Annotated in this window: 60 protein-coding genes and 8 pseudogenes; 25 read left to right on the top strand and 43 right to left on the bottom strand. The window is 69.2% G+C overall.

Annotation, left to right across the window (positions count from 1 at the left end):
- The coding region (locus ACIPTO_RS40380) for a phosphopantetheine-binding protein (protein WP_366327261.1) at positions 1-678 on the top strand (678 nt) is incomplete at its 5' end.
- Between the two features lie 195 nt (positions 679-873).
- Here the strand turns inward: ACIPTO_RS40380 and ACIPTO_RS40385 are convergent.
- From ACIPTO_RS40385 to ACIPTO_RS40405, 5 genes are all read right to left on the bottom strand, one after another.
- Positions 874-1,452: a LuxR C-terminal-related transcriptional regulator gene (locus ACIPTO_RS40385; protein ID WP_366327259.1), complete on the bottom strand. Its 579-nt coding sequence runs from the start codon at positions 1,450-1,452 to the stop codon at positions 874-876.
- Positions 1,453-2,011: 559 nt separating this feature from the next.
- Positions 2,012-4,915, bottom strand: coding sequence for an ATP-binding protein (locus ACIPTO_RS40390; RefSeq protein ID WP_401200345.1), 2,904 nt, complete (start codon positions 4,913-4,915; stop codon positions 2,012-2,014).
- A 224-nt stretch (positions 4,916-5,139) separates the two neighbouring features.
- Positions 5,140-5,640 (bottom strand): DUF6924 domain-containing protein, encoded by a 501-nt coding sequence (locus ACIPTO_RS40395; protein WP_401200348.1) that lies wholly within the window; start codon positions 5,638-5,640, stop codon positions 5,140-5,142.
- Between the two features lie 514 nt (positions 5,641-6,154).
- A complete protein-coding gene (locus ACIPTO_RS40400) occupies positions 6,155-7,711 on the bottom strand; it encodes an ArnT family glycosyltransferase (protein ID WP_401200351.1) in 1,557 nt (518 codons plus the stop codon).
- A 717-nt stretch (positions 7,712-8,428) separates the two neighbouring features.
- Positions 8,429-9,007, bottom strand: coding sequence for a LuxR C-terminal-related transcriptional regulator (locus tag ACIPTO_RS40405; protein ID WP_366327253.1), 579 nt, complete (start codon positions 9,005-9,007; stop codon positions 8,429-8,431).
- 732 nt (positions 9,008-9,739) lie between these two features.
- Here ACIPTO_RS40405 and ACIPTO_RS40410 point away from each other — a divergent pair.
- Positions 9,740-10,009 (top strand): hypothetical protein, encoded by a 270-nt coding sequence (locus tag ACIPTO_RS40410; RefSeq protein WP_401200355.1) that lies wholly within the window; start codon positions 9,740-9,742, stop codon positions 10,007-10,009.
- Positions 10,010-10,304: 295 nt separating this feature from the next.
- Here the strand turns inward: ACIPTO_RS40410 and ACIPTO_RS40415 are convergent.
- Positions 10,305-10,811, bottom strand: a pseudogene (locus ACIPTO_RS40415) (sigma-70 family RNA polymerase sigma factor); the annotation flags it as partial.
- 297 nt (positions 10,812-11,108) lie between these two features.
- Between ACIPTO_RS40415 and ACIPTO_RS40420 the strand changes: the two are divergent.
- The 3 genes from ACIPTO_RS40420 to ACIPTO_RS40430 all read left to right on the top strand — a co-directional run bounded on the left by ACIPTO_RS40420 (position 11,109) and on the right by ACIPTO_RS40430 (position 16,120).
- Positions 11,109-11,303, top strand: a complete 195-nt coding sequence (locus tag ACIPTO_RS40420; protein WP_401200357.1) for a transposase — start codon at positions 11,109-11,111, stop codon at positions 11,301-11,303.
- A 590-nt stretch (positions 11,304-11,893) separates the two neighbouring features.
- Complete coding sequence (locus ACIPTO_RS40425) at positions 11,894-14,848, top strand: AfsR/SARP family transcriptional regulator (RefSeq protein ID WP_401200493.1); 2,955 nt, start codon at positions 11,894-11,896, stop codon at positions 14,846-14,848.
- A 468-nt stretch (positions 14,849-15,316) separates the two neighbouring features.
- Positions 15,317-16,120, top strand: a complete 804-nt coding sequence (locus tag ACIPTO_RS40430; protein WP_401200359.1) for a hypothetical protein — start codon at positions 15,317-15,319, stop codon at positions 16,118-16,120.
- Positions 16,121-16,167: 47 nt separating this feature from the next.
- Here the strand turns inward: ACIPTO_RS40430 and ACIPTO_RS40435 are convergent, their stop codons facing one another.
- Positions 16,168-19,101 carry an AfsR/SARP family transcriptional regulator gene (locus tag ACIPTO_RS40435; RefSeq protein ID WP_401200362.1) on the bottom strand — a complete coding sequence of 978 codons (2,934 nt, stop codon included), beginning with the start codon at positions 19,099-19,101 and terminating at the stop codon, positions 16,168-16,170.
- A gap of 477 nt (positions 19,102-19,578) precedes the next feature.
- Between ACIPTO_RS40435 and ACIPTO_RS40440 the strand changes: the two are divergent.
- A pseudogene (locus tag ACIPTO_RS40440) lies at positions 19,579-19,884 on the top strand (ISAzo13 family transposase); the annotation flags it as partial.
- 165 nt (positions 19,885-20,049) lie between these two features.
- On the opposite strand, the gene ACIPTO_RS40445 reads toward ACIPTO_RS40440, so the two are convergent.
- The gene (locus tag ACIPTO_RS40445; RefSeq protein ID WP_401200507.1) at positions 20,050-20,259 is read right to left on the bottom strand and encodes a hypothetical protein; all 210 of its coding nucleotides are present in this window, start codon (positions 20,257-20,259) and stop codon (positions 20,050-20,052) included.
- A 37-nt stretch (positions 20,260-20,296) separates the two neighbouring features.
- Here ACIPTO_RS40445 and ACIPTO_RS40450 point away from each other — a divergent pair, with 37 nt between their 5' ends.
- Positions 20,297-20,653 carry an enoyl-CoA hydratase-related protein gene (locus ACIPTO_RS40450; RefSeq protein ID WP_401200496.1) on the top strand — a complete coding sequence of 119 codons (357 nt, stop codon included), beginning with the start codon at positions 20,297-20,299 and terminating at the stop codon, positions 20,651-20,653.
- A gap of 38 nt (positions 20,654-20,691) precedes the next feature.
- Here the strand turns inward: ACIPTO_RS40450 and ACIPTO_RS40455 are convergent, their stop codons facing one another.
- From ACIPTO_RS40455 to ACIPTO_RS40550, 20 genes are all read right to left on the bottom strand, one after another.
- Positions 20,692-21,339 (bottom strand): substrate-binding domain-containing protein, encoded by a 648-nt coding sequence (locus ACIPTO_RS40455; protein WP_401200365.1) that lies wholly within the window; start codon positions 21,337-21,339, stop codon positions 20,692-20,694.
- A complete protein-coding gene (locus ACIPTO_RS40460) occupies positions 21,332-22,075 on the bottom strand; it encodes a DUF6182 family protein (protein WP_401200368.1) in 744 nt (247 codons plus the stop codon). Before ACIPTO_RS40460 ends, ACIPTO_RS40455 begins: the two co-directional genes overlap by 8 nt.
- A complete protein-coding gene (locus ACIPTO_RS40465; protein WP_401200370.1) occupies positions 22,072-23,259 on the bottom strand; it encodes a hypothetical protein in 1,188 nt (395 codons plus the stop codon). Before ACIPTO_RS40465 ends, ACIPTO_RS40460 begins: the two co-directional genes overlap by 4 nt.
- The gene (locus ACIPTO_RS40470) at positions 23,259-24,692 is read right to left on the bottom strand and encodes an FAD-dependent oxidoreductase (protein WP_401200373.1); all 1,434 of its coding nucleotides are present in this window, start codon (positions 24,690-24,692) and stop codon (positions 23,259-23,261) included. Before ACIPTO_RS40470 ends, ACIPTO_RS40465 begins: the two co-directional genes overlap by 1 nt.
- 1 nt (position 24,693) lies before the next feature.
- Positions 24,694-25,551, bottom strand: a complete 858-nt coding sequence (locus ACIPTO_RS40475; protein ID WP_366327234.1) for an SAM-dependent methyltransferase — start codon at positions 25,549-25,551, stop codon at positions 24,694-24,696.
- On the bottom strand, positions 25,548-27,251 hold the full coding sequence (locus ACIPTO_RS40480) for a GH3 auxin-responsive promoter family protein (RefSeq protein ID WP_401200376.1): 1,704 nt from the start codon (positions 27,249-27,251) through the stop codon (positions 25,548-25,550). The genes ACIPTO_RS40475 and ACIPTO_RS40480 overlap by 4 nt, the downstream gene beginning before the upstream one ends.
- Positions 27,238-27,933: a hypothetical protein gene (locus ACIPTO_RS40485; protein WP_366327230.1), complete on the bottom strand. Its 696-nt coding sequence runs from the start codon at positions 27,931-27,933 to the stop codon at positions 27,238-27,240. Before ACIPTO_RS40485 ends, ACIPTO_RS40480 begins: the two co-directional genes overlap by 14 nt.
- Before the next feature lie 294 nt (positions 27,934-28,227).
- Positions 28,228-28,338 (bottom strand): hypothetical protein, encoded by a 111-nt coding sequence (locus tag ACIPTO_RS40490; protein WP_401200378.1) that lies wholly within the window; start codon positions 28,336-28,338, stop codon positions 28,228-28,230.
- 158 nt (positions 28,339-28,496) lie between these two features.
- Positions 28,497-29,531 carry a ketoacyl-ACP synthase III family protein gene (locus ACIPTO_RS40495; protein WP_401200381.1) on the bottom strand — a complete coding sequence of 345 codons (1,035 nt, stop codon included), beginning with the start codon at positions 29,529-29,531 and terminating at the stop codon, positions 28,497-28,499.
- Positions 29,521-42,060: an SDR family NAD(P)-dependent oxidoreductase gene (locus ACIPTO_RS40500; protein ID WP_401200383.1), complete on the bottom strand. Its 12,540-nt coding sequence runs from the start codon at positions 42,058-42,060 to the stop codon at positions 29,521-29,523. Before ACIPTO_RS40500 ends, ACIPTO_RS40495 begins: the two co-directional genes overlap by 11 nt.
- A 531-nt stretch (positions 42,061-42,591) precedes the next feature.
- Positions 42,592-43,941: a cation:proton antiporter gene (locus tag ACIPTO_RS40505; RefSeq protein ID WP_401200386.1), complete on the bottom strand. Its 1,350-nt coding sequence runs from the start codon at positions 43,939-43,941 to the stop codon at positions 42,592-42,594.
- 96 nt (positions 43,942-44,037) lie between these two features.
- On the bottom strand, positions 44,038-50,496 hold the full coding sequence (locus ACIPTO_RS40510) for an SDR family NAD(P)-dependent oxidoreductase (RefSeq protein WP_401200389.1): 6,459 nt from the start codon (positions 50,494-50,496) through the stop codon (positions 44,038-44,040).
- Positions 50,497-50,525: 29 nt separating this feature from the next.
- Positions 50,526-51,569: a ketoacyl-ACP synthase III family protein gene (locus ACIPTO_RS40515; RefSeq protein WP_401200392.1), complete on the bottom strand. Its 1,044-nt coding sequence runs from the start codon at positions 51,567-51,569 to the stop codon at positions 50,526-50,528.
- A gap of 216 nt (positions 51,570-51,785) precedes the next feature.
- Complete coding sequence (locus tag ACIPTO_RS40520; protein WP_401200395.1) at positions 51,786-52,445, bottom strand: HAD family hydrolase; 660 nt, start codon at positions 52,443-52,445, stop codon at positions 51,786-51,788.
- Positions 52,446-52,459: 14 nt separating this feature from the next.
- Complete coding sequence (locus tag ACIPTO_RS40525) at positions 52,460-53,809, bottom strand: NAD(P)/FAD-dependent oxidoreductase (protein ID WP_401200398.1); 1,350 nt, start codon at positions 53,807-53,809, stop codon at positions 52,460-52,462.
- Positions 53,810-53,833: 24 nt separating this feature from the next.
- A complete protein-coding gene (locus ACIPTO_RS40530) occupies positions 53,834-54,112 on the bottom strand; it encodes an acyl carrier protein (RefSeq protein ID WP_401200400.1) in 279 nt (92 codons plus the stop codon).
- Between the two features lie 20 nt (positions 54,113-54,132).
- Positions 54,133-54,852 (bottom strand): class I SAM-dependent methyltransferase, encoded by a 720-nt coding sequence (locus ACIPTO_RS40535; protein ID WP_401200403.1) that lies wholly within the window; start codon positions 54,850-54,852, stop codon positions 54,133-54,135.
- Entirely contained in the window at positions 54,849-56,282 is a 1,434-nt protein-coding gene (locus tag ACIPTO_RS40540) for an amino acid adenylation domain-containing protein (protein WP_401200406.1), read from the bottom strand. The genes ACIPTO_RS40535 and ACIPTO_RS40540 overlap by 4 nt, the downstream gene beginning before the upstream one ends.
- Positions 56,279-57,418, bottom strand: a complete 1,140-nt coding sequence (locus ACIPTO_RS40545) for an acyl-CoA dehydrogenase family protein (RefSeq protein WP_401200409.1) — start codon at positions 57,416-57,418, stop codon at positions 56,279-56,281. The genes ACIPTO_RS40540 and ACIPTO_RS40545 overlap by 4 nt, the downstream gene beginning before the upstream one ends.
- Positions 57,419-57,428: 10 nt before the next feature.
- Positions 57,429-58,562 (bottom strand): ketoacyl-ACP synthase III family protein, encoded by a 1,134-nt coding sequence (locus tag ACIPTO_RS40550; RefSeq protein ID WP_401200412.1) that lies wholly within the window; start codon positions 58,560-58,562, stop codon positions 57,429-57,431.
- Positions 58,563-58,971: 409 nt separating this feature from the next.
- On the opposite strand from ACIPTO_RS40550, the pseudogene ACIPTO_RS40555 reads away from it, so the two are divergent.
- Positions 58,972-59,349: pseudogene (locus ACIPTO_RS40555) on the top strand (transposase); the annotation flags it as partial.
- A gap of 112 nt (positions 59,350-59,461) precedes the next feature.
- Here ACIPTO_RS40555 and ACIPTO_RS40560 read toward each other — a convergent pair.
- Complete coding sequence (locus ACIPTO_RS40560) at positions 59,462-61,282, bottom strand: FtsX-like permease family protein (protein WP_401200414.1); 1,821 nt, start codon at positions 61,280-61,282, stop codon at positions 59,462-59,464.
- A complete protein-coding gene (locus ACIPTO_RS40565) occupies positions 61,282-62,034 on the bottom strand; it encodes an ABC transporter ATP-binding protein (protein WP_401200417.1) in 753 nt (250 codons plus the stop codon). Before ACIPTO_RS40565 ends, ACIPTO_RS40560 begins: the two co-directional genes overlap by 1 nt.
- Positions 62,035-62,154: 120 nt before the next feature.
- Here ACIPTO_RS40565 and ACIPTO_RS40570 point away from each other — a divergent pair, with 120 nt between their 5' ends.
- Positions 62,155-62,526, top strand: coding sequence for a hypothetical protein (locus ACIPTO_RS40570; protein ID WP_401200419.1), 372 nt, complete (start codon positions 62,155-62,157; stop codon positions 62,524-62,526).
- A 2-nt stretch (positions 62,527-62,528) separates the two neighbouring features.
- Here ACIPTO_RS40570 and ACIPTO_RS40575 read toward each other — a convergent pair whose 3' ends face one another.
- Positions 62,529-62,879, bottom strand: coding sequence for a hypothetical protein (locus tag ACIPTO_RS40575; RefSeq protein WP_401200422.1), 351 nt, complete (start codon positions 62,877-62,879; stop codon positions 62,529-62,531).
- 267 nt (positions 62,880-63,146) lie between these two features.
- Complete coding sequence (locus ACIPTO_RS40580; RefSeq protein ID WP_401200425.1) at positions 63,147-63,770, bottom strand: TetR/AcrR family transcriptional regulator; 624 nt, start codon at positions 63,768-63,770, stop codon at positions 63,147-63,149.
- 157 nt (positions 63,771-63,927) lie between these two features.
- Here ACIPTO_RS40580 and ACIPTO_RS40585 point away from each other — a divergent pair, with 157 nt between their 5' ends.
- The 4 genes from ACIPTO_RS40585 to ACIPTO_RS40600 all read left to right on the top strand — a co-directional run bounded on the left by ACIPTO_RS40585 (position 63,928) and on the right by ACIPTO_RS40600 (position 68,763).
- Positions 63,928-66,504: an amino acid permease gene (locus ACIPTO_RS40585; RefSeq protein ID WP_401200428.1), complete on the top strand. Its 2,577-nt coding sequence runs from the start codon at positions 63,928-63,930 to the stop codon at positions 66,502-66,504.
- Between the two features lie 51 nt (positions 66,505-66,555).
- A complete protein-coding gene (locus ACIPTO_RS40590; protein ID WP_401200430.1) occupies positions 66,556-67,890 on the top strand; it encodes an NAD-dependent succinate-semialdehyde dehydrogenase in 1,335 nt (444 codons plus the stop codon).
- Between the two features lie 256 nt (positions 67,891-68,146).
- On the top strand, positions 68,147-68,386 hold the full coding sequence (locus ACIPTO_RS40595; protein ID WP_401200433.1) for a hypothetical protein: 240 nt from the start codon (positions 68,147-68,149) through the stop codon (positions 68,384-68,386).
- Positions 68,386-68,763, top strand: coding sequence for a fic family toxin-antitoxin system, toxin component (locus ACIPTO_RS40600; protein ID WP_137302991.1), 378 nt, complete (start codon positions 68,386-68,388; stop codon positions 68,761-68,763). The genes ACIPTO_RS40595 and ACIPTO_RS40600 overlap by 1 nt, the downstream gene beginning before the upstream one ends.
- A 115-nt stretch (positions 68,764-68,878) precedes the next feature.
- Here ACIPTO_RS40600 and ACIPTO_RS40605 read toward each other — a convergent pair.
- The 3 genes and pseudogenes from ACIPTO_RS40605 to ACIPTO_RS40615 all read right to left on the bottom strand — a co-directional run.
- Positions 68,879-69,169, bottom strand: a pseudogene (locus tag ACIPTO_RS40605) (IS30 family transposase); the annotation flags it as partial.
- Between the two features lie 295 nt (positions 69,170-69,464).
- Entirely contained in the window at positions 69,465-70,136 is a 672-nt protein-coding gene (locus ACIPTO_RS40610) for an NAD-dependent epimerase/dehydratase family protein (protein WP_401200435.1), read from the bottom strand.
- Positions 70,073-71,212 carry an NAD-dependent epimerase/dehydratase family protein gene (locus ACIPTO_RS40615; protein WP_401200438.1) on the bottom strand — a complete coding sequence of 380 codons (1,140 nt, stop codon included), beginning with the start codon at positions 71,210-71,212 and terminating at the stop codon, positions 70,073-70,075. The genes ACIPTO_RS40610 and ACIPTO_RS40615 overlap by 64 nt, the downstream gene beginning before the upstream one ends.
- A 108-nt stretch (positions 71,213-71,320) precedes the next feature.
- Between ACIPTO_RS40615 and ACIPTO_RS40620 the strand changes: the two genes are divergently transcribed.
- Positions 71,321-71,914, top strand: coding sequence for a TetR/AcrR family transcriptional regulator (locus tag ACIPTO_RS40620; RefSeq protein ID WP_401200440.1), 594 nt, complete (start codon positions 71,321-71,323; stop codon positions 71,912-71,914).
- An 874-nt stretch (positions 71,915-72,788) separates the two neighbouring features.
- Here ACIPTO_RS40620 and ACIPTO_RS40625 read toward each other — a convergent pair.
- Together ACIPTO_RS40625 and ACIPTO_RS40630 are read right to left on the bottom strand one after the other, a co-directional pair.
- Positions 72,789-73,043, bottom strand: a complete 255-nt coding sequence (locus tag ACIPTO_RS40625) for a hypothetical protein (RefSeq protein WP_401200442.1) — start codon at positions 73,041-73,043, stop codon at positions 72,789-72,791.
- Positions 73,044-73,449: 406 nt separating this feature from the next.
- Positions 73,450-73,818: pseudogene (locus tag ACIPTO_RS40630) on the bottom strand (FadR/GntR family transcriptional regulator); the annotation flags it as partial.
- On the opposite strand from ACIPTO_RS40630, the pseudogene ACIPTO_RS40635 reads away from it, so the two are divergent.
- The 4 genes and pseudogenes from ACIPTO_RS40635 to ACIPTO_RS40650 all read left to right on the top strand — a co-directional run.
- Positions 73,777-74,034 (top strand): annotated as a pseudogene (locus tag ACIPTO_RS40635) (sugar phosphate isomerase/epimerase); the annotation flags it as partial. The pseudogenes ACIPTO_RS40630 and ACIPTO_RS40635 overlap by 42 nt on opposite strands.
- On the top strand, positions 74,034-74,939 hold the full coding sequence (locus ACIPTO_RS40640) for an aldo/keto reductase (RefSeq protein ID WP_401200445.1): 906 nt from the start codon (positions 74,034-74,036) through the stop codon (positions 74,937-74,939). The pseudogene ACIPTO_RS40635 and the gene ACIPTO_RS40640, both read left to right, overlap by 1 nt.
- A 342-nt stretch (positions 74,940-75,281) precedes the next feature.
- Positions 75,282-76,129: pseudogene (locus ACIPTO_RS40645) on the top strand (IS5 family transposase).
- Positions 76,126-76,524: a hypothetical protein gene (locus ACIPTO_RS40650; RefSeq protein WP_401200448.1), complete on the top strand. Its 399-nt coding sequence runs from the start codon at positions 76,126-76,128 to the stop codon at positions 76,522-76,524. The pseudogene ACIPTO_RS40645 and the gene ACIPTO_RS40650 overlap by 4 nt, the downstream one beginning before the upstream one ends.
- A gap of 161 nt (positions 76,525-76,685) precedes the next feature.
- On the opposite strand, the gene ACIPTO_RS40655 is transcribed toward ACIPTO_RS40650, so the two are convergent.
- A complete protein-coding gene (locus ACIPTO_RS40655) occupies positions 76,686-78,326 on the bottom strand; it encodes a condensation domain-containing protein (protein ID WP_401200450.1) in 1,641 nt (546 codons plus the stop codon).
- A 528-nt stretch (positions 78,327-78,854) separates the two neighbouring features.
- Here ACIPTO_RS40655 and ACIPTO_RS40660 point away from each other — a divergent pair.
- From ACIPTO_RS40660 to ACIPTO_RS40685, 6 genes are all read left to right on the top strand, one after another.
- Entirely contained in the window at positions 78,855-79,322 is a 468-nt protein-coding gene (locus ACIPTO_RS40660) for a hypothetical protein (protein WP_401200453.1), read from the top strand.
- Between the two features lie 633 nt (positions 79,323-79,955).
- Positions 79,956-81,224, top strand: coding sequence for an MFS transporter (locus tag ACIPTO_RS40665; protein WP_401200456.1), 1,269 nt, complete (start codon positions 79,956-79,958; stop codon positions 81,222-81,224).
- A 22-nt stretch (positions 81,225-81,246) separates the two neighbouring features.
- A complete protein-coding gene (locus tag ACIPTO_RS40670; protein ID WP_401200458.1) occupies positions 81,247-84,744 on the top strand; it encodes an amino acid adenylation domain-containing protein in 3,498 nt (1,165 codons plus the stop codon).
- The gene (locus ACIPTO_RS40675) at positions 84,741-87,755 is read left to right on the top strand and encodes a type I polyketide synthase (protein WP_401200461.1); all 3,015 of its coding nucleotides are present in this window, start codon (positions 84,741-84,743) and stop codon (positions 87,753-87,755) included. The genes ACIPTO_RS40670 and ACIPTO_RS40675 overlap by 4 nt, the downstream gene beginning before the upstream one ends.
- Complete coding sequence (locus ACIPTO_RS40680; RefSeq protein WP_401200463.1) at positions 87,752-90,172, top strand: amino acid adenylation domain-containing protein; 2,421 nt, start codon at positions 87,752-87,754, stop codon at positions 90,170-90,172. Before ACIPTO_RS40675 ends, ACIPTO_RS40680 begins: the two co-directional genes overlap by 4 nt.
- A 26-nt stretch (positions 90,173-90,198) precedes the next feature.
- Complete coding sequence (locus tag ACIPTO_RS40685; RefSeq protein ID WP_401200466.1) at positions 90,199-90,981, top strand: hypothetical protein; 783 nt, start codon at positions 90,199-90,201, stop codon at positions 90,979-90,981.
- A 258-nt stretch (positions 90,982-91,239) separates the two neighbouring features.
- Here the strand turns inward: ACIPTO_RS40685 and ACIPTO_RS40690 are convergent, their stop codons facing one another.
- Complete coding sequence (locus ACIPTO_RS40690; RefSeq protein ID WP_401200468.1) at positions 91,240-92,484, bottom strand: IS256 family transposase; 1,245 nt, start codon at positions 92,482-92,484, stop codon at positions 91,240-91,242.
- 41 nt (positions 92,485-92,525) lie between these two features.
- Between ACIPTO_RS40690 and ACIPTO_RS40695 the strand changes: the two genes are divergently transcribed.
- A complete protein-coding gene (locus ACIPTO_RS40695) occupies positions 92,526-92,849 on the top strand; it encodes a hypothetical protein (protein ID WP_401200471.1) in 324 nt (107 codons plus the stop codon).
- A 934-nt stretch (positions 92,850-93,783) separates the two neighbouring features.
- Here the strand turns inward: ACIPTO_RS40695 and ACIPTO_RS40700 are convergent.
- From ACIPTO_RS40700 to ACIPTO_RS40715, 4 genes and pseudogenes are all read right to left on the bottom strand, one after another.
- Positions 93,784-94,462: pseudogene (locus tag ACIPTO_RS40700) on the bottom strand (nucleotidyl transferase AbiEii/AbiGii toxin family protein).
- Positions 94,459-94,848 carry a hypothetical protein gene (locus tag ACIPTO_RS40705; RefSeq protein WP_401200473.1) on the bottom strand — a complete coding sequence of 130 codons (390 nt, stop codon included), beginning with the start codon at positions 94,846-94,848 and terminating at the stop codon, positions 94,459-94,461. Before ACIPTO_RS40705 ends, ACIPTO_RS40700 begins: the two are co-directional and overlap by 4 nt.
- Positions 94,849-95,418: 570 nt before the next feature.
- Complete coding sequence (locus tag ACIPTO_RS40710) at positions 95,419-96,102, bottom strand: ScbR family autoregulator-binding transcription factor (protein WP_401200477.1); 684 nt, start codon at positions 96,100-96,102, stop codon at positions 95,419-95,421.
- A 1,269-nt stretch (positions 96,103-97,371) separates the two neighbouring features.
- A complete protein-coding gene (locus ACIPTO_RS40715; protein ID WP_401200479.1) occupies positions 97,372-97,653 on the bottom strand; it encodes a hypothetical protein in 282 nt (93 codons plus the stop codon).
- Between the last annotated feature and the right edge of the window lie 972 nt (positions 97,654-98,625).

A 98,625-nucleotide genomic window follows, 5' to 3' on the forward strand; every position in this document is an offset into this window, starting at 1 on the left:
GGGTGTGGTGGTTCGGTGGTGGTGGCGGATGTGGAGTGGGAGCGGTTTGTTCCGGCGTTCACCAGTCGTCGGCCCAGCCCCCTCCTCACCACACTCCCTCAGGCCGCCGAAGCGATGACGGCACTCCCCGAGGCCTCCGGTCCCGGCGCCGCACTGCCGGCCCTGGTCGAGCAGGTCGCGACCCTGTCGCTCCAGGCGCGCGCCGACGCGCTGCTGGCCCACGTACGGCACGCCGCAGCCCGGGCCCTCGGGCATGCCGACATCACCGGCGTCGTCGCCGACCGGGCCTTCCGTGACATGGGCTTCGACTCGCTGACCGCCGTCGAGCTGCGCAACGGCCTCATCAAGGACACCGGCCTGTCGCTGCCCGCGACCTTGGTCTTCGACCACCCGACTCCGACCGCCTTGGCGCAGCATCTCGACACCGAACTGTCCGGCGGGGGCGGGACCGTGGCGTCGATGCTGGCCGACCTGGAGAACAGCATCGACCACATCATGAAGGCCGATCCCGACCAGGACGCGCTCACGCTGCTCGGTGCCAGGCTGAGGAGCCTCCTGGGGGAGATCGAGTCCTACGGTGCCGATGGCGACCCGGTCGGTGAGTCCCTCGGCGATCGGCTGGAGGGTGCCAGTGACGAGGAGCTCTTCGACCTGATCAGCCGTGAGTTGGAGCAGTAGCAGTGCCTGTCGACGCGGGAGCGCGGGATCCGCTCTCCCGCGTCGACGTCGGTTGTTCCGGGCGCCGCACATGAGCCAGCGGCCGTACCGGTGGGACGGTACGGCCGCTGGACCTGCGCGGGGCCGGGTCGTTCATCGTCGCGTGGGTGTCGCGGCGAGACTGCATGCCGCAGTCGGACCCAGGGGAAGGTGTCGTTATTTGATGAATTCGGGCAGGACTCGGGGTGGCCATTGGCCGACGGTGAGCATGCCCATGGAGTGGGCGCGTGCCACGAGGGCGGCGCGGTTTGGTGCTTTGAGTTTTCGCAGCATGAGTCCGACGTGGTATTCGACGCCTTGGCGGCTGAGGTAGAGGCGGGCTGCCAGTTGGACTGTGGAGGCTCCGCTGGCGATTCCTTCGAGGACTCGTGCATCGAGTTTGCTGAGCAGGCGTTCGCGGGAGTGGAGGATTTCGTCGTCAGGGTCGGTGCCGGGTGGTGTTCTGTCCGGTCTGATCTGTACGACGATGCCGGCGAGGAGTCCGCTGGTGTCCTGGACGGCGATACCTGTCAGCTCTCCGGAGAAGGCCCGGCCGGCGTCACCGAGGCCGACCATGCGCTCGGCGAAGCGGGTGCACCGGCCTTCCGACAGCCGGGTGAAGTGCCGGTTGAGGAGGGAGGGGGAGCTGGGGTGGAGGAGTTCGTAGAGGTTCCGTCCGCAGGTGTCGGCGGCATCGCGGCCGAACTGGCGGGAGAAATCGGGTTCCGCGGCGACGATGTGCATGGCGGTGTTCATGTGTGCCGTGTAGAAGCGGCGGTTTGTGTCTGTGCGGGGCCGGCTGTCGGATGGGGTCCGGTGGGGTGTCGTTGAAGTGGGCGGAGTCGCCGCCCTGTCTTTACTGTGGCAGGGGCCTGCTATGTGCGTGGTCACTGCGACATACCGTCTTTCTGCATTCAGGTGTGGGGGTTCCACTGCCCACCGAGGGACAGCCGTGGCCTGAGGTGACGCTACTTGTTCCGATGCGGGTCGGTTGAAAGCCCTTCCTGCGCGCCTCTGGTCAACTGCGGTCGAGCCTAGGAATTGGTCTCTACGCGGGTCAAGCAAACTCCTGCGTGGCTCCAAAACACTGTGGTTCGGTAGTTCGGTGGTGCGGTCGCGGTGTCCCGGAGCGGGGCTGCGGCCGTTCGGTGATTCCCTTGAGTGCCGGAATGTCCGTCGTGTGCGGGCCGGTTCCCGTCCGTGCCCGGTCGGGGCCGTGTCCGGCACCCTTGTGGACCCCACCGGCCCGGGAGGCGAAAAGCGGAGAAGAGGTGCAACCGTCTCTCCTCTGGCAGTTCCTGTTCGAATGCCCGAATCAGGTGCGCTGATCACGGTCCAGGCCCTTAAGGGCTTTGGCCAGACCCGCTCGCCCGGATATTCCAAGTTTCTGATAAGAGTTGGTCAGATGTTTTTCTACCATCCGGGACGACGTGCCTAGTTGACGTGACACTTCCGAGTTGCTCAGACCGGCTGCGGCAAGACGCGCGACTTTACGTTCGGCTGGAGTGAGCCGGTTGCCCCGAGCTTCGGTTTCTCTGGACTTTTCGATGAGTTTGCTGCGGATCTGCTTCATCAGCGCGGGATCGTCATGTCTGTCGGCGACGTCGTGTGCCCGCTTGAGAGCGGCGACTCGACGGTGACGTCTTGTATCACCATGAGTTCCCAGCGCGTACAGAGCCCGGCTCAGCTCGTAGCCGTTGCTGCCCTTCTCCAGGACGCGGACGGCCTCTTCGATCAGCTCGGGACCCTCCCGCCCGGAGGTGACCCGCCCCAGGGCGACCAGGGAGCGCCCGAGCGTGCCGGCTGACCCCCAGGCGCGAGACCTGTCCACCTCCAACTGCGCGGCGGACCGTGCTTCTTCGTGCTCGCCCAGGCGGTGGTGCATCAGGGCGGCGCACGACGACCACGGCAGGATCTCCGGGTTGAGCCAGCCGATCTGCTGGGTGCGCCGCCCCGCTGTCAGGAAGTGGTCGAGGGCGGCGCGGGGTTCGTCCCGCCGCGCCGCGATCGTGCCCCGGGCCACGTGCAGCAGCGCCGCCAGGTGCTGGTTCTCCGCGTGGAGCCGGTGCTGGGTGAGGAGTTGTTCCGCGAGTTCCGGCTCACGGGTGTTCATCGCGACGATCGCGAGGACGGCGGCGCACACCGTGGGCAGCCCGCTGGTCTCCGGACCCGCGAGCGTGTCGGCCTGGATGACCTTGTTCCGGGCGTAGGTCATGTGTCCCTCGGCGAGCGCGATGAGGGCCTGCTCGGAGCGGATGACGGCCTGTTCCACGTCACCGCCCCGGCGCTGCGCGATCTGGTTGGCCTTCCGCAGCCATTGGGCCGCGCCGTCCGTCCGCCCGCCGCCGGCGAGGATGTTCATGACCAACGGGAGTGTGGTGTGGACGTGGGCGGCCGTGGGCGGTTCCTGCTCCAGCAACTGGGTGCACAGCCGTGTCAACCGCTCTGCCGGAACGGCGTTGGCGACGAACGCGATGTGCATCAGGGACGTGACCAACTCCCGCTCACCCGTGGTGGCCAGCCGGGGCGCCGGGCCGAGGTCATGGAAGCGACGCAAGGCCGACTGGAGGTGCACCGGGTCCTGAGCGGCCAGGATGTGTTCGCGTGCCTCAAGGCGCAGCGCCAGCTCGCGTTCCACGTGGTCCTCGACGCCCGAGTGGCGCAGTTCCTCGGCGATCGAGGCCCTGATGGCGTCGATGCGGAAGGCCGGCGGATCCATCTGGAGGGGACCCAGGGTCAGCATGGCGTCGGCCCGTTCCCGTACCGATTCGAGGAGCGGTACGGCTTCCACGATGTGCCGCAGCGAAGCGGCCGTGGCCACGCTGCGCTCGGCGGTGGCGAGATCGACGAGCAGCCGGGCCCTGTCGTGTCCCGAGAGCGAGGAGTCGAGCAGGGCGCGGCGCAGATAGCGTGTGGCGTCCCGCGGTGAACCACGACGCAGGGCGCTGTCCGCCGCTGTACGCAGGATCTGCACGGCCTGCGGGCCGCGCAGGGCGATCACTGCCATCAGCTGTTCCGCGGCGACTTCCGCCGGATGTCCGGTCCGGTGCAACAGCTCGGCCGTCACCTCGCGCATCGCGGTGCGCTCCTGGGCGGGCATGTTCTCTTCCAGCAGGTCGTGCAGTACGGTCCCCGAGGTCAGCCGGTACGCGTGCGGATCCACCAGTCCGGCGAGGCGCAGCACTTCGACAGCCTGCGCCTGTTCCGTGTCGTCGACGTCGGCGAGGCGGGCGACGAACTGCTCGGCCGCCGTGTCGCCGAGCAGGGTGAGGGCGTAGGCGACCCGCCGTACCGGGTCCGGCTGCGATTGCAGGAACGCGCCGAGGCGTTGGCGCAGGTGTTCGGGGCGCAGCGTCGCGGCGGTCTTGGCGTCCGCGGCCGTCGGATACAGGCCGAGGAACCGGGCTTCGTCCAGCACGGCCCGCAGCAGCAGCGGGTTGCCGCCGGAACGTGCTGCCACGGTCCCCACGAATACCGGGTCCGCGGCCTCCCCGAGGGTCGTTTCCACGAGAGTGCGGACACTGCCGAGGCCGAGCGGCGCCAGTCTCAGGGTCGTGTCGCGCGGCTTTTCCGCGGGCCGGAGAGGAACCGCGGCCGAGGCCGGCTCATCCTCCTGAGCGGACGGGGGAGACAGCAGATCGCGGACTTGCCGTCGGTTGCCGCGTGCGTCGCCGGGCAGTGCGGAGAGGACGAAGAGGATCCGCCGCCGCGCCCGCTGTGCCAGCGGCAGGGCGAGTGCTTCCAGCGACTCGGTGTCCGCCCACTGCAGGTCGTCCACCATGATCACCACGGGGCGTTCGTCGGAAATCGATCCGACGAGCGCCGCCAGCCACCGCGGAGCCTGTTGCCACGAATACCGGGACCACGGTGGGATGTTGGTGAACAGGCCGACGGCGGGAGCGCTGGGGGGCAGGTGGCCGGGCAGCGCGGGGTTCGCCTGCCGAAGCCAGCGGTCGAGGTCGTCGGGCGGGATGATTCCGCGCAGCGAGTCGACCAACTGCCGTACCAGGCCGAGCCGGAAATTCTCCTCCGCGGCCGACGCCTGTGCCGTGAGCAGTACGAAGCCGCGGTCACGGGCGAGCGAGGCCACGGCCTCGAGAAACGTGGTCCGGCCCGCTCCGAGAGCGCCCTCGACGGTCAGCAGCGAACCTTGTCCGCTCTCGGTACGGCGCAGGGCTGCTGTGGCCTCCGCCAGTGCGGACTCGCGTTCCAGTAACACCGTGGTGCTCCCCCCTGATTCGCGCGGATGTCAACCAGGCCGGCGAACGTTCGTGACGGTTGTCCTGTCCATGACCCGGCACCGGTCGAGGGTGCAGGGTGGACGGGCTCGGCCGCCAGAGCGCCGGTCGGGCGCTCTGACGGCCACGAGGTCGCTGTGCGCGGCGAAGAGGTTCGCCGCGCACAGCACCCCGAATGTCGGTGCCGGCGAAGGCCGGCGCCGGATCAATCGACTGTGGAGAGTTCGGCGCGGAACACTCCTTCCGAGTCCTCACGCGCGACCGACGAGAAGTCCTCGAAGTTCATGTTGGCCAGCTGGAGGTTGGCATGGATCTCGTTGACAGCGCCAGGCACCGTGCGGAATTCGCGCCCGAACCCGACCACGACCTCGTGGGTGTCGTCGCCGAGGTCCTTACGGGTCAGGGTCCTGATCGCCAGCAGGGCGTGGTGGGCGGCGCGCATCGTCGCGCTGTCGGCGACGAACACCACGCTGATCCGGCCGTTCAGATCCTTGCGGGCCGACAGCGCGGTCAGGATCGTGTCCGTGTCGGCGTGGGCCAGCTCCGGTGAGTCGATCACGACGTAGTGCTTCCTCAAGTCGCGGTGGTGGTGGGAAGAACTCTCGAGTTGAGCGGTCACCCTCCGCCACGCCGCCTCATCCGTGAAGTCGGTCCTGATGATCACGGCTGAGAAGTCGTTGCGTTCTGACAACGGGGACAGTGGCATCACTAGCACTCCTCAGTGAATTCTCTGCTCCGGTCCGGAGCAGAACCTGGAGAACGGCACTGATGTCGCATGCGGCAGTCACAGCCGTCCGGGACGGGCCCCGGGGGCTGTGAGAGCTTTGTCGTCTGCGGTGATGAGGATCGGCGACCGCGGTGACGGCCCCGCCCCTCGTGGTTGTCCATGGAGCTGGGCAGGGAGCGATCAAGGAACGCCCGAACCCGTGGGCAACAACCGGCATTGTTCAATTGCAGAGGTTCGGCAAACGTGGATCCGGAGTGCAGACGTGGATCCGGAGTGCTGGCACCGCCTGGAATTGGATCTCCAGCTCGGCTTCGTCTCCATCGGCGCGTCGTGACAGTCGTCATCTTCTACGCCTCGGCCTCTCGGCTGGGAGAGGTTGTAGACACTTTGCCCCTTGGGGCACGCGATAGTGCCCCACCGTCCTCTGCGCGCGACGGGGCACTATCGATCGGAGCGATCACCTGGCGACCGTCTCGAATGATCGATGCCGAGGCTAGGAGCTGTCGCCCCGCCTGATGACCATGGCCTGGTGATCCAACTTCGGCCAGAGGACTGCCCAGGACTCCTTCGGTCCCTCGCACAACCAGATGGGCATCCCCTGGTTGATGTTGTCCACGCCGAGGCGGTTGTCCACTCGTCCTGCTTTGCGCACCGTGCCGAAGAACTTGTCGAGATACCCGGTGTTCGCTCCGACGTAAATGACGTGGCGGGTCGTGCCGGCGGGACGTCCGAAGTACCAGTAGGAGCGGTTACCGCTGTACACGGGCGGCAGCCCTCGGGAGGGGCCGTAGCGTTCGAGCGCGGCCGCCTGCTCGTAGTGATCCGTCACGATCGCGGTGGTGCTTCGGTCTGCCGGGGGCATTGCTTCGTAGACGGCGGCCACGGAATCCGCCATCTCCTGCCAGCCCACGGTCTCCATCGACACCTTGTCCGGCATGTCCGCGAGTTTGCTCAGCGGATAGACCGGCAGCAGTGCGGGGACCGTGGCGATGGACGCGGCCACCAAGGGAGTGGCGATCCACCAACGCCACTTCCGTATTCGGGCACTGTCCTGGAGGTCGACGACGGCCGCGGCCCAGACCGGTATGAAATACGAACCGGCGTAGTAACTACGGCCACCGGTGACCGCGTAGACGATAACGACGCCCACGAAGGCCCACCCGAGGAAACGGTAGGGGCGCAGACGTGGAGAGCCGAGCAGGCGGACCAATCCGTGGACGATCAGCAGCAGCCCGATGGCACCCGCTCCTCCCAGCAGGATCGGCAGCCCCCGAACGCCGTCCGTGTGACTGTCGGCGACTTCACCGGCAATCGCCTTGGACACGGCGAACTGCGGCCAGCCGTGCTGTGCCTGCCAGACCAGGGAGGGTGCCGACACGATCAGGACCAGCAGCACACCGATCCAGAGCTTCGTACGGCGTAGCAGCTCACGGGGCCCGAACACCCACGCGGCCGCCAGGACGATGACCCAGAAGGTGACCGCCAGGTACTTCACCTGGAGTTCTACGGCCACGACCGCGCCTGTCGCCAGGAGGAGACGGTCGTCACGCAGCCTGACCCACCGCACCAGCAGCCAGCACGAGACACTCGCGAGGAAGATGTCGACGCCGTTGGTGATGAGAAGGTGCCCGGACTGGATCGTGATCGGCGCCAGGGCGCAGGCCGCCGCAGCCAGGATCTGCGCTCGGCGCCGTCCGCCGAGCTCACGGGTGGTGAGTGCCGCGATCACCACACTCCCCGCCGCCATGAGGGCCGGAGGAGTGCGCAGCGCGACGAGTGAACCGCCGAAAACGACGTCTATGACATGGGTCAGCAAGGGCAGCATTGGCGGCTGATCGGCATACCCCCAGTCCAGATGCTGACCTGCGACGAGAAAGTAGAGTTCGTCTCCGGAATACCCGAACCGATTGCTCACCACGAGCAGTAGTGCCGCTATCGCCCCAGCGATGCACAAGACCGGACCACGGGCCAGTGCGGGAATATCTGCAGAGACTTCCGGATCCGGCGTCAACGTTTTATCGGAATTCCTCAGCCCGGAAAATAGAGCCACTCGGATGCCCCCAGCGCGTATATGAAGAAGACGTCCTTGCGTGGTCGCATCCGACGTCGCAATTAAGTAAGCAGGCAGACTTCACAGTAACTTAGGGCAGTCTAGGGAGATCCCTAGGAATAATTTCTTCGTGGTTCGCTTTTTAGTGCCGATCGCTCAAAAATGAATCGACGCCGTATGTCCATTTCGGTCACGAATTTCCTGAATCGCACGGTCCGTCGGCCTCGGCAGCTGTCCTGAACAGCCCACCAAGGTCAACTCGGAGGCTCTGCCCTTCCCTGGGGGAGTGTGACCGGCCTAGATGGTTTTTCCTGTGTACGTATGGCGCCGCTGCGGAAGAAGCCCGCTCCCAACTGGACGAGAAAAGCTGCGCCGCCAGTGTGAGTACGCGGTGAGAGCCGAGTGCGCCGGTGCCAGCCGGCAGGATCTGCCGCTGCTTCCTCTCGTCGACGTCTGGACGAGTCGGATCTACATCCTCGGCCCGTAACGGCCGGACGCCGAGACGGACGATCTCGAGCGAGAGTACGGGTCCATGGTGGCACCGGTAATGGATTCCGTTTGCCGTCGAGGCCGGCCGTACTTCTCCGGTAGGTGCACCCACTGCGTTCCGCTCTCCCGGTGATCACGCCGGCGGCCACCCCGCGTCGGCGTCCGGTCCGGGAGCAACGGCTCGATCTGCGTCCACTGCATGTCAATTAACGGTAGGGGGAGGTGTCGTTATTTGATGAATTCGGGCAGGACTCGGGGTGGCCATTGGCCGACGGTGAGCATGCCCATGGAGTGGGCGCGTGCCACGAGGGCGGCGCGGTTTGGTGCTTTGAGTTTTCTCAGCATGAGTCCGACGTGGTATTCGACGCCTTGGCGGCTGAGGTAGAGGCGGGCTGCCAGTTGGACTGTGGAGGCGCCGCTCGCGATTCCTTCGAGGACGCGTGCGTCGAGTTTGCTGAGCAGGCGTTCGCGCGGTTTGAGAATTCCTTCGTCGGGGTCGGTGCCGGGTGGTGCTTTGTCCGGCCTCACTTGTACGACGATGCCGGCCAGTAGTCCGCTGGTGTCCTGGACGGCGATACCTGTCAGCTCTCCGGAGAAGGCCCGGCCGGCGTCACCGAGGCCGACCATGCGCTCGTTGAAGCGGGTGCACCGTCCTTCTGACAGCCGGGTGAAGTGCCGGTTGAGGAGGGAGGGGGAGCTGGGGTGGAGGAGTTCGTAGAGGTTCCGTCCGCAGGTGTCGGCGGCGTCGCGGCCGAACTGGCGGGAGAAATCGGGTTCCGCGGCGACGATGTGCATGGCGGTGTCCATGTGCGCCGTGTAGAAGCGGCGGCTTGCCTCTGGGCGGGATCGGCTGTCGGATGAGGTCCGGTGGGGAGTCGAGAAAGTGGGCGGAGCCGCCGCCCTGTCTTTACTGTGGCAGGGGCCTGCTATGTGCGTGGTCACTGCGACATACCGTCTTTCTGCATTCAGGTGTGGGGGTTCCACTGCCCACCGAGGGACAGTCGTGACCGGAGGTGACGCTACTTGTTCCGATGCGGGTCGGTTGAAAGCCTTTCCTGTGCGCCTTTGGTCAACTGTGGTCGAGCCTAGGAATTGTTCTTCACGCGGGTCAAGCAAACTCCTGTGTGGCTCCAAAACACTGTGGTTCGGTAGTTCGGTGGTGCGGTCGTGATGTCCCCGAGCGGGGCCGCGGCAGTTCGGTGACACTCCTGAGTGCCAGGATGTCTGTCGTATACGGTCCGGTTCCCGACCGTGCCCAGGTGGAGCCATGCCCGGCACCCTTGTGAACTCAACGAGACGAAAAGAGAAGAAGAGGTGAAACCGTGTGTGGCCAGCATTTCCCAGTTGGTACGGCACATCGATTAAATGGTCGGCAAACCTAAGACTCACCTCGTCTGGGATGGCCTCTTGGATGGCCCCTTTCGGAGACTTTACAAGTGGCATGGAGTAAAAATACCTCCTCCTGATTGGCGATGATCAACAAGTCCGCTATTCCCTCTCGGGCCTCCCGATGGACACATTTCCGCTGCTCGTACTGAGGTGAACCACTGTGAGAAGGAAAAATTTGACGAATTCTTGTGGTGGCTGATGCGGAGTGTGGGACTGCCGGTGTCGATCGATCCGCTGGGCGTTGTGCGCGGCGCGCTCGGCGAGGAAGAGCCCGCCCTGTTCGTGATCGACGCCGTCGAGCACCGCATCGACCGCGCCCGCACCGTAGTGCCGGTGCTCCGCAACCGCCGCGTCATCATCGGACCGGGGAGAGCATCAGCATGCCGATCAGGCTTCACCTGCTGGGCGAGTCACGAATGAGTGGAAGTCGCGACCAGACGGCACACCGACCGGGTGTCGTACAAAGGAGGGAGGGGCAACGTCGATTCCTGGGCAGGCGCCGTGCTCGATGACGGCGTTCTTGGAGCCGGCGTCGACCCAGCTCTTGGAGATGGGCGATGCCCACGCCGTCCGTATCGTGCGGGAGAAGGAGTCCCGCACGGGATCCGGATTCCAAGCGTCGCTCGGCCACCACCGTGCCGCGCGGAGGGAAGGACACGGTGGAGAGCGCTCCGTCGGGTGCCACCTCGACGTCTCGATCGTGCAAGGCCTGCCGCATGGCGCGCAGGGCGTAGAACACCCGCGACTTCACGGTCCCGGTCGGCAGGCCGAGGACCTCTGCCGCCTCTTGCGCCGTCCGACCGACGAGGAACGTCTGACGCAGCACCTCGCGATGCGCCTCGGACAACGACCTCAGTGCGTCATGGAGGATCACCGAGTTCAGCATCTGCTGGATCTCGTCTCCCTCAGCCGCCATCAGCTCCTCGGACTCCGGCACACAGACCTCTACGGGCCGTGCCCCACGCGAGCGGTGGGCGTCGATGACGAGGTTGCGCGCAACCCGGAAAAGCCAGGGCCGGATGCGGCGGCCGTCCAGTTGGTCCTGCTTGAGCCAGAACCGCAGCAGGGTCTCCTGCACGATGTCCTCGGCCTTGTGCCGGTCTCCGTTCAGCAACCGAACCACATATCCGTGCAGTTCGGCTCCGTGCACCTCGTAGCTCTCCCGTACGACCTGCTCCTCCTTGTCGGCCAAGTCCATGGAGCCGATGACGGTCATCCTCATGATGTTCTCCCCGTTCCATTCGGGTCAGGTCCACGAACGGACGCGCAAGGGGGCCGGACGGGAAGTTCGACCCTGCGTGCACAACCTTGACGACTGAGGTTTGACGCACCGTTAATGCTCGATTGGTGCCGGGACTCCTGTCCCGCAACGCGTCAATCAATGTGACGTGCACGTCATGTTCTCGCTACCGAGCGACATGGGACGCGCAGATGGATATGTCCCGGCACTACACGTGATCATGGGATGGGTCGTCGTCATCGCTCGCGCCCCAGCGATCCACCCGATGCCCGGTGGGAGGTGATCGGGTCCACCCTGATCACCTGGCGAACCGAACGCGGGAGCAAGGGCCTGGACGTCGGGCGCTCGCCCCAGCGCGACCTGCGCCGGGTCCTGGACGCGATCCTGTACGTGGGCCGGACCGGGATCCCGTGGCGCTGCCTGCCGTACGACTGCGCGCCGTGGGACACCGTCTACGGAACCTTCGCCGTGTGACAGAAGGACGGCATCGTCGACCAACTCAACGGCATTCTGCGTCAGTTGAAGCGCCAAGCCGAAGGGCCGGCCCGCCGAGCCGAGTGCCTGCGTGCTCGACGCCCAGAAGATCAAGACCTCCGCGAACGCGCCGCGAAGGGCTTCAAGTGATCGCACGACGCTGGGGCGTCGAGTGAACAGGGCACCTCGCACCCACCGCGCGGCCAGTCTGGGCACGTCCGGAGGTTCGTCGACGGTGATCACCGCGCCTCCTCCCGCCTGGTCGGCGCCCCGGCCGCGGTCGGCGTCCGCCGGGACAGTCGGGCATGTCGTACCGATTCCTCCAGCAGTGATCGCGAGGCGGAAGCCGCGTAGGGGCCCGTCAGGCCGTCGATGCCGACGGTGCGACCCGGCATCATCAGAAACGGAGCACGATATTCCAGAAAATCTGAAAGGATCAATAGCGAATTGTGCCGTCATGAGTGACGAATTCGCATGTCAAATGGGTGTGCGCATATACCTGGTCAGCAAGGTTCCACCCGTACGCCACGCTGGTGCACGCCACTCTTCGTGGGTGTCATACACCGCCCACTAGGGTTGCCTGGGTGGATATGCGTGATCTGCATGATGCCAGGTTTGTAGTTCTTGGTCCGGTACGGGCATGGCTGGGGGACACTTCCCTGCGTCTCGGCCCTCCTCAGCAAGTCGCTGTTCTGACGGCGCTGTTGCTGCGCGAGGGGCGCCCTCTCACGGTGGGTGAGCTGATCGACGCGGTGTGGGGGCAGACACCTCCTCCTGGAGTCGTATCAGTGGTGCGGAGTTATGTGTCACGTCTGCGGAAGATCCTGGAGCCGCAGCGGCCCCCCGGGCAACCTTCACGGCAGGTCGTGTCCGTTGCCGACGGATACGCGCTTCCTCTTGAGAAGGGTGCCCTCGACTTGAGGGTGTTCGAAGACCGGGCAGCCGAGGTGCAACGACTCTTTGCGGCAGGAGAGTTGGAGAAAGCGCTACGGCTGCTGCACACGACTCTGGGCGCCTGGCAGGGTCAGCCGCTGGCCGGTGTGCCAGGTCCCGTGGCTGAGGCCGCGCGCACGCGGCTGATCGAGCGGCGTTTGGGCCTGCTGGAGACGCGATTCGAGGCCGAACTCCACCTGGGCAGACACCGGGAGATTCTTCCGGAGCTCGTCTCGCTCAGCGGTGAACACCCCCTGCGCGAGCGCCTGTGCGAGCTCCGCATGCTCGCCCTCTACCGCAGCGGTCGACAGGCCGACGCCTTCTCATTCTTCGACGCCACCCGCCATGCTCTGAAACGTGAACTCGGTGTCGAACCGAGGCCGAGCCTGCGGGAGTTGCAGGCTCGCCTGCTGGCTGCCGATCCCGCACTTGCCGTAAGCCCGGCAAACGCCGGCGGTGCTGTCGGCGGAATCGGCGACCACTCGTCGAAGCGGGCCGCGTCCGCTGGGCCGTCCGCGACTTCGGAGTCGGGGAGGAGCCCGCAAAGTCCCCCTCCGCACACGGGGAAGACTTCACAAGCAGCACCTTCTCCTGCTGCCGCCGTCCCCGTGGAGCAACTCCCCGCGGGACTGCGCGCCTTCACGGGACGCCAGGCCGAACTCGACGACCTCGATGAGCTGCTGTCCCGCGAAGATCGAGCCGGAACGGTGGTCATCAGCGGCATGGCGGGTGTCGGGAAGACCACGCTGGCCGTTCACTGGGCACGCAGGGTCGCAGATCACTTCCCGGACGGCCAGCTGTACGTGAACCTGCGCGGCTTCGATCCCACCGCCGCGGCGCTGGAACCCTCCGCCGCGATCCGTACGCTCATCGACGCCCTGGGCTACCCGTCTCAGCGTGTGCCCTCCGGACTCGCTGCTCAGACAGCCCTCTTCCGCAGTCTGCTCGCCGGGCGGCGCATGCTGATCCTGCTCGACAACGCCCGGGACACCGAACAGGTCCGTCCGCTGCTGCCGGCTGTACCTGGATGCCTCACCCTTGTCACCAGCCGCAACCAACTGGGCGGGCTGATCGTCTCGGATGCGGCCCAGACACTGACACTCGGTATCCTGTCCACGGAGGAGGCCCGTGCCTTCCTCGCTCAGCGTCTGGGCCCGGCGCGTGTGAGGGCAGAACCAGAGGCCGTGGACGACGTCGTCTTACGGTGTGCCCGTCTGCCGCTGGCCCTGGCCATCGTCGCGGCCCGGGCAGCGATACGCCCGGCTTTCCCACTGTCCGCCATCGCCGCGCAGATTCGCGACAGCCAGGGCAGCCTGGACGCTTTCGCCGACGTGGACCCGGGCAGCGACGTCCGGGCCGTTTTTTCCTGGTCGTACAACGTACTGCCTCCGCTGTCCGCGCGGTTGTTCCACCTCTTCGCCTTGTCGCCGGCCCCCGACATGACGCCTGCCACGGCGGCGAGCCTGCTCGGCCTGCCGATGCGTCAGACGCGGATGCTGCTCGACGAACTCGCCGCCGCCCATCTGCTCACCGAGCACGCACCGACGCGCTTCAGCTGTCATGACCTGCTGTCGTCCTACGCGGGGGAGCTGGCACTGGAGAAGGAGACGGCCGGCGAGCGGGAATCCGCTACGCGCCGGCTGATGGATCATTACCTCCACACGACACACAACGCGACACATACGCTCTATCCGCTGCAGCAGGAGCCGGTCGATCTGCCCGACGCGCAACCAGGCGTGGTTCCGGAGCAGTTCGCCGATGAACTCGCCGCGAACCGTTGGCTGGAGGCGGAACGCGGCGCGCTTCTGGCCGCCGCGGAGAGCGGACTTGAACAAGGACGTGCGGGGCACACCTGGCAGTTGGCCAGCCAACTGACGAGGTTCCTGGACCGCCATGGGTACTGGAGCGACCAGGTGGTTCTCCAGCGCACTGGTTTGAAAGCCGCGGCCAGGGCAGGGAGCCGAGAAGGTCAGGCTCTGGCCCACCGGGCACTGGGCTTCGTCATGGGGCGTCTGGGCCAGATCGACGAGGGCCGGCGTCACCTGTCACGTGCCGTCGAGCTGTTCCACGAACTTGACATCCCGCTCGGCGAGGCACGTGCCCATAGGCTCATTTCATTCCTTGCCAACAGGATCGGCGAACACGGGAAGGCTCTGGAGCACTATGACAGAGCGGCTGCTCTCTACCGAGGTGTCGGAGACCTGAGCGGAGAGGCCTACGTTTACAACGAGGTGGGTTGGACTCACATTCTGCGGGGCGAGTTCGACGATGCGATCACTCACTGCTGGCGGGCCGTGGCCATTCACCAGGAGATCGGTGACCCGTCCGGTGAGGCCGGTGCGCTGGACAGCCTTGGATGGGCTCATCATCATCTGAAGCAATATCCTCAGGCTCTCGACTGTTTCGACCAGGCGCTCGTGCTGTACCAGCCCATGGGCGATCGATATCTGGTGGCCGAGGCCCTGATACATATCGGTGACACGCACGTGGCAGCTGAAAATCCTGAGAAAGCGGCTGAATCCTGGCGAGCGGCTCTCAGTATTCTTGAGGAATTCGACCATCCGGACATCGCGCAGGTCAGTGCCAAGCTGAAGCAGTTGGACGGCGCATGACCGCATATTCGAAGGGGCCGTAGCGCGGAGGCGTGTCCCGTAGCGGATGAGTGGGGCTATTCATTTTGCCATCGCCCCCTTGGCGGACTCTGAGCGGAAAGCTCATCGCCACCCCCGTTCACGTCAGTCGGATCTGCGCCCTGCGATACTCGCGCAGGTCCTTGCCAGGGTCTGGCAGTTTTTCGACATCGAAGCGAGACCGGTGCGTGCCGCGGCGGCTCGACGGCCGGTCCGCGGTGCTTTCAGCAGGAGTGTAGGGCTCGAATTGAACTTCTTCTGCTCTCGTTACGTCACAGTGGGGAGGGCGCTAGCCTGCTGGCCCCGGACGGCGGGAAGGTGCGAGCGAGGGAAGTCCGGCTCGCTCCTGACGAAGGAGGACTTTACATGCGGTGTCGGAGAGGCTTGCCCTGCGAGCTCGCCATCTATATTCCGTGTGGTGCTTTATTTCAAAATATTCTACTGGGGGGCGTGGCCAAGGGTGCGAGTTGCACTGAGCGGGATCGGATCGATTGCGATGGATATCCATTGATTCAGGCGGCATTGGGCGAACTGCCGATCGTATCGCGGGCTTTCGCTCATCGGTGCACGGGGCAATCTTATGTCTGGATATCGGCTTCGGCCGCAGTGCCGCCTGGGTTCGAAAGAGAAGAAGCTGCCATCCGAGTGGCGCGGTTGTCGCTTGAGGTATTTCTCGACTTCAGGGACGCGCTGCAGAACTTGACCGCTGCTCTTCAGGATACTCCTGCTACGGACATGGAAGCGCGATGGAAATTGTGTGCGGGAGTTGCGCGAGGAGATCTGGAACTCGCCGAAGCGATCGCATTTGAGATCGACACCTTGGATTTCAGTGACAGCCTGATGTACTTTTTGTTCGAGCTTGAGGCGGCAGGTGTCTCGATGGAGGAAGCCCGTTGCTACACCGACCGCTACGTCAGGAATTTGAGCGAGAGACCCGCCCGAATGAACCTGGTCGCTCCGCCGGATTCATCAGATGTCTCGAAACCGTTCGATGTCACCGTTGAGATGGTCAACCCTCGTGCGGAGTTCGGTCCGGCAACAGAAATGAACCGGGACCAGTCCTTGGACGTGCTCCTGAACCTGCTCGACTCGGAGGTTCAGCAGCGTATGGCCAGTCACCCCGTGATGGTGCTGCGCCCCACCTACGACCGGCCGTTCGCGCGAGGGACAGCCGGCCCTTCCTGGTGCTCGGCTCCGACGGGCCCGTCCACCCGTCCATCGTCGGCAACTGCCGCGGCTCCGGAACTCGTCTGACCATGCTGGAGCCGTGCGCCTTCGTCGATCCAGGGGAGGCGTCCTCGTCACCGCGCGACATGGTCTCGCAGTTCCCTCAGCTTGGCGCGGGTCTTCTCCGCTCCTGGCATGGCGGCTGGGTCCTGGATGACGAGCGCTCGCTCCCAGGCCTCACGCGCTGCCGTGTCCTCGTTGAGCGCGCGATGCGTGTCGCCCACATGGGCAAGCGTCTCCGCCTCGTTGCGGCGGTCACCGATCTCCCTGTTGATGGCCAGCGAGCGGTGGTAGCAGTCGAGTGCCTCCCGGTGCCTGCCGAGCTCGTGCAGGACATAGCCGAGGCTGTCCCAGCAGGCGGCCTCGCCGACCTGGTCGTTCACCTCCTGTGACAGGCGCAGTGCTCTACGGCAGTGCGCCAGCGCGGTTCCCGGGGAACCGAGGTGGGCCAGGATCCAGCCGACGTTGTTGAGAGACTTCGCCAGCCCCGTCCGGTCGTCCTGCTCTTCGTACAGGGCGAGTGCGCGCCTGCACGACGTCAGTGCCAGGTCGACGTTGCCCTGTCGCAGGGAGACGAGGCCGAGAACTCCGTGCGTCCGCGCTTGACCGTTCAGATCCGCGAGATCCTCGAAAAGGCGCAGGGCGGCAACCAGATGGACGGAGGCGTCCTGATGACGATCGGTCGCCGCGTACAGGCGGGCCAGATTGCGGTGTGTCTCCGCCTGACCGCGGCGGTCCCGCGCTCTGCGAGCCGCCTTCAGCGCGGCGCGCAGCGTGCTGATCTGGTCGTCCCAGTTTCCTCGTTCCTGCGCGAACTCCATGAACAGCCAGGCGAGTTGCCAGGCATGTGTATCGGAACCGGCGGCGACGGCTTCCTCCACGAGCAGCGGGAGCACTGGGTATTCGGCGGTGAACCAGGCGGTGGCGGACGCATGGTCAGGAATCGATCGTGATGCGGACCCGTCTCCGATGATGTCGGAGAGCGTGCTCTTCGGCAGACCGGGGAACAGCAGCAGCGCTGCTCGACAGGACGTCTGCACGTAATAGGTGAGCACGCGGTTGAGGGCAGCGTGTCGTGCGCCGGTTGCGTCGACCGAATGCGCCAACTCGCTCGCGTAGCCTCGCAGCAGGCTGTGCAGAGAGAAGCGTCCCGGAGCGTTCTCGCCGACCAGATGAGCGTGGGTGAGCTCGCCCAGCAGTTGACGGGTGTGTGACAAGGTGAGGTCGGCGAGCGCCGCAGCGACGTCCAGGGAGATCGACGGACCGGGATGTACCGACAACAGCCGGAAAAGACGCGCGGCTTGGTCGGAGAGATCCTGGTACGACCACGACAGGACCGACCGTACGTCCAGGCTGGCATCAAGGTGACTGAAGGCGTCCAACTGCGTAGGACTGTCCCTCAGTTCTTCGGCTATGGCGGACAGCGGGAACCCCGACCGAGTGGCCACCCGAGCACTGACGAGGGCCAGGGCCAGCGGAAGGCCACCGCTTCGTTCGATGATCTCCCTGACGGCTTCCGGCTCGGCGGCCAGCCTGTGCGATCCGACGCGCTTGACGAGAAGTTCGCCCGCCTCCTGGTCCGAGAGGACATCGAGACCCACGTAGTGGGCGCCGTCTCTGACGATGAGCCCTGACAGCTGATACCTGCTGGTGACCAGGGTGAGGCAGCCGGGAGCTCCGGCCAGCAACGGCCGTACGTCCTCCGCGCTGCGCACGTTGTCGAGGAGCAGCAACACCCGTCGTCCGGCCAAGAGCCTGCGGTAGAGGGCGATCTTGGCTTCGAGGCTGGCGGGAAGACCGTCCGACGGTACGCCGAGTCCCTCCAGCAACGCACACAACGCGGTGCTCGTGGTGAGGGCGGTCCCCGGCGCGTCGAAGCCACGCAGGTTGACGTAGAGCTGCCCGTCGGGGAAGAGCGGCGCGGCCTGGTGCGCCCAGTGCACGGCCAGTGCGGTCTTGCCCACGCCCGCGGTGCCCGTCACGACGAAGATGTGCGCGGCGCGCGGATCGGTTGTCGTGCAGCAGTCGAGCGTCTGGGCGAGCCGTTCGAGTTCGGGCTCACGACCTGCGAATACGACCAGGTCATTGGGGAGTTGCGTCGGCATGGGCACGGGCTCGGGCTCGGGCTCGGGCAGGCGTGCGGGTTGGGCGGGAGACGGACGGCCGGACACGTCCGAAAGTCCTTGTTCCTGGGACGTGTTGGTGTGCTCGGCGACGGGGCCGTCCTGCTCATCACCCGTCTGTGCCGTCGACTCCTTGTTCGCGTGCAGGATGTGTTCGTACATCCTCTGCAGCGCGGGGCCGGGGTCGAGGCCCAGTTCGTCCGCGAGCAGGTCTCGTACCTCCTGGTACACGGTGAGTGCCGCGGCCGTGCGACCGGTGAGGTGAAGGGAGAGCATCAGCATCTCCCGGAACCGTTCGTCCAGTGGATAGGCCGTCACCAGGGCCGTCAGCTCCACCGCTGTCTCCGCGTACGACCCGCTTTCCATCTCCACGTCCAGGCGTGCTTCGATCGCGGAAAGCCGGACGCCGTCGAGGAACGAGCGTTGGGACTGCGCCCACTCACCCGTCAGATCGGCCAGCGCCGAGCCGTGCCAGAGCGTCAGCGCCTTCCGCAGATGATCGATCGCGCCGGTGGAATCACCCTCGGCCCGCAGTTGCTCGGCCGCGGCCACCCGCTGGTGGAAGTCCAGCAGGTCCAGGGAGCCGGACGGCAGAGTCAAGAGGTAGCCGCTGCCCACGGATTCGATCTGAAGAGTGGGATCGCCGCCCTGAGCCAGGAGCCGGCGGAGCTTGTGGACGTAGACGCGTATGGAGTTCGTGGCTGACGCGGGTGGGGTGTCGCCCCAGAGGGCGTCGACCAGCTCCGCCACGTCGACGGTGGAACCCTGTCGTAGCAGCAGCACGGCCAGCACAGTGCGCTGCAGCGGCGATCCGAGGGGTATGTCCACGTCTCCGAGCTTGGCGCGCACGGGCCCCAACACCATGAAGCGGAGTTGTTGGCTCATCGTGTCCCCTTGTCCCGTTCCAGCATGCTGCCGGTCCCACTGGTGTTCAGCGCAGATCCACCACCTCGTACGAAGGCATACAGGTACTCGATCAGCCAGTTACACGGCTGATGCACAACGCTGACACATATGAGGACCACGGCTCCTTACGCGTGATTCATGTGCCCTGGTGCCGGACCCGGAGCGGGTCGTCCGAACCTGCCCGTGTACCGGGGTTCCTCAGAGGAGACCACCCGTCCCGAAGCCGGTGACGGCGCCCTGTTCAGGAGCAGGGCCGGCGCCCTCGGTCCGACCGCGTCCCGGCGGAGAATGCCTGGACGCCGCAGCGTTGTGCACACGATTCCCGAACAAGCTAAAGGCCTTCAGGCCGATGCCACTCGCGGCGCGCCGGTGCCGTGGGCGTAGCAGGCGGCTCCGGAGACCTTCAGAAGCTCACACGGCCGTCTGACGCTGTGACCTAGGTGTTTCACCACATTCACCCGCAAGCGCGCCGAGGAATTCGCCCGGCAAGGCCTCAGGATGTGGGCCGGCACGGTGGGCGACCTGTTGCGCGAGGAGGTCTTCAGCCTGCAGAGCAACGCCAAGACCCTGGAAGGTAGGCAACATCCCGACCGGGACGCGCAGTTCCACAACCTCGACGAACAGGCCCGCGACCACCAGGACGGCGGGGGTCCGGTGATCAGCGTGGACACCGAGAGGGAGGCGATGGCCGGCCCGTTCAAGAACTACGGCCGTGAAGGGGAGCCGCGACGTGCGCCGGTACGGGGCGACACCCACGATTTCCCGACGGTACTCGCCCGGTTCGCCGCCCTGGGCACGGAGAGCGAGCGGCATGCCGGGCTGGTCCTGGTGGAGTGCCCCCCGCCGCGCAGCCGAAAGGCCAGTGTCCGGGCGGTCATCCAGGCCGGCGCCGGGCACCGGGCCTTCAGCGCAGGTGCGGACATCCCCTCACTGGCCGCCGGCATCGCCGCTGGGCCATAACGAGCGCTGCGCGAGATCGTGCGCCGGGGCCACACGCCGACCCGGCGGATCGAGGAGTTCGCCAAGCCGGTGATTGTCGCGGTCAACTGCCTCGCCTACGGCGGCGGCTGCGAGATCGCCGAGGCCGCCCCGCTCGCGATCGTCGCCGAGCACGCGACCTTCGAGGCCCGAGATCATCCTCGGCTTCCCGCCGCCCTTCGGCGGCTCCCAGCGCCTGCCGCGGCACATCGGCCGCAAGCACAGACTGGAGATGATCCTGACCGGCGACCTCATCCCGGCCGCTCGGGCCGCCGAGCTGGGCCTCGTCAACACCGTTGTGCCGGCCGACCAGCTCCTGGACGCTGGGAAGGAGCTGGCCGGGCGGATCATCCGGCACGCACCGACGGCCGTGGCGGCCTGCCTGCCGATCGGCGAGGGCCTCGCGGTCGAGGCGGCGTGCCGTGCCGCCACCGTTCCCACCGACGGCGTACGGACTGGCCTGCGACGGTTCATCGAGCGACGGCCTTGGCCGACTGAGCCGACGCGCTCGCAGACTCACCGGCGAAGCCACCCCGAAGGGACGCGGAACTGACACGGGATCACACACGCATCATCGGACCAAACGCTCAGTCAGCCGTCCGCGGGGACTGGGCTCGCGGCCTCCGCGGCGGCGATGAACCGTGCCACATTGCCAGGCAGTTCCGTGTGCCGGTACCAGGCCAGGCAGACCGGGACGGGCGGCAGATCATGTATGGGTACGACCTTGATGGCCGGCGGCGCCAGGTCCGCCAGCGACGCCACCGAGAGATGCACCCCTTCGGACCGCATGACCACGGCCATCATCTCCGGAATGCCGTTCACCCGGTGGCGCCGGTGGATCGGCCGGCCCTGTGGGGTCCGGCGCGGCACGATTTCGTCCCACAGGTACTCGGGGAAGTCACCGGGGCGTTCGAAGGCGTCGTAGGCGGCGACATCCTCGACGGAGACGGTGTCGTGGCCGGCGAGCGGATGGTCCGCGCTCACGATGACGGCGCGCGACTCGAACTGCAGCACCTTGCTCGTGACGAGATCCGGCTCTTGCGGGCCGAACTTGACGACGATCACGTCGAGTTCGCCGCGGCGCAGTGCGGAGAAGGGATCGGCGAGGTCATAGGGGGCGAGCACCGCCCGGTCCTCGCTCACGTTCGCGGAGGCGAGGATTTCCTGGGCCGTTCGCGGAGAGCTGGGGTAGCCGAAGCGGATGGGGTTGTCTGCCGGGCGGGCGGTCGTCTCATGCATCGTGGATCTCCTCGGTGAGGGCGGCGTAGACACGGAGGCGGTCCGGGTGATCGGGAGTGCCGCCGGCCCGCAGGGCCGCGTAGGGACTGCCCGAGGCCGGCAGCCATGGAGCCTGGCGAACGACCAGCTCGTCCCCGGGGCAGATGATGTCGTCGAATACGGCTTCGACCAGCAGGTGGTTGAGGTGGACCAGACACTCGGCGATGGTCACCCCGGCCGTGGCCACATGCAGCTCCCGCCGGACTGGAGCACGCTCTTGCGGCTCGTGGCCGGCCGGGACACGTACCGCCACGGAGGGACGAGTCGGCAGTTCGGCCGAGCCGTCGAAGAGCTTCAGCAGTCGGCGCAGGGAGGTGCTCTCCTCGGCGGGTGCCGGGCCCTGCCAGGCAGCCGACCCGTCGTCGGCCACATGACCGAAGGAGAACCTGTCCTTCAGATTGGCCGGGTTGCCGGCGACAAAGACGGTCCGGGTGAAGTCACGGCGCCAGTCCGCAGCCGCGGACCGGTCGACGCGGAGGGCGAATTCGCACGTGGCGCGCACCCAGGCCGGCAGGCCGAAGTCACGCAGCACACAGACCACCAGCACCTTGGCGTCCTGCGCGGCCCGGGTGATCTCCCGCTGCGCGGCCAGCAGTCCCTCGGCGGTCAGCAGGTCGAAGCGCGCTGCCAGCTCGGGCCGCGCGGTCACGATACGCCGGGCCACCGCTTCCTGGAGCAGTTCCTGGGAGGTCGTCACAGGTAGACCGCCGAGAGCAGGCCGGGACTCGGCGCCGGCCGGTGTCTGGCCAGCAGACTGGACGTCAGCCGGTACGGATTGACGTACAGGTGGTCACCGCGGTGCCGGGAGAGCACCTCCGCCAGCGGCGCCGGGTCGGTGATCCTGCCGGAGGACAGCAGCCGGGCGGCACGCGCCAGACTCTGGCGCAGCGCCTCGTGGCGGAAGGACTGCTGCTGGCCCTGGCCGAGACCGGCGATGAAGTACAGCCGCATGCCCAGCCGCAGCACCGGATCGCCGTACTCGGCCCCAGCCCTGCTCAGCAGGGCGCCGGTGGTGTGGTCGTGCCAGTCACCGTGGCGCGCGGAGCGGACCTCCCCGTCGATGGGCACCCGGCCCAGAGTGACCCTGCGGACGGTTGCTCCGAACACGGACAGCGTGCGCTCCAGCAGCAGGTAGTCGGGTTCCAGCTCACGGTCGTACAGCAGGACCATCTCGTCGAACCGCGGTGCCAGCGGTATGAGTTCCCGCAGGGCGCAGGCCAGGTAGTTGGGCCGGCCCTGTGCCTCGACGATCTGGCGCAGCGGCAGCCCGTACCGGGTGGCGTCGAGAAAGACCGGGCCGCCGTAGGCACGCTGGTCGAGGCACATCCCGGCGGCGCCGAGGCGGTCGATCATCTCCTCCAGCCCCAGGCCGGGTGGCTGGTGCGCGAGCAGCCCGGGGTCGTGCATGCCCAGGCGCGCGTAGTGCGCCGCCCACAGCTCAAGGACCCGGGCGCTCGCCGGGTGGACCCAGCCATGCACCTCGACCGCCTCCGCGTACGTCCGCAGGGCGGCGACGCCGGCCCGTTGCCCTGCGGACCGGTAGCCGACGTACAGTTCGCCGATGCCCTCCTCAGTGAGACCGGAGTAGTCGGTGTCCCCAACGGTGCGGTCGAGGAATTCCCAGAACCCGAGGGTCTGCTCCGTGAGGTGGTAGGTGGTCGGGCTGTACCGATAGGTCACCTCGGCCAGCTGCGCGGTGGCCCGGTACATCACGTCGGTCCACAGCAGCCCCTTGAGATGGCTCGGGGTCAGAGGCTTGGACGGAGTCACGGTGATCGGGGCCAGCAGCACCCGGCGCGGCTCCGTACCGGGGGGCACGGCCTCGGCGTGCGGGAACCGTGCCCGGTCGCGCGCGGAGGGCGCCTGAAGGCTCGTTTCCACTACGCTCCTTCCGTCGCCGCGATCAGGCGGAGGAACTCCTCCCGGCTCGGCGCCGCGGGCAGCAACGCCGGATCGATCGGGGGCGCCTGCTCCACCCGGGCCTGGAACTTCTCGTCGCCGAACGCCTCGGCCGGAGTGCTCAGCCCCATGATCACGCGGGTCACGGAACGCCAGACCAGCCCGTCGGTGAGGGCCGCGGCCCGCACCTGCGCGGGGCTCGGCCCGCCGCCGGGCTGCTGCGGCGGCGACCGGTCGCCACTGGTCGCCGCCTGCCATTGAGCGGCTCGCTGCGCGTCGTCCCGGGCCGCGAGCTGGTACCAGGGCGTGAAGTACTGCTCGGCGAGCCGGGCGGCCGCTTCACCGAGCGACTGGTCGGGTGCCGCCCCGGCGAGCAGGTCGGCGAGCTGGAAGGCGTGGTCCATGGCGAGCGACATACCGCGGCCGTACAGCGGGTTGGTGACGCACGCCGCGTCGCCGACCGCGAACAGGCCGGCCACCGGCCGCTGTCGGGTCGTCACCGTGCCGCGCAGTGTGTTCGGTGGGCAGGCGATGACATTGACAGGGGTGAGCGGGTCGCTGACACCGGGTGCAAGCCAGGCACCGAGACCGGGAGTGGCCCGGGCGGCGGCGGTGAACGCGCCCGGCTCGCGCAGGCGTGCCGTCGCGTGGTCGCCCGGAGGCACCATCACCGCGACGGCGAAGGTGTGGTTGTCCGCCGGGTGGAGTGCGGCGGCGTAGTGGTCCCACACTCCGCCGGTCGCGTTGCCTCGGTTGAGCGGTCCGGGGCGCCCGGTGTCGCGCAGGCGGTACTGGCGGCTGTAGCCGGTGATGGCGGAGGGCGTCACCAGGTCTTCGGCGACCGGGATCCCGGCGGCCGTCAACCAGTCGCGCGACTCGGCACGCCGGCCGGTGGCATCGATCACGACCGAGGCCGGCAGTACCTCGCCGTCGCCGGTGCGCACTCCCAGCACCCGCTCGCCCGAGGAGTCGAGCGCCAGCCCGCGGACCACCGTTCCGTGGCTGATCCGGACCTGTGGCAGGTTCCGCACGGTCCGGTACAGGAGCAGTTCGAGGACGCTGCGCCGACAAGCCAGGGCCACCAGGTCGTCGTCGCCGACCTCACGGGCACGGTTCTCGACCGGCGGCGGCAACGCCTCAAGGAGATCCAGCAGTTCGGCGCCGGCTTCCAAGGCCGTGGTGAGCAGCTGCGGGGCCCGGCGGCGCAACGTCCGTACGCCGACCGAGGTCAGGGTGTGGGAGTGGACAGCCTGCGGCAGGGTGGGCCGGTGCCAGTCCCGCACGGCCTGCTCCAAGGGCCCCTCCGGAGGCGGGGCCGAGCGTTCCAGCACTCGTACCTCGTAGCCGGCGCCGCTCAGGGCGAGTGCGGCGGTCAGACCTGCGATGCTTGCGCCGACTACGGTCGCGTTCGTCATCTCAGCTCCGCTGCCCGTGGACGAAGAACACCCGGCGCACTCCGGTCTCGGAGCGGTCCGGCACCGGGTCGGGCCAGCGTCCGTATTCGGCCGCCGGTTCGCCTGGCTGTGTGGCCTCCACGGTGAAGCCGTGGCCCTCGAACAGCTCTTCCGGCTCGTTCGAGCCGAACAGCCACGGGCAGCCCCAGCCTGCGAACACGTCGAGCAGTTCACGCATGTTCGGCAGGGTCAGCGCGGCCTCGTTGACGATGTCCGCGGCGATCCGGCTGCCCGGCTTCATGATCGCTGCCACCCGGTCGAGGATGCGGTGTGCGTCGTCGCCGGGGATGTAGTAGAGCAGCCCCTCCAGCAGCCAGGTGGATGACTGCTCCGGGTCGTAGCCGGCGGCGATCAGCTCGCTCTCCCAGTCGGGTGAGGTGAGGTCGAGAGCGATCGCGCGATGGTCGACCCGGGGTTCCACGTCGTGCAGCCGCTCCGTCTTGTAGGCCAGAACCGCGGGCCGGTCGACCTCGAAGTAGCGGATGTGGGAAGGCCAGTCGAGCCGGTAGGCGCGCGAGTCCATCCCGGCGGGCGCCAGCACTATCTGGTGCATCGCCGGGTCCTGCGCGGCCTCCTGGAGGAAGTCGTCGAAGAACCGGGTGCGGATGGCGTTGTAGTCCGGGGTGCTCGGTACGGTGCGGACCGAGTCCTTGGGGAAGGTGGCGTCGCGGACCTCGCGGAGGAGTTCCGGACCTCCCTCGCCGGCCAGCCGAGCCGCATAGGGGTCGCTGTAGAGACGGTCCTCACGCCTGGTCTCCACCGCGCGTAACGCTGCCGTCAGAAGTGCGGTCCGCTCGACGGCGTCCAGTGTCTCGGTCATGCCTTGTCCTTCCCGCTGACCGGGTCAGTGCCGGTCAGCCGCTCCCAGAGTGTTCGGTCCTGCCGGAACAGTCGGTCCTTGACCTGCGTGGGCCGGATTCCGGTGGCGACGCTCGCGTGCCAGTCACGCAGGAAGGCGTCGTCGTGAAGGCGCCGCACGGTCACGGAGTTCAGCCTGCCGTCCGAACGCGCCGTCCCGTAGGTCGCGGCCTCCCGGCCGATGGCCATGTCCAGCTCCGCGGCGAAACGATCGGTTTCCTGCTCGCTCCAGTCGCCGCGGGCCGCGACGGCGAACTCGTAGTGCGCGACGGCGCCCTCGGACCGGTCCGCCACCCGGCAGGCGGCGTTGCGGACGTCGAGGCCGGTGGCCTGGGAGGCCGCGGCGAGCGCGCGGATGACCTGGACGTCGCGCAGCCGCTCGCCGACCGCGTCCGACCGGGTGCTCCGGCCCGCGTACTCCACCCGTGGCACGCCACCGACCCGGTCGACGACCCGGACCACATCACCGACCGCGTAGCGGTACAGGCCGCCGATGTGACTGAAGATCACGTGGTAGTCGCGGCCCGGCTCCAGCTCGTTCATGGTCAGGGTCGAGGAGTCGGGCCCGATGTCGGACTCGGCGTCCAGGAACTCGTAGGCAGACGCCGTCACCACCAGGGAGCCGGCGGAGCCGTGCCGGTCGAGCGCCACACCGACGGGTCCCTCGGATGCGGCGACGGGCGCAGGCAGCGCTGCCACACCAGGGCCGAACTCCTCGCACAGCCGCTGTCGGTAGAGCGACGCCATACCCGTCGTCCAGAAGAACAGCGCCCGCATGCGAGGCCAGACATGGGCCGGACGCACCGTTCCGAAGTGGTCGGCCAGCCGCTCCAGCGTGGCTGCTCGCTCCGGGTCGGGGCTGCCGTACCGTTGCCCGCCGAGCGTGCCGTCGTAGATCTCCTTGACCAGCCGGGGCCACCACAGGTTGAGCTGGTAGGGCACGGCGGCGACCATCGCCGGATTGATCCCGATGACGCAGCGGACATCGCTCTCCGCCGCGAGGCGCAGCCGCAGGTAGGTCTTCTCCAGGTGGTCGTTCTCCTCGACGGCCACCGGGAGCGTTGCCCACGGCGCGAAGGTGCCGGGTTCGGCGGACAGCGGCTCGCCGAACCTGGAACCGAGGTCTACCTGGCTGGCGCCGACATGAGGCTGGCCCGAGGCGGTGGTCGGTGGTGCGGGACGCGGGTCGTGTTTCAGGTTGAGTACCGCGTCCGGTCGGTCGAGCACATCGGGGAAGTGCTCGATCAGCGGGGCCCAGGCCGCGTAGTAGAAGGGGAAGAAGGTCCGGCGCATGAAGCCCGCGGTGACCGGGATCTTCTTGTGGGCGCCCGTGGTGCCGCTGCTGGTGAAGTACACCGCCGGGTCGTCCGCGCTCAGCAGGTTGCTCTCGCCCGCTGCCATCCGCTCGATCCAGGGTGCCAGCGCCGCGTAGTCGTTGATCGGCACGGCTTTGCGGAAGTCGTCCAGGGAACGAATCGCACTGAAGGAGTGGGCGCGGCCGTATTCGGTGTCGGCGTTGTGCTCCAGCAGTTCGTTCAGGACCCTGCGCTGGTGGCCGTCCCCATCCGCGAGCGCAGCTTTGAGTCTCTCCTGCTCAGTGCGGACTCGCTCCCGGTAACTGCGCATCCGGGCCGGATCCGTCCATGCCTCAACCGATGGCACGACCCATCACCTCTCTCAGTATCTCCACGGTCCGCGAGACGTCTTCCTGCTCCTGAACGACGGTGACCGGAAGGTGCTGGACCTCTTCCCACATGGCCTCGCGGAGGTCGGACTGGAACTTCTCGAACGACACCTGGTCGGGCCGATCGCCGTAGTACTCCAGGGAGTTGGTCCTGGCTCCTTCTCCGCAGCGCTTCCAGGCCGATGCCGTCGACAGCTCGAGGAAGACCACCCGGCGCGGCTGGGGAAAGGTGCGCCACCAGTCGAACGCGGGATGGCTCTCGACTCCGGCCAGCCGGCACTTGGCGAGGATCTTGTAGTAGTAGGAGTCGACCAGAACAGGTATTCCGTCCGGGCTGCGCTCGATGCTGTCGCGCAGATGGACCGTCGCCGTCTGCAAGAGGCTGACCATGAAGTCGAGGGAGTAGCCGTGATGCAGATCCGGTAGGACGTCAGCGACCAGGCTGCGGCGCAGCTTCCCGATCAGGGAGTGCCCGGGGTCCAGGAGCTCGTCGTCGATGGAGACGACATGCCAGCCGAGCGCGCGGTCGGCGATTTCCATCAGCGCGGACGACTTGCCCGCGTAGTCGGTGCCCAGAAGCACGACGAACGGGGGTGTGGTGGGCAGTGCGGAGGCCCCTGGACTGGGGACGGCCGTGAGGCTCGCGGTGTTCCGCGTCATCGGCGGAACTCCGTGCCGGGACAGTACCCCCCGGTGCCAGGGACGCCGCGTCGTACGTGGTATTCGGACGCGGGCACCGGCCAATGGGCCGGATGACGGTGCCTTCGTCGCCGGGAACAGCTCAATGGGTCAGGGACAATGGGTCGAAAACTGAGTTCTAATGAAGGCGACAAGTTTTCCCCTCAATCTGACGTGCGATTCCATCGATCAGGACCGGGGGGACCTTCCTCTCCTTCACGGCGAGCACCGCTATGAGAGGGCTGAGGAGGTCCCGACCGCCCAGGGTGTGGCCGGTCATCGCCTTGATGGGGCCATCCGCCGACTGGGTCCGGCGCCGAGGAAGATGTGGCGCAGGACGCTCGACTCCGTCGCGTCGGCGCGGGGGGATCCGCTGCCGTGCAGCATCACCAGGTCGATGTCCTCCGCCCGTACCCCGCTGAGTCCGGCGGCCTGTCCCGGCTCCGGAGCGGGTTACGGTCGGCACCGGACGGGGCATCGGCTCCGTCGTGTTCGCTAAGGCCGCGCCCACCGTGGTCGGCCTGGTGGATGCGGCCGCGGCGACGTCACAGCGCCCAGGTGGGAAGATCGACGAGGGTGACGACAGCGGCCGTGCACATCCAGCCCGGGCCCTGGGAGATCAGCAGCACGTGGTCGCCGGGAGCCACCTCGCGCGTACGGACCAGATGCTCCAGCGTGATGAAGACATCGGCGCCGCCCACATGCCCGATGCCCTTGCCGAAGTCCCACGTGGAGCGGTCCATGGACAGGCCGAGCGGCATCATGACCGAGTACTGGATCATCCGGCCGTCGATGTTGATCGGGACGACCTTGGCGATGTCGTCGGCATTCAGGTCGGCGTCGACGAGTGCCCGGCGGATGACACCCAGGTTGAAGAGGGTGAGTTTCTCGAGGGTCTCCGAGAGCGGGGTCTCGGTCTCGCTGTAACGAGTGGCCCGTTCAGCCATGTCCGCGTCGCCTTCACGGCCTTCGTCCGCCAGCAGCGAGCCGTCACCGCGATGCCACCGTTCGAGCTCCGGCAGGATGCCCGCGCTCAACGACCTGACCTGCGCGAACCCTTCGTCCGCGCTGAGCCAGACCGAGGCGCCGCCGTCGGAGAGGAAGTACGCCTGGCCGATGCCCGTGTAGCGGTCCGAGCCCGTAGCGGTGAAGTTCTCACCGGAGGTGAGCAGGACGCTCTCCGCCTGAGCGGCGCCCGTCATCTGCCCGACCGCCACCTCCAGTGCCCCCAGCATGCCGTTGCAGCCCTGGCGCAGGTACAGGGACGAGACCGGCTCCACCTCCAGTTCGCGCAGCACGTATCCGGGGGCGTAGGACCCGGGCGGCCCCTGGTAGTACACACCGCTGTGCACGTGGTGCGTGATGTCCTCGCGTTGCAGCTTCGACCGGTCCATGGCGACGCGCGCAGCGGAGATCGCGAGTTCCACGGCCGGGATGTCGTGCGCCAGATGGGTGCCGGTGAGCCCGTTCGCGTCCACGAGCTCCTGGCTGATCAGCCCCTTGGACACAGCCCGCTCGACGGGCTCGAACTCGTGCAGCGTGACACCGAGCGAGTCGATGAACACATTGTCAATTCTCATCCGAGGACCTTTCCGTTCCGTTGAGTCGTGAGGACGCCGGGTCGAGGATCAGCTCGATCAGGTGCGCCGCGAGGTCCACAGGTGTGTCGAACTCGAACGCCACCTTCGTCGGCAGCCTCAGCCCGGTCGCCTCGACGAGTGCCGTGCGCAGTTGCAGAGCGGTGAGCGAGTCGAATCCGAGGTTCTTCAGCGGGGCGTCCGCGGCCACGCTGCCGGGCGTGGCGTGGCCGAGGACGGCACCCGCCCGGTCCCGTACGAGGTCGGTCACCACCGTCTCCCGCTCCGCCCTGCTCATCGCCGCCAGGCGGTGTCGCAGGTCCGTCTGCTCCGCCGGCGTGGCCCGGGCCGTGCGGCGGGCGCCGACGTGCACGATGGCCCGCAGGACGGAGGCCACATTGCCGCTCTCCGCGTCGCCGGCCAGTCCGGCGAAGTCCAGCCGGGACGCGATCACGAGGCCGCGCCCCGCCGCCCACGCAGCGTCGAAGAGCCCGAGACCCTGCCGTTCGGTGAGCGGATGCGTTCCGCGCGGCGCCACCGGGAGCCGGTCCTTCCCTGCCTGCCTCGGCAGACCGCTCGCCCCGGCCCACGGACCCCATGCGATCGAGGTGGCGGCGACGCCACGGGAGCGCATGTGGTGGGCGAACGCGTCCAGGAAGGTGTTGGCGGCCGCGTAGTCGGCCTGTCCGGGACCGCCCAGGATGCCGGCGGCCGAGGAGAAGAGCACGAACTGCCCCACCCCTGCCTCGCGGACCTGTTCGTACAGGTTCACGACCGCGTCCACCTTGGGGCGCAGTACCTTGCTCAGGCGCTCCGCCGTCAGGGACGGGAGACCGCCGTCGTCCGCCGCGCCGGCCGTGTGCACCACGGCTCCGATCCGCCGGTCCGTGAGCAGCGCGGCCAGGGCTTCGTGGTCCGCGACGTCGCAGGCGGCCACCTCGACCCGGGCCCCGAGCTCCGTCAGTTCGGCTTCCAGGAACGCCGCCTCCGGCGCGTCCGGGCCCTGACGGCTCGTCAGCAGCAGATCCCGCACTCCGTGCTCGGTCACCAGATGGCGGGCCACGGCCGAGCCCAGCATGCCCGTCCCGCCGGTGACCAGCACCGTACCGTCCGGGCCGGCGTCCAGACCCGGGAGAGCGTCACCCGGTACGAGGCGGGCCAGCCGCGGGACCCGCGCTGTCCGTCCGCGCAGCGCCCACTGCGGTTCGGTGGAGGACACCACGCGGTCCAGGGCGCGCCAGGTGGGCTTGGCGAGGTCGGTGTCCACGAGTACGAAGCGGTCCGGGTACTCGGTCTGCGCCCCGCGGATCAGACCCCAGACACCCGCTGCCGCGAGGTCGAGCGTCGACGTGTCGTCGGGCCCGGCCACCGCGGGGACCGCACCACTGGTGAGGAACACCAGCCGGGAGCGGTCGAAGGCCGGTGTGCTCACCCACGCACGGGCTGTCTGAAGGGCACGGTCCGTGGTGGCGTGAACGGCGTCCACCAGTTCCCGCCCGCCCGGCTCGCCGGGCTGCTCCAGGAAGGGGACCACCACGACGTCGGGGACGGGTCGGCCCTCCTCCACGGCGGCCGCCAGCGCCGTCAGGTCCGGGTACGTCTCCGTGTAGCGTCCCGCGGTCATCAGCGAGGACCGCATGCGCACGGGATCCTCGCCCACGATGGCCCACATGGCGTCGGCGCCGGCGCTGTTCGCCCGTGTGTCCACGGCGGTCCACTCGATGCCGAACAGAGCGTCCTGCTGCGCCACGGTCGATGCCCTGAGCTCCGCACGCACGACGGGTGCGAGCCGCAGCGCCGGGACTGAGAGGACAGGAGATCCAGTGGCGTCGGCGGCGGCCAGTGACACCGAGCCGTTCGGCCCCTGGGAGACCCGGACGCGCAGGACGGAGGCCCCGGACGCGTGCAGCGAGACCTCTCCCCAGTCCCGTACCCGCCTGGACGCGTCGGCGTTCTCGGGCGCGATGCCCTTCATGCCCGACAGGCTGAGCAGTGCCTGTGCCAGGACGGGGTGGAGTCCGAACCTCCGTGCCTCCTCACGCAGCGCGTCCGGTACGAGGATCTCCGCGAACACCTCGCTGTCCCGTCGCCATACGCTCCGCACGGCGGAGTGCAGGGTGCGGTACTCCAGGCGCAGCTCGGGTTCGGGCACCGGGATGACGTCCGCGGGCGGCCAGGTCTCGAGGTCCCAGTCCGGCTCGGCCGCCGCTGCGACCAGCTCACCCCTCGCGTGGCAGGTCCAGGGCAACCCCAGGGCGTCGTCGCCGCGCCGGGAGTGCACGGAGACCGTGCGGACACCGGGCTCTTCACCCTCGCCGACCGTGACGCGGATCTGGACGGCGCCGGAACGCGGCATGACGAGCGGCGCCTGCGCGGTCAGGGCGCGCAGCCGGCCCCTGCCCAGCTGAGTGCCGGCAGCGAGTGCCAACTCCGCAACGAGCCAGTCCACTTCCTGCTCCACACCCTCGGCCTGCCCGTCCGCCGACCACGCGGGCTTGCCCGCCGACAGCCTGCCGGTGAACACAACGGTCTCGGTACCGGGCAGTTCAACGGCCGCACCCAGCAGGGGATGCGAGGTGGAGACCGCGCCCACTCCGGACGCACCGCGGGAGGTTCCTGTCGGTGTGGTGAGCCAGTGGCGGGTGCCTTGGAAGGGGTAGGTGGGCAGCTCGGGGTGGATGGGTGTGGTGGGTGTGGTGGTGGGGTGGAGGGTGATGCCTTGGGTCCAGGCGGTGCTGAGGGCGTGTGTCCAGTCGTGGGTGTCGCCGTGGTCGCGGTGGAGTGTGGCGAGGACGGCGCTCTGTTCGGCGAGGTCGTCGAGTGTTTCCTGGGTCGGGGGGGTGAGGACGGGGTGGGGGCTGACTTCGATGAATGCGGTGATGCCGGCGTGGGCGAGGGCGCGGGTGGCGGCTTGGTAGTCGACGGTGTGGCGGAGGTTGCGGTACCAGTAGTCGGCGTTGAGGTGGGTGCCGTCGACGGGGCCGCCGGTGAGGGAGGAGTAGAAGGGCAGTTCGCCGCTGCGTGGTGCGACGGGTGCCAGTGCTTCGAGGATCTGCTCCTTGATGGCCTCGGTGTGAACGGAGTGGGAGGCATGGTCGATCGGGACGCGCTGGTGCCTCACGTGGTGCTTCTCGCACCAGGCGGTGAGTTGGTCGAGTGTCTCCACGGGACCGGACAGGACGGTGTCGGTGGGGCTGTTGAGTGCTCCGATGTCCAGTCCGAGGTCGGTGGCGATGGTCTCGGCCTGCTCTCGTGGCAGTGCCAGGGAGATCATTCCGCCGCGGCCGGAGATCTGGGAGATCAGTTTCGCGCGCAGTGTGATGATGCGTGCGCCGTCGGTCAGGGTGAGGGCGCCTGAGACGGTTGCGGCGGCGATCTCGCCCTGTGAGTGGCCGACCACCGCGGCGGGGCGGATGCCGGCGGCCTGCCATTGCGCGGCGAGGGAGACTTTGACTGCCCACAGGGCCGGCTGGACGACGTCCACCCGGTGGAAGTCGGGCTGATCCGGTTCACCGCGCAGCACGGCGAACAGGTCCCAGTCGACGAAGGGCTCCAATGCCTCGCGGCATTCCTGCATGCGCTGGGCGAAGGGGCCGTCGTGGTCGAGGAGTTTGACGGCCATGCCGGGCCATTGGGCGCCCTGGCCGGGGAAGACGAAGACGGGATCGCCCAGCGGGCGGCCGGAGCCGCGGACCACGCCGGTGTGTTCGTCGGTGTCTGTGTCCGCGAGTGCCCGTAGACGTGTCAGCAGTTCGGTGCGGTCGTTCCCGGTGATGGCCGCGCGGTGTTCGAACACGGTGCGTGAGCCTGCCAGCATGCCTGCCACTGTGTCGGTGGGCAGGTCCGGATGGTGTTCCAGGAAGTCGGCCAGGCGTGTCGCCTGGGCTCCCAGTGCGCCCTCGCCCCGTCCCGACAGCAGCATCGGCATCCCCGTCCCGCCGGACGGTTCGGTGACGGCCTCGGCAACAGGCTCGGCAGGCGGCTCCTCCAGGATCAGATGCGCGTTCGTACCACTGATCCCGAACGCCGAGACGCCGACGCGGCGCGGGGTACCGGTGCGCGGCCACGGCTGATTCTCCGTCAGCAGTTCGGCCTGGCCCGTGCTCCAGTCGACGTGGGGTGAGGGTTCGTCGATGTGGAGCGTGCGTGGCAGCGTGTCGTGCCGCATCGCCATGACCATTTTGATGACGCCGGCGACGCCGGCCGCGGCCTGGGTGTGGCCGATGTTGGACTTCACCGAGCCCAGCAGGAGCGGCTGTCCTGCGGGACGGTCCTGACCGTAGGTCGCCAGAAGTGCCTGCGCCTCGATGGGGTCACCGAGGGTGCTGCCGGTGCTGTGTGCTTCCACGGCGCTGATGTCGGCGGGAGTGAGGGCCGCCTGCGCGAGGGCGGTGCGGATCAGCCGTTGCTGTGCGGGGCCGTTCGGGGCGGTGAGCCCGTTGGAGGCGCCGTCCTGGTTGATCGCCGAACCCCGCACCACGGCCAGGACCGGATGCCCGAGCCTGCGTGCGTCCGACAGACGTTCCAGCAGCACCAGGCCGACACCTTCGGCGAAACCCGTGCCGTTCGCCCCGGCCGCGAACGACCGGCACCGACCGTCGGGAGACATGGCGCGCTGCCTGCTGAAAGCGGTGAACGTACCGGGCGTCGACAGGACGGTGGCACCACCCGCGAGGGCAAGCGTGCACTCGCCCTGCCGCAGCGACTGCGCCGCCAGATGGATCGCCACCAGCGACGACGAACACGCCGTGTCCACCGTGATCGCCGGCCCCAGTAGACCCAGGAGATACGAAAGCCGACCGGAGATCACACTGGCGGCGTTGCCCGTGAGGAGCATGCCGTCCAGCCCGTCAGGGGCTTCGTGCAGCAAGGTCGAACCGTACTCCTGGGCGATGGCGCCGACGAACACGCCTGCCGTGCTGTTGCCGAGGGAGGTCGGGTCGATGCCCGCGCGTTCGAAGGTCTCCCAGGCCGTCTCCAGCAGCAGGCGCTGCTGCGGATCCATCGCCAGCGCCTCACGCGGCGATATCCCGAAGAACGCCTCGTCGAACCGCCCGGCATCCTCCAGGAAGCCACCGCTGCGGGAGTAGGACGTGCCCGGTCTGTCCGGGTCGGGGTCGTACAGCGCGTCCAGATCCCAGCCGCGGTCGTCGGGGAAGTCGCTGATCGCGTCGGTTCCCGAGCGCAGCAGTTCCCACAGGTCCTCCGGGCCCGCGACCCCACCGGGCAGGCGGCACCCCATGGCGACGATGGCGATGGGGTCCGCGTCCGGCGTGGCACTCGCCCGGAGCGCCGGGAGGGGCTCCGCGGCGGCGGCTCCGCCGCGGCTCTTGGCCAGGTGCTCCGCCAGGGCCTGCGGCGTCGGATGGTCGAAGACCACGGTCGGGGCCAGCCGCAGGCCGGTCGCGGTGTTGAGGCGGTTGCGCAGCTCGACGGCGGAGAGCGAGTCGAAGCCGATGTCCTTGAACGCACTGTCGGCGCGTACGGCCTGCGGCGACTCGTGTCCGAGGACCGCTGCCGCGTGCTTGCGCACCGCGTCGAGCAGGGCGCGTTCGGCCTCCTTCGCCGAGAGTCCGGCGAGCCAGTCGCCGGTACCCTGCGCGTCACCGGATTCGACGGCGGCGGTACGCCGCGTGACGGCGCGGACGAGTCCGCTCAGCAGCGTGGGCACCCCGCCGGAACGCCGCCGCAGGGCGGCGTGGTCGAAGAGGGCGGCCACGAAGGCGGCGCCTCGCCGGGCGACGGCGGCGTCGAGCAGTGCCCGTCCCTGCTCGGCGTCGAGCGGCCGGACGCCGTCGCGGGCGATGCGGACGCGGTCGGTGGCGCCCAGATGCGCGGTCAGACCGCCGTCCTCCCACAGGCCCCAGGCCACCGCGGTGGCAGGCAGTCCGAGCGAGCGCCGGTGCTCGGCCAGGGCGTCGAGGAAGGCGTTGGCCGCGGCGTAGTTGGCCTGTCCCGGTCCGCCCAGGATGCCGGCGACCGACGAGAACAGGATGAAGTGCTTCAGGTCGGTGCCGCGCGTGAGGTCGTGCAGGTGCAGTGCCGCGTCCACCTTGGGCCGCAGCACGGTGGTGACCTGTTCCGGGGAAAGACGGGACACCGTCCCGTCGTCGAGGACGCCTGCGCTGTGCACCACGGCGGTCACGGGACGGTCGAGGCCTGCGAGCACCGTCGCCAGGGCCTCCCGGTCGGCCACGTCGCACGCTTCGACCGTCACGGACGCGCCCAGTTCGGTGAGTTCGCCGATCAGGTCATCGGCGCCGTCGGCAGCGCGTCCGCTTCTGCTCAGCAGCAGCAGGTGGCGGGCGCCGTGTGCGGTGACCATGTGCCGGGCGACGAGCCGGCCCAGGCCGGTGGTTCCGCCGGTGACGAGGGTGACGCCCTCCGGGTCGAGCGTTCGCGGTTCTTCGGACGCGAGGTCGGCGGCGCGCATCAGGCGGGGGACGAGAACACCGCCTGCGCGAACGGCGGTCTGAGGTTCGCCGGACTCGACGGCGGCGCGCAGCCCGGCCACGTCCGCGGCGGGCGAGTTCGCCTCGGAGCCCAGGTCGACCAGGACGAGACGTCCGGGGTGTTCGGCCTGCACCGTCCGGGCGAGGCCCCACACGGAGGCCCCGGCCAGGTCGGCGACACCGGAACCGGGCTCGGCCGCGACGGCGCCACGGGTCGCGAGAACAAGACGAGTGGCCTCGTACCGTTCGTCGCGCAACCAGTGCTGCACCTGCGCGAGGGCTGCCTGCACGCGCGCGTGGACCGCGGCCGCGGTGTCGGCCATGGCATCGCCGGTGCCGGCCGTGGTGTGGGAGGCCCCCGGCCCGGAACGATCACAGAACACGAGCAGGGTGTCGGGCGCGGGCCCCGAGACGTCCGCCGTCAGGTCCGGCACCCCGTGCGCGTCGAACCCCGCGTCGGTGAGGGCGGAGGCGGTGCGGGCGGCGTCGGGGCCCACCGTCAGCCACCGGCCTGCGGGCTGAGGTTCGGGCGGGGCCGTCACAGGCTGCCACTGGGTGTGCAGCAGCATCTGCCGGACGGTCTCGTCCTCCGCGGAAGCCGCTTCCCCCATGGGCCGCGTCGACAAGGCGCCCACGGAGACGACGAGGGCTCCCGCCGGGTCCACGGCGAGCAGCGCGACGCTCTCCTGCTCCGGCCGGGTCAGCAGCACGCGCAGCGTGGTGGCACCGGCCGCGTGCAGTCGTACACCGTGCCAGGAGAACGGCAGGCTGAGCGGGCCGGGTACATCCTTGTCCACTTCGCCCAGGACGTCGGGATGCAGGGCAGCGTCCAGCAGGGCCGGGTGCAGACTCCAGCCGTCGGTCGTCTCCCCTTCGGGCAGGGCGATTTCGGCGAAGACTTCCGCGCCTTTGGTCCACGCGGCGCGCAGGCCCTGGAACGCGGGGCCGTAGCCGTATCCGGCCTGGGCCATCCGTTCGTAGGCGTCCTCGACGGGCACCGCTTGCGCGCCCTGCGGTGGCCAGGTCGCGAGGGCTTCGGCGGCGGTGTCCTCCGGCAGGGCGGGGACCAGGAAGCCGTGGGCATGCCGGGACCACAGGGGGTCGGCCGTCGATTCGGCACCGCTCTGCGGCGCGGAGTGGACGCTCACCGCACGGCGTCCCGAGGCGTCCGGCGCCCCGACGGTCACCTGCAGGCTGACGGTCTGCTGTGCCCCGACCAGGAGCGGGGCCTCAAGGACCAGTTCCTCGAGACAGGGGGTGCCCACCTCGTCACCCGCCCGGATCGCGGCCTCGACGAAGGCCGTTCCGGGAAACAGGACGGACCCGCGCACCACGTGGTCGGCCAGCCACGGATGCGTGGCCGTGGAGACCCGCCCGGTGAACACCACGCCGTCCTCGTCCGCGCGGTGGATCGCGGCGCCCAGCAGCGGGTGCGCGACGGGGCGCAGGCCGAACGACTGCGGGTCACCGCCTGTCGGTGTGGTGAGCCAGTGGCGGGTGCCTTGGAAGGGGTAGGTGGGGAGGTCGGGGTGGATGGGTGTGGTGGTGGGGTGGAGGGTGATGCCTTGGGTCCAGGCGGTGCTGAGGGCGTGTGTCCAGTCGTGGGTGTCGCCGTGGTCGCGGTGGAGTGTGGCGAGGACGGTGCTGTGTTCGGTGTGTTCGTTGAGGTCGTCGAGTGTTTCTTGGGTGGGTGGGGTGAGGACGGGGTGGGGGCTGACTTCGATGAATGCGGTGATGCCGGCGTGGGCGAGGGCGCGGGTGGCGGCTTGGTAGTCGACGGTGTGGCGGAGGTTGCGGTACCAGTAGTCGGCGTTGAGGTGGGTGCCGTCGACGGGGCCGCCGGTGAGGGAGGAGTAGAAGGGCAGTTCGCCGCTGCGTGGTGCGATGGGTGCGAGTGCTTCGAGGATCTGTTCCTTGATGGTCTCGGCGTGCACGGAGTGGGAGGCGTAGTCGATGAGGACGCGTCGGTGGCGTACCTCGTTCTCCTCGCACCAGGCACTGAGTTCGTCGAGGGCGTGGAGGGAGCCGGAGAGGACGGTGTTGGTGGGGCTGTTGAGTGCTCCGATGTCCAGTCCGAGGTCGGTGGCGATGGTCTCGGCCTGCTCTCGTGGCAGTGCCAGGGAGATCATTCCGCCGCGGCCGGAGATTTGGGAGATCAGTTTGGCGCGCAGTGTGATGATGCGTGCGCCGTCGGTCAGGGTGAGGGCGCCTGAGACGGTTGCGGCGGCGATCTCGCCCTGTGAGTGGCCGACCACCGCGGCGGGGCGGATGCCGGCGGCCTGCCATTGCGCGGCGAGGGAGACTTTGACTGCCCACAGGGCCGGCTGGACGACGTCCACCCGGTGGAAGTCGGGCTGATCCGGTTCACCGCGCAGCACGGCGAACAGGTCCCAGTCGACGAAGGGCTCCAATGCCTCGCGGCATTCCTGCATGCGCTGGGCGAAGGGGCCGTCGTGGTCGAGGAGTTTGACGGCCATGCCGGGCCATTGGGCGCCCTGTCCGGGGAAGACGAAGACGGGATCGCCCAGCGGGCGGCCGGAGCCGCGGACCACGCCGGTGTGTTCGTCGGTGTCTGTGTCCGCGAGTGCCCGCAGATGTGTCAGCAGTTCGGTGCGGTCGTCTCCGGTGATGGCCGCGCGGTGTTCGAACACGGTGCGTGAGCCTGCCAGCATGCCTGCCACTGTGTCGGTGGGCAGGTCCGGATGGCGTTGCAGGAAGTCGGCCAGGCGTGCTGCCTGGGCTCGCAGTGCGCCCTCGCCCCGTCCCGACAGCAGCATCGGCATCCCCGTCCCGTCGGACGGTTCGGTGACGGCCTCGGCAACAGGCTCGGCAGGCGGCTCCTCCAGGATCAGATGCGCGTTCGTACCACTTGCGCCGAAGGAGGAGACGCCGGCGCGGCGGGGAGTGTCCGTGCGCGGCCAGGGCTGGGATTCGGTCAGGAGCTGGAGCCGGTCCGTGCTCCAGTCGACGTGGGGTGAGGGTTCGTCGATGTGGAGCGTGCGCGGCAGCGTGTCGTGCCGCATCGCCATGACCATCTTGATGACGCCGGCGACACCGGCCGCGGCCTGGGTGTGGCCGATGTTGGACTTCACCGAACCCAGCAGGAGCGGCTCTCCGGCCGGACGGTCCTGACCGTAGGTCGCCAGGAGAGCCTGCGCCTCGATGGGGTCACCGAGAGTGGTGCCGGTGCCGTGTGCCTCCACGGCGCTGATCTCGGCGGGAGCGAGGCCGGCCCGTGCCAGGGCGGTGCGGATCACCCGCTGCTGTGCGGGGCCGTTCGGGGCGGTGAGCCCGTTGGAGGCGCCGTCCTGGTTGATCGCCGACCCCCGCACCACGGCCAGGACCGGATGCCCGAGCCTGCGTGCGTCCGACAGACGTTCCAGCAGCACCAGGCCGACACCTTCGGCGAAACCCGTGCCGTTCGCCCCGGCCGCGAACGACCGACACCGACCGTCGTCCGAGAGCGCCCCCTGGCGGCTGAACTCCACGAGTGCACCGGGCGTCGACATGACGGTGGCACCACCTGCGAGGGCGAGCGTGCACTCGCCCTGCCGCAGCGACTGTGCCGCCAGATGGATCGCCACCAGCGACGACGAACACGCCGTGTCCACCGTGATCGCAGGCCCCTGCAGACCCAGCGTGTAGGAGATGCGGCCGGAGGCGACGCTGACGGCCGATCCGTTGCCGAGGTAGCCCTCCAGGTTCTCGGGGGCGCGCTCGTGGAGGCCGGGGCCGTAACCCCCGTACATCACACCGGCGAAGACGCCCGTCCGGCTGCCCTTCAGCGACCCCGGGTCGATGCCCGCGCGTTCGAAGGTCTCCCAGGCCGTCTCCAGCAGCAGGCGCTGCTGCGGATCCATCGCCAGCGCCTCACGCGGCGATATCCCGAAGAACGCCTCGTCGAACCGCCCGGCATCCTCCAGGAACGCGCCTTGCCGGGCGGACGACTTCCCACCGCCGGATTCCTCGCCCAGGAGCCGGTCCAGGTTCCAGCCCCGGTCGTCGGGAAGCTGTCCGACCGCGTCGGTCTCCGCCACGAGCAGATCCCACAGCTCCTGGGGCGTCCGGGCTCCGCCGGGCAGGCGGCAGCCCATCGCCACGATGGCGATGGGCTCGTCCGACCCGGCCGTCACCGCCGTTGCCTCCGCGTCCCCCGCGCTGTCCGCGTCGAGGCCGTCCTCGCCCAGGCCGTCGAGGTAATGCGCGAGGGCTTGCGGGGTCGGGTAGTCGTAGGCCACGGCGGCTGAGAGACGGTGGCCGGAGGCGGTCGACAGCCGGTCGCGGAGGGTCACGGCGGACAGGGAGGTGAAGCCGAGTTCGTGCAGAGGCCGATCGGCGGTCACCTCCTCCATGGGCAGACCGAGGACGTCCGCGACCACGGAGCGCACCAGGCCGAGCAGCCCGTGCCGCGTTGTCGGAAGGAGCGCGTCGGCGGACATCGGGCTCACGACGGGCGCTGTTCCGGCCGGGCCTTCGGCGGCCAGATCGGGGCGGGCGTTCACCGACGGATTGACGACGAGCAGCGTCGCGGGCAGCTCGGCCAGCCGCTGACGTGCGGTCTTCCCCGTCGACGTACGCGGGATGCCGTCGATGACGTGGAACTCGTCGGGCACCTTGAAGTAGGACAGTTCCCGACGGCAGGTCGCCAGAAGCTCGCGCGTGTCGATGCCCCCGAGGCCTTCCGGACCCGGCACCAGGTAGGCGACGGGCACCTCGCCCAGTACGGCGTGGGGCTTGCCCGCCACCGCGGCCTCGGCCACGCCGGGCACCCCGGCCAGGACGTGCTCCACCTCTGCGGGGTGGATGTTCTCGCCGCCGCGGATGATGAGTTCCTTGACCCGGCCGGTGATGGTGAGCCTCCCGGCGGAGTCCTGCCGGCCGAGGTCGCCGGTGCGGTACCAGCCGTCCACGAGCACGGCCCGGGTCGCCTCCGGGGCGTTGTGATATCCGGTCATGGTGGCCGGACTGTGCACCCAGATCTCGCCCTCGTGGCCGGCAGTCACCTCCTCACCGGTCAGCGCGTCCGTCAGACGCAGCGTCAGGCCGGGCAGCGGGGTGCCGGCCGTGCCCAGGACGCGTGGCCCGGTGGGGGCCTGCGTGGTGATGGCGCCTCCGGTCTCGCTGCTGCCGTAGCTGTCCACGAGGCGGATGCCGAAGGCGTCCTCGAAGGCTTCGTGCAGCGCGGGCGGGCAGGCCGAGCCGGCCGCCATGCACACCCGCAGCTGCGGCAGTTCGAGCCCGCGCTCGCGGGCGAGGTCCACCATGCGGTGGTAGGTGGTGGGGGAGCCGACCAGGAAGGTGGCCCGCTCGCTGCGGACGGTCTCCATGATCTCGTCAGGGGCCGAGCCCTCCAGGATGTGGGCGAAGGCCCCGACGGCCAGCGTGGCGAGTACACCGATGTTGTGCGAGGCGGCGTGGTACAGCGGCATCGGCCACACGAGGCGGTCGGTCGCGGACAGGCCGAGGATCGGCTGGGTGCATGCGGCTGTGGCCCAGAGGGACTTGCGCTGGGTCGTGACGACGCCCTTGGGACGTCCGGTGGTGCCGGAGGTGTACAGGATCCAGGCCGTCTCGTCCAGGCCCAGGTCGTCCCTGGCCTCGGCGGGCGGCGGGGTGACGGCGAGGTGCTCGAAGTCCGTGGCGCCCGCCACCGGTTCGGCGGCCCCGACGACGATCAGACGGCAGTCCAGCCCCGTGTTCTGACCGGTCCTCAGCAGCTGGGGCAGCTGCGCCGCGCCGCTGATCACCGTGCGGGCGCCGCTGTCGAGGAGATGGTGGGCGAGCTCGGTGTCGGACGAGCGTGGGTCGACCGGCACGCCGACGGCTCCCGCGCGCGTGACGGCGAGGTAACTCTCCACCATCTCGACCCGGTTGCCCATGCGTAGCAGGACGCGGTCACCGCGTTCCACACCGAGTGCGGCGAGGTGCCCGGCGAGAAACCGGGTGCGCTGCTCCAGAGCGCCGTAGGTGACGGAGCGCCGGGAGTCCTGGAAGACCCGCTCGTCCGCTCGCTGCGATGCGTGGTGCGTAAGGATCTCGTGCAGCGGGCGGACAAGTGCGACGGAGGGCTCTTCGGTCACAGCTCGGCTTCCAATCACATGGGACGATGGACGGACTTTGACAATCCGGGGCCGCCATCCCCAGGCACCGTCGGCACGAGGAGCGGCAGAGACCGTTCCCGATCCTTGCCAAGCAGTATGTCGAGGGGGGCACTAGGTCTTTTTCTAAACCCGGCCCGGCATTCCCTGGCCAACGCCGACGAGATCTGGCTGGGCGAAACGAAGAAGACCTCCGCACTGAGCGAAGGCCACCGGGACATCAGGAAGGAGCTGTGCAGACTCGTCGACGGTTGCGAGGCAGTTGCCGCCGACCGTCTCGTCCTCGCCACCGCTGCCCCGGCCTGGAACACCAGCCACCAGCAAGGACCGATCAGCCGTCGAGTACCCGTGCACAACGAATGCGTGAGAGCCGATCGGTCCACGATGCCCCGCGCTGAACTGGGACTCAAGCCCCGGAGAACGTAAGCCAGTTCTCTGCGGGCCCTAGCTGCACGCGACGATTGAGAAGGCCGGCATCCTCATGCTTCAGCCCGAGGACCAAGCCACCGCCGGCTACGACTTTCGCGGCCACGGAGTCGCCTCGGTGCCGGTCTCCGGAGCCCGGGAGGAGCCCGGCTGGGCGTTCGGAGTCCTCCCGTTGTCGGCGCGGGGTTCGGCCGGCGCCCCCTCGGCGGCCACGGTCGGCCGGCGGAGCGGGCGGATCAGCGGTCCCGTGGCCGCCGTCGTCACGAGGGCCATGATGATGAGCAGCGCGTACAGGCGCGGCCCGATCAGTCCGGCTTGCAACCCCACGTTCAGGACGATGAGTTCCGTGAGGCCCCGTGTGTTGAGCAGTACCCCGACCAGTACCGAGTCCCGCCACGGCAGCCGGGCACCGCGTCGGGCCGACAGTGACCCGGCGGCCACCTTGCCGGCCACCGCGGCGACGCACAGTGCGAGAAGCAACAACACGTCGGAGAGGCGGAGTTCCCTGAGCTGGACCGACAAGCCCGAGACGGTGAAGAACACGGGCAGCAGCAGGCTTCCGGTCTCCTGAAGCGGGCGCAGCACCCGGCTGTCGGGAATTCCGTCGCGCTGACGGGGCATGACGACACCGGCCAACAGCGCGCCGAAGATCACATGCAGCCCTAGGGCGTTGGTCGCCCACGCGGACGCCAGGGTCAGCGCGGTGGCGACGGGTACGGGATCGGTCAGTAACGAGCCCGGCCGGCTCATCCACCACGCCAGCAGCCGTCGTACGGCGAAGACCATCACCAGTACGTAGGCCATCAGCAGCCCCGTCCTGGTGAGCCAGGCACCCAGGGAATCCCGTCCGTCACCGATCAGACAGACCGCGAGGACGGGCCAGCTCAACAGGTCGATGACGCCGGCGGCAGCCATCGCGATGGTGGCGGGCCGGCTGCCGGCGAGCCCCTGGTCCCTGATGATGCTGGCCAGTACGGGCACCGCCGTGATCGAGAGGGCGACCGCCATGTAGAGGGTGAAGTTCGCGTCGACCGGTCGGCCGCCGTTGACGGAACGGAACGCCCCGGGGAGGAGTACGACGAGACCGGCTCCCATCACCATCGGCAGGGCGAAGCCGCTCAGCGAGACGGTGGTCACCGCGCGGCGCTGACGGAGCTGACCGAGGTCGAGTTCGTAGCCGACGGCGAACAGGAAGAGCGCCAGGGCTACTTGGGCCAGTGCCGTCAGGACCGGCTTGATCTCCTCCGGGAACAACGCCGCGTAGATGCCGTGCGGCGCCAGTCCCAGCAGGCTCGGGCCAAGCGCTATTCCTGCGAGCAACTGCCCTATGACCGGAGGCTGTCGGAGTCGGCGTGCCAGTGCGCCCAAGGCCCAGGAGGCGGTGATCACCAGTGCCAGGGCCGCGAGGACGTGCGTGACGAGTGAGTCGGTGTCCACCGGTTCTCTTTTCCTTGTCTCGCTGTTCGGCGCATCGGCGGATGCTCTGTGCGCGGAGGGCTCGTACGGTGCGTCGGCGAGGTCGCCGCGCCGCACTCACTCCGGCGGGGCGGCGGCGAGCAGATGATCCGTCAGTTCCCGGAGTGTCGTCCGGCTGAGGATCTTGCCGACCGGCAGCAGCACGCCGTGTGAGCGCTGCACTTCCTGCCGCAGCTGAGCGGCCATCAGCGAGTCGAGGCCCTGGCTGGTCAGGTCCAGCTCCGGGTCGAGGTGGTCGGCGTCGACGCGCAGGATGGCGGCGATTCCGTTCCTGAACAGTGCCGACCGGTCGGCGGTCGGCATCGATGCGTCCGGTGTCCGGTGTGCGGTGTCGTCCGGACCGGCGGTCCGCGTCGCACCATTCGTCTCGCTGGCGGTGGCCTCTCCCTCCTGCGGCGTCGGCGTGGTCGTCCGGTCGACGAGTACCGGTGCGGTGGGCATCGTCCTGTGCCCACGCGGTGGAGTGGGCTGGGCGACGGCTACCGAGGGGGTCCCCGCCCCATCCACCACGTCCCGGAGGAACGGGGACGCGGCCGCCGCCGGATAAGTGGCTCGCCATTCCGCCCAGTCCACCGGCATGACCAGCGTGTCCCCGCTGCCGGTGGCCAGAAGATGGTCCAGGGCCGCGAGTCCGGCCGCGGACGTGAACGCGGTCATGCCGCGGGGGATCAGGTTCCGGCCGAGTCGCGCGCCGGCCCGCGCAGCCATGCCCCGGTCGCTCCAGAAGCCCCAGTTGACCGACAGCGCCGCACGGCCCTGGCGGCGGCGTGCGCGGGCGAGGGCGTCGAGGCCCGCGTTGGCGGCCGCCGCCGCGGCGACGTGCGGTGAGGCCAGGAGAGCGTTTCCGGAGGAGAACAGGACGAAGTGATCGAGGCTGTCCTCGAAGATCCGGTCGAGGACCCGGCCGCCCTCCAGCTTGGGACGGAGCACGGCCGCCAGATCCCGCAGCGTGGTCTCGCCGATCGGCTTGTAGAAGAACACGCCGGCCGTGTGGAAGACGCCCCGTACCGCCGGGTGGCCGGTGCTGCGGCGATGTTCGACCAGACGTCGCATCGACCGTTCGTCCGCCGCGTCCACCGGGGCGTACTGCACCTCGACACCCTGACCGCGCAGCTCCTCCAGCAGGGCGGCCGCATCGCTTCCCGAGGTGGACGCCGTACCCGGCAGGGAGCGGCCGGTGAGCAGCAGGTGCCGGGCGCCGCGCAGGACGAGCCAGCGGGACAGCTCGGAGCCGATGCCGCCGGCGCCGCCGGTCACCAGATAGGTGGCGTCGGGCCGCATCAGTGTCGGTGCGGGTGCCTCCGCCCGAGGTGTCGAAAGAGGGGTCCGAGGTGACCCCAGGTCCACGAGCACCCGGCCGGTGTGCCGGGCCGCGCGCATGTCGTCGAACGCCGGACCGACCGCGTCCAGTGGGTACAACTCGGCGGGCAGCGGCGGGAGTTCACCTGCCGCCACCAAGCGCAGTACCCGGTCGAGCAGCGCTCCCGCCCGCTCGGGACGCTCGCGGCAGAAGGCATCGATGTCGAGCACCTGGACGGAGGAGCCGTGCGGCAGCCCGCGCGGGTCTGTCGGACGCTCCGCAGCCGGATTCGGTTCGGCCAACTCCACGTAGCGCCCGTACGGGGCGAGCATGCTCATGTTCTGGTCGACGGCCTCACCCGTCAGCGAGTTGAGGATGACGTCCATGCCCGTGCCGTGCGTCCTGGCCAGCAGAGGACCGGCGAAGTCGCCCCGGGAGTCGGCCACATGGGCCACGCCCATCGCTCGCAGCAGGGCCCTTCGCCGGTCGCTGCCGGCGGTCGCGTGGATCTCGGCGCCGCGCCACCGTGCCACTTGGAGCGCGGCGAGGCCCACGCCGGTCGTGGCCGAGTGGATGAGAACCTTCTCGCCCGCGCGCAACGCGGCGAGTTCGACCAGGCCGTACCACGCCGTCAGGTAGGGGATCGGCACGGTGGCGGCCTCGGCGAGGCTCAGGGAGCCGGGCAGCCGGTGGGTCAGCCGACGATCGGCGAAGACCTGTGTGCCCAGGCCCTGTTGCGTGATGGCCACCACTCGGTCGCCCACGGACACGCCCCTGACCGCGGCGCCGACGGCCGTCACCGTGCCGGACGTCTCCCGGCCCGGCAGGCCGTCGTCGTGCGCGGAGCGGGACGCGGCCGCCCGGAGGACGTCGCGGAAGCCGACCGCGCTGTAGGCCGCGGCGATCCGCACCTCGTCGGCGGTCGGCTCCCGCGTCGTGGACACCGCACGTGCCGGATGCACGGCGTGGCCGCGGCCCGGCACCACCCCGGTGACCTCGTCAGGGCGGGGTGTCGGCGCTACGCGGTGAAGGCGGAGGACGTGGCGACCGTCCGCGCGGAGCGCGATCTGGTCCTCGTCCCGGTCGCCGACCGTGATCTCCTGGGCCAGCGCCTCGGTCTGCTCCGCGCCCCGCGCCGGATCCACGTCGATGAGGGTGTGCGGGACGGCGGACAGTTCGCTCGCCGTCGTGCGTCCGAAGCCCCATACGGCGGACTGTTCCGGGTCCGGTGCTCGGTCCGTGTCCACCACCGTCTCCGCGCCCCGGGTCACGAGGACGAGCCGGGGGAGGGGTGCCTCCCACCGGGCCGTGGACATGGCCCGCTCCAGCAGCAGTGCGCTCCCGAGGCCCAGCGGAACGTCGACGAACGACCGTGACGTCCGCAGGCTCCACAGATGGACGACGGCCGCGATGCCTCCGGGCCGGTCGCGTCCGGCCTCGCGCAGCAGCCGGGCGTAGTCGTCGAGACGGGACGGGTCGATGCGGTAGGTCCCGTCGTCGTCGCGCCCGTACCGCTCTCCGGGGCGTACGGCGATCCGCGCGCCCCGTGCCGGGGCCAGTCGGGGCCCGAACTCCTCGTCCTCGAAGACCAGCCAGGCGCCCGCGGCCGGTTCAGGAGCGGGCGTGGGCGGGGGTGCGGGAAGCCAGCGGGGTCGGTAGAGCCAGTCGGTGAGCGGGCCGGGGTCCTCCTGCCGTACCAGCCAGCGGATGCGCAGACCGCGGAACTCGGCCAGCAGTGTGCCCTGTTCGTCGCGGACGGAGACGTCACCGCTGAAGGACTCGGCCGTCAGGTCTCGTCGTACCACGTGGCTGTGCAGGGTCCCGGTGAGAGGTCCGTGGAGGCGGAAGGCGTCCAGGGAACCCAGGACGAACGCGTACTGGTCGCCGGGTTCGGACGTGTCGGGCAGAGTCGCCGCGAGGACCTGCCCGCAGGCGTCGAGAACCGCCGGGTGGGCGTGGTGGCGCCCACCGCCGGACAGCTCGGACAGGCCCGGCGGGACAGTGATCTCGGCGAGTGCCTCCCCCTCGCCGCACCACACCCGGCCGACGCCCCGGAACACGCCGTGCCAGTCGTTGCCGCGGGCGGCGAACCGGCGGTAGAACTCGGTGCCGGCAAGAGGGTGGGGCGCGCGTTCCGCGATGCGCCGGGGTGTCTCCTCGGGGACGTCGAGCAGGCGGGTGCCCTCGGAGATCTTCTCGACCCGGGCGTGCGCGTGCCGGGTCCACCCGGTGCCGTCGTAGGTGGAGACGTCGAACGCCCAGGCCCGGCCGTCCGGTCGGAGCGTCACCCGCAGCGTCGGCGGAGCGTCCGGGGCGAGGAAGAGCGCCTTCTCGTAGCGGACGTCCGTGACGACGGCCTCGGCTCCGACGGCCTCGGCGGCGGCCACCGCCAGTTCCAGGTAGGCGGTGCCGGGCAGGATGACCATTCCCTGCACCTGGTGGTCCAGGAGGTAGGCGCTGCGGTCCAGGTCGACCGGCCCTTCCCAGCGGTGGGCACCGTCGTCCAGGACCGTGTGCGTGCCGAGGAGCGGGTGTCCGGCCCGGATGTCCGTCGGGGTCGTCCCGGCGGGCGGTGCGAACCAGAACTCGGTGCGCTGCCAGGGGTGGCCGGGCAGGGGCACGTACGCGGCCGGGTCGTCGAACAAGGCGTCGAGACGTATCGGGCACCCGGCCTGGTGGAGCTGTCCGACCGAGGTCAGCAGGGCGGTCCGCTCATCGGTGCCGCGCAGCAGCGACGGCACCACCTGGTCGCCGGTGCGCTCTGCGGGCAGGCACTCCTTCACCGCCCCGCCGAGGATCGGGTGCGGGCTGATCTCGACGACGGCCGCCGCCTCGCAGCCGGCGGTCTCGGCCTCGACGGCCGCGTGGAAGCGGACCTCGTCGCGGAGATTGCGCACCCAGTAGTCGGCGTCCAGTTCCGCGCCGGTCAGCAGGTCTCCGGTCACCGTCGAGCGCAGCGGAGTCGCGCCCGCGCGCGGGCGGACCGACTCCAGTGCGGTGCGCAGGGTGTCCAGCAGGGGATCGACGTGGGCGCTGTGCGAGGCCACGTCCACCTTGACGACCCGGGTGAGCACCTCCCGCCGCGTCAGCGCGTCGAGCAGCTTCTCCACCGCCGGGGTGCTGCCCGAGACGATGGTGCGCCGCGGACTGTTGCTCACCGCGACGTCCACGTCCGGTACACCGGCGAGTTCCCGGCGCAGTTCGTCGGCGGGCAGGTCCACCGAGGCCATGGTCCCGGTACCGGCGATCGTCCTGAGCAGCGCGCTGCGACGGCAGATCACCGCGGCGCCGTCGGCGAGGGTCAGCGCGCCCGCGGCGCAGGCGGCGGCGACCTCGCCCATGCTGTGGCCGATCACCACATCGGGCGTGACTCCCCACGACCGCCACAGCGCGGCGAGACCGACCTCGACCGCCCACAGCAGTGGCTGCACGACGTCGATGGTCCAGGCCGCCTCGTCGCCGGTGGTCAGCTGCTCGATCACGGACCAGCCGCGTTCGGCCCGGACATGCCGGTCGCACTCCTCGACGGCCTCCCGGAACACTGCCGAGGTGCGCAGCAGACCGCGCCCCATCCCGGCCCACTGCGAGCCCTGCCCGGGAAACACGAAGACGGTCTTCCAGCGCGCGGCGCTTCTGGCGGCGACGATCGGTCGGCCGTCGCGCAACTGCCGTACGGCCTGGTCGTGTTCGGTGGCCAGTACGGTCATGCGGTGCCGGTGATGGGTGCTGCGGGCCAGGGTGCTGAAACCGAGGTCGCGCAGCGTGTGCCGGCGGCCCTCTCCGTCGGGTCCGAGGAAGTCGGCGTAGGCGGCGGCGAGTCGGCGCAGCGCCGTGGGTGTCCGGGCGGACAGGGCGAGCAGGTGCGGACCGGGTGCGTCGGTCCGCGGTGGCACGGGCACGGGGCGGTGCTCGCCGAGGACGACGTGGGCGTTGGTTCCGGAGATGCCGAACGAGCTGACGGCCGCGTACCGTACGGCGCCTTCCCCGCCCCATTCGCGGGTGGCCTGCGGGATCTCCAGCGCCATGCCGTCCCAGTCCACGGCGTCGGTCAGCCGGCCGCTGTGCAGAGCGGGCGGGACGACGCCGTGCGCCACGCACAGGGCCGCCCTGATGAGCGCCGCGATCCCGGCCGCCGCCTCGGTGTGCCCGATGTTCGTCTTCACGGAACCGACCAGCAGGGGGTCCGCTGCCGTGCGGCCCGCGCCGGTGCCGTAGACCGCGTCCAGGGCGCGGAGTTCGATCGGGTCGCCGGTAGGGGTGCCGGTGCCGTGCGCCTCCACGAAGCCCACAGCGCGCGGGTCCACGCCGCCGCGCGCGCAGGCGTGCCGCATCGTGTCGATCTGGCCGGTCTGCGAGGGCGTCATCAGATACCCGCTGCTGCGGCCCTCGTTCTCGACGGCCGAGCCGTGGATGACCGCGTGGATCCGGTCGCCGTCCGCCTCGGCCCGGGCGAGTGTCTTGAGGACGACGACACCGACACCGTCGCTGCGCACGAAGCCGTCGGCGTCGTCGGCGCCGAACTTGCACCGGCCGTCCGCGGACAACATGTCCGCCTGGGAGAACGTGATGCTCTCCTCCGGCGTGAGCACCAGGTTGACGCCCGCGGCCAGGGCGAGGGTCGCCTCCCCGGCACGCAGCGCGGCGCACGCCTGGTGCACGGCCACCAGCGAGGACGAGCAGGCGGTGTCGACGGACGTGCTCGGGCCCCGGAGGTCGAAGAAGAACGACAGACGGCCGGACAGGACGCTGCGTGACGTGCCGGTGTTGGCGTAGATGTCCAGCGCCCCGGCCGCCCGCAGCAGATCCCAGTACTCGGCGGTCCGCTGCCCGACGACGACCGCCGTCGGACTGCCCGCCAGCCGGTCCAAGGCCAGCCCGGCGTCCTGCACGGCCGCCGCGGCGGTCTGCAGGAGCAGCCGCTGCTGCGGATCCATGTGACTCGCCTCGCGCCCGGAGATCCCGAAGTAGGCCGCGTCGAAGCCCCGGATGTCGGGCAGGAAGCCGCCCCGGCGGCTCACGATCCGTCCGGGGGTGCGGGGTCGCGGATCGTAGAAGGCGTCGATGGGGAAGCGGTCGGGCGGGACGTCCGACGTGGCGTCCACGCCGTCGAGCTGCATCCGCCAGAACGCGGAGACGCCGTCGGCGCCGGGGAACTCGCATGCCATCCCTACGATGGCGATCGGCTGCGGAGCGGCCTGGTCCTGCTGAGCCGTCACGCGGCACCTCCTGTCGGCGTCGTCAATCCCTAGATCCAGGACGGCAGTTCGGTGAGGGTGAGAACCGCGGCCGCGGCCGACCAGCCCGGGGCGCCGCCGAACAGGAGCACGTGGTCGCCCGCGTCGAGGTGTCCGGTGCGCAGCAGATGGTCCAGGGCGATGAACTGGTCGCTGGACGAGGCGTGTCCGATCCCGCAGCCGAACTCCCACTGCGACTGCGCGACGTCCAGGCCGAGCGGCTCCATGACGCAGTTGCGGGTGGTCGCCTCGTCACCGTTGGGCACCAGCACCCAGCGCAGATCGGCGGCCTTGACCCCGGCCTCGTCCAGCGCGGCCTGCGCCGTCTCCGAACAGGCCTTCGCTATGCCGTCGCCGACGCTCATCCCGCCGACCTCGCGCACCCGCTCGTTGAACTGCTGGGCGCGCTCCACGGTGTCAATTCGGCGGCCCGTGGAACCGGTGGGCGGGAACAGGGGTTCGTCGCCGCGCGCCATCGCCTCGAACTCCGGGTAGACCCGGGAGACGACCGCGTCGACACGGGCGAAGCCACTCCGCGAGCTGATCACGACGGAACTGGCCGCGTCGGCGGCGATCACCCCCATCGGCCCGCTGTCCCACCGGTTGAACAGGGGCGAGTTGAAGTTGTCCGCCGTGGTCAGGAGGATGTCCGGCCGGCGGTCCGACTGCAACGGCAGCAGCCCGGCGGCCAGTTCGAGACCGGCGAGCATGCTGTTGCACCCGTTGCGGATCTCGGTGCCGGTGGCCCCCGTGATGCCCAGCTCCCGCATGACGAAGGCGGTCGGCGACCACATCTCGGGGCCCTGGTAGAACGTCGAGCCGTGCAGCACCGTACCGATCGCGGCGGCCCCGCCGGCGGAGTGGCCCAGCGCGGTGCGCGCGGCGCGTACGGCCATCTCGGGTGGTGAGTCCGGCCCGGCGACCAGCACACCGCGCAGCCCGCTCTCCGCGAAGACCGTGGCGTCGTACAGACCCGCGGCGACCGCCTCGGATGCGGGGAAGGCGTCGGGCTGCCAGCAGCCGAGCCCGCTGAGGAACATGCCGGCCGGCTTCACGCGGGCCTCCTGGTGACGTGTCCGCGGGACGCGGCCCGCTCCGAGCGCGGGGGCCGGGCTCTGTTCACGGCGATGCACCACTTTCTGCGGTGGAGGGATCGGACGGGAGCGGCGGCTGCGACTCCTGGTCGTACGGCGTGTCGGGAAGCTGTGGACGGGCGGCGGCACCTCGCTGTGCCCGCCGCCCCGTGAGCCTCGGTTCGAGAGCGTCCCTCCTCATCCGGCTGCCCGATGACCGGTGCGCGGTGCGGCCTCCGAGCCCACCAGGCGCGCGAGGCGCCCCACGGTCAGCCCGGTCAGGCCCGGTACGGCGAGGGCGACCGGTTCCGCTGTCGCCGTGACCGCGACCGTGACGCAGCCCGCGGCCCGTCCCGACCGGAGCCCGGTGGACGAGTCCTCGACGACGGCGCACCGACCCGGCGCGAGGCCCAGTCGGGCGGCGGCCGTGAGGTACGCCTCCGGGTGCGGTTTCGGGTGCCGTACCTCGTCACCCGCCACGGTCACCGTGAACACGGCCGGGCCCAGCGAGGGCAGCACGGCGTCCACCATCGCCCGGTACGAGGACGACACCAGCGCACACGGAACGTGAGCCCGCCGCAGCTCCCCGAGCAGCGCGACGGCACCGGGCAGCGGAGTGATCCCGCGCCGCAATCGGTGGAGCATGCGGGCACTGACGCGGGCGTAGAGGTCCCGCTCGGGCATCGGCGTCCGCATGAGGCCGGTCAGCCGGGCCAGGTTCGCGGCGACGTCACGGCCCCGCAGTTCCTCCGGCCGCAGGGCGCTCGCCGGTACCCCGGACGCGGCGAGCACCTCCGACAGCGCGTCCAGCAGGAGGACCTCGGTGTCGACGAGGGTTCCGTCCATGTCGAACAGCACCGCCCACGGCGCGGTCAGAACAGGGCCCGGGAGCTGAGGGACACTTTCATCTTTCCCAGCAGCGGGTGCCAGAGATGGTCGGGGTCGGCCTCCACGGCGGCGATGAAGTCACGCATCGCGGTCAGCGCGGCCGGCTCCTGCTCGTCGTAGACGTCGCCCTGGAGCAGTTTCAGGACGTCGATGCGGTAGCGGGGATCCTGGACGAAGGCGGTGAACAGGATGTTGAGGCGGTAGTAGATGGAGATGAACTCGTACCAACTCGACACACCGCGCCGCAACTTGGTCACGTAGGTGTCGAACCGGGAGGCCTTGAAGTCGCCGGCCTCGGCGGCGGCGATGATGTCGGCGCAGGCCAGCCGGGCGCTGTTCATCGCGACGCTGACCCCGCTGGAGAAGATCGGGTCGACGAACCGTGCGGCGTCGCCGACCATCACCATCCCGTCGTCGCACACCTTGGTCATGCCGTAGCTGTAGTCGCCCTCGGCCTTGAAGGGCCGGACCCGCTCGGCCTTCTTCAGCGCGTCGTGCAGCAGCGGCCTGCTGGCCACCGAGTCCCAGAAGAACCCTTCGAGATCGTCCTTGCCCTCCCGGAACCGCGCCTTCTGGGTGACGACGCCGACCGAGGTGATCGTGTCGGTGATGGGGATCTGCCACACCCAGGTGTCACTGAGCGGCAGGAAGTGGATGAAGATGTACTCGGCCTGGTTCCGGTCGTTCGACAGGGCCTCCCGGTCCAGTCCCTCGAACCAGCTGTGCACGGCGTACTGGTTGAACACCGGATCGGGCACCTTGACCTTCAACTGCCGCCCCAGCAGGGTGCCGCGTCCGCTGGCGTCCACGACCATCCGCACCGGCACCTCGGCGGTCGTCCCGCCCAGCCCGACCCGCAGCACGGGCCGCGCGCTGTCCGCGAAGTCCACGCCTCGTACCCGCACCCCGGAGAACACCTTCGCCCCCAGGCTCTCCGCGTGCTTGAGCAGGATGTGGTCGAACCGGCCGCGGTCGACGTGGAAGGTGTAGTCGCGGTCCACGCCCAACTGGTCGCGTTCGTTGAACAGCACGTCGGCTGCCCCGAGACCGTGGTCGTGGACCTGGAAGCCGAGCGGGTCCACGTCGTCCGCGTTCGCCGAGGTCCAGGCGGCGCCGTACTTGCGGGGAAAACCCGCCGCCTCGATCTTGTCCATGGCGCCGATTTCCAGGAGCACGGGTGTGGTCGCCGGCACCAGGGACTCACCCACGTGCTCGCGAGGGAAGAACTCGCTGTCGAAGACGGCGACCGACAGCCCCGCCCTGGCCAGATAGGAGGCGGCGGTGGAACCGGCCGGGCCGCCGCCGATGATGCCGATGTCGTAGTCGTACGTCATCCGTGCTCCTGTCAGCGCGAGGTGTCAGAGGGAGGCGGTCTGCGAACGGAGCAGCAGGATCAGGTCGGTGATCGACTCCAGCGAGCGGAAGTGCTCACCGGTCATGTGCACCGGTGGCACCCGCACGCCGTACGCGGTGCGGATGTGCGCCAGCAGACGAGCGGTGCGCACCGAATCCAGAATCCCTGTCTCCAGCAGCGGGCTGGTGGCGGTGATCTGGTGGGACGGCACACCCGTGGCGAGTTCGTCCGTCACATAGCGGAGCAGGTCGTCGAGCAGCGTCACGCGGTCAAGGTCCGTCATGGTTGCGGTTCCTCCGGGTGTCAGGGCCGTGCCGACGCACGCGCCACGACGTACCTCGTCGGCAGCTCCAGCGGCTGCCCGTCGGAGGTGCGCTCCGTGGTGTGCAGGGAGATGTCGTCATCGGCGAGGACGTCGAATCCGTTTCCTTCCAACAGCAGCCGCAGCCGCCCGTCGTCGGCGGGGGCGATACGGGCGCCGAAGTCGAAGTGGGCGGCCAGCCCGGCCGTCTTGGGCAACTGGGCTCCTCGGGCGAGGAGTTCGGCCACGTACCAGCCGGTGTGCTCGGTCAGCTCCTGGGCGAAGAGGACGCCTCGCCCGCCGAGCAGCAGCCGGATCGTCGCCAGCATGATCGTCCGGTCGTCCGGGGTGAGCTGGTGCAGCACCCCGCGCATGTAGACGTTGGCGTCGCCGAACTCCCTGTGCAGGGCCGTCACGGTGTCCGTGTCGAGCAGGTCGGCGCGGCGGTAGACGATGTTGGGCGCCGGGTGGGTGGCGGCGGCCAGTTCCACGGCAGCGTCCGCGATGTCCAGGCCGACGACCCGCCCGAAGTGGCCCGCCAGCCACCGCGTCTGCCGTCCGCTGCCGCATCCGAGATCGATCAGTGGCAGCGAGGGATCGGTGTGGTCCTGGAACAGCGGCAGATGCCGGGCGGCGGTCAGCCGGGGCGAGGAGTCCCAGAGGGCGGCGCCGGGCTCGGTGGGCAGCGTCGACCAGAAGGCGTCCCAGACCGCGCCCGTCATACGACCGCCCCCTGCGCCACCAGGCTGCGGAGCGCGGCGCGGTCGACCTTGCCGTTCGCGGTGCGGGGAAACCCGCTGACCGTATGCAGCGCGTCGATGGCCATGTACGGCGGCAGCAGGTCGTAGCAGTGCCGTCGCAGCTGCGCGAACTCGGGAGCGTGTCCGGTCTCGGGGATCACCACCGCGTGCAGCCGGACGTCGAGGCCGCTGCCCACCACGAGCACCACCGCGTCCCGCACCGCCTCGTGCGTCACCAGCACGCCGCTCACCTCGGCCGGCTCGACCCGGTGACCGCGGACCTTCGCCATGTCGTCGATCCGACCCCGGTACTCCAGCCGGCCGTCGGCGTCGTACCGGCCGAGGTCACCGGTACGGTACGGCCCGGTCTGCGGCTGTCGACCCCAGTAGCCGAGCATGACGGTCGGGCCGTCGACCACGATCTCTCCGGCCTCCAGCGACACCGCGTCCCCCGCGACGGGTGACCCGATCGGGATGTCCGTGGTGCGGGTGAGATCCGCGGCCGTCACCTCGTACGAGGTGCACACGTTGGTCTCCGTCGGGCCGTACCAGTTGAGCATGCGGACGTCCGGCCAGGCGCGCCGCAGGTCTTTGAGCGTCTTCAGTGGAAAGCGTTCACCGGCGAAGACACAGGCTCGCAGCGCCCCCGGTCCGCGCTCCAGCAACTCGCCGTACTCGGCCATGAGGACCAGGGCGGACGGCACCGAGTACCAGACGGTGATCCGGCTCTCCAGCAGGAAGTCGACCAGCGGCTCCGCGGCCCGCGCGAGGGTCTCTCCGACGAGGTGCACCGAGGCGCCGGCCCGGAAGGCTGCGTAGAGGTCGAAGACGGACAGGTCGAAGCCGAACGAGGCGTGGTTCGCCAGCCGGTCGGCCGCCGTCAGGCGCAGCTCCCCGCAGGCCCAGTCGACGAAGGCGAGCGCGCCGCCGTGGCTCACACAGACGCCCTTGGGCCGTCCCGTGGACCCCGAGGTGTAGAGGATGTACGCCGGGTCGGCGGGCCGGACCGGATGGTGAGCCGCGGCCGGGCCGTTGTCCCACTCCGGGAAGAGGTCCCCGCAGGGAACGTGGACGGCGCCGGCGATGTGCTCGTCGTGGTCGGTGACGACGAGGACCGGGCGGGCGTCCGCCGCGATCTGGGCGACCCGTCGTGCCGGGTTGCCGCGTGGCACCGGGACGTGGATCGCACCGCACCGCAGCACCGCCTGGGCCACGGCCACCGATGCGACCGTCTTGTCCGTCCACACCAGGACGCGGTCTCCCGGCCGGACCCCGTGGGCGCGCAGGGCGGCGAGACAGCGGTCGGCACGCGTGTCCAGCTCGCCGTAGCTGAGGCTGTCGGTGAGGTCGCGGACCGCGAGGGCGTCCGGAGTCCGGGCGGCAGCGTCGGCCACCGGGCGGTAGAGGCTCACAGTCCCATCTCCCGGGCTATCAGCTGCCGTTGGATGGCTGAGGTGCCGGAGAAGGTGGTGGCGGGGGCGGCGTCGCGCACCTCCTCCTCGATCCCGGATTCCGCCAGGAAGGCGCGGCCTCCGAAGAGCCGGGCGGTGTCCAACGAGGTGGCGACAGCGGCCTCGGAGACCGCCAGCTTCGCCAACGCGACCCACAGGTCGGGGTCCTGGCCGGCGTCGATCTCGGTGCAGGCGCGGTAGAGCAGGAGTCGTCCGCTCTCCAGCCGCAGCCGCATGTCCGCCAGCCGGTCCGCGACGGGCTGGAGGTCGGCCAGACGTTTCCCGAACTGCCGACGCTGCCGGACGTGTTGGAGACTCCGTCGGATGAGACGTTCCTGCTGTCCCAGGTAGATCGCGAAGAGACAGGAACGCTCCCACCGCATGGACGTCCCGAACACCACCTGCCCCTGGCCCGGTCTGCCGAGGACGCGGTCGTCCGGTACGAAGCAGCGGTCGAACCGCACCTCACCGGCTTGGCAGGAGGCCAGGGCGGATTTCCGTAAGGGCTCTCCCGCGAACAGCCCGGGGGAGTCGCGGTCCACCGCGAACGCGGTGGTGCCGAAGTAGCCGGCGTCCGGGTCCGTCGTCGCGTAGGTGACGTAGACGTCGGCGATCGGGCCGTTGCTGACGAAGCTCTTGACGCCGTCGAGGAGATACCCGCCGTCGACCCGGGTGGCCGTGGTCGCGAGCCGGGAGACGTCCGATCCGGCGTCGGGCTCCGTCATGGCGTTGCCCGCCGTCAGTTCGCCCGAACACAGCGTGGGCAGCAGGGCCTTGCGCGTCTGCGGGAGCGAGAACTCCAGCACCGGCATGACACAGGCGAACAGATGGGCCGCGGCGGCGAACAGCAGTCCGGTGTCCGCACCGCCGTCGCTCGCACCCTCGTACAGCAGGGCCGTGTCGAGAGCACCCAATCCCTGGCCGCCGTGTTCTTCCGGGACGGCCGCGCCCAATAGCCCGACAGTGCCCAGATTCTTCCAGGTGTCCTTGTGTGATCCTGGTAATCCGTCGCCGATCCTCGGGGCGGAAAGTCCTTGCGCGGCCATCTTGATGCGATCGATTCGTTCCTGTTGTTCAGCGCTCAGGCTGAAATCCATGAGTCGCCTTTCATGAAACGACGGCCGACGGGGCAGCGGACCAGTGCGGGGTCTCGGTGATCTCGATCACCGCGCACGCGATATTCAGTCCTGGCCCCACTCCGAGCATCAGGAAATGGTCCCCGCCGCGCAGTTCACCGGAGAGCAGAAGCTGTTCCAGGGCGACCATCTGATCGCTGGCACCGATATGGCCGACGGTACGCCCTTGTTCCCATGTCGAAAGGGACATCGGCAGCCCCAGCGGAATCATCGCGCGACCCTCGACGCGTTCCCGGGAACCGTTCGCATAGGCGACGCGGGAGATGTCGTCCATCGTGATGCCGGCTTCGGCGAGCGTGCGGCTGACGAGCTCGTCCTGCGCCGCCACGAGCTTCAGCGGACCCGCTGGATCCCGGTCCGGTCCGTCCAGCCAGCGGTCCTTGGAATCGCCGAAGTCGAGCCTGCCGGGTCGGCCCGCTCCGGGCGGGAACAGCGGCTCGGGTCCGCGGTGCATGGCCTCGTACTCGGGGAGGGTGACGGCGTTGACGGACTTGAGCCGGGCGAAGCCCGCACGGCGGCTCAGCACCACGGCGGAGCCGGCGTCGCCCATGACGAAGTGCGGACTGAAACGCCAGCGTTCCAGCAGGTCGGAGGTGAAGTTGTCGCCGGAAGTGAGCAGCGCCGCCTCGTGCTCGGGGGAGGCCATGAGGTGCGCCGCCGCGAGTTCCAGCGCGGAGAACATGCCCATGCAGCCCTGCCTGACCTCGGCCGCGGTCGCCTGTCCGGCGCCCGTGTGCCGCTGCACGTAGTACTGCGGACACCAGCCGTGCGGCCCCTGGTACCAGACGCTGACGTAGAGCAGCAGGCTGAGGGAAGCGGCACTCTGCCCGGCCCGTTCGAGGGCCTCTCGGCAGGCCCGCACCGCCAGCTCCGGCGCCGGCACCTCGCCGGCGACGGTGACACTGGTGATCCCGTACTGCTCCGCCGCGGTCCGGTCGATCAGGTCCCGCTCGACCGCCCATCCGATGGGAACCCGGTCGGGAAGACAGGACCCCAGACCGCTGATCAGCACATCGGAAACCTTCATGAACGACCCCGGAATCTCTCGTGCGCCTATCGTGGCGAATTTCTGGAAGATGCGACGGGGTCGCCTGTCCCCGTCCATCGTGACAACGTTTTCCCGCTTCGCGAGAGTGCGCGTGGATCTTCCGGTGAGGGAAAAGGGGAGGAGGGGAGAGGAGAATGGAAGGGTTCGCGAAGAAACTATCCCATCGCGGGAGACTCCATTTGAGTGATCAATTTCCCGGGAGGCGCGCCGTGCTGTTCGAGGAAGTGGACGGACTCTTCTGAGCGTCGAACCGCTCATGCGCCAAACCCTTGGATGCCGCCTAGTTGAGGTGGCGGAGTGAAATTCCTCGAGTAAGGCTGCCCTCCGTTTCCGTGTGTGTCAAGACGCGGAGGAGGAGGCAGAGAAAGGAGGGAACGCTGATGCCGACAGTCGGGGCGCAGCCCCGGAGGGACGTCGCCGCTGCCCGAACAGGGGGAATCCGGCACCGTCGGCGCCATCAGCAGCCTTAAGGGAGTTGGTGCGACGCCAGGAAGGCCGCAGCGCCGCCACGTCCGCCGGCGTGATCGACGCACAGGGCGTGAAGACCTCCACCAGTGTTCCCGCGCGGAGTGAGGGCATCGATGCGGGCAAGAAGATCGTGGGCCGCAAACGCATCATCATCACCGACACCCGCGGCCTCCTGCTGGCAGTCCTGGTCACGGTAGCGGGCGTCCAGGACTCCACGGCCGGCCGGACCCTCCTGGAACAGGCCGCCGCCGACCACCCCCGCCTGCGCAAGGTCTGGGTCGACGGCGGCTACCGCAAACACCTCGTCGAGCACGCCGCCACCCTCGGCATCGACCTCGAAATCGTCCAACGCACCCCCGGGACAAGGCGATTCACCTGTCGAGTGCATGGCCTGGGAGGTGGACCTGCGTTGTCGACGGGTCGACAGCGATCACCGGTCGCCTTCGAGAACGCCACTTGAGTTCGGATGCTTCGACACTGAACAGTCTCTACTCGCGGATGCCCGCCAGAGAGATCGGCGACGGCCGCGTCATACTCAGACTCGTCCACACGCTGGTCGTACCGACGACGATGAACGCGCCAAGGACCGTCCACCAGAACATGGCCCACGGAACGACCAGTGTGCCGGCGACACCACTGATACCGATGAGTGCGGCGAGCGACGCGAACCAGCCCAGGACCAGGCCGGTGACGGTTACGGCGGACGATTCCAGCAGCGCCGCGGTGACGATCTGTCCGCGACTGAACCCGGTGAGCCTGGCCACGGCGAACTCGCGTCGGCGTTCCCCGGCGGCGATGACGATCGCGTTGATCAAGGCGATCACGGCGTACAGGGCCGCCAGGCCCATGATGGCTTTCATCGTCCCCGTGTTGAGGGTGTCCTGCGCCGAGTCGCTCCGTGCGATCCAGTCGTCCACGGTCGACACCGGCCCGGGCAGTCTGGCGGCGACTGAGGCGGCGTCCGCACCGGGCGCGAGACGGATGATGGACCGTGCGGCCCCGAGGGCGGCCGGCGGAACCAGGGTGCGGGGCAGGATGTACTCCGGTCCGCCGTTCAGCTTCGGCGGCAGCACTCCGACCACGCGCAGGGCCAGGTCGCGGCCCCCGACCCTGATACGCGCCGTGGAACCCAGCGTCCCGCCTGCCACGACGACGGCGTCACCGTGCAGGTCGGCGTACGATCCCGAGCGCAGGTCGAGGTGATGTGCCCTCGGGTAGGCGTCCGCGTCGACCGCGAGCGCCTCGGCGTCGTCGGTGTCCGTGTCCGTGTCGCCTCCGTAGTGGGAGACGGTCGTGGCCTTCACCTCAAGGGTGTACTCGGTCGAGACGTCCGCGACCCCCGGGGTTCCGGCGGCCACCGGCCCGGAGGCCACGAGGTCCCCGCGTATGTCCTCGGTCAACTGGTGGTGCGCGCCCGCGGAAAGCGAGTCGAAGGTGCCGGCCAGCCCGATCATGAGGGCGACCAGGATGAGCAGGGGCTCGGCGGTGGAGGCGCTGCGGCGGACGCCGTCACGCAGGTTGGCCCGCGCGAGCCTGCCAGGGAGTGTGGGGCCCGCGAAGCTTCCCGTGATCCGCCCGATGTGGGGCACCACTGCCGGACTGAGCGCGTTGAGACCGAGGGCTACTGCGAGCATGGCGTTGATCGACAGGGGAATCGCGCCATTCGGACTGTCGACCGCGACGCCGATCGACATGAGGATCACACCGATGGCGAGCAGCAGGACACCCAGCAGCCAGCGTGAGACCGTCATGACCTTCGCGGCCTCGCCCGTTTCCCGCAGCGCTTCCAGCGGGCGCACACGCGAAGCCCTGCGGGACGCCGCGAGCACTCCGGCCTCCGCGACTCCGATGCCGATGCCCGCTCCGACGTAGAGGATCCAGCCGTGCCAGGCCGCGCCGAACGAGTCGGGCAGGAAGTCCAGGCTCGCGAGCAGGGCCGTCTGTGCCGTCATCACCAGCAGTCCGGCGGGGACTCCCAGGACGGTGCCCACGAGGCCGAGCAGCAGCGCTTCGCACAGCAGCAGCCGCCTCACCTGGCCGCGGCTGCCGCCGATGAGTCGCAGCAGGGCCAGGTCACGGCGGCGCTGAGCGATGGTGAAGGCGAACGTCGAGCTGACAATGAAGACAGCGAGAAACGTGGAGACACCCAACGACAGCCCCAGGATGGCGATGGCCTCCCCATACTTGCCGGCGGAGACGACGATCAGCAGCGAGGACTGCACGATCGCGACCCCGAGGGCAACGGTGATCACGGCGCCGATGAACAACGGCCAGCGCTCACGGAACGTCGCCAAGGAGAGCGTGAACATCAGGCCTCCAAAGCCGCGAGCCGAGTGGCGACTTCACCGGCGGACAACCCACGGACGTGGTCCACGATGCGACCGTCGCTGAGGAAGACGACCGAGTCGGCGCATGCCGCTGCCGCGGGATCGTGGGTGACCATGACGATCGTCTGCCGCGCGGCGTCGACCATCGACCGCAGGAGCTGGAGCACGGTCCGCGCGGACCGGGAGTCGAGAGCTCCGGTCGGTTCGTCGGCGAACAGCACCGCGGGGCGCGTGATCATGGCCCGGGCCACCGCGACACGTTGTTGCTGACCGCCGGAGAGTTCACGGGGCCGGTGACGTAGGCGGTCGCCGAGCCCCACGGTGGTGAGGATGGCCCGGGCGTCCTTGAGTGACACCTTTCGGCCCGCGAGCCGCAGCGGCAGGGCGACGTTCTGTTCGGCGGTGAGCGAGCCGACAAGGTTGAAGCTCTGAAAGACGAACCCGATGTCCCCGCGCCGCAGTTGGGTCAGTTCGCGTTCGGGGGCGGCGGCCAGATCACGGTCCCCGAAGATCACTTGCCCGGAGGTAGGGCGTTCCAGGCCGGCCGCGCAGTGCAGCAGGGTGGATTTGCCGGACCCGGAGGGCCCCATCACCGCCGTCCAGGTACCACGCGCGAAGCCGATGTCCACGCCGTCGAGTGCGCGTACCCGTGCCTGCTTGCTGCCGTATTCCCGCACGACCTGGCGCAGCGAGACAGCCGCGTCCTGGTCCACTCCGGGGATGATCGTCGTCATTTCTCGCCTTCCGTCGGTAGCGCACAAGCTACGAACGCCTGCGCTCCCGGACATCACCCCGTGGTGGACACCGCTTGTAGCTCGCGCGGGGGACAACCGCGTCCACGCCCGGCCGGGCACTTGGGCGCGGACTCCGAAGCCGGCGCCACGCTCGATGCGTTGTCACACGCATGGCGCGGCTTCGGTCCGGTCACCTCGAAGGTGGTGCCGACTCCCATGCCGGTGATCCATCCCGGTGACGTGGTGTTCGACGGTGAGTCGGCTCATGAGGGACGCTCGCACAGGGTGCTGTCGGCGAGGGACCGTTTCTCGGCGCGCTCGGTGACCATCGACAGGTATACCGAGGCGGTCCAGGTCATGCTGCGGTCACGCAGTCCGGCTCCGGTCATCGCGTCGAAGTTCTCGGCCATGCCGGCTCTCGCGCGGTTCGACAGCCCTTTCCTCGCCGCCGCGTTCCAGAAACAGCCGGCGGACCTGAACCTCGTCACCTGAAGTCATGGCCGCGATACGACCTCGCGCACCTTATGCAGCCGTTGCAGGGCTTCGGTTGGTTCGTAGAGCGCGATGAGGCGGGCGGCGGTGGAGGCGGCCAGGGCCATCACTCGTTCTTCCTGGGAGAGGAAGGAGAAGCGGTCGCCGCCGTCTCCGGCGAGTGCGTGGACGGCGGCGGCGACCGGTTCGGTCATGGGTACGGTCTTCAGCCAGGCGAGCCCGGCGGGCGGCATCACCGCGTGCCGGTGAACAGAGAACGCGGGATCCAGCATGACCGCGCCGGACAGGAGTCCGGAGGCCTGTTGCTCCATGTAGTCGGCGGCGAGTGGGGTGAGTGCCGGCGCGGCGGGCACGGTCCCGGTGAGTTAGGCGAGGGTCAGGTCGACCGCGGCGGTCTCCCCGGCGAGCTGGTCGGCGTCGGCGGGTCTGGTGTGCGTCGTCATACCCGGCCAACGACCATCTGCCCGGCCCCGATTCGGGTTGCAGGGAGTTGCATCCGCCGCCGACCCGTCAATGGCGCTCGCGCGTCTGCGCAGTCACTCCGAGGCCGGCATGCGGGAGAGCCGTTCTGGGTGCGGCAGGGGCGGTTGGCATCCAGTTCTCCGCGTCCGGACTGTTGCTCAGTCCGCGGTGAGGGCTCCTCGCTCCAGGCCGAGTTCGGCCTCGGCGACGGCACGCGGCATGTCCGCGATCGGCGCCCGACGCATCTCGGCGCTGGTGTTGATGTAGGCGCTGGCACCGTCGATGGCGACGAGAACTCGGCAGGCGGCCCCCCAGGGGTCGGCGCAACGGAAGACCTCAGCGGCTGCTCCGGCGGCGATGACTTCTTCGAGACGCCGGCACCACAGCAGTTCCTGGCTGACGACGTGCTCGCGCAGCACCGGACGGTAGCGCGAGAGGTGCCGGGCGTTGAGCCACAGTTGGCTGACGTCGTCGAACTCGGTACTGGAGATGAGGCCGAAGAAGCGGCGGAAGGTGTCGAGTGGGGCGCCTGTGCGCGGCGGCAGCAGGCCGTCGAGTTCGGTCATGGTGGCGTGGGAGAAGGCTTCGGCGACCAGGTCGTCGACTGCCCGGAAGTAGTGGCCGACCAGCCCGGGCTGGACGCCCAGTTCATCGGCGATCCGGCGCAGGGTGATGCATTCCAGGCCCTCGGTCAGCCCGATTCGTGCGGCCGTGGTGACGATCTCGGTGCGGCGTTCGGCCGGTGCCTTGCGGACGCGTTTTCCCGGAGCTCTTGACGTCATGGGGCGAATGCTATTGAGTGAGCGACCAATTAGGCAATTGGTCGCACGACCAATAGCGGTGTTCGGCCGGAAGCAGCTGCGCGGAGACGCGAACCGGCCAACGGGTGCACGGACATCAGCGGCCGCCGCGCCCGGCACGTCACTGTCAGGAGACCAGGTGAACGACTCCCTCACCGACGCCGGCGAACTCGCCGAGTACGGATACCAGCAAGAACTGAGACGGACGCTGTCAGCATGGGCCGTCTTCGCGATCGGATTCGCGACCATCTCGCCCGTGGTCGGCATCTACGCCGTCGTACAGCTCGGCTTCGTCTTCGCTGGCCCCGCATGGATCTGGGCGGTCGTCGTCGCCTTCCTCGGGCAACTGCTCGTCGCCGTGGTCTATGCCGAACTGTCCTCCCAATTCCCGGTCACCGGCGGGGTCTACCAATGGGGACGGCACCTGGCAGGACCCCGACTGGGCTGGCTCGTCGGCTGGATCTACCTCGCCGCGGCCATCGCATCCCTCACCACCGTGGCCTACCTGGGCGCAAGCTGGCTCTACCTGCTGTTCGCCGACGGCACGCCCTCGACCGCCCTCCATGTGCTGCTCGGCGTGGTCTTCGTCGCCGTGGCCCTCGGCATCAACCTGCTCGGAGTCGATCCGGTCAAGCACTTCCTCAACGCGGGAATCATCGCCGAGGGCGTCGCCTCCATCGCGGTCAGCCTGTTCCTGCTGGTCTTCGCCCACCACAACGGCTTCAGCACCTTGTTCCACACGCTCGGCGCCGAGAGCGCCTCCGGTGGATCGGCGACAGCCGGATTCCTGACCTGCGTCGCAGTGGCCGGCTGGGCCTTCCTGGGCTTCGACGCCACGACTCAGGTCGCCGAGGAGACCGAGCAGCCGCGGCGCAACGTGCCCCGGGCTCTGATGCGGGCATACCTCTTCGTCGCGTTCACCGTGCTGCTGACCGGGCTCGCGGTCACCCTCGCTCTCGAACGACCCGGCGACGCGGTCTCCGGCACGCTCACCGACCCCGTCTTCGAGGCGGTCACGGCAGGGCTGGGCGGCTGGAGCGAGAAGCCCTTCACCGTCGTCGTACTGATCGCCTTCTTTGCCTGCGCGATCTCCATCCAGACCTACATCGGCCGGGCCGTGTACGCCTTCGCCCGCGACCGCCAGCTGCCCTTCTCCTCCGTGCTGTCGACGGTCGGCCCCCGCCAGATCCCCTACGCCTCACTCATCGCGACAGCTGTCCTCGGCGCACTCGGCCTCCTGCTCGGGCTCAACGGCAACGCCGCCGCCACCCTGATCGCGTTCGGCTCCGGCGGGTTCTACTTCGTCTTCCTCGCCGTCGCCGTCGTCGCGCTCATCGCCCGGCTGACCGGCCGCTGGAACCCGGCGGGCGGGCACGTACGACTGGGCCGGGCAGGCCTGGCCGTCAACATCCTCGCGGTGCTGTGGCTGCTGTTCGAAGCAGTCAACATCGCCTGGCCGCGCACCGAACTGGCCCCTCCGGGCGGCAGCTGGGTGCAGGTCTGGGCCGTGGTCCTGGTCTTCTCCGTCCTGTTCGTCCTCGGCCTCGCCTACGTCCTGGCCGCCAAGCCTCACACCCGCCTGACCACCCCCCCGCACGGAAGAAGTGAAGTCCTCCTGATGTCCTCGCAACTCACCCCCGCCGTCGTCTTCGATCCCGTGACGGGACTGGACATGCGCGACGTCGCGGTGCGGCCCGCCGGTCCCGGCGAAGTCGAGATCGAGGTACGGGCAGCCGGAGTGTGCCACTCCGACCTGCACATCGTGTCCGGCGACTGGCCCGCCGACCGGCCACTGGTCCTCGGCCACGAGGCCGCCGGCGTGGTCACCGCCATCGGACCCGACATCACCTCCGTGCAGCCCGGCGACCATGTCGTCCTCAGCTGGTTCGCGCCGTGCCGCCGCTGCAACCGCTGCGCAGCCGGCCAGGCCTGGCTGTGCACCGGCACGAAGGCCCTCGCCAACACCCTGCCCAACGGCTCCACCCCCTTCACCGGTGCCGACGGCGCCGAAGTGTGGCCCTACCTCGGCCTCGGCGCATTCACCGGGCGACTGGTCGTCCCGGAAAGCGCAGCCGTGCGAGTACCGGACGAGCTCCCCTTCGACATCGGCGCACTGCTGGGCTGCTCGGTCACCACCGGCGTCGGCGCGGTGATGAACACCGCGGACGTGCGCCCAGGCCAGTCCGCCGTCGTGATCGGAACCGGCGGCGTAGGCCTCTCGGTAGTGGTGGGACTGCGGCTCCTCGGAGCTGACCCGATCGTCGCCGTGGACCTCTCCGCCGAACGCCTGGCCCTGGCCCGCCGGTTCGGTGCCACCCATACCCTCGACGGCGCCGAGGACGTCGCCGTCTGGTGCCAGGAGCACCTCGGCGGAGCGGACTACGCCTTCGAGGCCATCGGCAGCCCGAAGGTGATCGAGACGCTGCCGCGCATGCTGGCACCCGGCGGTGCCGCCGTCCTCGTCGGTATGACCCCCACCGGCTCCACCGGCTCCTTCGACCTCTTCGACCTCGCCGACCAGGGCAAACGCATCCTCGGCTGCAACTACGGATCCAGCGTCGGAGAGGTCGACATCCCGAAGCTGGCCCGCCTGTATCTGTCCGGCCTGCTCCCGCTGGACGAACTGGTCGGCAGGACACGGCCGTTGGCCGAGGCCGCCCAGGCCTTCGCCGACCTGAGGTCGAACACCGGAGCACGTACGGTCCTGAGGCCCTGACCTCCCTTTCGCTCCCACTGCACACCAGCACTTCCGTTTCCTGGAGGCACCATGTACGCCGTCACCGACCCCACCACCGGAGAGGTCGTCGAGACCTTCCCGACCGCCACCGACGCCGACGTGACCGCGGCCATCGACGCCGCCCATGCCGCAGGGAGCTGGGGTCGCACCAGCACAGTCGCCGAACGCGCCACGCTGCTGCGCCGCTTGGGCGACCTGCACGAAGCCCGCAGCGAAGAACTCGCGGCGAGCATCGTGCGCGAGATGGGCAAGCCCCTCGCCGAGGCGGAGGGCGAGGTCGGATTCTGCGCCGACATCTACCGCTACTACGCCGACCACGCCGAGGAATTCCTCGCCGACGAACCGATCGAGGTGACCTCCGGCACCGGCTCCGCCGTCATCCGGCGCGGCCCGGTGGGCCTCCTGCTCGGCATCATGCCGTGGAACTTCCCCGCCTACCAGGTGGCCCGGTTTGCCGCCCCCAACCTGGCTGCCGGCAACACCATCGTCCTCAAGCACGCACCGCAGAGTCCCGCCACCGCCGCGCTGCTGGAGCGGCTGTTCGCAGAGGCGGGCTTCCCGACGGGTGCGTACGTCAACGTGTACGCCACCAATGAGCAGATCGCAGACGTGATCGCCGACCCGCGGGTGCAGGGCATCTCGCTGACCGGCTCCGAACGGGCCGGCTCGGCCGTCGCCGAGATCGCCGGCCGTCATCTGAAGAAGGTCGTCCTGGAACTCGGCGGTTCCGACCCGTTCATCGTGCTGTCCACCAACGATCTGGACTCCGTCGTAGAAGCCGCGGTCGCCGCCCGGCTCGACAACACCGGTCAAGCCTGCAACGCGGCCAAGCGGTTCGTGGTGGTGTCGGAGCTCTACGACGCGTTCGTCGCGAAGTTCACGGCCCGGCTGCTCGATTCAGCCACCGGCGCGCCGCTGTCCTCGGCGGCCGCCGCCGAGAACCTCTCCCGGCAGGTCGCCCAGGCCGTCGCGGAAGGCGCCGTCCTGCACGGCTCCAGCGAGCGCCAGGGGGCGTTCTTCTCACCGGGTGTACTGACCGGGCTCACCACCGAGCATGCCGCTGCCCGCCAAGAGCTGTTCGGTCCCGTCGCCATGGTCTTCCCCGCCACGGACGAGGACGACGCGGTGCGGATCGCCAACGACACGCCGTACGGCCTGGGCTCCTACGTCTTCACCACCGACCCCGAACAGGCTGCCCGCGTCGCAGACCGGATCGAGGCCGGCATGGTCTTCGTGAACGGCGTCGGGGCAGAGGGCGCCGAGCTGCCCTTCGGCGGCGTGAAGCGCTCGGGTTTCGGCCGCGAGCTGGGCCGTCTCGGCATCGAGGAGTTCACCAACAGGAAGCTGATCCGCACGGTGTCCTGAACGGCCGGCTCGCCAGTCCGGAGTTGCGGTCGCCGTTCTGGCGGCCGGACTGGCGCACGAGCATAGGCCGTAGGCGACGGCGAAACCGTCCAACTCGGCGCCTGGCTTGCCAAAGCCCGCTCCAAACAGCGTGGCGGCCGGCTCCCCAAGGCGCACGCGAGACTGGTCGCCACACTTTTCGACGGCGACAGGACGGATGAGGCCACGCCTCCCGCGATTGCTCCCACAACCTGGTAACGACTGTTACCATGCCGATATGGCGAAGACACAGCTGGGCGCGCGGGTGGACGAAGGAGTGGCGGAACTCGCACGGAAGCGGGCCGCCGACCTGGGCCTGAGTATCGGCGACTACCTCGCCCGCCTGGTGCAGGACGACACCAGCGGCCTGCGCGACCGCGCAGTGGACGCGGCCGCCCGGTTCCTGGCCGAGCACCAGAACGTCTTCGATGACGCGGAAGACGCCCAGCAGCCCAAGCGGGGAGCGCACGCGGCTTGATGAACGTGCACATCGACGTTCCCTGGATCCTGCAGGTTGCCGAAGCCGCCGGAGCCGACGACCCGGCCCCTGACGACTACGGCGTCCCCGTCTGCGCGGTCGCACGCCACCGCGCAGACGTGTTCGAACAGCCCGTCTACGACGGCCCGTACGCCAAAGCCGCCGCCCTCGTTCACACCCTGGGCCGCTGCCGCTGGCTGGAACGCTCCAACATGGCCGTCGCCGCCGCCACCGGCGTCATGTACCTCGAAGCCGCAGGCATTCCCGTCAAGCCCGCCCGCGAGGACGCCGTCGCCCTCAAGGACCTCCTTCTGGACCCCGCCTGCACCGCCGGGAAGATCGCCGCGCTGCTGCGCACCTGGCCCACCGCCACCTGACAGTCGGCCCCGCCTGGTCCCGGCGGTGCTCTTCACCCCTGTCGTGACGCGGCGGCAGCGCGACTGACATCACCCCACCAAGCGGCAGATTCCAGTCATCGTCGCAACACGGTGATCATTCCAGTGTTGCGACGAGTTCAGCGAAGAGATTCGCGGGGGTGTTCCAGTTGAGGGTCTTGCGGGGACGGCTATTGAGTTCGGCGGCGCCGAAGGCGAGGTCTTCGGCGCCGAAGACGGACAGGCCGGTGCTCTTGGGGAAGTACTGGCGCAGCAGGCCGTTCGTGTTCTCGTTCGAGCCGCGTTGCCAGGGGCTGGCAGGTTCGCAGAAGCAGACGGGGCTGCCGGTGGCGCGGGTGAACTCGTCATGCCGGCTCATCTCGCTGCCCTGATCCCATGTCAACTGCTGACCCGCGGGGTGAACACGCTTACGCCCCGGCCCTCCACGACGGCCGGGGCGTAAGCGTGTTCCTGAACGTTCCCGGCCCGAGGGCTGCACGCCCGGCCCCACGTTCTCCTTCCATCACCTCACCGCGGTCGCCGGCCTCGCCGTCGGCGGGCTGCTGCTTGAGTTCAAGAGGACTCGGGCCACCGGGGCCATCCGGCAGGCCGAAGCGTGGCAGCTTGGGCCGCGTCGGGCAGCCTTCGCCCCGTGATGCGCGGCGTCGCGGCGGACGGTGACGTGGGGGAGTCAGCGGCGCTGGTCACATGCCGGCGAGGCGGTTGATGTTGCGACTGGTCACGATGGCGGGCTCGGTGTTCCCGGGGCGGCTGAGGGCGATCGCCGCTCGGCCGATGGCCTCGGTGGAGGTGGCCCAGTCAGGGAACGCGCGCCGCAGCACCGGGAACAACGGGCCTGTGGCCGTGTAGAAGGCGCGTGCTGTGGTGGAGGAGGCGCGGGCGCCGTTGAGGGGGCGGATGTAGCCGGGCCGCAGGATGTGGGTGCGCATCGGCAGGGCGAGGAGCGCGTTTTCCGCGGCGCCCTTGACGCGTGCCCACATCACGGAGGTCTGTCCGGTGCTGTCGGCGCTGCGGCCGGAGACGTAGACGAACGCGGGTTTCCGGTCGCTCGCGTCCAGCAAGGTGGTGGCTGCCGCGAGTGCGTAGTCGCGGGTGATGCGGGTGTAGTCCGGTTCGCTGACGCCCGCGGAGGAGGTGCCGATCGCGAAGTGGCAGGTGTCGACCCCCGTCAGCTCCTCGCGCAGTGGTGTCAGGTCGGTGAAGTCCTGGTGGAGCAGGATCCGCACCTTGGGATGCGTCAGCGCGGGGGTGTGGCGGGCGATCACCGTCACGGCCTTGACGTCGTCGTCGGTTATGCAGGCGTGGAGCATGCCGTGGCCGACCATGCCGGTCGCGCCGAGAACCAGCACGTGCACGGGGGACCTCTTTCAGGGTTGGAAGCGATGGTGAACCAGGCGCTCCGCGCTCCGAGCGCGTGCTCGTCGTCAGACGACGCCGTGGGTGAGCAGGCTGCGGGCGCAGTCGGCGACGGTGACGCGGGCGGGGCGGGGCGGGGCTGCCAGTCCAGGACGATGCGGGCCTTGTCTGTGGTGTGCCGGTTGCGGCGTCCCAGGGCGGGGGCGATCTCGCCCATGGCGGGGTTGGCGCGCACCACCTCGTCGGGGATCTCCTGGGTGGAGACCTTCTCACCGTCGCGGCCCAGTTCCTTCTTCAGTGCCTGTGCCATGTCGGCCATCCAGATGAACTCGCCTGTGGCCAGGAAGCGCTCGCCTGCTGCCTTGGGCGAGATCATGGCGCGGATGTGGATGTCGGCCAGGTCGCGCACGTCGACGACCTCCAGGCCGATGCGGGGCACGCCGGGCATGGCGCCGCTGAGCATCTGCGCGACGATGCCGGTCGAGCCGGTCGTGGCGGTGGACAGGATCGGCCCGAACACGGCTCCGGGCAGGACCGTGGTCAGCTCGGTCGGGCCCTCGTAGGCGGCCATGTAGTCCCAGGCGGCGCGCTCGGCCAGGGTCTTGGAGCGGCGGTAGGGGATCAGCGTCGGGTCCTCGGGGTCGGTCCACAGGGTCTCGTCGGTGACGCTGTCCTCGGTGTAGGAGGAGGGGCTGGCGGTGTTCGCGGCGGAGGTCATCACCACACGGCGCACGCCGGCCTGGGCGGCAGCGCTCACCACCCGCAGCGCACCGTCGCGGGCGGCGACGAGGGCCTCGGGCGTGGCGCCCGACCCGCCCATCGGCGAGGCGACGTGCAGGACGAAGTCCACGCCGGCCACGGCCGTGTCCCAGCCCTCGTCCGACGTCAGGTCGGCGATCGCGAACTCCAGCCGGTCCTCGGCGTCCACCCGGGTGGCGACGGCGTCGCGCACCGCCTGCTCCCTGCTGTGGCTGCGCACGGTGGCGCGGACGCGGTAGCCGCGTTCCAACAGTTCGGCGATGCACCAGCCGCCGACGTATCCGGTGCCTCCGGTGACCAGGACCGTTTCCGGCATGACTGTCCTCCAACAGGTGTGGCAAAATTAAACGGAAGCCCTTCCGGTGCTTCTCCTCGACCGTAACGGAAGCCCTTCCGTTTCGCAATCGGACCGATCGGACCCGCCATGTCCTCGCCAGTTCCCCGCGCCTCCCGCACGGACGCGGTGGCCAACCGCGCCCGCATCCTGGCCGTCGCCGGCGAAGCGTTCGCGGCCTCGACCGGTGCTTCCATGACGGCGATCGCCAAGCGCGCCGGCGTGGGCGTGGGCACGCTGTACCGGCACTTCCCCACCCGCGAAGCGCTGATCATGGAGCTGTACCACCACGAGATCCAGAAGGTCATCGACCTGGCCGGGCAGCTTGCCGCCGACCTGCCGCCGCTGGAGGCGCTGCGCCGGTGGCTGGAGGAGGTCGCCCGCTACGGGAAGCTCAAGTACGGCCTGTCCGACGTCATCCACGCCGCCACCGACGGCGGCCGCGACGACCCGAACCACAGCCCCTTCATCGCCGCCATCGAAGTCCTCCTCGACGCCGGTGCCGCCTCGGGCGAGCTGAAGGCGGGCCTGGACCCGCAGGATGTGCTCCTCCAGTTCAGTGTCCTGTGGCGCATCCCGCCCGGCGACGATGCGGGCGCCCGGACTGTCCGCCTCCTGGACCTGATCGTCGATGGCCTGCGCACCCGCCCTGACCTCGGCCTGCGTGGAGAGCACCACATGTGACAGACGAGAGGGCCGGGCGGGTGAGTGAGACACAGACGAACACCCTGACTCCGACTGGGGCGCCTACACCCACGTCTCTCGCATCGGCCTCGGCGCCTAAAAGGGCACCACCCGATGCCATCAGCCGACATGACGACGGCCCGCTGATGAAAGCCGTCAATCTCATGGGCATCCTCGGCCCGCTCATCCTCGGTGCCCTCCTGCTCGGCCGATACCTCGGCTGAACAACCCCACAGCAGGCCGACACCGTCCACCGCATGCCCGGACTCTTTCACGCGGCTGACCCGCACGGGCTTGCCTTCCCGTCAGCTCCGACGAGCAGGGTCGGCCACGGAGATCGGCCGCCCGTTGTTTGTGCGGCATCCGCCGGTCCGGGCGTGCCTCTCGCTCCAGGCAAGGACATGAGTGAGTGTCAGGTCCATCATGCCTGTTCAGAGACGCTTTCGGTAGGACCAAGGGCACGCCCGTACAGCCTTGTCGAAGGTGGTGGCGCGCCCGCAGAATCGTCGTCATCCACTCTCCGGCCTTCGCGCCCACATCCGTCATCGGCTGTCGGCGCGTTCGTCGTGCTGTCTCAGCGTGAGGCATGCGCCGGTCGGTGAGGGGCGGGGCGAAGGGGATCGATGGATCGGGACATGGTCGTGCTGGCGAAGGTCAGGCTGCTGAGCGCCAACAGGCGGGTGGTGCGAGGTGCCGAGGGGTTGTGGATCTACCGTCTCCTGACACAGGTCCACCCGGAGATCTACGGATCGAAGCTGGCGTACGTCCTGGTGGAGGAGAGTGACTCGCCCCTGGTGAGTGGGTTGCCCGAACGCGGACTGGCCTTGCTCGACGAAGCCGTGGCGGTGGCCGAAGCTCTTAGCCCGGCGAATCCCTACCGGGAGAAGGTGCTGACCAGGGCACGGGCCGCGAGAGGGCGCCTTCTGTCGTAGCCGGATGTGTTGCTGCCGAGGGCAACGTCTCCGAGGCCCTCGGTGGTGACGCGGACGACCTTGGTCTTGATGTCGCGCTCGGGGTGGGCCTGGCTGAGTGCGGTGGAGATTTCCGCGGCGGAACGCGGCTCGTTCTGCTCGGCGAGGTGGCGGCGGATGAGTTCTACCAGGGTGGGCCGGGCCGTCGTTTTCCGCACGGCCTGGGCCTTCCGCGCCCTGCGCTTACCAGAGGGTGCAGCTTCGGTCTTCTGCTGACGTGAGGGCGCTGCTGTGTTCTCAGCTGTGGCCGACGGTCTGTCAGGTTCGTGCGTGACACCGAGTGCCTGCTGAACGTTGACCAGCACGCTGTGGTCCTGCTGTAGAGCGGCCCCGGCCCCGTGATGCCCACAGCGCGATTGGCGGCCAGCCGTTGCAGTCCCGGCCGCTGTGAGCTTCTTCCTTCTCGCCGCACCCGGGCAGCATCAGCCGGTTGGGGTGGTCGCGTTCCACCCTTCCGATTGCGGCCCTGAACGCGGCCCTCGTCCTCACCGCTGCCGTGACGGCCTGGCTGGCGACCGTCTGGCTGTGACACCGACGCCGTAGGGCCCATGCGAGTCGTCGGCGTCAGTTCTCCATCGACGTCCGCAGCCGTGCGCTCGCCATGCGCATGTGTTCCGCCATCGCGCGGTCCGCGGCCTCCGGGTCGCGGGCGCGGATGGCCTGGAGGACGGCGTCGTGCTCGCAGAGGGTGCCGCTGACCGTGTCCGCCAGGTCGCTGACCCGTTCCATCCACACCTGGAGCAGGGACCGGAGGCTGTGGAGGATGTCGCTCAGGACGGAGTTGCGGGCGATGCGGGCGCATTCCAGGTGGAAGGCGATGTCGGCGTCGATGAAGGCCTGGACGTCGTCGCCGGCCTTCCGCATGTGACTCAGGTGCCCCTCCAGCAAGGCGACGTCCGCGTCGCGGACTTCGCGTTCAGCCGCCGTGACGGCTGGGTCGGATTCACCTACGCGGGCACCCCGCTCGGCGAGGGCCTCCTGAACTACGACGGCATGATCGCGGCCGTCGCGGCGGCCCGTCCGGGCCGCCGGATCAACCAGATCGTGGAGCACTGGCTCCCGTGGCAGGACGAGGGCTACGACGTCACCGCCCGGCTCGAACACCAGTGGACGCAGCACAGCATCAACACCCTTCTGAGGAGCGAGTAATGGCCACCGAGATCCAGACCCAGGCCGACGCCACGACCGTCGCCGTCATCGGGGCCGCCGGCAAGATGGGCCAGCGCGTCTCCAACAACCTGGTCGAGAGCGACTTCCGGGTGCTCTTCAGCGAGGCCTCCCCCAAGGGCCAGGAGCTGATCCGCGACCTGGGCCGCGAGCTGACCGACTCGACCACCGCCGCGGCCGAGGCTGACGTGGTCGTCCTCGCCGTCCCGGACGTCGTCCTCGGCAAGGTCTCCGAGGAACTCGTCCCGCTGATGAGGCCCGGCACGGTCGTCCTCACCCTCGACCCGGCCGCCGCCTACGCCGGTCTGCTCTTCGAGCGCGAGGACATCCACTACGCCTGCGCCCACCCCTGCCACCCGTCGGTGTTCCTGGAGCGCACCACGAAGGAGGAGTGGCAGGACACCTTCGGTGGCATCGCCGCCCCGCAGGAGGTCGTGGCCGCGTACGAGGGCGGCGACGAGATCAAGCAGAAGCTCGCCGATTCCGTCATCCGCGTGATGTACGCGCCGGTCGTCGACGTCCACTGGGTCACCGTCAAGCAGCTCGCCGTCCTGGAGCCGACGCTCGTCGAGACCATCGCCTGCCGGAGCGGTCCGCGCTTCACGGGGGACAACCGCACCGCCAACCTGCGGCTCGCAGACAAGGTGAAGGAACTCGCCGCCGAGAAGGAAGTCACGCCCGCGCAACTCGCCATCGCCTGGGTGCTGGCACAGGGCGAGGACCTCGTCCCGATCCCCGGCACCAAGCGCCGGACCTACCTCGAACAGAACGTCGCCGCGCTCGACGTCGAACTCACCCCCGACGACCTCGCCCGCATCGAGACGGAGGTCCCGAAGGCCGCGGGAGAGCGCTACGACGAAGTAGGCATGTCCGCCGTGGATAAGTAGGGGTGCAGCACCGCGGTCGCGACTCACGCCGTCGCGTCGCGACCCCGACAGTGACCACAAGGTGTTGGTGCATCCCGGAGGCATCGCCCGGCCCACTCAGTCCGGTCCTCTGGAGGACAACCACCAGCACGGCGGGGTATGAGAGTGTCATGTGACTTCGTCGCCTTCCCACGGGGCAATGTGGGCCATGAGGTGGTCCTGGCGACGCCCCGTGCCAATGCTTTTAGGTGTAGCTCTTATTGGGCGGCTCGTAAGCCTTTGAGTGGATCTGCTGTCGCCTGATGGTGTGGCGGCGGGGCGGAATCTGTCGGCCCGCGGTGGTTGATCTGGTGATGTGTTCGGGTGAGTGAACGCAAGCCGTACCCGAGTGACTTATCGGACGAGCAGTGGTCGTTGATCGAGCCGGTGATCACCGCGTGGAAGGACCGGCACCGCTCGGTCAGCGGTCATCAGGGCGCCTACGGCATGCGGGAGATCGTCAACGCGATCCTCTACCAGGGGCGGACCGGCTGCCGTGGGCCTATCTCCCGCACGACCTGCCGCAGAAGAGCGCGACGTACTACTACTTCGCGGCCTGGCGGGACGACGGGACCGACCAGGTCATCCATGAACTCCTGCGCTGCCAGGTCCGGGAGAGGGCCCGACGATTAGAGGACCCGACCCCGGTGGTCCTGGACACCCGGAGTGTCCGTGTGGCCTCCGGGGTCCCCGCCGCAACGAGTGGCCACGATCCGGCCAAGCGGGTGCCCGGCCGCAAACGCGGACTGGCCGTGGACGTCCTCGGCCTGGTCATCGCAGTCGTCGTCCTCGCCGCGAACACCCACGACAACGCCGCGGGCATCGTCCTGCTGGACCAGGTCGCCGAGCACGCCGGCGGAACCGTCCGCAAAGCCCTGGTAGACCAGGGCTTCAAGGACCAGGTCGTCGTGCACGGCGCCGGCCTGGGCATCGACGTCGAGATCGTCGAACGCAACCCGCAGATCAAGGGGTTCGTGCCGCAACCGAAGCGGTGGAGGGTCGAGCAGACCTACGGGATCCTGATACTGCACCGGCGCCCGGTCCGCGACTACGAGCACCGTCCCTCCTCCTCTGTCTCCCGCGTCTACTGGGCGATGACCCATGTCATGACCCGACGCCTCACCGGCGCGAACGCCCCCACCTGGCGCGAGACACCGGCGGCGGCAGCGTGAACATCCAGCCCCTGCTCGACGCCCTGGACCTCCAGGAAGAAGCCGCCCGGGCCCTGGCCGAGGACCTCCGCGCACAGATCGACGACCTGCAGATTCGGTTGCAGGAGGCCGAGACGCACCTGGAGCACCTCACGATCACCCGCAGGACCGTCACCGGCCTCGCCGACCGGCTCCCGGTCGTCGCGCCGGACCTGCCTGAGCACCCGGACTACCCCCGCATCCTCGACGCCTTCAACCACGCGACCGGACCGCTACGAGTCAAGGACGTCTGTGAAGCCCTCGGCCACGAACTGCTGGCGAAAAACGTCGAAGGTGCCCGCGCCAAGCTGAAACGCCTGGTCAAACTCGGCATCCTCACCGAAGCCGACACCGGCAACTTCGCCAGGAAGCAATAGCCGACACAACCTCCACCAGCATCCTTGCCCCCGCCTCAGCCAGAAACGGACATCGCCTTACGAACCGCCCACTGACACCAGCCTTACAACTGCTTCCGGCGGCGAAAGTGCTCACCTGCTGGCGGCTACGACACCGAGTCTCTCCGACCCGGCTGGTCCCATTAGGCGGCGGCCTCCGCCGTGAACTGGATGATCGCGTCGCGCAGCAGTGCGCCGAACCGGTTGGCCAACCCGTCGGGATAGCGTCCCGCGGCCGTGTTCACGCCGATCGAGAGGTCGTCCCCGTCCTGTTCGACCTGGACGCTGGGCCCTGGGAAGAAGGTGACGGAGGCGTGCTCGTCCAGGAGCTGGGCCCGCGTGGCACCGAACCGGGCGCCGACCGGCGAGTCTCCCGTGTGATGGACGTAGATGTGCGGCTTGTACGGGGTGCGGCCGTCGACGGTGCCCTGGTAGCGCTGGACCAGCACGTTGAACGGAACCGGGTTGCGGTAGGCGAACATCAGGCGTTCCTGCGTACGCCGGACGAGTTCGAGCGCCGATACCGCGAGGCCGCCGTCCTGGCCGCCGATACGGACGATCACACTGTCCGAGAGCCAGCCGACCAGGTCGTCCTGGACGTCCGTCCGGCCGGACTGGGAGGAGCACACCACGGCGTCCTGCCTGCCGTCGAGGGCGTGCAGAGCGTGGAAGACCAGGCCCATGACCGCCGTGTGGCGCGTCACCCCGGTGGTCAGGCAGGCCGACTCGAAGTCGGTGGCGGCCTGAGCGGGCAGAGTGAACCGGGTGAACTCGGCGGGCTGTGGCGGCCGGAACTCCTCCGCTGCGTCGACCGGCGCCAGATCGTCCTGAGGGGCGTACGGAAACCCGGCCAGGGCCTTGTCCCATGCGTCCAGCATGTGTGTCTCGCCGGCCCGCCATTGTGCTTCCCGTGCGCCGAGGACCTGTTGGGCGGTCGTGCGCAGCGGAGGGAGTCCGGGCGGGCGATTTTCGAGTGACGCTTCGTAGAACTCGGCCAGATCGCGCCAGAGCAGGCCCGCGGAGGTGGCATCGCTGACCAGATGATCGACGGTCAGGGTGAACAGATGCCGATCCTCGCTCAACAGAGTGAGGTGCGTGGACACGAGAGGGGGCTCGCGGAAGTCGACTGGGGCGCTCACTTGTTCCTGCGCTAGGGCCAGTGCTTCGGACCAAGCGGTGTCGGAAGGGTGATGGCGCAGATCGCGGATGGTCAGGTACGGCCCGTCGAGCAGTTCCGGCGGCACCTCCCTGAGCTGGATCTCGCCGTCCGCGGTGAGAAATGCGGTGCGCAGGCCGACATGGCGGACGACGAGGTCGCGCACCGCCGCTTCGAGTGCGGGAACGTCGACAGGGCCGAGGAGTTCGACCGCGAGCTGGATGGCGAGCGGGGGTGCGCCGCCTTCGCCTGCGAGCAGTCGCTCCCTGGCCATCGCCAGCCGGTTCCGCTGTCCGTGCGAGAGGCCGGGCGGGGTTGTCGTTGCGGTCGGGGGCGAGTGGGGCGCGGGGCGGTCACGACCGTCCTGCGAGGCCACCAGCGTGAGTTGTCTCGCGAACGAGCGGTGTTCCAGCACATCGACAAGGCCTATATGAGGGAAACCCGCCTGCCGTATCCGGGAAGTGAGAATCGTCGCTTGTAAGGAACTGCCGCCCAAGGCGAAGAAATCGGCGTCGTCCTGCGGTTGCGCGCCGAGCAGTTCAGCCCACTGCGCCGCGAGCCAGTTCTTCAATTCGCCCGGTGCCGGCTGACGTTCGGCTGCCGCTTCGGTTACAGACTCCCCGTTCATACGTGCACCGCTTGAGCGAAATAAACGACAATCCCCGTGATCACGCTGTTTTTCCTTCCGGCCCGTCGTCGCACTGCGTCCGGTCGCGGCTTTCCAGCCGATGGGCAACCGGTCCTACAGGGGGGCAAAAACCGAGCACGCGCACTCTGGGATCGGGCCCTGATGCGGGCGGGTCTCGATCCTGCGCCGTACGTCTCACGATCTGTTCGAGCGGCAACGCCCCCGTTGAATGCTCGAATGGCGGCGAGCCTAGGTGAGTTCGATGCGGCCCGCAAGCCTCACTTGGATCTCGTGGGGGAGTCCGGTATATCGGGCATAGGTTGCTATCGATGAGAGATGTCCTCTTTAGCTATGCCAGGTGCTTCGCGGGTCCACGCGTTCCTCCTTGGATCTCGGATCCCATTCGGAATGAATGCCTCCGTTCCATGGATCTTTTGGCCCTGCCAGTCCCATGTGCCCCATGTATTCGTCGGGTCTGGATGAATAAAAAACTCCACCCTCATGCCCCGAGGCACGCATGATGTGCGGATGTCTATTTCTGAAACCCGCCTCAGGAACCTGCTGGCCTCTCTCGATCTGCCGCCGCACGACTACGTCGTCGCCGGCAGCGGACCCTTGCTGGCGCACCGGCTCAAGCCGGTGATCGGTGATCTGGACCTGGTGGCGCGAGGAGCCGCCTGGGCCCGTGCCGTCGAGCTGGGCAGGCCCGGACCGACGGCGTCCGGGTACGGACTGCGGGTCGGTCTGGCCGACCGGCAGGTCGAGGTGTTCGACCGGTGGCACCCGATCCGCGATTGCGGTGTGCTCCTGGACACGGACCGGCTGATCGACGAGGCCGACATCGTCGGCGACACCCGGTTCCTCTCGCTGTCGCACACGCTCGCCTGGAAGTCGGCCCTCGGCCGGGTGAAGGACATGGGTGACATCGCGCTGATCCAGCGTCACCTCGCGCGGACCACCGGAAGTCGGCCGCAGGTGAGGCCCAGTCGACGCTGACCCTTCGCGAGAGCCGAGACCCGCTGTCCAGTGAGCCGCCCCCGGCGCCGCCGCCCCGGGACGAGGCCGGAATCGGCTACCCGCCCCATGCGGTCCGCGCCGCGGAGGAACGGCCAGGACCGAGCAGGAACGGTCCGGATAGCGGAGGAATGGCCCGGACCGCAATCGGCCGATGACCCGTCCCACCGCACCGATGCCACGGCCGGTGCCCGCCCGGCCGTCGTCCCGGTGCGCGGACGACGCGCGCTGCGGCTCGCGTCCGACGCCCGAGGACGCCGCGTGGGCGGCAGTGACGGTGGCGGGAACGCCCGGATCCGAAGACTCGAAGAAGCTCCCGCACCTTCCCGCACATTGGCCTCTTCGCAGCTCAGCGCCGACGGGGTAGGCGCGGTCCGCCATCGTTCCTCGCGTCAACTCGTGTCAGTTACCGATGAGTTGCCGGCTGGTGAACCTCAGGTTTTCCTAAAATGGCTGACGCTGAAGATCGGACGTGCGCTACATTCCCTGCCACCGACGGCGAGAGTGAATCGGCTGGGCCCTGACTGCGGACGGACGGCGGCAGCGGCAACCACCCCGCGCGCTGTCGCTGCCGGAATTCTCCGCCAACTCCATGTTCACCACGGGGGTAAGTTTGTGGTGCGTATCAGCGGCTTACTACCGCCTCCCGGACCCATACGGGTCCTTCAGATCAACAACCTCATCGCGACGATCGGATATGGCCTCTACACCTCGGGCAGCGCCGTCTTCTTCGTGAAAGCGGGTGGAATGTCCCAGTCGAAAGTCGGACTGGGATTCTCGCTGGCAGGTCTGGCCGGTGTACTACTGGGTATTCCCATCGGCAGACTGGCCGATCGCTGGAACTCCCGCGACGTGTCGATCGTCTGCTCGGCGCTGCTTTCCCTGTTGCTCGTCGCGGCCGTCTTCGTCCATTCGTTCCGGCAGTACCTTCCGGTGATCACAGCCATCGGAATCGTCGAGGCGGGCGGCAACGTGTCGCGTGGTTCCCTCCTTGCCGAGCTGGTGCCGAAGGGAAAACGCGTGCACATCGCCGCATACAGCAGAGTGGTCACCAACATCGGATTCTCGGTGGGTGTGCTCTGCGCCGGCGTGGTGATCGGCATCAACACCCGAGCGGCCTACGCCTCCCTGATCCTTGGCATGGCGGTCGCCGCTGCGGCTGCCGCGATCCTCAGCCTGCGGCTGCCGCGCCCCCGTCCCGGCGGGACAGCCAGGGCGAAGCAGGACAGCGGACGGCGCGGATACGACCTCCCCTACATCGCCGTGTCCGTGGTCAGCAGCACCACCCTGATCGGCAACACCATCCTGACCGTCGGACTGCCTCTGTGGGTCATCGGCCACACCCGGGTCCCCACACCGCTGGCGGCGTGGATGATCCTGGGGAACACCCTGTTGGTGATCGCTCTCCAGGTCAGGCTGTCCCGGGGGAGCGATACCGTCCCCGGCGCCCGGCGCATGCAACGCGCCGCGTTCGCCGCCCTCGCCTGTGCCTGTCTCGGCGCCGCGGCCGTACCGCAGTTCGGCACCCTGGCCGCCACCGGCGTCCTCCTGGTCACCGTCGCCCTGCTCACCCTCGGCGAACTGTGGGGAGAGAGCGCCAACTGGTCGTTCCGCTACGGTCTCGCACCGGCCGGCGCCCATGGCGTCTACGGCGGGATGTACGCGCTGGGCGGCTCGCTGCCGAACATCGCGGGCCCGGTGCTCGTCACCTTCTGCACCGCCCGGTTCGTGCCCGGAGGATGGTTCATCCTCGCCCTGGTCTTCGTGGCCGGCCTGCTCGTCAACGGGCCCGTCATCTCGTGGGCCGAGCGCACTCGCGGACCCGAGGCCGAACCACCGCGCGACGGCTCGCCGCAGGCGCAACAGACTCCAACAGCACTCTGATCACGCAGGATCGGAAGACTCCATGAGCACGTATGCCCAAGCACCCACGCACCCTTCGTTGATCGAAGCGGCCGCACAGACCCTCGGACGCGAGCCGGACACCCTGCCCTCCGAGGCGCACCATTCCTCCTTCGTCGCCCTGGGCGGCACCTCGCTCAGCGCGGTCGACCTCGTCGCGCGGGCCGAACACCTGGGCCTGGCCATCGACTTGGCCGCTCTGCTGGGAGGCGAGCCCCTCGCCGAGACCCTCGCGGCGGCCCGCCCGGTTCCCGCCGCGGACACCGGCCGGGACCCCGTGCCGTCGCCGCGCGCCGACCGCGCCGTCACCGCGGGCGAGAACGCCATGCTGGTGAGCGAGGACCTGGAAGCGGGCCATCCCTGGCGCCTGCTCTTCAGCGTGGACCTGCGCGGTGAACTCGACCGGGACGCACTGCTCGACGCCGTCCAAGAACTGACGGACCGTCATGAAGCATTGCGCACGGTCTACTTCCAGGGACCTGACGGGCCGCGCGCCCGAGTCGTTCCCCAATGGCAGGCCCGCGTGCGTCTCCAGGAACTGGCGCTCGCCGACGGCGAGGCCGGTGTGGACGCCGTCCATGCCATGCTCGCGGCGGCGGCGCCCGCCCTGCTGCGCCCCTTCGACCGCCCGCCCGTCGTCTTCACCCTGACCAAGAGCGACGACAGCCGCCATGTGCTGAGTCTGCTGGTCCACCACGTGGTCGCCGACGGCTGGAGCATCGGACTGCTGTGGCGCGAGCTGTTCGACCGCTACCAGGGTCGAGGACCGACCGAACCTGCCCCAGGACTCGCGAGTTGGACCCGCCCCGACGCGGAACACCTCGCCACCCGCCGGATCGGCGAACTGTCATCGACACCGACCGTCCTGGAACTGCCCGGCGACCTGCGCCGTCCCGACGTCTTCGACGGCCGGGGGGTACGCATTCCCGTCCCGCTGTCCACCGAACTCGGCGACGCCTGTGTCGAGTTGGCGTCCACTTGCGGTGTCACCCGCAATGTGGTGCTGCTCGCCGCATGGTCGCTGGCCGTCGCCCGCCGGGCCGGCGTCCCGCGGCTGATCACCGGACTGTCCTGGGTCGGCCGGTCGACCCGTTCCCAGCAGTCGACGGTCGCCCTGGGCACCTCACTCCTGCCGGTACGCTGCGAGCCCGGCACCACCGCGACCGTCCGCGACTATGTCCAGGACGTCGGGCGGGACGTCCGCGCCGCCATCGACGCCCGGGACGTCCCCGTCCAACGACTGGCCAAGGGCCTCGGCGCCGGCACCGACCCTCGCCGTAACCCCCTCGTCCAGGTGGGCTTCGCCGCGCACGACGAGATGCTGCCGGACCACTTCGCCCTTCCGGGACTGGATGCCCGGTTGTACGAGGGGCACTGCGGCGGCGCGACCCTCGACGCCCTGCTGTACGTGCAGCGATGGGGCCGCCGGCCGCTCCTGAGCATGGAGTACGCGACCTCTGTTCTCGCACCGGGCGAAGCCGCGCTCCTGGTCTCGGACTTCCTGACGATGCTGCGGCGGATGACCGGCCACCCGGAACAGGAGATCCGGACCGTCACCGCCGCACCGAGCGAAGCCCCGCCCGTCGAAGCGTTCGGGGCCGCCCCGGCGACGGACATTCTTGACGGGTCCCCGGTCACGGCCGGCGATGTGTGGCAACTCGTCGCGCGGGCCGCAGCCCGCGACCCGCACGCGCCTGCCGTGACCGTGCCCGGCCGCCCGACCTTGTCCTATGCCGCCCTGGTACGTGCCGTGGAGGCGCAGTCCGCGGCCCTGCACACGGCAGGTGTCCGTGACGGCGACCGTGTCGTCGTCGCCGTGCCCCGGTCGGCGGCGGAGATCGTCGGCGTACTGGCCGCAATCCGGATCGGCGCCGCGTACATCGGCATCGAACCCCGGCTCCCCGCCGCCGTCGTGCAGCGCGTCGCCGAAGTGGTGCGCCCTGCGGCCGTGCTGGCGTTCCCGGCACGGGCCGCCGAACTCGCCGCCGCGGGGCTCACCGCCGTCCCGGTCGAACCCCTCGAACCCTGGGGCCCCCTGGATCCGTGCGCGGACGTGCCGCCCCCGGCCGCTCCTGACCCGGAGCGGGTCGCCTACATCGCCTTCACCTCGGGTTCCACCGGCCGTCCGAAGGCGGTCCGCATACCCCACCGCGCCGTGCTGCGGCTGGTCCTCGACCCGCAAGTGGTGCGCCCGAAGGCACTGGCGCGCTTCCTCCGGTTCGCCCCGCTGTCCTTCGACGCGTCGACACTGGAACTGTTCACCCCGCTGGCGGCGGGCGGGTCGATCGTGATCCATCCCGACCGGCAGCCGACCACTGCCGCGCTGGCCCGCTTCCTCAACGAACAGGCGGTGACCGGGCTGTGGCTCACCGCCGGACTGTTCCGGTTGGTGGCGGACCATGAACCGGCGGCCTTCGGTGGGGTCGACCAGGTACTGACCGGTGGTGACGTCGTCCCTGCGGCCCAGGTGCGCCGGGTACTGGAGTGCTGCCCCGGCCTGCGGATAAGCAACGGCTACGGGCCGACGGAGAACACCACCTTCACCACGGTCCACCACCTGGACGACGCCGCAGCCGTCGGCGACACGGTACCGATCGGCCGGCCGATCGCCGGAACCGACGTCCTGGTCGTCGACGAAGAGGGGCGACCCGTCCCGCGAGGCGCCGTCGGCGAGTTGTACACGACGGGACGAGGGCTGGCCCTCGACTACCTCGACGACGCCGAAGAGACGGCACGCCGGTTCGTGCGGGGGCCGGACCGACGGCGCCATTACCGCACCGGCGACCTCGTGCGCTGGGACGGCGAGGGCGATCTGCGGATCCTGGGCCGCCGCGACCACCAGGTCAAGATCCGTGGATTCCGGGTGGAGCTGGAGGAGGTGGCCGCAGTGCTGCGGGGCCTTCCGGACGTGACGGACGCGGTCGCGGCCCCCACGACGACCGGCGGGGGCGAGACCCGCATCGTTGCGGGCATCGTCGCCGCTCACGGAGCCTGCGATGCGCTACGGCTGCGCGCGCTGGCCGCCGAGCAACTGCCCGAGCACGCCGTCCCCTCCCTCTGGTCTCTCTGGACCGACATCGACGGTTTCCCGCTCACCGCGAACGGCAAGGTGGACGTGCGGGAGTTGACCGCACGGGCGCTCATGGCCACCAGCCCCGGCCGGCCGGTCGGCGAGGCAGCCGCTCCGGCGGAAGGAGGGGGGACCGGACAGAGCGGGTTCGACACGACCGAGGACGAGAGCGGCCAGGCCGATGCGGACGAGTCCGTCGAGGAGATCGAGGATCGGGTCGCCGACATCTGGGAGCGGATTCTCGGGACGAGCGATTTCGGCTACGACGACCGGTTCTTCGACGTGGGCGGCGACTCCCTTCAAGTGCCCCAGGTCCGCAACCAGTTGGCCGCCGCCTATCCCGGCTGCCAACTCAGGCTCGCCGACATGTTCCGCTACTCGACGGTGGAGCAACTGGCCGCCTACCTGCACACGAAGGTGAACGCCGGATGAGCGACGAAACCCTCTCCGGACCAGACGACGACACGGCCGTCGCCGTCATCGGCCTCGCGGGCCGCTTCCCCGGGTCCGACTCCGTCGACCAGCTGTGGTCCAGCCTTCAGGCCGGCGAGGAGTCCCTGACCCGCTTCAGCACCGAACAGCTCATCGCCGCAGGGGTGCCCGCGCACGACTACGAGAACCCCGACTACGTACCGGTACGCGGTGTCCTCAACGACATGGAACTCTTCGACGCCGCACTCTTCGGATACTCGGCACGCGAAGCGGAACTCACAGATCCGCAGCAGCGGGTGCTCCTGGAGTGCGGATGGCAGGCCTTGGAGGCGGCCGGATACGGCGGATTCGACGGCAGGGGAGGAGTGTTCGTCGGCACCGGAATGAACACCTACCTCCTGCGCCACCTGCTCACCAACCCGCGAGGAGCGCAGGACGCGGACCTTCTCCAGCTCATGCTGGGCAACGAGAAGGACCACGCCGCCACCCGCCTCGCCTACCGACTCGGCCTGCGCGGACCCGCGCTGGCCGTCCAGACCGCCTGCTCCACCTCACTGGTCGCGGTCCACCTTGCCCGCCAGAGCCTCCTCCATGGCGATTGCGACCTCGCCCTCGCCGGCGGAGCCTCCGTCCAGCCTCCCCAGCACACCGGCTACGTCTACGCCCGCAACGGAATCCTTTCCCCCGACGGTCACTGTCGGCCCTTCGACCGGAACGCACACGGCACGGTCGTAGGCCAGGGAGCGGCACTGGTCGTCCTCAAACGTGCCCGTGACGCCTACGCCGACGGCGACACCGTGCACGCGTTGATCCGTGGCTCGGCCATCAACAACGACGGTGGCCGCAAGGTCGGTTACACGGCACCGAGCACCGAGGGCCAGACCGAGGTGATCGACGCGGCCCTGCGCTCCGCGGGAGTCACCGCGGACACCATCGGTTACGTCGAAGCCCACGGAACCGGCACCGAGGTCGGCGACGGCATCGAGATCGCCGCTCTCACCGAGGCGTACCGGAAGCACACGGACAAGACCGGGTTCTGCGCCGTCGGCAGCATCAAGGCGAACCTCGGACACCTCGATGCCGCCGCCGGCGTGAGCGGCCTCATCAAGGCCGTGTTGGCCGTACGCGACGGCGTGATACCACCGGCGGTCAACTGCCCCGAACCCAACCCGGAGATCGGCTGGGACACCACACCGTTCTACGTCACCAACCGCGCCCGCACCTGGCCGGCCGAGGGCGGACCGCGCCGCGCCGGGGTCAGCGCGTTCGGCATCGGCGGCACCAACGCCCATGCGATCGTCGAACAGGCGACGCCACAGCCCGCGCCACCCCCGGCACGCCCGCGCCCCTCGCTGCTCGTACTGTCCGCTCACGAACGGCAGGCCGCCCTGTCCTCGGCGGACCGGCTCGCACACCACCTCGGCACCGCCGTCGCGGCGGACGTCCCGGACATCGCTCACACCCTCCAGGTCGGCAGAGCCACCCGGGCCTGGCGCACCGCCGTCGTGGGTGCCGCACCGCACACCCTGCGCGACCGGCTGCGGTCGGCGCAGCCACGCCAGGCCCATCGCGCGGTCACACTCGGGTTCATGTTCCCCGGCCAGGGAGCCCAACGTCCGGGCATGGCGACAGGCCTCTACGACGAACTGCCCCGGTTCCGGGAGGTGCTCGACGAGTGCTGTGAGCGGCTGACCGGCCATCTCGGTCTGGATCTGCGCACCTTGCTGCTCAAGCAGAGCGCGGACGCCGACGCCGAGATGGCTCTGCGCGGCACGCTGCTGGCCCAGCCGGCGCTGTTCACCGTCGAATACGCACTGGCCGCCCAACTCCTCGACTGGGGAATCAAACCCAGGGTCCTCATCGGCCACAGCATCGGCGAGTACACCGCAGCCTGTCTGGCCCACGCGCTCGACCTTCCGGACGCCCTGGACCTGGTCGCCGTACGCGGACGCCTCATGGCAGCGGCACCGCCAGGCGCGATGCTCGCCGTGCACGCGGCGGAGGAGAAGATCGAACCGCTGCTTCCCGAAGGCGTGTCGGTCGCGGCCCGCAACGGACCCGAGGCCGTCGTGGTCTCAGGACCGCCCGACGCCGTCGCGTCGCTCGCCGCGACACTCGACGAACACGGCGTCTCCGCACGGCCGTTGCGTGTGTCGCACGGATTCCACAGCATGCTGATGGACCCGGTCCTCGACGAGTTCCGTGAACACGCCGCCGCCGTACGCCACCACCGGCCCCGGCTGCGGGTGATGTCGAACCTCACCGGAGAACCGGTCAGGGAGTACTCCGCCGAATACTGGACCAGACACCTGCGGGAACCGGTCGCCTTCTCCGCCGGGCTGGCCCGAGTACGCGTGATGCCCCATCCCGTCTTTCTGGAGGTCGGCCCAGGACGGGCCCTGACCGGCCTCGCGCGCTCACAGGGGGAGGAGACGCCGCCGCTGTGCCTGGCCACGATGCCGGGCACCGAGCCGGGTGACGAGCCCTACGAAGCGCTCCTGTCCGCGGTCGGCGCGCTGTGGACCGCCGGCGCCGACGTCAACTGGACGGAGTTCGGCTATGGAAGGGGCCGACGGGTCGTGCTGCCGCCCTACCCGTTCCAGCGCCGCCGGCACTGGCTGGACGCCGAGCCGTCCGCGACACCCCCGTCCGACCGTCCGGCCGCGCCCGGCACGACGCCGGCTCCGGAAGATCCAAGGACTCCGGCACCTGAACCGGCCACGGCACCCGGACCCGCTGACCACGAATCGAGGCTGCGGGCCATCTGGCAGCGGCTGCTGGGCGACCAACCCGTCGCCGCCGCCGCCGACTTCTTCGCCCTCGGTGGCGACTCCCTGCTCGCCGTGCGCCTGATCGCGCTGATCCGGCGCGAGTTCGACGTGACGCTGCACCTGGACGCCGTACTCGACCACCCGGGCTTCGCGGCACAGCTGGGACTTCTTCCTCCATCGGCGGCACCAGCCCTCACTCCTGGCGTCGACGAAGCCCGAAAGGACGCGGACACCGCATGAGTTCCGAAGCGAAGCCCTCGGCGAGGATCACGACCCTGCGCGAGGGTGACCAACGACCCGTGGTGGTCGTGGACTTCAACGAGTTCACCCCCAAGACGACGCTGGCCGACGTCGCGGGCACGATCACCACCGACCAGGCTCTCTACCGCATCGACGCCGTGACCGCCCCGGTCACCGACCCGGCGGACATCGCCGAACTCGCCCACGCCTGTGGCCTGGAGCTGGATCGCCTGGGCGTGCGGCCGGAGACCGTGATCGGCTACTGCGGCGCAGCGACCCTCAGCCTGCATCTGGCCGCCCGACTCACCACCCCAGGCTCTCCCGGACCGCGCCTCATCCTGGTGGAGCCCACCTGGCCGACACCGCGATCGGTACGCGACGACGCCGACGCCATCCGTGCGGGCCTGGGCGTCGCCACACCGGAGACGTACGACGGAGAACTGACCCTCGAAGGGATCATCGACTGGCTGCGCCAGGCCCTGGCCGACAAGCTGCGTGCCGACGGACTCCCCGAGGACGAACTCGACCTGTGCGTCGGCATGTTGAGCGAGCGCTATCGCGCCTGGTTCACCTTTCTCCTGCACACCCTCGCCACCCCCGTCCCAGCCGGCCTGCGACCCGATACGGTCGTCGTCGGCAACGACGGACTGCGCTTCGCCCACCCGGACTGGGCGGCCGACTCCGTCCGTATGGAACAACTGCCACTGCCCACAGGTGCTTTGCTGGGCGATCCGCAGACCGCCCGGCTGCTCACACGGCTCATCGACCCGGCACCGACCGCTGCCGTGCTGCCGGAACACGGTGAGCTGGCCTGGGACGACGGAGCGCGCACCGCGGACCTGCTGTGGCGCGGACTGAACATCGACGGTGACGCACCCGCCGTCTCCGACGAGTCGGAATCCATCACCTACCGCGAACTCGCCCTCCGGTCGGAGGAGTTGGCGCAGCGCCTCCGTGACTGCGGGGTCGGACCCGACACCACCGTCGCCGTCTGCGCCCAACGGTCGGTCGCCCTCGTCGTAGCCATCGTCGCAGTCCTCCTCGCCGACGGCGCGTTCCTGCCACTGGACCCGACCTGGCCCGCGGGCCGTGTCGAGCATGTCGTCGACGAGGCAAGGCCGTTGATGATTCTGAGCGACGACACCTGCCGACCCGCGCTGCCGACGGACCTGCGTGCACCGGTACTCGCGCTCGACGCCACCACCAACGGGGAGCCCGAGGCCGTCGTAGACCGGAAACCTGACCGGTCCAGCGAGCCCGGCGACCAGGACCTCGCCTACGTCATCTACACCTCCGGCTCCACCGGCCGGCCCAAGGGCGTCGGAGTCCCGCACCGCGGGCTGGTCAACCGGCTGCGCTGGATGCAGGAGTGGTTCCCCATCGGCCCCGGGGACGCCGTCCTCCAGAAGACCCCCTACACCTTCGACGTGGCGGTCTGGGAGTTCCTGTGGCCGCTGACCGCAGGGGCCCGGCTGGTCATGGCCCGGCCGGACGGCCACCGGGACCCCGAGTACCTGGCCGAGACGATCCGCCGGGAACACATCACCGTCGTCCACTTCGTGCCCACCATGCTCGACGCCTTCCTCAACGAGACCGCCACCGCGCCCTGCCCCTCGCTGCGCCATGTCATCGCCAGCGGCGAGGCGTTGAGCCACGGACTCGCCAACCGCTTCACCTCGTCCTACGACGCGCGACTGCACAACCTCTACGGCCCGACCGAGGCGTCGATCGACGTGACCTGGTGGACCTGCCGGACGTCCGAACCCGGACCCGGCGTTCCGATCGGACGGCCCATCCGGGGCATCGATGTGTCCGTACGCGACGACAACGGCCTCCGGGTCGCGGCCGGCGAGCCGGGCGAGCTGTACCTCGGCGGTGTGGGACTCGCCCGCGGATACGTCGGCCGGCCCGATCTGACCGCGGCGAGCTTCGTCGACGACCCCGAGGCCCCCGGCGAACGCCTCTACCGGACGGGAGACGTCGTCAGCTGGTCGCGGGACGGACTCCTCATCTACCACGGCCGCCGGGACCACCAGGTCAAGTTGCGGGGTCTGCGGATCGAACCCGGCGAGATCGAGGCCGTCGCCTGTGAGCACCCCTCCGTCGGTGCGGCCCTCGCGATGGTCCGCACCGATGTCGCCGCCAGTGCCAAGCTGGTCCTCTACGTGACACCCGCCCTCGACCCGGAGCAGACCGCCTCCGTGCGCGGCCATCTGGCCGCGATGCTCCCGGAGTTGCTGCTCCCCGCCGCGATCGTCTCCCTGCCGGCCTTCCCCGTCACCGCCAACGGGAAGTGCGACCGGGCCGCGCTGCCCGCCCCCGCCACCACGGGCGCGGGACGCGGCGGCACCCGTAGGCGCTGTAGGGCGGACGCCCCACCCACAGGCACGCACCGGACCGACGGTCCCACCACATGACCGCCCAGCGGGAAGAGACGACACGTATGGACCTGGCATCACACCTGGCACGCATCGTCGAGGAAAGCTTCGACACCCCTCACCTCCTCCGCCCGCCCGACCCAAGCCACCTCTCGGAGGGACCCCGGACCTGCCAGGACGCGGTCGTGTTCGACGGCGTATGCCTGTACATCGACGTCAATGGGTCGAGCGACATCCTCAACGCCCTGGGCAGACAGGACGGAGCCAGGTTCTTCCGGGCGCTCGCCCTGGGCGCCGCCGCGGTCACGACCGCCAACGGGGGACACGTCTGCGGGGTGCACGGTGATGCCGTACTCGCGTTCTTCACCGGCCCGCACCACGCCCTCAGGGCCGTGTCCACCGCCAGACAGGTCGACACCTACGCCTCGGACACCCTGCATCCACGGCTGCGCGCCCGACTCGGCCGCAACCAAGCCGCGTTGCGGCGCGGACTCGGATTCAGTGTCGGCTGCGGCATGGACATCGGCCCGATCTTCGCCGTTCCCGTCGACGCGGGCGGCGTCAGGGACAGGATCTGGTCGGGACGCTGTGTGAACACGGCCGCCAAACTCTCCAAAGTGCCCAGGCAACGAAGACCCTTGGCCGTGACGGCAGAAGTACTGGACTCCATCGAGGCGGAGTCGCAACACCACCCCGACCGGCCGCCCTCCGGCTACTGGTCACCCGAGGCCACGGTCCACACGGCCGGAGCAACGCGCCGGGTGCGGTTCGGCGGGCAGCCGCCGGGAGAGAGGAAGGACGCGCCGCTGGGCCCGGAACGGCGCGTGTCGACGCCGGTCGTCTCGTAGGAGTTCGCTGTAGCGCTCCGTTCCGGTGCGGTCCGGTTGTGACGGGCTCGGACCGTCCCGTGTGCTGCCGGTGCCCCGGGTCGCGGACCTGTCGTTCAACCAGCCAGTGTCTCCCTTTCCGCCGTACAAGAGCGTCTACGACTACTACGCCACGTGGGAAGCGGACGGCACCACCGAGCAGGTCCACAACCTCCTGCGGGACAAGACCCGTCGCGCCTGCGGCCGCAGCGCCGGGTCATGTCCCGCTGAGTGGTGTAGTCACGGCAGCTGTTTCGATTCCGGTTGCGGCGTGATCTGCGGCTCGGCCGGGGTCGGCTGGGTGGTGAAGAGTTCGGCCATGGAGGCTTCGGAGAGGTAGCGGCGGTCGAAGACCTGCCATTCGTCGTGGAGTTCGGCCAGGACCGCGGCGGCGAGCCGGTCCAGGGCGGCGGGGTTGGGGAAGACCTGGACGACGTCGGCCCGTCGTTTGATCTCCCGGTTCAGCCGTTCGAGTGGGTTGGTCGACCAGATCTTTTTCCAGTGCGCCGGCGGGAAGTCCGCGAACGCGGTGATGTCCGTTGCCGCGTCCAGCAGCATCTTCTTGACCTGCGGGAACTGCCGTCCGAGCATGTCGGCGACCACGTCCAGCTGGGTGCGGACGGTTGCAGCGGTGGTCTGCGCGAAGACGGTGCGGATGGTGGCCGCGACCATCTTCCCGGAACCCTTTTCGATCACCGCAAAGACGTCTCGCACGAAGTGAACGCGGCAGCGTTGCCAGGCCGAGCCGAGGAAGACCGTGCGGATCGCGGCCACCAGACCACTGTGGCTGTCGGAGATGACCAGCTGGACGTTCTCCAGGCCGCGGGCCCGCAGCGAGCGCAGGAACTTCGTCCAGAACGGCTTCGACTCGCTGTCGCCGACCATCAGCCCGAGGATCTCACGGTGCCCGGTGGCAGAGATGCCGGTCGCGATGACCACGGCCTGCGAGGCGATCCGGTGATTCACCCGCGCCTTGCAGTAGGTGGCGTCCAGGAAGACGTAGGGAAAGACGGTGTGATCCAGCGGCCGTTCCTTGAACGCCACGAGTTCTTCGTCGAGTTCGCCGCAGATCCGAAAGACCTCGGACTTGGAGATCCCGCTGTCCGCGCCGAGCGCCTTGACCAGATCATCCACGCTCCGGGTGGACGCACCGTGCACGTATGCCTCCATCACCACGGCGATCAGCGCCCGGTCGATCCGCCGGCGGCGCTCCAGCAGTGAGGGGAAGAACGACCCGGTCCGCACCTTCGGGATCTTCAGGTCCAGGTCGCCGGCCTGGGTGGTCAACAAACGCTCACGGTGACCGTTGCGCCAGGTCGTGCGCTGGTCAGAGTGCTCGCCGGGGCTGGCGCCGATCACATCGGTGGCCTCGGCCTCGATGAACTCCTGCAGGATGCGCTCGCACACCACCCGGATTGCTTCAACTCCGTCGGCCCGACGTAGTGACTCCAGCAGCCGCATCAGCTCAGACTGGGACAAGGCCATCGCGTACTCCTCCGGTTGAACTGGCCGTTCACCAGGGAGACTTGCGCGATGACCTGCCCTTGTTCAGGGAGCACGCACGATCGGCGGATGCACGCCCCGGGCAGACACCCGCGCGTTCCGGGACCCTGTCCGGCTACACCACTTCAAGGGACGCCATCCTCGTCGCTTCCATGGCTGGCGTCGTCAGACGGCAAAGCCTTCCTGACCTGACCGTCGACGTGGCCGCGGAACTCCGTTCCCTCTCCTCCGTGATTGTCTGTGAACTCTGGACCGATGCGGCGGACGACGCGGCGTTCGGCGCGATCGCCTGCCAGGCGCTCAATGACGTCCGGCCTCTACGGGGCCGGTTTCGCCCGGAGACGTGAGCGTGCGCCCGGCAACGGGGTTGAATCCGGCGCCGTCGGCGCGTCGCGGGTCCGGCGGATGAATCTTCGTCGCCGGTCGGGGCACTCGCCTGACGTCAGTGTTCACCGCCCCCGGAGAGGTCATGACGGAGCGTACCGAAGACCCTGAGCACAGCCGGTTCTGCAAGGCATGTGGCGCGCCTGCCGGAGACGGGAAGCTGTGCCGACATTGCGGAGTCGTGCTGGAGATCCCCGAGGAGGCGAGCCTGATCGACGACGAAGGCGCGGCCGTGCGGCGGGACTTCGAGAGTCGGGGCACCTCTCCCGACGGACAGGCCGCACCGCAGCGGAAGCGGACACTGAGGCAACTCAATCGCGTCCGGGGCTTCTACGGGGTAGGCGTCGCCCTTTGGGCCATCTCGACCACTTGGGCGGCATGGGACTCTCCCGGAAGCCGGCCGATGTGGACGTCGGTGCTTCTCCTTGCCGTCTTCGTGGGCTTGCTGGCCCTGACAACGCTGTGGTTGCGGCGCCTTGGGGGCGCGGGTGCAGCAGAACCGGCGCGGCACGCTGCACCGCGATCGACGAGTGTCCCGAGCATTTCGGCTTCTCGTTCGACGCTCTGAGATTGGCGTTTATGCACTGTGGCCTCTCGTCATGGCTGCTGCGAGGCTCGGTCTGTCGTGTTTCCCGACGGGGTGCTCGCGTGCTCGGTGCTTGTTCTTCATGCCGGTTGGCCGGCCGGGGCCTGTGGTGCTGGGTTTCGGTGCACTGGCTGGCTGGGGAGCCTGCCGTGGGGGCTTCGAAATCCTTGGCGGACGCAAAAAGATTGCCCGGCCCGGACGGGGCGATAGCCGGACCAGCGGTGGACGTTGTCGAGGGTCAAGACCGCGATGGGGACGACAGTCCTCGGCCATTGACCGATGCAGGGGTAGCGGTAGTCGGGTGTTTTGGATCAGCTGGTGTGTGGGTCGTCGGATTCCTGAAGGAGGCGGGATGCGAGCTGGTCGGCCCATTCAACGGCCCAAGTGCGCAGCGCGGTGATGGTGGTGTCGTCGAGGCCGTAGGCGACGAAGGCCTCGTCGTCGGTCCACTCGGCGCCTGCGAGGTTGGCTTGCAGATCTTCCCGCTCGAAGCGGCCCCGGGCATGCCGGCGTCCGAATTCTTCGAGGTCGGCGGTGCTCCAGCGTTGGGATGCCGCGAACACGTCGATCAGGTCGCGGGGTGCACCGCGGTCGCCCAGGGCGCGGACCTTGGTTCCGATAACGTCTTCTTCTGCGAGGACGGGACCGTAGGGGCTGTGTGCGATGGGGCGCGAGAAGATCTCTTTGAGGATGTCCACCTCGCAGTCCTGCCCGGTGGCCGGATCGGTCACCGTGAAGCGGGCGGACAAGGGCGCGGTCTCCAGTGACTGGACTTGCCAGCCTCGTGCTTCCAGGCCGGCGCAGAGGGTGGCTGCGATGTCGGTCATGGGAGCCGGGTTCTCGGTGGCTACGTCGAGGTCCTGGCTGGGGCGGTTCACGAGGTGGTGTGCCCGCACGGCGTATCCGCCGGTGAGGACCAGGGGGGTAGGGAGAACCGAGGTCGATCACATCCGCAAGGAGGCGGGTATGCAGTTGAGGCATGTCGCTCATGCGGCTGTCCGGGCGCGGTCAGCGAGCTGGGGAAAGGTGTCTTCCCATACCGTGCGCACGGTGCGGCCGGTGAGGGTACGCAGGATCGGCCACATCTGGAGGAGTAGATCCTTGTTGAGGTAACGGGGTAGGTCCTCGCGCAGCCCTTCGTGCAGGACAGTGCGGTACAGGCCCATGCGCTGGCGGGGCTTGCCCAGGTCGTAGGAGGTCAGGCCGGACCAGGCCACGTGCAGTGGCAGCTCCACGACTCCCTGGGTGGGCCCATCCAATTCCTCCAATGATTTCGGCAATCGCTGAATGAACTTGGCCCGGTAGAGCGCGAGGTCGTCGGCGTGTGCGCCGGACAGGTCCGGTGGAGGGGTTGATGCATGTGGGCTGGCTGCCATGGCTCCCATTATGGCGGGTCGCTGTGTGTCGTTGCGTGGTACTCGCCTGGGGGATGTGTGCCCTGTTGTCGGGGCCGTCCGTGTCGTTTTGTGTCTCGTCGGTTCTGTGGCGCGGTTTTGTCTGTGTGTCAGATCTTTGTCGGGGGAGTCGTGGGAGTTCGCTGGGGCGTCAGGCGGCGCTGTTGGTTCCGGGGAGTTGAAACGCCTGTGCAGCGGGGGTATTCGTTCTCGGGTTTGCTCGTGATGCCCGCTTTGGTGACGGCAGGGGTTGGTCGTTCGGTGAAGAAGACGTGGAAGGCCCGTTCCGAGTCCCAGTCGTGGGTCGTGTTGAGTCCGTGGGTGCCGGACCATGCCACGTGGATCTGGCCGCCAGTCGGTGTGCTCTCCTTCTAGCCGACCGCGTCGCGCGCGGTGTTGTACTGATCGCGGGTGAGATTCTCCTAGTCGCCGGTTGTGGTGGTCTGGTCGTCGTCTTGTGTGTGGCGTACGGGGCGAAGGGCGCAGGGGAGTGCGCTGAGGTGACGGTTCGCTCTTTGTGCAGGGCTGTGAGGGATCCGGCGTTGACGTTCTTTAGGCCACGTTGTCTTCGCCGTCTTCTGTGTTTTCGCTGTCTCCTTCTCCGCTGGTGCCGTGGGTGAGGTGGGTGATGTTGGGGGTGAGGTTGAGGGTGGTGAGGGTGGCGGGGTGGGTGGTGGTGGGGAGGGTGTGTTTGAGGAGGGTGGTGATGGTGGTGGGGAGGTTTTGGTAGTTGGTGGTGGCTTGGGACATGGCTTGGATGCCGGCGAAGGCGCCGACGAGGATTTGGGCGGTTTCTTGGGGGTTGACGTGGGGGAGGAGTTCGCCTTGTTGTTGGGCTTGGGTGAGGAGGTTGGTGATGATGGTGGTCCAGTTGTGGAAGGGGGCGGTGCGGTCGAGTCCGTCGGCGCGTTGGTCGAGGGTGAGGCGGACGCCGGCGCGGACGAGGGGGTCGGTTTGGAGGCGGTGGGCGTGCAGCATGATGGTGTCGATGAGTTCTTGGGTTTTGCAGGGTTGTGGGGGGACGGTGATGGTTTGGTCTTGTCCGGCGAGGACGCCTTGGGCGAGTTGTTCTTTTGATTTGAAGTGGAAGTAGAGGGCGCCTTTGGTGACGTTGGCTGTGGTGAGGATTTCGCTGATGGTGGCGGCTTGGTAGCCGCGTTCTTCGAAGACGGTGGCGGCTGCCATGAGGATGGTGTGGCGGGTGCGGATGGCGCGGTCTTGTTTGGGTTGTGGCATGTGGGTGGCTTCTTTCGGTGCGGGTGGGGGGCCGCGGGTGGGTAAAAATACCGTCCAGTTCGTATAGTCTACGGGGTTTGGTGTGGGGGGTGGGGGGTTGTGCGGTGATCGGTTGTGGGGGTGGGGTGGTGGTGCGGGGCGGGTTGTGGCGGGGTGCGGGTGTGAGGGGCGGGGGTGGGGCCGGGCTGCGGTGGCGGCCGTCGAATAGTGGCTTTTAGGGCTTTTTTTGGGCATGTGTGTGGTTGGTTTTGGTGGGGCCGGTTCCTCGGTGCAGAGGGCGGTGGTGTGGGGGCTGGTCGGCTGTGCGCGTGTGGCCTGTGGTTCCTGACCGTTCTGCTGCTGCGTCTGGCCCGGGGGTGTTGGCCACTGTCGTTGTGCCATGGATGCATACGGTCCCGGGCACGAGCACACTGCAGAGCGTGAGGTGTCCGTGCCTTCCTGTTGGGGTCCTGCCTCGGGCCAGTTGCCGTCGAGCCTGACTGAGCTGGCCGGCCCCACGCGCGGCCTGGTGGATCTGCCGTTGCATCTGGCCTGGTCGGGTCTGCGTACGTTCGATCTGGGCGACGGGAAGCTGCTGTTGGGCATGTAGCGCGTCGTGTTGACCACGGGCCTGCGTGAGGACTGCCTCCGGTTCCTTGACGGTGATCTCCTGGTCTCGCATTGGCCCCGGCTGCGGAAAATGGTCGGCCGCGGTGTCCGTACGGCGTGGGAGGACGTCTTCCCTGTGTTGCGTCCGCGCAGCGGCCAGGCTGTCGCATGAATCACCCGGGGCTGCCGGTTCTCCCTGCGCGTCACCGTCGGCTCCTCATCGGCATCCTTGATCTGGGCCGTCCTTATGGGCTCGCTCTCAGGGGCGGTTATGCGGTCCGGGCGCACGGCATCGTTCATCGCCCCAGCCGGGATTTCGACTTCGCCACCACTCATCCCGCCGTGCTGCCGTAGATCGCCGACCGCCTGGCGCAAGGACTGGGTGCACGCGGCTGGCAGGTTTCCGCGCTGCATGCTGCGTCTGTCTGGGCGCGTTTTCTGGTTGCCGGTTCTGGCGGTGGAGGGTCTTGCGGTATGGCGCGGGGTGTCCGGTGGCCTGGTCGTGGTGTGGTTGAACCGCTGTTGCTGTGGTTGTTGCGGCATGTGTCGGGTGGGGGGCGGCTGGTCGTCCGTCACGGCGTGGGCTGTGTCTTCGTCACGGGGGCTGTCTTCACCCCCTGCCTGTTGCAGGAAGGGGTGCCGGGTTCTGGCGTATCCGCGCTGTGCTGCCGGATGGGGTGCTTATGGTCGGGTGGCTGTGGCTGTGGCTGTGATGCCGCAGGCGCGGAGCTTGCGGGTCAGGAGTTCCATCTCGGGAAGAGTCCCTGTGTGGTCACCGCTCAGCACGCGGTGGAGCACAGCCTTGGCGTTGACCAGGTCGGTGCCGAGTTCGGCTCGCAGCACCCGCAGTATCACGGCGTTCGTCGCCGGTGGACTGCTCACCTGCAGCCTGGCGGGGCCCGACGTGGACAGCAGCTGATCCCGCTGTTCGCTCGGCAGGTCTGCGCCGCACACGGCGGCCATGAATCCGCATACGGGACATGTTGATTCGGTGTCCCACCGCAGGTGGCCGTCCACGAGGGCCTGGACGCCGCAGCATTCCAGCTCCGCACCGCAGTCTTGGCATGTCGCGGAGTACCTGACGGACTCGGAAACGGTCTGTTCCATACCCACCTCCAACGGGGGCGAGGTCAACGGCAGGCTGAGATCGTGCCGGGTTCCGGAGCGCGGCGGTTCGGCCGGCACGGCGATTCCTGGCACGGGCGGGCCGGGGAAAGGCTGTTGTCCGCTGCCGGACGTGACGAGGGTGGCGGCATCGTGGGGCGGGGCGTGCTCCAGAGTGCGGCAGGCGAGGCGGTGCAGCAAGAAGCGGTGCAGCAAGAAGCGGTGCGATGCCGGCCTCCTGAAGGGGGTGTTCTGGCAGCCGCCGGTGGTGCTGGGACTGGGCCCGGTCACCGTCCTGGAGGACCTGCAGCGGTGGAATGGCCACGCTGGGGGCGCGCCGTCCTGAGGAGCGGGAGGTCGGGGAGCTGCACGGTCGCCTGGGATCGGTGGCGTGGGTGGGTGGTGCGGGGTCTGGGTCCTGCCACGTTTCGGGGAGCTTCGGCAGTGGGCCTGATGCCGGCAGGGCGGCCTCGCCGTGCGTCTTGCTGAGCCGTTTTCCGGCGGTGACGTCGGCGGGCACTGATCCGCTGGAGGCCTGGCGGCCCGTCATTTCGAAGAAGTCGTGTGGTGCTGGCGGCGGCCGGTTCGTCGCCGGGTGGTGTGCTGGCCGGGGTGCGCAGGTCTGGCTGGGGTGCGGCGGTGCGCGTGTGGGGCGGCCTTGGGGGTGGTGGTGATGGCCGTCGCGGTGTGTCCGGTGCGGCTTGGTGGGGGCGGGGGTGTCTTGTCCTGCCGTGAGCCGTGAGCCGTGAGCCGTGAGCCGTGAGCCGTGAGCCGTGAGCCGTGAGCCGTGAGCCGTGAGCCGTGAGCCGTGAGCCGTGAGCCGTGAGCCGT

It is taken from the genome of Streptomyces sp. NPDC090083 (genome assembly GCF_044747445.1).
Classification (GTDB): Bacteria; Actinomycetota; Actinomycetes; order Streptomycetales; family Streptomycetaceae; genus Streptomyces.

What these genes read in the sequence shown, in the direction of transcription:
- ACIPTO_RS40675 (WP_401200461.1), top strand. Translation starts at nt 84,741, where the DNA reads ATGAGCGACGAAACCCTCTCCGGACCAGACGACGACACGGCCGTCGCC.
- ACIPTO_RS40565 (WP_401200417.1), bottom strand. Translation starts at nt 62,034, where the DNA reads ATGACGACGATCATCCCCGGAGTGGACCAGGACGCGGCTGTCTCGCTG.
- ACIPTO_RS40640 (WP_401200445.1), top strand. Translation starts at nt 74,034, where the DNA reads ATGGCCACCGAGATCCAGACCCAGGCCGACGCCACGACCGTCGCCGTC.
- ACIPTO_RS40705 (WP_401200473.1), bottom strand. Translation starts at nt 94,848, where the DNA reads ATGGCAGCCAGCCCACATGCATCAACCCCTCCACCGGACCTGTCCGGC.
- ACIPTO_RS40535 (WP_401200403.1), bottom strand. Translation starts at nt 54,852, where the DNA reads ATGACGGGCGCGGTCTGGGACGCCTTCTGGTCGACGCTGCCCACCGAG.
- ACIPTO_RS40670 (WP_401200458.1), top strand. Translation starts at nt 81,247, where the DNA reads ATGAGCACGTATGCCCAAGCACCCACGCACCCTTCGTTGATCGAAGCG.
- ACIPTO_RS40680 (WP_401200463.1), top strand. Translation starts at nt 87,752, where the DNA reads ATGAGTTCCGAAGCGAAGCCCTCGGCGAGGATCACGACCCTGCGCGAG.
- ACIPTO_RS40655 (WP_401200450.1), bottom strand. Translation starts at nt 78,326, where the DNA reads ATGAACGGGGAGTCTGTAACCGAAGCGGCAGCCGAACGTCAGCCGGCA.
- ACIPTO_RS40595 (WP_401200433.1), top strand. Translation starts at nt 68,147, where the DNA reads ATGGCGAAGACACAGCTGGGCGCGCGGGTGGACGAAGGAGTGGCGGAA.
- ACIPTO_RS40685 (WP_401200466.1), top strand. Translation starts at nt 90,199, where the DNA reads ATGGACCTGGCATCACACCTGGCACGCATCGTCGAGGAAAGCTTCGAC.
- ACIPTO_RS40405 (WP_366327253.1), bottom strand. Translation starts at nt 9,007, where the DNA reads ATGGACACCGCCATGCACATCGTCGCCGCGGAACCCGATTTCTCCCGC.
- ACIPTO_RS40445 (WP_401200507.1), bottom strand. Translation starts at nt 20,259, where the DNA reads ATGATCTCGGGCCTCGAAGGTCGCGTGCTCGGCGACGATCGCGAGCGG.
- ACIPTO_RS40385 (WP_366327259.1), bottom strand. Translation starts at nt 1,452, where the DNA reads ATGAACACCGCCATGCACATCGTCGCCGCGGAACCCGATTTCTCCCGC.
- ACIPTO_RS40620 (WP_401200440.1), top strand. Translation starts at nt 71,321, where the DNA reads ATGTCCTCGCCAGTTCCCCGCGCCTCCCGCACGGACGCGGTGGCCAAC.
- ACIPTO_RS40600 (WP_137302991.1), top strand. Translation starts at nt 68,386, where the DNA reads ATGAACGTGCACATCGACGTTCCCTGGATCCTGCAGGTTGCCGAAGCC.
- ACIPTO_RS40470 (WP_401200373.1), bottom strand. Translation starts at nt 24,692, where the DNA reads ATGACGAACGCGACCGTAGTCGGCGCAAGCATCGCAGGTCTGACCGCC.
- ACIPTO_RS40550 (WP_401200412.1), bottom strand. Translation starts at nt 58,562, where the DNA reads ATGGACGGGGACAGGCGACCCCGTCGCATCTTCCAGAAATTCGCCACG.
- ACIPTO_RS40475 (WP_366327234.1), bottom strand. Translation starts at nt 25,551, where the DNA reads ATGACCGAGACACTGGACGCCGTCGAGCGGACCGCACTTCTGACGGCA.
- ACIPTO_RS40435 (WP_401200362.1), bottom strand. Translation starts at nt 19,101, where the DNA reads ATGAGCCAACAACTCCGCTTCATGGTGTTGGGGCCCGTGCGCGCCAAG.
- ACIPTO_RS40425 (WP_401200493.1), top strand. Translation starts at nt 11,894, where the DNA reads ATGCGTGATCTGCATGATGCCAGGTTTGTAGTTCTTGGTCCGGTACGG.
- ACIPTO_RS40455 (WP_401200365.1), bottom strand. Translation starts at nt 21,339, where the DNA reads ATGCATGAGACGACCGCCCGCCCGGCAGACAACCCCATCCGCTTCGGC.
- ACIPTO_RS40715 (WP_401200479.1), bottom strand. Translation starts at nt 97,653, where the DNA reads ATGGCCGCCGTGTGCGGCGCAGACCTGCCGAGCGAACAGCGGGATCAG.
- ACIPTO_RS40395 (WP_401200348.1), bottom strand. Translation starts at nt 5,640, where the DNA reads ATGCCACTGTCCCCGTTGTCAGAACGCAACGACTTCTCAGCCGTGATC.
- ACIPTO_RS40710 (WP_401200477.1), bottom strand. Translation starts at nt 96,102, where the DNA reads ATGCCACAACCCAAACAAGACCGCGCCATCCGCACCCGCCACACCATC.
- ACIPTO_RS40530 (WP_401200400.1), bottom strand. Translation starts at nt 54,112, where the DNA reads ATGACGGACCTTGACCGCGTGACGCTGCTCGACGACCTGCTCCGCTAT.
- ACIPTO_RS40485 (WP_366327230.1), bottom strand. Translation starts at nt 27,933, where the DNA reads ATGACGCGGAACACCGCGAGCCTCACGGCCGTCCCCAGTCCAGGGGCC.
- ACIPTO_RS40660 (WP_401200453.1), top strand. Translation starts at nt 78,855, where the DNA reads ATGTCTATTTCTGAAACCCGCCTCAGGAACCTGCTGGCCTCTCTCGAT.
- ACIPTO_RS40495 (WP_401200381.1), bottom strand. Translation starts at nt 29,531, where the DNA reads ATGAGAATTGACAATGTGTTCATCGACTCGCTCGGTGTCACGCTGCAC.
- ACIPTO_RS40545 (WP_401200409.1), bottom strand. Translation starts at nt 57,418, where the DNA reads ATGGATTTCAGCCTGAGCGCTGAACAACAGGAACGAATCGATCGCATC.
- ACIPTO_RS40580 (WP_401200425.1), bottom strand. Translation starts at nt 63,770, where the DNA reads ATGACGTCAAGAGCTCCGGGAAAACGCGTCCGCAAGGCACCGGCCGAA.
- ACIPTO_RS40690 (WP_401200468.1), bottom strand. Translation starts at nt 92,484, where the DNA reads ATGGCCTTGTCCCAGTCTGAGCTGATGCGGCTGCTGGAGTCACTACGT.
- ACIPTO_RS40490 (WP_401200378.1), bottom strand. Translation starts at nt 28,338, where the DNA reads ATGCTGCACGGCAGCGGATCCCCCCGCGCCGACGCGACGGAGTCGAGC.
- ACIPTO_RS40590 (WP_401200430.1), top strand. Translation starts at nt 66,556, where the DNA reads ATGTACGCCGTCACCGACCCCACCACCGGAGAGGTCGTCGAGACCTTC.
- ACIPTO_RS40560 (WP_401200414.1), bottom strand. Translation starts at nt 61,282, where the DNA reads ATGTTCACGCTCTCCTTGGCGACGTTCCGTGAGCGCTGGCCGTTGTTC.
- ACIPTO_RS40615 (WP_401200438.1), bottom strand. Translation starts at nt 71,212, where the DNA reads ATGCCGGAAACGGTCCTGGTCACCGGAGGCACCGGATACGTCGGCGGC.
- ACIPTO_RS40525 (WP_401200398.1), bottom strand. Translation starts at nt 53,809, where the DNA reads ATGACGTACGACTACGACATCGGCATCATCGGCGGCGGCCCGGCCGGT.